Origin of the sequence: Rheinheimera hassiensis (assembly GCF_022436675.1) — a bacterium.
Lineage (GTDB): Bacteria > Pseudomonadota > Gammaproteobacteria > Enterobacterales > Alteromonadaceae > Alishewanella > Alishewanella hassiensis.
In genome coordinates this window covers 1-115,343 of sequence record NZ_JAKUJZ010000009.1, presented here as the reverse complement: position 1 = coordinate 115,343, position 115,343 = coordinate 1, and the positions used below count along the sequence as shown (strand labels likewise).

Below are 115,343 nucleotides of genomic sequence, written 5' to 3'. Positions count from 1 at the left end.
CTTTAATGCGGTAATATAAATCTTCGCGAAACAGCCCTTTTTGTACCAGTTGTGGCAAATTAGCATTGGTGGCAGAAATAAGCCGCAAATCAATTTTCTGTTGCTCACGGCCGCCAACCGGAAAAAAGGTGCCTTCCTGCAATACCCGCAATAGCTTAACCTGCATTGGCAACGGCATCTCGCCAATTTCATCCAGAAATAAGGTGCCACCATCGGCCAGTTTCAGCAGGCCAGGCCGGTCTTTATCGGCACCGGTAAAGGCACCTTTAACATAACCAAACAGCTCGCTTTCCAGCAAGTCGGCCGGAATAGCGCCGCAATGCACAGACACAAAGGCCTGCTCTGCACGCCGGCTCAGCTCATGCAGTGCGCGTGATACTACCTCTTTACCGGTACCGGATGGCCCGGTCACCAGTACCCGCACATCAGTGGGGGCAATACGCTGGATCAGTGTGCGCATAGCCTCCATGGCCGGTGATACGCCAATTAAGCGCTGCACAGCAGTGTTGGCCTGACGTTGCTGTTTTAGCTGGCTAAGCTCTTGCTCCAGCTGATGCTTACCCAGCGCACGCTTTATTACCACGGCCAGTAAATCCGGATCGACAGGTTTGGCAATAAAATCCCAGGCACCCAGCGCTATAGCATCCAGTGCCAGTTGCCGCTCGGCATGGCCGGTTAAAATAATAACCGGCCTTGAAATAAGCTCGGGCAAGGCTTGTAGTGTATGTTGCGGGTTAAATTCGGGCGGTAATGATAAATCCAGCAAAATTAAGTCAGCATCAAATTGCTGTAGGTGCTGGCGGGCAACGGTTAAATCTGCCGCCGTCACCACCTGATAACCGCTGTTTTGCAACCAGCTTTGTGCCAGTTGGCGAAATGCCGGTTCATCGTCAATCAGTAAAATACGGCCTTTATTCATTTTTGCTGTCTTCTGTATTTAAATTAAAGCGTAATTCAAAGCTGACCGGCCAGCCCAGATCGGTGCGGTGGTTAATCTCACCACCGTGAGCCTGCATAATACGCCGCACTATCGCCAGCCCCAGGCCACTGCCACCGGCACGTTTGCTAACAAAAGGTTGAAACAGGCTGCTATGCTGCTCGCTGGCAATAGCCGGGCCATTATTGTGTACATACAGCAGCAACTGCGTGCCCTGTTGCTGCGCCTGCAGTTTAATAATGGCGCCGCTCTGGTTACGGCAAAATGCCAGCGCATTATCCAGCAGGTTTACGATTACCTGCTGCAAACGGTATACGTCAGCGGTGATAAGCAGTTGTTCATCCACCTCCAACTGGCAGCTTACCCCTTGCCAGTTGTGTTGCTGCACTAAGCTTTGCAGCAGAGCATTAAGTGGCACTGTGGTTAATTGCAACTGCAACTGGCCGGAATAACTCAGTAAATCGGCAATCAGCCGGTCGGCGCGCTTTAACTGTTGCTGAATATGCTGACGGGTTTCATCTGCCGTGCTGGCTGCTGCCATGGCAATAATATTCAGTGGGTTTCTCAGCTCATGCGCCATCGCGGCCGACAATGCGCCAAGCTCAACCAGATGCTGCTGATCCAGCCTTTTACGCTCGGCCTCAGCCAGTTTTAATGACTGCTCCAGAATACGGCAGCTGCTTAGCAATAAAGCTGCAAACACCTCGCCCTGCAGCCGGTAACCCGGCGTAACATCATCCCAGCCTTTAAGCTCATAATGCCAGCCTTCGGCCCCGCGCTGGCAGTGAATTTGCAGCTGTGCCGCCTCTGCCTGAGTTTGTGGCAAATGCACGGCAACCCGCATACGTAACTGTTGTGACAACAACTTGCTGCCAAGGGCAGCCAGTTCAGTCCAGCTTTCGGTTTGCTGCAACTGCAAACGCCAGCGCTCAAGTAAAGCTTCATTTAAGGTAACGCCCGGGTATATCAATCGCCTGGCCAGCGCGGCTACCGGCTGGTAACAGGCTGCAGACAGTAACAGCAGTAAAGCTGAATACAACCAAAGCTGTAATGCCGGAACCGCCGACAACGCCTGCATACCAAACTGCCCCAGCATGGCACTAACCAGCGCCATCAGCGCCAACACCACCAACAGCATGCAAAACCACAGCAGCGCTTTATTGGCAAAGGCATTAATCGCCAGTACCTGATACCGCACTACCCCATATACCAGCAATAACAGATAGCTGGGTAACAACAGCATCGGATACGGATACCAGTTCAGGCCAAGAGACGGGAAAATAAAACTGGTAGCCAGCAGCAAGCCCCAGCCACCGGCAATAAACATGGCGCCGATCGAACGCCTGCGGTTGCCGGAATGATGGCGCCAGCCGAATAACAACACGCCATGGGCAGCAATACCCAGCAATACTGTGTACACCAGGTTTAACCAACCCACCCCCTGAAAAGCAAAAAAAGCACTAAAACCGGTAGTAGCAATGATTTTGCCACCATTAAACTGCCAACTCAGCGCTATTAGCACAAAAGTGAAACCATATAGTAACGGTATCTGCCGTTGCAAGGTCTGCAACCGTGACGATAATGGCCGGCCAGCTGCAACAAACTGCAGTGCAAAGTGCAAAAAACACATCGGCATCAGCGGGTTTGCCAGTACCAAAACAATTCCCAACTGCGGCAACTGATGCAAAATTGCGATATGGCCTGCGCACCACAGTGCCATCATAGCGGCAAAACCGGCCAAGGCCGGCATACCCGTTTGGCGCTGGCCCTGCCACAGCAACCAGCCAGCCAGTAGCACCGCGCAGCAACTGGTTAGCAGCATGCTTATTTCAAATACTAAGTACAGTGGCACTGTAAACCTCGTTTACATTAACTCAGAGCGCAAATCGTAAACCTTGTTTACACATCAAACAAGGAAAATATAAAAATTGATATAAATCATAAACTAATAAGTATACTTACAAAGTGGTAAGCATCTTGCAATTCTCGCTATATACAAACTGAACAGATTTCGCATTAAGAGAGTAAGTTATGAATAGTAGTTTATTAATCACTGAAGTTCTGGCCCTAAGCCTGATGGTGGCAGTAGCCTTAGCGCCTGCTTTATACCGCTATTTGCAGCTACGGAGACATTAATATGGAACTGGATGCTGCACTGCTATCCCGTCTGCAGTTTGCTTTTACCGTTAGCTTTCATATTATTTTTCCGTCTATTACCATCGGCCTGGCAACACTGATTGCTATCTGGGAAGGCTTATGGCTGAAAACCGGCAACCCGGTATATTTGCAACTGGCTAAATTCTGGATCAAACCTTTTGCCATTACCTTTGGTATGGGTGTGGTGTCGGGCATAGTGCTGTCGTATGAGTTTGGCACTAACTTTTCTGAGTTTTCCCGCATTACCGGTGCAGTATTGGGGCCACTAATGGCTTACGAGGTACTGACCGCGTTTTTCCTTGAAGCAGGCTTTTTGGGCATTATGCTGTTTGGCTGGCAACGTGTCGGGCCTAAACTGCATTTTATGGCTACCGTAGTGGTAGCGGTAGGTACCTGGATTTCTGCTTTCTGGATCATTGCAGCCAATTCGTGGATGCACACACCGGCAGGCCACATTATTGTTGATGGCGTATTTCAGGTACAAAGCTGGTGGCAGGTGGTCTTTAACCCATCAATGCCTTACCGCTTAGCACATATGTTGCTGGCCGCCTTTATTACCGGCACCTTTGTGGTGCTAGCCACCAGCGCATGGCAACTGCGGCACAGCGAGCATAAAAACATGGCTCGCAAAGGCCTGTCAATGACGCTGTGGCTGGCGCTGATTTTAACGCCGCTACAGGCTTATGTAGGCGACTTGCACGGCCTGAATGTAAAAGAGCATCAGCCGGTAAAACTGGCCGCAATGGAAGGTATTTGGGCCGAACGTGAAGCCGGTGCACCGCTATTGTTATTCGCTATTCCTGACAGAGTGGCTGAAAAAAACCATTTTGAAATTGGTATTCCCAAACTGGCCAGCCTGATTTTAACCCACGATCCCGACGGTGAGCTGATGGGCTTAAAAGCTGTACCGGCAGACGAACGGCCAAACGTTGCGGTGGTGTTTTTCTCGTTCCGCATAATGGTCGGTATTGGCGTGCTGATGATTTTAGTCGCATTTACCGGTGCTTTTTTACGTTGGCGCGGCAGCTTATACCAAAGCCGCTGGTTTTTAACCGCCTGTAGTTATCTGGCCCCCAGTGGCATTCTCGCCGTGCTGGCTGGCTGGTATGTAGTAGAAGTAGGCCGCCAACCCTGGCTGGTATATGGCCTGGTGCGCACCATTGATGTGGTGTCGCCCCTGCCGGCCGAACGGGTGCTGTTTTCACTAACCTTGTTTGTCCTGACATACAGCCTGCTGTTTGGCGTTTACCTGTACTTTATGCGCAAGCTTATCCGCAAAGGGCCGCCGCCACTGGAAAAGCTGTCACAGCAGTTGATTGGTGTAAAAGCGTCAGGCTACGCCGTAGCGCTGGCAAAACAAATAAAACCGGAACAGGAGCAACACTAATGGAACTGCAAATGGGTTTACCGTTGTTTTACTTCCTGCTGCTGGGTTTTGCCATTTTAATGTACGTGCTGCTGGATGGCTTTGATTTGGGTATTGGCATTTTGTATCCGTGGTTTAACACCGATGCCGAACACGATCATTTAATGCGTTCTATTTCGCATGTATGGGATGGCAACGAAACCTGGCTGGTGTTTGGCGGTGTGATCCTGTTTGGCGCCTTTCCGCTGGCTTATGCCAGTATTGCCTCGTTATTGTATCTGCCGATTATGCTGATGTTAATTGGCCTGATTTTTCGCGGCGTGGCGTTTGAATACCGCTTTAAATCTCATACCTCTAAAGTGTGGTGGAACCGCGCTTTTGCCATAGGTTCCAGCCTGGCAGCATTTTGTCAGGGCCTGATGCTGGGTGTATTGGTGCAAGGCGTCGACGCAGACAGCGTCGCGTCATCCAGCCTGCAATGGCTGACACCGTTTAGCCTGTTTACCGGCTTAGCCGTTATGGCCGGCTATGCCTTACTGGGCTGCACCTACCTGACGATGAAGAGCCGCGGTGATATTCAGCAAAAAGCAGCGCGCTATGGCCAGCGTCTGCTGTTATTTGTCATGCTGGCGATGCTACTGGTCAGTTTATTTACGCTGTACCAGCAACCGGAGATCCGCGAGCGTTGGTTTGGCGGCGCCCACAGCCTGATATTAATGTTACTGCCACTGATGGCAATACTGGCGGCCAGGCTGCTATACCGTGATTTAGGCCGGGTACAGCGGCAGTTTGCTGCTGAAGCAGAAATCAGCATCCGCCATGAAAGCCGTCCGTTCTGGCTGGCGGCAAGTTTGTTTTTGCTGGCGTTTGCCGGTTTGGTTGCCGGATTATTCCCTTATTTACTGCCGCACCAAATCAGCTTTTATGCTGCAGCCGCCCCTGACTCCAGCCTGAGCTTTATGTTGCCGGGCATACTGATTTTTTTACCGCTGATCCTGGCATATACCTTATGGGGTTATCATATCTTTCGCGGCAAGGTGGAAGACTACGAGGAGGGATACTAATGGTTAAATTTTCACTGCATGGTGACAAGCCATTGCCCAAAACAGTATGGTTTATATTACTTTATCTGTTGGGGTTAGGCTGCCTCACCGTTATTGCTACATTGCTTAAGCTTTTTATGTCTTACTTGTAGTACCTGAATTCTCCAGATATTGCATGAAATCGTCTGTGGGCAGGGGTTTACTGAAATAATAACCCTGCCCACACTCACAGCCTAACTGCAATAATTTGTCACGGTGTGCTTCTGTTTCTATGCCTTCGGCCACCAACATAATGTTCATCGACTGCCCCAACGAAATAATGGTTTTAACTATCTGCTCATCACTTTTATCTATCAGCATATCTTTGACAAACGACATATCTATTTTCAGAACATCCACTTTAAATTTCTTTAAATACCCCAAACTGGAATAGCCTGTACCAAAGTCATCTATCGCTACTTTTATGCCTAATTTCCTGCACTTTTCCAATATTTCAGCTGTAAGCAGCGGATCACCAATCAATGCTGTTTCTGTTAATTCCAACTCCAGCAGCTCCGGTGGCAGCCGGGACTGAGCCAGAGTTTGTCTGACAAGCGGTAAAAATGCCGGGTCAGAAAACTGAGCAGCAGCAACATTGACCGACACAACTATACGTATGCCCTGAGCGAGCCATTTGGCCGTTTGATAACAGGCCTTTATTAGCACTTGCTCACCCAACGGCACTATTAAACCTGTTTCTTCAGCTAAAGGAATAAAATTGGCCGGGCTAATCAGGCTGCCATCTGCCGCCCTGATCCGCACAAGTGCTTCAGCGCCAATAACCTCGCCGCTTAGCAATAACACTTTCGGCTGAAACAGTACCTCAATACAATGGTTCTTAATAGCATCACCCAGCGCCTGCTCTTGTTGATGGCGCAATAACATACGCTCGCCCAGCTCATCAGAAAAGAAGCAAAACCTGTTGCGCCCTTCCTGTTTCGCTTTATGTAAAGCGACATCGGCATGACGCATTAGATCTTCTTCTGAAACTGCATCAGTAGGAAACAAGCTGATACCAACGCTAATGGATAATGAATAGTTTTTATCTTGTAAGGTAAAAGGTTTTTCCATTAATTGAGTAAGGCGTTTAGCAAAAATGCTTAACAGCTCAAGGTGTACGATGTCAGGGTAAATCACAACAAACTCATCGCCGCCAACTCTGGCCAGCGTTTGCTCCGGGTCTAAAATAGAATCTATCCGTGCAGCCAGCAACCGAATGAGCTCATCGCCAGCTTTGTGACCTAGCGAATCATTAATAAATTTAAACGAATCAATATCTATAATGAGCAGCGCCACTTTGTAGCCGGCTATACCAGCAATATGGCATGCCTGATGAATACGGTCATGCAATAGCACCCGGTTAGGCAACCCGGTAAGTTGGTCATGGTTAGCCAGATAGCTCATTTTCAGCGCCAAAGCCCTTGCTTCACTAACATCATGAAATACAATGATTCCACCAATTACTTTGCTGCTGTGATCAAAAATTGGTGCAGCAGAATCTTCTACCGCTACCGAGGTGCTCCCATCACGAGACACCAATTCACAATTAAGTGCCATCGCAACCCTGCGTTGATCTTTTAAGGCAATAAGCAACGGGTTACTGCTGGGCTTATGATCTCCGGCATCCCTCAATCGCATTACAATGTCGATGTGTTTACCCACTGCTTCTGCTAAACGCCACCCGGTCATCGATTCAGCTATCGGATTCATAAACGTAATACTGCCATTGATATCAGTCGCAATTACGGCATCGCCAATGGATTCTAACGTAACTAAAAGACGCTGTTTTTCTTCATACAAGGCTGCATTACTGATGCTTATTGCATTTTTTTGCTGCTGCAGTAACAGGTGATTTTGCACTCGCAATCGACATATATCCCGGTTGAAAGGCCGGGCTATGTAATCTACCGCTCCAAATGTCAACGAGTGAAACTCAAACTCCGCTTCGGTATGTGCAGAAATAAAAATCACTGGAATATCACAGGTAATTGAGTTGGCTTTTAGCTGCTGGCATACAGCAAAGCCATTCATGGCAGGCATCTCAATATCTAACAGAATAAGATCAGGTAATATTTCTGCAGCCAGCTCAAGTGCCTCGGTGCCGTTTTGAGAGAAATAAATATCAGCAACCCCATGCAAAATCTCAGTTAATAATGAAATATTAACAACCTGATCATCTACTATAAGAACTCTTTGCTTTGACTCAGCAATCATACTCAGCTCACATCCAATGTTTTCCGTCCCACTATTGATATAGTAAATATTCAGCAAAAAGCTGTATAAAATGGGGATATTTATGGAAAAAAACATGAACAATGCTTAAATAGTGTAAATATAGAAGCAAGCTGGTGCTCTGGTGTCTCTAATCAATCAATCTCGTTTAGTCAGCCTGCTGTTGTTATCCAGCAAAAACCGCCCCGCCCTGCTGCAAAGCCTGCAGCAACTTATTGCTAAAACTGACAACAACACTTCACTGTTAATCTCTGCTTTGCAACAGCAAGATTTTGCTGCTGCTAAAACATTGCTGCACCAAATCAGGGGTAGTTTTGCTACTTTAGGTGCAGATGCTATGGCACAACAGGCTAAGGAGCTTGAATCAGCTTGCGTAGCAGAGAATTCTAACGCCGTTAAACCGGAAAAATTTATTAGGTTATATCACCAGACTGTCGCCGAATTAAAAGAGTTTACGTTAAACTACTCCGCCAGTGAGAGCGGTAATAACATGATTGCTGACACCGGGCAGATTCTTCAATTGCAAGGTTATTTATCCACACAAAATATGGATGCGCTGGCTCTGACTCAGCAACTGCAGTTGCCGTTATGTGAATTAATGGGGCCGGATGACGGAGCGAAATTCATTCATCAGGTTGCAATACTGAACTTTGCCGCCGCAGAAACGCTGTTGCAACCATACCTGAGTAAAACAAGGACCTCCCCGGATAATGCCTAACACAGTGAAAAATACTCTGCAACTTAGCAAACATATTGTTTTGTCACTATGGTTGCCGCTATTAATGCTTATTGTCGGTTACTTTTTTGCTGCACATTATGCGGTGTTACAAGAGCATGAAAACAAGCAAAAAATAGTACAGCTGTTAAGCGAAAAGCTAACTCAGATAAATACCGGTGTAACAGAAAAAGTCACCTTGTATCAATACGGTTTACGTGGCACCCGTGGCGCCGTAATGTCAAACAAACCAGAAGATTTTAATTTCCAATTAATGCAAACCTACACCCAAACCCGTGATTACTCGCTGGAGTTCCCGGGAGCAAGAGGTTTTGGCTTTATACGCTACATAACACCAGACCAACGCGATAACTTCGTGCAGCGCGCCCGTGCGGAAAGGCCTGACGCAACATTTGATATTCGCCAGTTAACCCCACACGACGACAGCATGTTTGTTATACAGTATATAGAGCCCGAACAGAGCAATAGAGAAGCCGTGGGGCTGGATATTGGTTCAGAGAGTATGCGCCGTAACGCAGCAGAGGATGCCGCTAAGACTAATGAAGTGCGCTTAACAGGGCCCATCACGTTGGTGCAGGCACAGCAAAAAAGCCAGCAAGGATTTTTAATTTTATTACCGGTTTATCAATCTGCTCTGGCATTAAATGATGCGTCAGAAAGGTCAAAACAGTTGTTTGGCTGGAGCTATGCCGTCATTTTGATTGACGAAGTGCTAACAACTATAACGGGGTTATCTGACGATGTGATCTTCAGTATTACCGATATTACCGAACAGCCAGAATTACACTTTTTTCAACGCGGGCAAAACGCCACTGCGATAGAGCAATACCACCAACAACAGTTGCTTAATTTGTTCGGCCGGACATGGCAGCTTGACCTTTACCCTACGGCTAACTTTATTCAGGCGTTAGCGCTTCCGGCCAAAGAACAAGTTTTACTCGAAATTTGGTTAGTCAGCCTACTGTTGGCCCTGTTTGTTTTCAGTGGGCAGTTAATTTACCGTCGTCGTTCGCAACTGGCAGCGCACAAGCTTGAATTAGCCCAAACAGCCGAACACGCGCTGATAGTTGCCAATGCCGAACTGGAACAGCAGGTTTTGTTGCGCACTGAGCAAATCACTAAAGTGAGCGCTTTGCAGCGCAGCATTCTGTCAGGTGCTGGCTATGCGATTATTGCCACAGACATCGAAGGTTTAATTACCGTATTTAACCCGGCCGCAGAAAAGTTACTCGGTTATAAAGCAGCCGAAGTTGTCAATAAAACCAGCCCGGCGTTATTTCACTTACCTGAGGAGATTACTGAACGAGCCCAGGCTTTAAGTACTGAGTTAGGTATGCCTGTAGCCGTGGGCTTTGACACATTTATTGCCAAAACAAAGGCTATGGGCGGCTCTGACATTAATCGTTGGACCTATGTAAACAAGGCCGGCAACCATGTTCAGGTAAAACTGAATGTAAGTTGTTTACTGAATGACGCAGGTAATATCGTGGGCTTTCTTGGTATAGCCTATGATTTGACAGAGCAACTCAACCGGGAAAACGAATTAGCGGCAGCCAAAGAACTGGCTATTGAAGCCAGTCAGGCAAAATCAGATTTCCTGGCCAACATGAGCCATGAAATACGTACACCAATGAATGCTATTCTTGGCTTGTTGCAGTTAGTAGCCAATACCCCACTGGATAAGCGTCAGCAAGAATACATCAGCAAAACCCGCAGGGCTGCCCAGTCTTTGCTCGCGTTGCTGAATGACATTCTGGATTTTTCTAAAGTTGAAGCAGGCAAGTTAGAATTAGATATTCACCCCTTTGATTTACCGTCATTAATGCATGATGTCGGCATTTTATTGTCCTCCAATGTGCAGCATAAAAATGTAGAAATTTTATACAGAATTGCACCCGAGGTGCCGCAATACATATTGGGTGATAGCCTGCGATTGCAGCAGGTGCTGTTAAACCTGGCTGGCAATGCAATAAAGTTCACTGAACAGGGCGAAGTTGAAATAGCCATAAACGTAAAACAGCAATTACCGAAACAACTGATATTGCAATTTAGTGTGCGGGATACCGGTATTGGCATGACTGATGAACAGCAAAAAAATCTGTTTGGCAGCTTTCATCAGGCTGATACCTCAATTAGCCGCCGTTATGGCGGTACTGGCCTGGGTCTGGCAATATGCAAACATCTGGTAAACCTGATGCAGGGTGATATTAGTGCTACCAGTAATCTTCATGCTGGCAGTACATTCACCTTTACTATTTGTGTTGAGCAAACTGTGCAGCCTGCGCCTGAGGCATTACTACCTGCAAATCTGAAAGTGCTTATTGTTGAAGACAATGAAACCGCACAAATTATCATGCATGACATCGTAAACCGTTTCGGCTGGAAAGCAGACATTGCAGCTTCAGCGGCACAAGCCATGCAGTTGCTGTATACTGCCGGCGACACTGCTTACGATATCGTTTTTGCCGATTGGCGCTTACCAGATCAAGATGGTCTGGTGCTGGCAGAGCGCATCCGCAGTATAACTCAGCTCAGTAAAACCCCCTTAGTCATTATGATTACTGCTTATGGCCGGGAGCTTTTGGACAAAAACAGTGACAAAACCCAGCAATTACTCGATGCCATTCTAATTAAACCGGTTACCCCTGAAGTGCTGTACAAAACCGTATCCGGCTTACTAGCACCTGAAGCTGCAACTGATATACCAACAAACCCGTTATTACAATTTCCTCTTTCAGGCTTGACACTGTTGTTAGTTGAAGACAACCCAACCAATCAGTTAGTTGCCACCGAGCTGTTGCAACAGCAAGGGGCAAAAATGGTCTGTGCTGAAAGTGGTGAGAAAGCACTGTCACTACTAAATTCTGACTTTAAACCTGATGCTATTTTAATGGACATTCAGATGCCCAAAATGGACGGCTACGAGACCACACGCCGTATCCGGCGGTTAAGTGGCTATAGCACACTGCCGATCATTGCCATGACCGCCAACGCAATGGCGGCAGATAAGGCAGCATCTATCGCCGCGGGTATGAATGATCATATCGCCAAACCATTTAACTTAAACGAAGTTGTAGAAAAAGTGTTGCATTACGCCGGTAGTAACTCACTGGTGAGAAAAGCAGCCGGGCAAAAAACCGCCTTACCCACAGCATTGCAAACATTGGCAAAAGAGCATCAACTCGACCTCGCCAGTGCGCTGCAACGCCTTGGCAATATCGGTTTATACGGCAAAGTGATTAAGCAATTCTCAGAGGATTTTACCAGTGCGTTACAACAATTATCGGCAGCGCCCCTTGATAAGGCAGAAGCAAAGCTTTTGTTCCACAGCCTGAAAAGCGCCGCAGCAACATGTGGCATGAATAAACTGGCAGAGCAATTAGCAGAGCAGGAAACAAAGTGCCATCAAGATACTATAACCCTCTACGCGGTTTCTGCTGCACTATTGTCTGAGCTTAAACAAGCGGCAGCACTGATAACCCAGCTGAATACGGCTGTCGGCGAAACGACAACAGCACCGCCGGCTATACAGGCCAACACTGTAACAGCAGAGTTAAAGCCGCAACTGCTAACACTGGCTAAGTACCTGAAAAACTCAAACATGGCAGCGCCAGGCTTATTTAGTTCGCTCCAGCCTCAACTGCACGCTATAGACCCAGGATTGACAGAGCAACTTAAACAACTTATTGAAAAATTGGCTTTTCCGGCGGCCTTAGGCATACTAAAACAGTTACAGCAGCAATTTGACGAGGCGTCTTTTGTCTAACGGTCACTTTCCATTGCATCCCGACAGTTTAAATACCGGCACGGTATTAGTTGTCGACGATCAACCTATTAATATTCAAATAATCTATCAAATACTGGGAGAGAGCTATCGGGTGCTCATGGCTACAGACGCTGAGCAAGCATTAAGCGTATGTAAAAAAAGTATGCCGGATCTGGTGCTGTTAGACGTAATGATGCCAAATATCAGCGGATTAGAGATCTGCCAGCTTATGAAAGCTGATCCAGATATCAGAGATATTCCGGTTATTTTTGTTACCGGTGCCCAAGGTCAGGCAGAGGAAGATGCATGCTGGTCTGCCGGCGGTATAGATTTTATTCAAAAACCTTTTACCCCTAATACGTTACGACACAGGGTTAATGCGCATTTAACCCTGAAACGGCAATCCGACCTTCTGCGCTCTCTGGCTTTTGTAGATGGTTTGACCGGCACGTGGAACCGGCGGTACTTTGATCAATACCTTGATTCACAAATCGCATTAGCGAAACGCAAAGATAGCGCCCTTAGTTTGCTTTTATTGGATATAGACTATTTTAAGCGCTATAACGATCACTATGGCCATTTGGCTGGTGACGATACGTTACGACGTGTAGCGCAGGCGGCTAAAAGTTGCTGCAACAGGCCTGCTGATATTGTTGCGCGTTATGGTGGCGAGGAGTTTGGCGTAATATTACCTGATACTGACAGCAGCGGCGCAAACGTCGTGGCAGAGAAAATATTAACGACCATATCAGCCTTGGATATACCCCATCTCCAATCAGATTTTGGCCATGTTACAGTCAGCATTGGCGCGGCTGTAAACCTGCGGCATGGTGCTACTGCATTGATAGCAGCAGCAGATCAGCAACTATACAACGCCAAATCGTCTGGCCGTAATCAATATCAGCTATAAATGCTCCTATATCGTATAAAAACAGTCGTTAATCGCAATTTCAGGCTATTTTTGCAGTGCCCACTTGCGCCAGATGTAACAAGCGCCCATTATCAAATGACATCGTGTTACTTTAAAACGATGTATTAAGTGAATGAGGGTGTATGCGCTGGCTAAGTAGTTTTGCCTTACTGTTGTATCTAAGTTTATTGTGCACACCGCAAGCCTTTGCTGTGCATGATCAGCGCTTATCGCCGCTGGCAGATACCCAGTTTCATGCGCTTACGCCATCTGTTTCACACCACACGGTAACAACAGAACAAGACAGCACTGACGAACCACAACCTGTATTGCCGGTGTCTGCCGGTGCTGCCACTTTAGATTTTTTCAGCACAGTTTATGCTGTGCGCAGTGTATTTAACAAAGCACCGTTCTTAGTTTCACTGCAGGCCCGCGCCCCGCCCGTTTTTTCCTCACATTAAGTTTCAGCCCGAACAGCGCCGCTGTTCACAATTAAATTATTTTTTAACCGGTATGGCCTCTGCGTGCCGGTATGTGAGGAACACCATGAAAACATTAGCATTATATTCTGTTGAAGCCATTGATCATTTAGTACAACCCACTGATTTCGATGGTATGACGTTAAACTCACCAGCCCTGACGCTGGTAACCGATTTTAAACACAGCCAGCCTAATATTGTGGCGGCATCGACCACCGCACGAGATGCGTTGGACATGATGCAACAAGAGCAAACCAAACTTAAGCTGGTAGTAGATCACGACGCCGAATTAGTAGGTTTATTGCATCTTGACCAGTTGTCAGATCAGTCGATTATGCGCCGCATTGCCTTTGGTGACAGCCGCGATGACATTACTGTTGCTGACTTAATGCGCCCGCGTGAGCGTATTAAAGCACTGGCGTATCAGCAATTGCAGCACTGCAGCATTGCCGATGTGGTTAATACGCTGCAATCAAGTGGTGAACAACACTGTGTAGTAGTTGACCGTGAATCACACCAAATCCGTGGTGTAATAAGCGCGCAGGACATTGCCCGGCGCTTACGCATGCAACTGCATATTCAGCAGGCCCCTACCTTTTTGCATATCTTCGACAGCTTATCTGCCTGAAGCTAAAACGGCTGGCCTTAGCGCCAGCCTTTTTCTTTGCCGTATTGCCACAGCACAATAGCTATGCCGCTTAAAACCCGCGCTTTGCCGCTGTGGGGTTTGTACTTCTGCCTGGATCGGGTTAGGTTTAAACAAAACTAAACTTAAATAAACCTATCCGGGAGCATTATGCGTACATTTACCCGCTCAGCGTTGGTGATTAGCACCAGCTTATTGTTGAGCAGCCCTGCCTTACTGGCTGAAGAGCCTGTTGCCGCCTCTGGCGCCACGACCGCAAACCCCACTGCCAGCAGCCGTTATTTTGAAGCCGAAGATATTTTTGCGCTGGAGTATGCCGCCGATGTGCAAATTTCGCCTGATGGCAGCAAAATTGTCTATGTACGCGCCAGTAACGACATTATGACCGACAGTACCCGCAACAGCCTGTGGTTGCTGGATGTAAAAACCGGCCAGCAATTGCCGCTGTTTGCTGACCAGTTTAATTACAGCCAACCGCGCTGGTCTGCGGATAGCAAACAACTGGCATTTATTTCTGATCTCAGCGGCTCACGGCAAATTCACCTGCACTGGCTGGCAGAAAGTAAGACCGCCCAGTTGTCTACATTACGGCAAAGCCCGTCTAACCTGGTTTGGTCACCCGATGGCAAACAACTGGCCTTTACCATGAATGTAGACGCCAGCGAAGCCGCTGTTAAACAAAGCGTAAAACGGGTAAAAAAACCTAAAGGCGCCAAATGGTCTGAACCTGCGATAGTGTTGGACAGGGTGCGTTATCAGGCCGATGGCCAGGGCTTTTTAAAGCCACAATTCAGGCAGATATTTATATTACCGGCCAGTGGCGGTACTGAGCGCCAGATAACTCAGGGCGACTTTAATTACGGCAGCGATTTAAGCTTTACGCCGGATAACAAAGCACTGGTATTTTCTGCCAACCTCGACCCGGAGTGGGAATATCAGCCACGCGACAGCAATTTATACCAGCTGGATTTAGCCACCGAACAGTTAACTGCCCTGACTACCATGCCCGGTAATGAATCGTCGCCGGTGTTTTCACCTGACGGTAAACAGCTGGCGTTTTTATGGCAGAACAATGCGCTGGTGCCTTACAGCAACAGCAAGCTGAAAATTTTAAACCTCAGCTCAAACAAGATAAGCGACGTTGCTGCCGACTTTGATCGCAGCATTGATCAACCCAACTGGCTGAGTAACAACAGCTTTGTCGTGCAGTACGATGATCGCGGTCAGCGTAAATTGGCAACGTTGAGCAACAAAGGTAAAGTAACCGATCTTACCGCCAGCCTGGGCGGTGTATCACAACCGCAGCCGTATTTAAGCGGCTCATACTCGGTTGCTAATAATGGTGCTATTGCGTACACCCACGGCACCAGCCAGCGCCCCAGTGAGGTTGCTGTAGTGCAAAAAGGCAAAACTACCGTACTTACTGCATTAAACGAAGATTTGCTTGGCCATAAAAAGCTGGCACAGGTACATGAAATTACCTATAAATCGTCTTTTGATGGTGAAGAAATGCAAGGCTGGTATATGACACCGCCAGATTTCGACCCGGCGAAAAAATACCCGCTGTTACTGGAAATACACGGCGGCCCGCACTTAGCCTATGGCGCCCAGTGGAGCGCCGAAATGCAGCGCTACGCCAAAGAAGGCTATGTGGTGTTTTATGACAACCACCGCGGTAGCTCATCTTACGGCGAGCGTTTTGCCATGCTGTTGCACAATAAATACAGCTCACCGGAAGACTATGCCGACCACGACAGCGGGGTAAATGCGATGCTGGCGCTGGGCTTTATTGATGAAAACAACCTGTTTATCGGCGGCGGCTCAGCCGGTGGTATTGCTACCGCTTATGCCATAGGCCTGACTGACCGTTACAAAGCAGCCGCGGTGGTAAAACCGATTATTAACTGGTTAAGTAAAGTGCTGACCGGTGATAGCTACACCTATCAAACCTTTCACCAGTTCCCCGGTGTACCGTGGGAAAATGTCGAGCACTACTGGCAGCGCTCGCCGCTAAGCCTGGTAGGTAATGTAAAAACTCCAACAATTTTGATTACCGGTGAAGCAGACCGTCGCACACCCATCTCAGAATCAGAGCAGTTTTATCAGGCGCTGAAACTGCGCCGGGTTGATACCACTCTGGTGCGGGTACCGGGTTCACCACACGGTATTTCTAACCGCCCCAGCCGGATGATTGAAAAAGTCGAATATATGCTGGCCTGGTTTGAAAAATACCGCACGCCGTCAAATTAACTAACCGCTGAAGTAAATAAGCTCAGCAGAACCGGCTTGCCTTAATGTTAGTGTGGGCAACCGGTTCAGGCTCAAGCCTCAAGTGCTTTTATATTGTGAATTTGCGGCCTGCATGCTAGTTTGCCGCCAGTTGTATTTGCCGGAGTGTCTGTGATGGTGGCCAAGCTTATTATTTTTAGTATCCGCTCGCTTATTTCCCTGCTGCTGGGCGTGGCACATGTGTATTTTGTTATTTTGTGCTTTGGTTTTATCGCCACGATAAACCCGGTACAACTGTGGATTATGGATTCCGAGACCTTACGCGGCTCAGCACTGCTATGGCTTTCCATTATGGATTTAGTACTACACCTATTGCTGGCTATTCCGGTTACCATCGCCCTGCTGTATCTGCAAACCCAGCTACGCCGTTACCATTTGTGTCTGGTTGCGATGCCAATACTTGTTTTTGGTTTTTATAGTATGTGGCAGCTGTTCAGCCAGCGGCACGAGCTTAGCCTGACCTACCTCAGCTATATCAACACCCTGCTACCGGCTTTTGCTTTACTGCTGATTGGCTTTTTGGCATTAAAACACTTTGGCCATATCAAAACTGCAGCTGCATCCGTACGGCTGTAATGTTTACTGTTTTAACATGTTAACGCGGTAACAGATTAACGCGGTAAATAGTAACGGTCTAATATCGCCAGCGTATCGCGGATATACCCCAAGCGCTGGCCAATATCGGCGCTATGTGGCCGGATGCCAATTTTTGCGCCAAGTACCGGCAAGCCTGCGGCATCGCTACATGCCGCCAAACAGCTGTGCATCGCCTGCTCTGTCATCCAGCTACCGGGTTCACCATTTACGACCATATCGCTGTTGCGTGGTGGTTGATGGCTATCGCGCCAGGCGCCGTATTCGCTGTCTTGATCCGATACCCCGGAGAACATCAGCCCGCTTAGCACACCTGCTGCCTGGGCCGCCTGAATATGCTCAACAGCACCTTCAATCCGGCGCGTTTCAAAGACCGAGCGGCCCCAGTTAATCACCATACCCAATTGCTGTTCTTTGCTTAAAGCGGCATTTAACTGCGTGATAACGTCCAGCTCATCACTTAGTGCTAAAAAACCTTTTGACGGTGCCTGGCTGTCAATATAAGCATCGCAATGCTCAATCACAATGCGGGCACCATGCCAGTTCCAGCTAAGCATAGTTTGCAATGATGCCAGCAGCGACGCTTTGGAAGACGTCGCTTTATGCCGTGCCGGTGCGGTTTGAATTTGAATTGCAGTTACCGCCTGACGACCCAAATGCGTGTTTAATTTGCCAATTGCTGCACAGGCTTGTTGTATAAACGCCAGCGCTGCCTGGCGCCCGGCTTCATCATCAGAGGCAATACCAAACATTGGGTTTTGCCCCAGTGCATTCATAATGCCGGGAATGCAGGTAAACACGTAATTCCACTTTGGATCGATATTGGCCAGAAACCAGTTGTCATCGTGCTGATGTAAAACACCCCAAAACGGGTGCTCCAGGCCTTTTATATTCGGCAGCGCTTTTAACTCATTGTAATACGCCGTTTCCAGCATTGGATCCCAGCCACTATGGTTAGGCGAAGCGGCATAAGCGCCAAGGTAATATTTCATTGTGGTATGTATCCTTTTTTAACGCTTAATCGTCCGGGCTGTTAAGCGTAAACACCAGGTGCTTGCGCATATCTTTTAGCACTATGCCTTTTTTCAGTAATAAGCCGCTAAGCCGCCTTTGCCACGCCAGCAACTGCGGTTGTGCCGTATCCAACATAGCTTGCTCAGTAAACTGCAACCGCACCAGTAGCGATACCGGAAAAGCTTCATACTCCAGGCTAAACCAGCACTGCACCGTGCCGGGTAAATCTACCAGCGCCTGTTGTTCCAGCTCTGTCACCGCATCCAGCACCGCGGCCTGTTGTTTTTGTTGTACTACAGAGAGTTTTTTCATTGGTTGTATCAACCACGCTATTTATAACATTCCTAAGCAACAGATTATGCCGTTATTCTCAGCTCCATGCGAATAGCATTTTCGCTTTATCCTTGCTAAGTTACTCATTTAAAAAATAAATCACTAAGTAGTCTTATATCGACATGGCTTCAAAACCTAAGGTAAATAGCTAATGACAATGCCCAAACCCGTGCGGTTGTTCCATATTACGGCAATAGATAATTTACCCGCGATATTTCAGCAAGGAGCGTTGTTTTGCAAACAGCAATCACAGGCAGCCGGTATAAATTATCAGAATATTGCTCATGCCGGGGCTCAGGGTGTCAGATCCAATAAAGCTGTAATCGATCCGCCAGGCGGTAGGATACATGACTATGTGCCGTTTTATTTTGCGCCGCGCTCACCTATGTTAATGGCGATTCATGGCGGAAAAGTAGCCGGCTGCAGCTACCGGCAAGATGATATAGTCCATTTCGAACTGCTGGTTCGTAAAGTAGTGCAGCACACACAGGATTTTGTGTTTTTTGATCGCAATGCCACTAAGGTTTATAGTCAGGCTTACACTGATCCGCATCAATTAAAAGATGTGATCGACTGGGAATTGCTAACTGAACCACCGCTGCTTGATGGGTTTTGTAAGTATTTCAGCGACAAGCCAGAGCCAGTCAGATATAGCGACAGAATGGAAAAACGACAGGCTGAGTTTCTGGTAAAGCAACAGGTACCCATAGCGTGGTTGACGCGTATTGGTGTTATTGATGACACCAAGGCTGAACAAGTACGGGCTTTAATAACCCAATTTGGGTTAAACTTACCGGTAGCAGTAATGCCAGACTGGTACTTTACCGGTCAGTAGTTTTTGGGTGTAGCGGAGAGCAACGATGGCCATAGAGTCAAGCGCAGGTGATTTACTTAAACAGCAAGATGTTGATGCTATTGTCAATACAGTGAACTGTGTGGGCGTTATGGGCAAAGGCATCGCTTTGCAGTTTAAGAAAAAATGGCCGGCTAACTTCAAAGCCTACGCCGCAGCCTGCAAAGCAGGAGAAATACGTCTTGGTAAAATGTTTATTTTTGATCTTGGTGCTTTGGCAACACCGCGCTATATCATTAATTTCCCTACCAAAGATCATTGGCGCAATGCTTCTAACCTGAAAGATATTGAAGCTGGCTTACAAAATTTAGTGCAGCAAATCAAAAATCTAGATATCCGCTCTATTGCGATGCCTCCTTTAGGCTGTGGTAATGGCGGTCTAAATTGGGCCGACGTGCGCCCGGTTATTGAGCACTACTTTGCTGGCTTAAAGGATGTTACTTTACGCCTGTTCGAACCCTCTGACACCGCAGCCGACGTAAGATTGGAAGTTAATACTAGCGCGCCCAAAATGACCGCAGGCCGGGCAGCTATTCTGGCTTTGCTGGAATGTTATGAAGCCCTAAGTTATGGTTTATCCAAACTTGAAGTACAAAAGCTCGCGTACTTTTTGCAAGAAGCCGGCGAAGATTTAAAGCTAAGCTACCAAAAACATAAATTTGGCCCTTATGCCGACCAACTGCGCCATGTGCTGGACAGAATGGATGGCCATTATATTCATGGTGTAGGTGATGGCGTGGTTGAATCTGCTATCACACCTGACGCTCTGGCGCTGAAAACAGCCAAAGCTTTTTTGGCAAAAGCCAACCCGGAATTACAAGCCAGAGTTGGCCGGGTGGCACAACTGATAGAAGGCTTTCAGTCACCTTTTGGTATGGAATTACTTGCCAGTGTGCACTGGGTAGCCAAACAGGAAGGGGCGGCAGATGCACAGCAAGCACTGCAAAAAATTCAATCGTGGAACCCACGTAAAAACCAGCTGATGCAAGCAAATCATGTTAAATCAGCTTGGCAACAGTTGCAGCAACAGCAATGGATTTAAGCTGAAAAACCAATCAACAATACTGCCCTGCCACCCAACCACTGGCCCAGGCCCACTGGAAATTATAGCCACCTAACCAACCGGTTACATCGACCACTTCGCCGATAAAATACAAGCCGGGTTGCTGTTTGGCTTCCATGGTTTTTGACGATAAATAATCGGTATCGACGCCACCAATGGTCACCTCTGCGGTGCGATAGCCTTCTGTACCATTGGGTTTAAATACATAGCCGTGCAGGCTATCAGCGATGTGTTTAATACTTTTCGGGTTTAGTGCTTTTAGCGGCTGATTAGTGAAGACGTTTAGCTCCAGCAGTTTTTCTACCAACCGTTTTGGCAGTAATTTACCCAGCGCGGTTTTTACTTCCTGCTCCGGGTGAGCTTGTTGTTGCGTAGCAAGAAACTCTGCCACATCGGTTTGCGGTGCCATATTTACTGTTACTTCATCACCCGGTTGCCAATAGCTGGAAATTTGCAGTATGGCCGGCCCGCTTAAACCACGGTGGGTAAACAGCATATCTTCCGGGAATACTGTGCCGTTGGCCTCTGCCGTTACCGGTAAGGACACACCGCTTATTTCCTCAAATACCGCTTTATCAGCCGGTTGCCAGGTCAGTGGTACAAGGGCAGCGCGCAGCGGCAGCACTTTTAAACCAAACTGTTCGGCCAGCTGAAAACCAAAGGCGGTTGCGCCTAAATTCGGCAGGCTTAAGCCGCCACTGGCGACGACAACGCTGTGGCACTGCCGGCTTAGCTCGGGTGTTGTAACCGTGTATTGACCATCAACAAAGCTAACGCCGGTAATGCTTTGTTGCAGGGCAATTTGCACATTGGCCGCTTTGGCCTCGCTTAGCAGCATATCGACAATATCTTTGGCGGAATCATCACAAAACAGCTGGCCGAGGGTTTTCTCGTGGTAGGCAATAGCATGCTTCTGCACCAGGGCGATAAAATCCCACTGCGTATAACGGCTTAACGCCGATTTACAAAAGTGTTTGTTTTGCGACAGGAAGTTCTCCGGTCCGGCATAGATATTAGTAAAATTACAGCGGCCGCCACCGGACATCAAAATTTTACGGCCAACACGCTTGCCGTTATCCAGCACCAGTACCTTGCGGCCGCGTTTACCGGCCTCAATGGCGCACATTAAGCCAGCTGCACCAGCCCCTATTATTATTACATCCCACTGCTGCATTAATTTATACTCTTTTCTATCAGGGTTGCCGCGAACTAGCTGGGTTGCTGATAACCCAGCTCAAGCATGGCGAATTGCTCACTCTGCCAATGGAAGGCCGGCAGCTGCTGTTTTTCTTTATTTAAAGAACGTAATAACCGCTGCAGATTCTGTTGTTTCCAGCTTTGATCCGCAAAGTCGGCACTGCTTCGAATAGCACATTTATCAAAATCTATCAGCCAGAACTTGCCCTGGTCATCCAACAAAATATTGTGGCAGTTTAGATCAGAGTGATACACATTGTGCTGATGAAAACGCGCAATTAAAGCCCCCAACTGCTGCCACTCAGCGCTGGTTAAAGCCCGATGTTGCAGCAGATGAGCAAGGTCGGTGGTGCCCGGGATCCGTTCAATCAGAATATCAGCGCTGTAGCTAAAACCGTGTTTATGATACAAAGCAGCGCAAGGCCGTGGCACAGGTAAACCCCATAAACGCATTTGCCAGAGTAAACTAAATTCCGCCATAGCCCGGCTTTGTGCTGCAGGCTGTGGCCAGAACTTATCTTTGTTTAGTTTACCCACTAAACCACCACGATAATAATGCCGCAGTACCGCCTGTTTACCATGCTGCTGCACAAACCATACGGTATTGCGCCCCTTCGACTGGCCGGTTACTAAACCTTGCTGCTGCCAATATTGCGGCTGAAAATACTGCAGTTCAAATTGCGGATAAAACGCCGGGTCAAACCACGCCGTAGCCTTGCCATTGTTAATTATGCTGACATCAGCCAACGGCACTAATGCCCGCACCTGTGCCATGATGCGCGCTACTGCACCTTGCTGCTGCTGATACAGTTTTAAACCTTTTGCACCGGCCTCAATAGCCAGCTCTGGTTGCTGAATAAGTTTAGTGACTGTGCTGACCAGATCAGCCACCGTAGCAACCTGAAAATATGCCTGCTGTTGTTGCAACAACTGAAACACCAGCTGAAAATTAAATACATAAGGGCCTGATAATACGGCTTTAGCAAAAGCCATAGCTTCCAGCGGATTATGGCCACCACGTTCAATCAGGCTGCCGCCGATAAAGACAAAATCGGCCAGCTGATACCAGCTTAATAACTCGCCCATTGAATCGCCCAACCAGACTTCGGTATCAGCGTCCGGCAAACCATTCAGGCTGCGACGGACAAACTTCAACTGCTGTTGTTGTAACAGCTGAGCGACAACATCAAAACGCTCCGGATGTCGTGGCACCAGCACCAGCAGAAGCTGCGGGAACTGAACTTTTAACTGCAGATAAGCCTGAATAAGCTGCTCATCTTCACCGGCATGAGTGCTGCCCGCCACCCAGACCATACGGCCTTGCAGCAGAGGTTTTAGGCTTTGTGCCAGTTGCACACTACTTTCTGGCACGTCCAGTTCAAACTTTATATTGCCTGCGACACTAACCTGCTGCGCGCCCAATGCCTGAAAACGCCGGGCGCTGTTTTTATCCTGCGTCAGAATTTGACCAATGCTTTTCAACATAGGCTGCGTCAAGGCACTAAAACGCTTATAACCTTTGGCAGAACGCGCCGATAAACGGGCATTAACCACCAGGGTTGGAATAGACAGCGCTTTACAATTGGCTAGCAGATTAGGCCAAAGCTCAGTTTCTAAAATCAGTAACAACTGCGGCTGCATCCACTTCAGCCAGCGGCGCATCAGTAGCGGGTAATCAAAAGGCAGGTAACAAAGCTCAAGGGTTCTGCCCAGCTGCTGCTGTTCAGCCTGCAATTTTTCAATAGCGGCAGAGGCTGTAGGTGTGGTGCAGCTAATAGTGAAAGGCAAATGCGGATACTGCTGTAACAGTTGCTTAATCAAAGGTTTGGCAGCGTTAAACTCACCCACTGAGACAGTATGCAGCACTATGCCATTTTTGGCAGACGCAGCAGGCAGCTTCAGCGCAAAACGCTCAGCAAAGCGCTGGCGATAGCCAGGGTCTTTGCGCGAGCGCAGCAATAAATACAGTACAAGCAAGGGCGTCAGCGCCACAACCACGGCGCTGTATAGCACTCTTAACAGCAGAAACCCGGGCTGCATTTAGCTTTTTGCTTTAGCTTTTGCATCAGCCACCATAGTGGCTAAAGCGGCATATTTATGAAAAGCATACTGGCCCAGCACTATCGCCATCAGTAAACCACGCCAGCCGTCAAGGAAACCTAAACGCAGTACATATTGCTGAATAAAATCGGTGAAAAACCGCAAAATGGCATAACTCAAACCAGCCTTTTTACCGCGGGCAAATTTATCTTCAGCGCCTAAACAAGCATATTTCACATGCTTTTCCTGGCAATGCTGATAACTGCGCCAGCTGTGGTGAATAATGGCCGATTTCAACACCCGCACTTTTTCATAAGGTAATAACAAGGTTTCATGTACCTGCCGATCTTTAAAACTGGCACCGGTTTTTAAAAACAATTTGCCCTGTGGTGTGGAATAACGGCCATGTTTTAACAACTTGCCAAAAAAGTAAGTATGCCAGGGCATTTTGATAAAGTTAGCGTCTAAATCGGGCTCTGCCAATACCTGATCAATTTCCACTTTCAGTTCAGGCGTCAGCACTTCGTCGGCGTCTATGCTCAATACCCAGTCATGTTCACACCAGGCTAAAGCACGGTTACGTTGTGGGCCAAAGCCAGGCCAGTCGGTTTGATACACTTTGTCGGCGTACTTTTGGGCTATTTCTACAGTTCTGTCTTTACTCCCCGAGTCGACCACTATAAGTTGATCAACCCAGCCAGACAGCGACTGTAAACAAGCTTCAATGCGGTCTTCTTCATTGCAGGAAATAACAAAACAGGAAATTTTACGGCTACGCATGGTTAAACCTCGTCCTGCTTGGCTGGAGTAAATTGTACCTGCGACAAATCGCCTGACAGATGATTACTGCGGATAGATTTCAGCTGGAAACGGTATTTCAGGTTACGCCAAAACGACGTCCCCCCTTTGCGGGTACCGCCACTCATTTTATCGATTTCGCTTTCAAAACGACTGGCCGACCATAAACGGTAAGGCAACATCGAATACACCGTCAGGTTTAGCTCAGGGTAAAACTGTAAGTCAACATCTACTGGGCGGAAAAATTTCGGCCGGCTGAGAAGTTTTTTCGCGCCCTCCAACGTCAGGGCATAAGCGGTGGTGCAGTTGGGCACTTTGGCAAAGTTAACCAGTTGATAGCCATCACCCAGATCTTTTTTCTGCTCGCCCCGGCCTGCTCTGTCATCGGCCAGCTTAATCATATCCCAATGCTTTAATTGGGTAATTTTTTCCAGCACTGTCTGAAACTCAGGCTCTAAATCTATATCGTCTTCCAGAATAAAGGCCATGGCGATGTTTTCATCCACCATCCGCTGCCATAAAGTACGGTGGCTTAAATAGCAGCCAATTTCGCCGGGCGACAAAGGCCGGCGGAATTTTTTCTGGTTTAATGCAGGATCATAACAAGCTGTTACTTCAGCCGGGCTAAGGTTCTTACCATAAATGGCACTAAAGCGTTCTGCGGCCAAACCCAGCTTATGCAGCTGCTGTTTAGCAGACTCATAACGCTCAGGGTTAGAATCCAGATTAATTAACCAGATTGGGTATCCAGCATACTGTCCCATGTATTTTTTCCGTTTTGTGCCGCGAATATGCAACGATTTTACCTGAACGACTTCTAAAGACAGAGCTTTTTTTCCCTGCGCAGGCTTTGAAGACAAAGAGCATTGCGAAAAAGTTCTTTTGCAATAAACAAGATCCGTTAAAATGCCTTTATTCACATAGCTAAGCCGAGACTTATATGTCAGATTTAGAACAGAGTTTTTTACAGAGTTTAAAACGTCACCGTGATGCCTTTGCCACGGTGGAGGCTTATCATGGCCAGGCTATGCAATTACTGGCCGCCGTGCAGGACTGCCTAAAACAAGGCGGCAAAGTAGTATGGATGGGCAATGGCGGCAGCGCGGCCGACAGCCAGCATTTAGCCGCTGAGTTTATGGTGCGTTACAAAGCCGAGCGTGGCCCGCTGGCGTCTATCGCCTTAACAACCGACACTTCTATTCTGACAGCACACGCTAACGACTACCATTTTGACAGCGTATTTGAGCGTCAGGTGTTAGGTTTAGTGCGACCACAAGATGTGGTGATTGGTTTAACCACGTCAGGCAAAAGCCCGAATATCAATTTAGCCTTAAAAGCCGCCAATGAATTGGGTGCTTTTACCGTAGCCCTGACCGGCCGCGATGGTGGTTTAGTCAAAGACATTGCCAAACTGCCAATTATCGTTAAAAACGACGAAACAGCCCGCATTCAGGAAATACATATGTTTATTGGCCACTGGCTATGTGAAGCACTGGATATGGCCATCGTAGGTAATAACTAATGATTAACCTGAGCCTGCTGCAAAATTTGTCTTCTGCTTCTGTACTGGTAGTAGGCGATGTAATGCTGGACCGCTATTTTAATGGCGACTCGCAGCGGATATCGCCGGAAGCGCCGGTGCCTGTGGTAAAAATCAGCAAAATAGAAGACAAAGCCGGTGGCGCGGCCAACGTGGCACGTAATATCGCCCACTTGGACGGCAAAGTAGGCTTATTAGGTATTATTGGTAACGACAGCGCCGGCGAATCGTTGCAGCAGTTGCTGGCCGGTGAACAAATTCATTCCGAGCTGTTTAGCCAAACTCATAAACCCACTATCGCCAAAATGCGGGTAGTGTCGCGCCAGCAGCAAATAGTGCGGCTGGACCAGGAAGAAATGTTCAGCAACGAAGATGCCGAACTGTTGGCAGAGCGTTTTGCCGCTGTGTATCAAAACTACGATGTGATCCTGTTCAGTGATTACAATAAAGGCTCGTTGCAGCATATTGCCAAAATGATCAAGCTGGCCAAAGCGGCGGGCAAAACGGTATTGGTAGACCCAAAACAAGCGGATTTGTCGGTATATGCCGGTGCTGATGTGATTACGCCGAATTTAGGTGAGTTTAAAAGCGCAGGCGGCAAAACAGCGTCAGTGGAAGAAATGCTAAGTTCAGCCCGCGAGCTGATGCGAAAAGCCGGTTTAGCCTCGATTTTATTAACCCGCAGCGAACAAGGCATGAGCCTTATTACCGCCACTGAACATTTTCACTTCCCGGCCCAGGTGCTGGAAGTCAGTGACGTTACCGGTGCAGGCGATACCGTGATCGCCACTTTAGCGGTGATGTTAAGCGCGGGTATGTCGCTGCATGATGCCACTCAGCTGGCTAACTTAGCGGCTGGCATAGTGGTAGGCAAAGTAGGCGCAGCCACAGTGTCGCCGGAAGAGCTGGCCGCTAAGCTAAATAAAGATTTATTCCGTCAGGGTGACTTTTATCAAACACCTTTTGACAAGGTACTGCAACATATTCAGTTTGCCCGTCAAAACGGCGAACGTATTGTGTTTACCAATGGCTGTTTCGATATTTTACATGCTGGTCATGTGCGTTATTTGTCTCAGGCTAAAGCTTTGGGTGACCGTTTAGTGGTGGGCCTGAATTCAGATGCTTCAGTGCGCCGCTTAAAAGGCGAACAGCGCCCTATCAATATACTGGAAGACCGCGCCACAGTGCTGGCAAGTTTGGCCAGTGTCGACTGGGTGGTACCTTTTGGTGATGATGCAGCTGAAAACGACACGCCGTTAAAATTAATCAGCACTATTTTGCCTGACGTCTTAGTTAAAGGTGGTGACTACAGCATTGCAACCATAGTAGGCGCTGATGTGGTAATAGCCCACGGCGGTGAAGTGCAGGTGCTGACTTTTGTTGATGGCCGCTCCACCAGCAAAGTAATACGCAAAATTCAGGATTTACAGGGAAATAACTGATTTGTCTAAGCCCTTAACCTCAATTTGTATTCTGCGTTTATCCGCTATTGGTGACGTCTGCAACGCCGTCTCTGCGGTGCAATCTATTCAGCGCCAGCACCCGCAGGCCCAGATCACCTGGATCATCGGCAAAGTCGAAGCGCGTTTGCTGGAGGGTTTGCCCGGTGTACGTTTTGTGGTGTTTGATAAAAAGCTTGGTAAAGCAGCTTACAGCCAGTTAAGGCAGAATTTAAAACACGACTATTTTGATGTGCTACTACATATGCAGGTGGCCTTTCGTGCGAATGTCGCATCCCTGTGTATCAAGGCGCGCAAAAAAATTGGTTTCGACTGGCATACCGCCAAAGAGTTACATGCGCTTTTTATGCGTCACCGCATAGAAGCGGCGCCACGTAGTCATGTGCTGGATGGCTTTCGTCAGTTTGCTAAAGCTATTGGGGTATCAGAGCAAGAACTTGGTACAACGCCAACATGGCAGTTACCAATTCCTGAAGCTGACGAGTTATGGGCTAAACAGCAGTTGGCTGCAACTGGCAATACCCGTGTTCTTATCATTAGCCCTGCCGCCTCTAAAGCCGAACGTAACTGGTTACCCGAACGTTATGCAGCCCTGGCAGATTATGCGCATGCCAAAGGTTTTGCAGTGATGTTATGTGGTGGCCCGACAGAGCTGGAACGCAGTTTAAGCCAGGCTATTTTGGCGTCAGCACAGCAGTCAATTACTGATTTAACCGGCAAAACCAATTTAAAACAGCTGCTGGCTTTGTTAAAACACGCAAGTATAGTCTTAGCGCCAGATACAGGCCCTACTCATATGGCGGTGGCTGTTGGCACGCCGGTTATAGGCTTATATGGCCACAGTAACCCGGATCGCACCGGGCCCTATTTATTCCGTCAGTATGTGGTCGAGGTGTATCACCAATCCTTATTGGCGCAGCAAGGCAAAACGGCAGCAGAACTCAAGTGGGGCACCAGGGTAAAAGGCAGCGATATTATGCAAAAAATTGCTGTAGAAGCTGTAACCGCTATGTTTGACAAAGTTGTGGCAGAGCAGAAACTATGAGCCAGCAGTTATGAAGCAGATGCAAAAAGCCGCTTTTTTAGACCGTGATGGTGTAATAAATATCGATCACGGTTATGTCAGTAGCCCAGAGCAGTTCGAGTTTATCGACGGAGTCTTCGACGCCTGCCGCCATTTGCAGCAGCAAGGTTATCTACTGATAGTAGTGACTAACCAGTCCGGCATAGGCCGCGGCTATTACAACGAGCAGCAGTTTCATAGTTTAACTGACTGGATGAAAGCTCAGTTTCAGTCGCATGGCGTGACTATAACCGATGTATTCTTTTGTCCGCATCATCCGGTTAATGCCAAGCCACCTTATCAAACCGATTGTGATTGCCGTAAACCTGCGCCTGGCATGTTGCTGCAAGCAATAAATAAGCACAAGCTAGACCCAGGCCAAAGCCTGATGTTAGGCGATAAAAAAGCCGATATGCAGGCGGCGAAGGCTGCAGGTGTTGGCCGTAAAGTACTGGTGTTATCAGGCCAGAGCCTGACAGAAGAAGATAAGGCCAGCGCAGATGAAATCTGGCCTTCGGTGAAAACTGCCCTGACAGCAGTGTAAATATACTAAGCTGAGCGCTAACTTACAGCGCGGCCAATACCACTTCAGCTTTGCTGACTTCAAAGGTTTTTGGTGCTTCGACATTGAGCAGCGTAACTACGCCGTTTTCAACGATCATTGCATAACGCTGTGAGCGTACACCGCCAAAATCACCGGTTTCCATGGTCAGGCCAATCGCTTTATGAAAAGCAGCACCACCGTCGGCCAAAAATACAATTTCTTCGGCATTCTGACTCTTGGCCCAGGCACTCATCACAAAAGCATCATTTACTGCGGTGCAAACAATAGTATCTACGCCTTTGGCTTTGATCTGGTCGGCCAGCGTAATATAACCCGGTAAGTGCGCAGCTGAACAGGTAGGCGTAAAAGCACCTGGCACAGCAAACAGTACTACTTTCTTATTAGCAAAAATCTGGCTGGTGGTTGGGTTCATTACACCTTCTTTGGTCAGTTGCGAAAAACTCACCTCAGGTAACTTGTCGCCGGTTTTGATCATGGTATTTCCCTTGTTTAATTAATCTGTTGTCAAAAGTATCACTAAATTGCTGCATTAATATACACATCAAAGCGGTTATTCTTGCCGGTTACCGACATTGTGGGTGCTTTTTCTGCTAAAAAGTCGGCATAGCCTGGCCGTTTTACTACCACGCGCTTTTGTGCCAGCTTAAGTGCCGGCGCCAGTAAGGCATCAGCATCAATATCGCTACCCACCACATCATGAAAAGCGCGCATTTCTTTTTTCACCAGCGCCGTTTTATCCCGCGGCGGAAACATCGGATCTAAGTACACCACATCAACAGCGCTGTGCTGCTGCAGGGCATCCAGCGCACTGTTGTGCAGCAGTTGCATACGCTCGCCCAGCCAGTTAAGTTCAGTTGTGGCCGCTGCCCGGCGCAAACCATCAAACAGTAAAGCCGCCACTGCCGGGTTACGCTCTACCAGAGTCACCTTAGCCCCCAGGCTGGCCAGTACAAAAGCATCACGGCCCAGGCCCGCAGTGGCATCTAATACGGTGAGATCGCGCTTTTTGTTTAAGCCACAGGCTTTGGCAATAGCCTCACCTTTACCGCCACCGTGTAAACGCCGGTAACTGGCGGCACCGCTGGCAAAGTCGACCACTATATCGCCTTGTTTGGGTAGCTCACTGTGGCGCAATACCAGCGCATTATCTTGCCAGGCCAGATGCCAGCCAACGGCCTCTGTGGCTAAGCTTAAACCAAACTGCTGACAGAGGCTGGCAGCATAGTCGGCATTAAGCTCAGGGCTGTGTAATAAATTCAGCGACATTATTGCTGCATACCAACACTATTTTCGCCGACACTTAAGGCGATAATCTGGCTGATATGTGTCAGGCTGCGGCCCGATTGCTTATGCCACAGATTAAACTGCTGCTGGATCTGATTTAGACTGCGTTTGCTGTTTATACCGCCGTCAAATATGTTGGTTGCCCGCAGGTAGGCTTCAACATCAGTGCTTAAAATAAAGGTATCTTTGCCAATGGCCCGCAGCGCATAAGGGCCGGTATTACCACCCAGCCGGGCGCCATGCTGCTTCAGATAGGCCCATAAACCGATAATATCGGCTGTTGGCCAGTCGGCAATAAAACGGCCGAAGCTGCCATGTTTACGGGCAATATCATCAATCATCATGGCGTTGTGGCGAATGGTAAACACTTTGCCGGCATTGCGGATAATACGTTCGTCGCGGGCTTTAGCTTCAAGCATTTCATCGCTCATCAACAGCATTTTTTCGATATCAAAATCAAAAAACACTTCACAAAAACCAGGCCATTTTTGCCGCACTACACGCCAGACAAAACCAGACTGAAACACTTTTTTAGTTAACTCGCCCAGCAGCAGGTTGTCTGGTATGGCGGCAATATCATCACTGCTGGCGCTTTGTCCCAGCAATGCTTCAAGTGCTGCAGCGCCGCCTTTACGCTCGCAGGCGCGCTGATAGATACGGTCAAAGGGTTCTGCGGTCGTCAAAATTGTACTCATCTTCAGTGAAAAAATAAGGCAACACGGTAACGGTTGCCTTTATGCTTATCATTGTAACCGTTAGCGCAGGTTAATAGGCTGCGGTTTCACCGCCCTCTTTTAACGTACACACACCATTTTGCAGCACTATGGCCGGTTTAGGCACTACAGCACAATCAGACATCAGGCCAAGCCGCTCGTTTTCTGCTTTGGCAGCAGAATTATACTTGCCTATCAGAGCCATAATTTCAGTTTCATTGCCGCCTTTGGTAGACAGCGCAATGTAGCTGGCCGGGCCGCCGCACGGTTTACTGCCAAACCCGACTACCCGACATTGCTCAACGTTATCTGCTTTTGCATCGCCAACCAGTGCCATAATTTCAGCCCGCATGGCGCTGAGGTTTACTTCATCTGCCATTTGTTGCTTCCTCGCTTTTACCGCACTTACCGGATCTTTGCTTGGGTCTATCGGCTCTATCAATGGTTTGGGTGGCAACCGCTCTGCAGTGGTATCACTGCCTGCCTGGCCCTGCTGACACGCTGCCAGCGTTAAAGCCGTCATGATTACTATCAATACCTTAGTGCGCATATTTATTCCTCCGCGTTCGGCTTCAGCTTGGCAGAGCTGGTCTGAATTCGCAATGAATTGTTAAGTTTAAATTAACCACGCCGGCATTAACCGGCAATACCCATATGGCGCAACAAAGCTTCGTTCGATGGCTCACGGCCACGGAAACCTTTAAATAACTCCATAGGCTCGGCACTGCCGCCGCGCTCTAAAATCCAGCGTAAAAAGTCACGGCCGGTGTCGGCATTAAAAATGCCCTCTTCCTCAAAACGGCCAAAAGCGTCGGCTGATAACACTTCAGCCCACAGGTAGCTGTAATAACCGGCGCCATAACCGCCGGCAAAAATATGGCTAAAACCATGCTGAAACCGGTTAAAGCGTGGCGGCACAATAACCGACACTTCACTGCGCACTTCGTCCAGCATCTGCTGTACACGGCCGCCCTGCGCCGGATCGTACTCGGCGTGTAAACGAAAATCGAATAAGGCAAATTCAAGCTGGCGCACCAGAAACATCGCCGACTGGAAGTTTTTCGCCGCCAGCATTTTATCCAGTAAGTCCTGCGGTAAAGGCTCGCCGCTTTCATAATGGCCGGAAATAATAGCCAGGGCCTCGCTTTGCCAGCACCAGTTTTCCAGAAATTGGCTGGGTAGCTCTACCGCATCCCAGGCCACACCGTTAATACCGGCGACCGCAGCAGCATCCACTTTGGTGAGCATATGGTGAATGCCATGGCCAAATTCGTGGAATAACGTCACCACTTCATCATGGGTAAACAGCGCTGGCTTGCCACCTACCGGTTTATTAAAGTTACAGGTTAAATATGCCACCGGCGTTTGCACGCTGCCATCAGGCAAAATACGCCGGCCCTGACAGTCGTCCATCCAGGCGCCGCCGCGTTTTTTCGCCCGTGCGTATAAATCCAGATAAAAACTACCACGCAATGTGCCTGTGGCATCAATAATGTCGTAAAACTTAACGTCCGGATGCCATACATCCACGCCGTCGCGCTGCTTTACTTCTACACCAAATAGCTTGTTTAGTACGGTAAATAAACCAGCTACCACTTTGTGCTCAGGGAAATACGGCCGCAGTTGTTCATCAGAAATAGCGTATTTGGCTTGTTTTAGCTTTTCGGCATAGTAACTAATGTCCCAGGCTGCCAGTTCTTTCACAGCGTATTCGCTTTGGGCAAAGGCCCTTAACTCCGCTAAATCCTGCTCGGCCTGGGGTTTGGCGCGGCGGGCTAAATCCTGCAGGAAATCGAGTACCTGCGCCGGGCTTTGTGCCATTTTGGTTGCCAGTGATTCTTCTGCAGCGTTGTTAAAATCCAGCAATTGCGCCAGCTCATGCTTTAGTGCCAGCGTTTCTTCAATAATGGCACTGTTATCAAACTGGCCCGCAGTCGGGCCCTGATCCGACGCACGGGTGCAGTAGGCACTGTACAGCTCTTCACGCAGCTCACGTTTGTCAGCGTAGGTCATTACAGCTATGTAACTGGGAAACTCCAGCGTAAACACCCAGCCGGTCAGCTCACGGCTTTGTGCTTCTTCGGCGGCAGCCAGTTTGGCATCGTCGGGCAAGCCCGCTAAATCTGCTGCCTCGGTAATATGTTTAAACCAGGCCTGGGTAGCGTCCAGCGTGTTGTTGGAAAACTGCGAGCTTAAATCTGATAAACGGCTTTGAATTTCGCCGTAGCGTTGTTTTTTCCCGGCCGACAAGCCAATGCCCGACAGCTTAAAATCACGCAGGGCATTTTGAATCACTTTTTGCTGCGCCGCCGTTAAGCCTGCATAGTGCCCGCTTTGCGCCAGTTGCTGGTACTTCTGGTACAGGCCTTCAAGCTGGCCAACCCAGGTGCTGTATTCAGACAGCAACGGCAGACAGCTTTCATAAGCTTCGCGCAGCTCTGGGGTATTCATTACCGAGTTCATATGCGATACCGGCGACCATAATTTACCTAAGCGCTCGCTGTCCTGGTCCAGCTGCTCTATCAGTGTGTGCCAGCTAACGTCTGGCAGTGCCACTGCAGCCTCTACCGCAGCCCGTGCCTGTGCAATAGCCTGTTCAACCGCAGGTTTAACCTGCTCTGGCGTAATGTGGGAAAACGGCGGTAAATCCGGGAAGGACAACAGTACATTTTGGGTAGCAGACATAGCAAACCTTAAACAAAGTAACAAACATTAGCCATAATGTTGGGGCAGGCACTGCGATTGTCAATACTAAAAAAACCTTATTGGCAGTAACGAATGCGGTTGGCTATACTGTGCAAAACTTGTTAATCAAAGGAATGAAACCAACATGAAAATACTGCAAAAGACCGCTGTCAGCTGCCTGTTACTTACCTGCCTGAACCTGTCAGCCAGTGCCAGTGAAATAGACGAAGCCATAACCGCTGCCACCAAACACTATAAAGCCGGAGAGCTGTCACAGGCCATATCGCAGCTGGATTATGCCAGCACGTTAATTCGCCAGGAAAAAGGCGAGCAGGTAAAACTGGCCTTCCCAGCGGCCCCCAGCGGCTGGCAGGCACAGGATGCCAATGCAGAAGTGGCTGGCGCAGCCATGTTTGGCGGTGGCATCAGTGCCTCGCGCAATTACTACAACGACAGTGACAGCATTGATATTGAACTGATGATGGATTCTCCGATGTTACAGGCCTTTGCCATGATGCTGAGTAACCCGTCGATGATTGCCATGTCTGGCGGCAAACTGACCAAAATTCAGGGCCTGCAGGCTGTGCAACGTTTAGAAGACAATAGCCTGGAAATTCAGTTTGTTACCCAAGGCGGCGCCATGATTACCGTGCGCGGCAATAATGCCAACCAAAGCACTATGCTGGCGCTGGCCAACAGCATTGATTTAAAAAAGCTCTAACTACGGCCTTAAGCCCTGTTGCCGAAGCTGTATGGCAACAGGGCTTGTAAAACACCACACTAACCCCTATAACCGCAGTAATGTCTACTTTGCGGAATTGTCTGATGTCTCGTCATTTTAACTATCTGTCTATTGGTGGCGGCAGCGGTGGTATTGCCAGCGCCAACCGTGCGGCTATTCGTGGCGCAACTGCTGCAGTGATTGAAGCAAAAGCCGTCGGTGGCACCTGTGTGAATGTCGGTTGCGTGCCCAAAAAAGTGATGTGGTACGGCGCGCACATTGCCGAAGCACTAAAGTACAGCCCGGCCTATGGCTTTGACATTACACAAAACAGCTTTAACTGGGCCACGCTGGTAAAAAACCGCGAAGCTTATATCCAGCGCATTCATGGCAGTTATCAAAAAGGCTTTGATAATAATGGCGTAAGCTATATTGAAGGTTTTGCCCGCTTTATTGACGAGCGCACCGTTGAAGTTAACGGCGAGCGTATTACTGCCGATCATATTACCATCGCCACGGGCGGTCGCCCGGTACTGCCCGATATTCCCGGCGCAGAGCACGGCATAGATTCAGACGGCTTTTTTGCCTTAACCAGTCAGCCCAAAAAAGCGCTGGTAATAGGAGCCGGATATATTGCGGTAGAAGTTGCCGGCGTGTTGCATGCACTTGGCACCGACACTCATTTGTTAATTCGCGGCGATAAACCACTGCGCAGTTTCGACGCTGACATTACCGATATGCTGCTTGAGCGTATGACACAAGACAAACTCAAACTGCATAAACAAACCAACGTGATTAAAATAGAGAAAATCAGCGACGGCAACTTAACCGTGCATTGCGATAACGGCGTTGAGTTTACCGGCGTAGATTGTGTAATCTGGGCCATTGGCCGTGGACCTGCCAGCGACAAACTTAACCTGGCTGCAGCCGGGGTACAAACCGATAAAGATGGCAATATAACTACCGACAAATATCAAAATACTAATGTAAAAGGCATTTATGCTGTTGGTGACGTTACCGGCGAAGCACAGTTAACCCCGGTAGCCGTTAAAGCCGGCCGCTTGTTAGCAGAGCGCTTATTTAATAAAAATATGCCCGATGCGCATATGGATTACTCACTGATCCCAACAGTAGTGTTCAGCCATCCGCCAATTGGTACCATTGGGCTAACCGAAGCAGAAGCTATTGAAAAGTATGGTGCAGCCAATATAAAAGTGTACCGCTCTGGCTTTGCGGCTATGTATAACGCCATAACAGAGCATCGCGCACTTAGCCGCTTTAAGCTGGTATGCACAGGTAAAGACGAAAAAGTGGTCGGCCTGCACGGTATTGGCGAAGGCATGGACGAAGTACTGCAAGGTTTTGCCGTAGCAATAAAAATGGGCGCCACCAAGGCTGATTTTGACGCCACTGTGGCACTGCACCCCACCAGTGCGGAAGAATTTGTTACGCTACGCTAGGGCATTACCGTTTTCAACAGGCACACCGTTATCTGTATGTAACTGCAACCGGAACATCAACCCCGGTTGCATTTTGTGGGCTGATAATGCCCAGCCATGCGCCAGGGCAATTTCGCGGCAAATGGTCAGGCCAAGCCCGGCTCCGGTATCGCGCTTGTGCGCGCCGCGCCAGAAGCGGTCGAACAACTTTGGTAATTGGGCGTCTTCAATGCCCGGGCCGTGGTCGCGCACGGTAATATTGTCAGAGAACACATCTACCGACACAGCGCTGCCTTCAGGCGCATGTTGTATGGCATTTTCCAGCAGGTTTTTTAGTAAGGTAAATAATCCGCCTTTATCAGCCTGTAACATAATGCCGGGGGCATGCTGCTCCAGATTAAGCTGAACCTGTGCAGCGTCTGCCATCCGTTGCAAATAGGCAACGGCCTCTGCTACCTGTTGCGGCATATTAACCCGGATAAATTTGTAGTTCTGCCGTTCACTGGCCTCTGCCAGCAATAACAACTGCTGCACCTGGCGCGACATATAGCTGACATCGTGCAATAACCAGTTGCGCTGTTCTGTTTCTGGCATCAACTCCAGTTGAGCGCGGATCAATGCGAGTGGGGTTTTTAATTCATGAGCTGCCGTAGACAAGAACTCCTGCTGTACACGGTAGCCATGCTCCAGCCGCTCAAGTACCTGATTAAAGCTGTTTACCAGACATGTAAGCTCGGTAGGCACGCCTTTAACCGGCAGACGAACATCCAGAGAATAAGGCGAAATAGTGGACGCAGACTGAGAGATATCTTTTAGCGGCCTTAGGGTATAGCGCAGAGTAATGTAAGCGAACAAACCGAAAGCAAGCAACGACACCACACTAAACAACGTAACGCCGGCGCCTACCAGCGGCATTGCAATATGCCGATGCATAAGCTCCATAAACCTTGTGCTGGCGGTAAGCTGCAAATACCAGATTTTACCATTGTGCATAATTGGCTCAGTTGCTCCATGCATAGTAAGTCCATTATGCTCAAAATCAAACCGGCCGCGCACCAGGCTGAGCAGTTCTTTGCTCTGTGGCCAGACTGACTCGCCGGTGCCTGATTGCAACACCACGTTACCGGCCTCGTCCAGTATCCGGTACGCCGTTTCACGCGAGATACTGTCAAACAACCATGTTACATCCTCTACTTTCGCAGCAAATCCAATCGGCGTACCTTCGTCATCGTACCTGATATCATCTGCGATCCCGGCAGCGGCATCAGCCAGGTCCATTCTGGCAAGCGTATTATCTTGCAACACCCAAACCGCAGCCAACACCAGCAATGTTACGCTCAGAATCATCCCGCCGAGATACGATAGTAATACCTGCAGTCGTAAACTGTTAAAATGACGCATCGTCACGAAGCGCATAGCCTATACCTCTTATATTTACTATCCGCTGCTGCGAACCAATGGCCTGCAATTTGCGCCGTATCCGATGTAAGGCCACATCCAGCGCGTTGGGCGTAACTGCTTCGCTAAAGCCCCAGCCAGCGGCTTCAAGCGCACTGTGGCGCACCGATTCATTACATCTACGCACCAGCAACAGCATAATTTGCATTTCGGCCTGCGCCAGTATCTCGCTTTTATCACCACAGCAAATAAGGCTATCGGCCGGGCGTAGGGTTAAATCGCCACATTGCGGCGCCAGCGAGCGCACTTCCGCCGGTCGGCGCAACAATGCACGCACCCGCGCTACCATTTCTTCCATGGCAAAAGGCTTGGCCAGATAGTCATCAGCGCCTGCATCGAGCCCTTCAACCCGATCGTTTAGTGCGGTGCGCGCAGTCAGTACCAGGCAGGGAATGGTATTGCCAGCCTCACGTAAACGCCGCAACAGCGTTAGCCCATCACCGTCTGGTACACCGCGGTCAATTACCAGCGCCTGATAAGACACTTGCTGTAACGCAGCCATAGTATGGTCAATGCGACTAAATACATCGGCGACAATACCAGCAGGCGCCAGTCCTTCGCATATCAGCCGGGCTAAGCGCTCATGATCTTCAAGTAACAGGATGCGGCTCATCAGAAGTGGTAAATATAACCGAGAACTATCCGGTTTTCGGTTGAACTGTCTACCAAAGGGCTGTCTTTTATTTCTGACGCCAGGCTGGTAACGCTAACATCAACAAACAACAGATGTTTTTTCTTAAACATATAACCTCCACGCGCGCCCACTTCAATATTTACCGCAGATTCACCTTGATAATAAGCCCTGTCAGCCGTCACTTCATTGGCGCGCACGCCGTAGTAGTAATCAACATAGTTTTTATCCAGTAAGCTCACCACCACCCGCGGAGTAAACATAAATTGTTGTTTAAAATGCCAGGTTCTTTCTAGCGAGAAATTAAATGCACTGCCGTCGCTGTCGCCGGAAACTTCAGTCAAATATTCAGCACTGATATCAGCCAGGCTGTTTTGCCATTCTGCTTTAAAGCCCGCCCAGAAGCCACCATCACGATCTTCCATACCATTAAGGATTGGCGCATCGCTTTGTTCGTAGTCAGTAAAATCGTATTTGCCGATTACGCCGAAGTTAAATTTATTAGACTCATTCAGGCTATAACTGGGCAATTTGAACGCCAGCTCCGGTCCAGCCAGCCTGATATATCGGTTTTCATAGGTCAATATCGGCAGTACTTTGGTATCACGGTCAATGTCAGTGTACGCCTTTTGGCTGCTGCCTACTGCCAATCCCAGCCCCCAAGATGACGCAGATGAGTCATCATCTACCTGTTGTGCGGTGACAGCCAGAGGTAAGCCCAGACCAGCCAACATCAGTGTAGCCGCAGCAGTAGGTGCTCTGGTCGCTGAGAAATAACGTACGGTCAGTCTTAATAAATGCATAGGTAACTTCCTTTCAGATGATGTAGATGGCTTGGTGTTTAAAACAACCTCCATCATCCACCGCCTGACTTACCTAAAACTTACCAAAACATTTTTTTATTCTTTTTCCTCAGTAAGTTTCCTGAAAGCCAATTTGCCAGATAGTGCAGCAGCTTTCAGACACTGACGAGAATTTCAGATGCATCACTTGGTCACTACAATCTCTGCCTTTACAAGGCGGCAAAAAACGGCGGTAAAGCCGGTATATGCCGGGCTTACAGTGATACCAGCAATATTGCTGTCAGGTTGTACTGCCACTGTACCTGGGCAGGCAATTGCCAACAGTAATACCGACATCGCTGCACAATGGCATGTTAATCAGCCTCACAATGGCCAACTTACCGAACTGAAACAATGGTGGGCCCAGTTCAATGACCCTTTATTGCTGCGCCTGCTTGCCAGCGCGCAACATGCCAGCCCGACACTGGCGCAGGCAACGGCCAATATTGCCGATGCCCGTGCCGCGTTGGTTAGCAGTGAAGCCAGGTTGCTGCCAGCGGTAGATGCCAGTGTCAGCGCAGGCAGAAGCCGTGCAGATCTTGTTACACCAATTGCTAACCAAACCGCTGTTGGCCTGCAGGCCAGCTGGGAGTTAGATATTTTTGGTGCCAACCGCGCAGCAGCAGATGCCACGCTGGCGACATTGGAATCCAGCCAGGCTAACTGGCATGAAGCCCGTATTCTGGTGGCAGCAGAAGTAGCTACCACCTACACCGCTTTGCGGGCATGCGAAGCCCAGGCTGAGCAGTATCAGCTTGATGCACAATCGCGGATAACAACATCAGCTATTACCAGCCAGTCAGTCAATGCCGGGTTTCAGCCTTCTGCCGCTGCAGATCTGGCAAGAGCCAGTGCAGCACAAGGCAGAATGGTGCTGATACAGCAGGTTGCACAATGTGATCTGCTGATAAAGGCGCTTACAGCGCTTACGGCACAGGATGAAATGGCATTACGCGATGAGCTGGCAGCGGGCAAAGCCATACTGCCACAGGTTGCCGGGCTGACAGTATCAGCTATACCGGCTGACGTACTGGCGCAACGGCCCGACATTTATGCTGCCTCACGTGCGGTAGTGGCAGCCAGTGCTGAATCACATCAGACACAGGCACAGCGTTGGCCGCGCATTAGTCTTACCGGCAATATCAGTACAACTACTATAAAAAGTGGAGGTATCAGCACCGATGGCACAACCTGGAGCATTGGGCCGGTAGCTATCACCCTGCCACTGTTTGATGCTGGCTCACGCCGGGCAAGTGCCGAAGCCGCCCGTATCCGCTATGACGCCGCCATCACTATTTATGCTGCCCGCCTGCGTGAAGCCATTCAGGAAGTAGAAAGTGCTTTGGTGACATTAAACAGTACAGCAGCAAGTAGTATCGCCGCCAACTCCGCCGCAGAAGGATTTGAATTGTCATTTCTGGCAACAGAATCCCGCTACCAGGCCGGTCTTGCCAGCCTGTTCGACCTTGAAGATGCCAGACGCAGCATGATTAGCGCAAAAAGCACCACCATCGAATTGCAACGTGAGCGCATCGCCAGCTGGATTGCGCTGTACCGCGCTATTGGCGGTGGTTGGAGCCCCGCTGAACTACACCAACCCTTAACGGGCCACCCTGCAGAGCCCTATTAACCGCCCGTGTAATAGCTGTCGCCGCCTGTATAGCTAATGCCAAATATAAGGAACCAGATAATGAGAAGGTCACACCAGGTTGTTTTAATTGCTACGGTGTTTGTGGTGGCAATTACTGCAGCCATAGTCATCACTGCGGATGGCGCGCATACGCCAGCAAACAATCCCAGCATTGCAACCGCTAACCCCACACTGACAGTTAACCTAACTACACCGCAAGTTATGGTGTTGCCGCTGACAATATCAGCCAATGGCAATATCAGCGCCTGGCAGGAAGCCATTATCGGTAATGAAACCGAGGGCTTAAGGCTGGAACAGGTAAACGTGAACGTAGGTGATATCGTACAGCGCGGCCAGGTGCTGGCAACCTTTGCCGCAGATACGGTTAAAGCCGAAATGGCGCAACGCCAGGCTACCGTGGCAGAAGCCGAAGCTGTGTTGGCTGAAGCTGCCGGCGACGTCAAGCGTGCTACTGAATTGCAAGCCAGTGGAGCCCTGTCAGCACAGCAAATTCAGCAATACAGCACTGCAGAGAAAACCGCCCAGGCCCGGCTTAAATCGGCACAAGCTAATCTGGACACCCAACAACTACGCCTGAAACAAACTCAGGTGCTGGCAGCGGATAATGGCATTATTTCAGCCCGAACGGCCACTGTCGGGGCAGTGTTGCCGGTAGGCCAGGAATTGTTCAGGCTGATCCGCGGCAGCCGGCTGGAGTGGCGGGCTGAGGTGTCAGCGCAAGATTTAGCAAAGCTGCAGCCGGGGCAAATAGTACAGGTTACGCCGGTCGGCGGTAAAACCATTACAGGCACAGTGCGCATGGTGGCGCCGGTAGTAGATACCCAAACCCGCAACGCTTTGGTGTATGTAGACCTGCCTGTTGATAACACCACCCGGGCCGGTAGCTTTGCCCGCGGCCAGTTTGAACTGGGGGCGACTAAGGTGCTGACACTGCCACAAAACGCCGTGCAACTGCGCGACGGGTTTAGCTATGTGATGCGTGTGGGCCCGGATGGCCGAGTCAGGCAAACCAAAGTCAGTACCGGCCGGCGTACCGCTGAGCTGGTAGAAATTACCAGCGGTATTACGGCTGCCGATCAGGTGGTCGCAACAGGCGGTGCCTTCCTCGGTGATGGCGATTTGGTGCAGGTTGTTTCCCAGCAGCCCACCGCGCAGCTACCTGCCAATCACAACCCAACACCAGCGGCTGTAACCGCTTCATCAGACGAAGCGATGTAGCCGGAGTATAAAATGAATTTAAATGTCTCTACCTGGGCCATACGCAACCCTACGCCGGCTATCCTGCTGTTTATTCTGCTGACCTTTGCCGGAATTTTTAGTTTTCGTGCCATGAAAGTGCAGGATTTACCTGATCTGGATTTACCTACTGTTACCGTAACGGTGGAACTGCCAGGGGCTTCACCGTCCCAGCTTGAAACCGATGTGGTACGTAAAATCGAAAGCTCTCTGGCTACCGTGCAGGGCGTTAAACATATTTACAGTAACCTGACCGATGGTGAAGCCAGTATTTCGGTGGAGTTCCGCCTGGAACGTTCTATACAAGAGGCCGTTGATGATGTGCGTGATGCGGTATCGCGCATCCGGGCCGATCTGCCGTCAGATTTGCGCGATCCGGTAATAAAAAAGGAAGAATTATCCGGCTCACCTATTCTGACTTACAGCCTGAGCTCAGCACAGATGGATACCGAAGCCTTATCCTGGTTTGTTGATAACGATATCAGCAAGGCCTTGCTGGCGGTCAGAGGTGTGGGTGCTATCGCCAGAGTCGGTGGTGTTGACCGGGAAATACGCATTGATTTGGATTTTGCCAAACTGCTGGCATTCAATACTACGGCTGCCGATATTTCCCGCCAGTTACAGCTGGTGCAGCAAGAAGCTGCCGGCGGCCGTGCCTATTTTGGCGGCATGGAACAGTCGGTGAGAACCATTGCTACCGTGCAGTCGGCTGAAGAATTCGCAGCAATGGAAATTACGTTGACTGATGGCCGCAGGCTGCGGCTGGACCAGATAGCCACAGTGTCTGATACGGTAGCAGAGCAACGCTCCGCTGCTTTTTTGAACGGCGAGCCGGTAGTGGGCTTTGAGATAACCCGCGCCATCGGTTACGGCGAAATTGAAGTTGCAGAAGGGGTGCGTGCCGCGCTGCAACAGCTGCAAACACAGCGGCCGGATATCAGCGTAACAGAAGTGTTTAACCTGATTGACCCGGTAGCGGAGAATTATGCCGGCTCCATGCAGCTATTGTATGAAGGCGCCCTGCTGGCGGTACTGGTGGTATTTCTGTTTTTACGCGACTGGCGGGCCACCTTTATTTCCGCACTGGCACTGCCTCTGTCCATCATTCCCACTTTTTGGCTGATCCATATGATGGGCTTTTCGCTCAATACCGTCACCTTATTATCACTCTCGCTGGTGATCGGCGTGCTGGTTGACGATGCTATCGTTGAAATAGAAAACATTGAGCGCCACTTGCTAATGGGCAAAACGCCGTTTCAGGCTGCTATGGAAGCAGCCGATGAAATTGGCCTGGCCGTGGTTGCCACCACCTTTACCCTGGTAGCGGTATTTTTACCCACCGCCTTTATGAGCGGCGTAATAGGCAAGTTCTTTGTACAGTTTGGCTGGACAGCAGCTATAGCAGTGTTATTTTCCCTGCTGGTGGCCCGGCTACTTACGCCGATGATGGCCGCCTACCTGCTGCGCTCACCTGGGCAGAACAATAAACAGCAGATCAAACCGGAGCCGGGCTGGGTTCGTTACTACCTGCATCTGGTAACCTGGTGCTTGCAGCACAAAGGCGTAACCCTGAGCGCAGCGGCGGTATTTTTTGCCGGCGGCATTATGCTGGCGATGACACTGCCTGGTGCTTTTATGCCAGCAGATGACAATCAGCAAACCCAGGTTACGCTTACGCTGCAGCCCGGCACTAAGCTGCAGGATACCATTGCCCTGGCGGAACAGGCGCGCCAGATATTGCAACAAAATGAGCAGATAAAACAAATTTACACCGCTATTGGCAGTGGTAGTTCAGGTGCATCAGATAACACCGGTAGCACAGCAACCAGTGTGCGCTCCGCAGTGCTGACACTTAGCCTGACCCATCGCAGTGAGCGTGCTGGTTTACACAAGCAACAAATTGAACAGCAATTACGCGAAATGTTGAGTGCCCTGCCCGGCGCCAGGATTAAAGTGGGTATGGGTGGAAGCGAAAATTATATGCTGGTGCTGGCCGGCGAAGATAGCCGCATACTGCAACAACATGCACTGCAGGTAGAACGCGAGCTGCGGGCTATTCCTGGCATTGGCGCCGTTACCTCCAGCGCCAGCCTGGTGCGGCCGGAGCTGGTTGTTACTCCCGATTTTGCCCGCGCAGCCGACCTTGGTGTAACTTCATCGGCCATTGCCGATACGCTGCGGGTTGCCACCGCCGGTGACTATGAGCAGGATTTACCCAAGCTTAACCTGAGTGAACGCCAGGTGCCCGTAGTAGTGCGCCTGAATGATATTGCCCGCGAAGATTTCGATACCTTTAAACGGTTACCGGTACCCGGCGCCCGCGGCCCGGTGGCACTGGAGAACGTCGCCAGCCTGGAAATAGGCAGTGGCCCGGCTGAAATCGCCCGCTTTGACCGGATGCGTAATATCAACTTTGAAGTAGAGCTAAACAACCTGCCACTGGGTGTGGTTGAGCAGGCCGTATTGACGCTGCCAAGCCTGCAAGCTCTGCCACCGGGCGTATCCCAAACTACACTGGGCGATGCAGAAATGATGGGCGAACTCGCCAGCGGTTTCGCCGTGGCCATGTTAACCGGCGTATTCTGTATTTATATGGTACTGGTACTGCTGCTAAAAGATGTTGTTCAACCGGTCACCATTCTTGCTGCACTGGTGCTATCGGTACCGGGGGCCTTTCTGGCGCTGTTTTTAACCAATGCCGCACTGTCGCTACCGGCGATGATTGGCTTAATCATGTTAATGGGCATCGCCACCAAAAACTCTATCCTGCTGATTGACTACATCATCATTGCCAGACGCGATCACCAGCTAAACCGCTGGAACGCCGTTATCGACGCTTGCCGCAAACGAGCGCGGCCAATAGTGATGACCACTATTGCCATGGGCGCCGGCATGATGCCGATCGCCTTAGGTATGGGTGGCGACCCTAGCTTTCGCGCACCGATGGCAATTGTAGTAATTGGTGGCCTTATCACCTCAACCTTTCTCAGCTTGCTGGTAATACCGGTGGTGTACAGCTGTGTAGATGATGTCGTGCAATGGCTAAAACCGCGTTTGCACCGTTTTTCACCGCTTAACCACTAAGTCCCTCCCGTTTAACTTAGGTTTACGGCTGCGCAAAAAACGCAGCCGGTTTTATGGCCAGATCAGGAGCCAATATTATGAGTGTCAGTGTTTTTATCGTCAGCAGCATGGTGCTGTATTCCATTGCCTGTGTAGCTTATGTTTATCGCTGGCGGGGGCAGGCGCGCTATGCTTCATTTAAGCAGTATCTGCGCAAAAGCTGGCCGGTATTTGCGCCACTTAATTGCCTGTTGTATATGGCTACCCAGGCCTGGGCTCGCGAACCAGTGTTAAACGCCGACTACCTGCAAAACATTGCGGTGCTTAGAGATAACTGGCAACTGATCCGTGATGAAGCCCTGGCACTGCAGGCAACCGGGGCTTTTGATGACATTAAAACACCCGGCTCAGCCGGTTATTACGATGTGGGTTTTCGTACTTTCTACAAACGTGGCTGGAGTAAGTTTTACCTGACCTGGTACGGCACTCACCACCGTTCAGCACAAAGGCTGTGCCCCAAAACGGTGGCATTGCTTAGCCAGATACCGCAAGTGCGGGGCGCCATGTTTTCCATCCTGCCAGCCGGTTCTGAACTTAGCCTGCACGCCGACCCCATGGCAAGCTCACTGCGGTATCATCTGGGCCTGAGCACCCCTAATTCAGCCAAATGTTATATCAATGTCGATGGAGAACATTGTATCTGGCTTGATGGCCGGGATTTTGTCTTCGATGAAACTTACCCGCATTATGCACACAACGGCACAGATGCGGCCAGGTTGATCCTGATGTGTGATGTCGAGCGGCCAATGCGCCTCGTGGGGCGTATATTTAATCTGCTGTATCGGTTTATCATCCGAGGCACTGTGGTGCCCAATTCGGCAGAGGATAAACGAGGTATCTTTAGCGCTTTATTTGCCATGATTGCGCCACTGCGGCAAAAAACGCTGCATTTGCGCAGTACTCATCGCCGACTATATAAAACACTGAAGCTCATCCTTAACACCAGCCTCGTTATTTTGTTACTAATAATATTCCTGACTTTTTTCAGTCTGTTTGAACATTTATTGCTGAAATAAGGGGTAAAGCGCCAGAAAGCGCTGCAAACATATGTTGCATTAGGTTAATATTCTGGCTTTGCTGGCTAACATAAAACGTGCTGTTTCAACTGAACTGAAGGCATAAAAACAAGTCTTCTACGTGTTGAAAAAACAATATGTTAACTCAGCGCGATGAATTTAAAGGCTATATGCTTAAATACAGCCATATTGGTGATTGATGAAAACTGCTATGACAATAGGTGCGGTACTGCCGCTTAAAGTAACCGGCAGCTACGGTGTCGACGATTTAAACCGGGCGCATATTTTATTTAGCTCACTGCAACGCTTTGCTGAGCCAGGCTTGTTCAGTGAATTTTATGTGGTGGTACCTGCTGCTGAAGTGGAACAAGTCAGTTCGGCCTTTGCCCGCTGGCAGTCGCTGGGTATTCAGGTGATATCTGAAGACACCCTGGTGCCGGAGCTGGCAAAGTATCCCAAAATGCGCGGCTGGCGTAAGCAGCAAATCGTTAAACTGGCGATAGCGGCAAAAATGCAGGCAAAATTTTATTTAACCTTTGATGCCGATGCTATTTGCCTTAAACCCTTAAGCGCAGAAAAACTGATTATCGATGGCAAAGCCCTGTTGCAATACGAACAACGCGCCCAGCACCCCAAATGGTGGAAGGCGTCTGCCCGTATCTTAAAAATGAATGCCAAGGTTGGCGATCCGCAACTCGGTATGACAGTAACACCGGCTATTTTGGCTACTGATATTGTTAAAAGCCTGATGCAACAACTCACACCAAAAACAACGCAACAAAGCTGGGTAGATTGGTTATGTCAGTTACATTTACCTAAACACCCGAAAAACTGGCTACCGCACCGGTTTTTAATGCTGAAGTGGACTGAATATTCGCTGTACTACCTGTGCGCCCACAAGCTGGGATTACTGGATAAATACCATGTGACCGCAGGTACCGCAGAGCTGCCACAGCGATTGCTGGTGCATGAATCTCACCCCTACGAGCAGTGGGATGTCGCGCGCAGTTTCAGCAATAACTGCCCGGGTTTATTTTGTGTTGTTGGCAGTAAAACCTTTTTACCCCCTGCTGAAGTTTGGCAGAAGGTAAGGCCCTTTATTGCAACACAGCAAAATACCGGGCCTTTATAACGAACCACAACGCCGGACTAATACACCGACAATTGTTCAGCATAACTTAAGCTCAAAACGACAAAATAGCATCATCCCCTGGTGCTATAACGGCGGGCACATCTCAGCGTTAAAACAGCCTTAGTTGTAATTAAGATAACAGCTTAATTACAAAGTCACACAATCTGCCATTAATCGCCGCTTTATATTACCGCCAGTAAATACAATGCGCAGCGGTGTAACTGATGATCCCGAAAATAATTCATTATGTCTGGGTAGGCAATGCGCCCAAACCCGAACTGGTACTCAAATGTATTGCCAGTTGGAAAACATACCTGCCCGACTACCAGATTGTAGAGTGGAATAACGACAGTGTGCATGCGCTGGACAATATCTATATGCAACAGGCTTTTGCGGCCGGTAAATGGGCTTTTGTTTCTGATTATCTGCGACTTTACGCTTTACAGCAGTACGGTGGCTTCTACTTTGATACTGATCTGGAAATTACTGCAGATCTTGATGCATTCCGCCAGCATGATTTTGTTACCGGTTTTGAACAGTTTAAAAAGCGTCTGGCTCCGGTAACGGCATTAATGGGCGCCACTGCCAACAATCCGGTGATCCAGCAACTGCTGCAACCTTATGCCGGCAAGCAATTTATTAAGGCTGACGGCCAGTTTGATTTAACACCCAATACCGGGCTGATCAGTGATATCTTTGCCGCAAAATTTGGCTTAGTTAAGCCCTACGCCGCCAATCATATTAACAAACTGACAGACAACGCCTTTATCTACCCCAGCCATTACTTTTGCACGCCAGAGGCGGGCAAACCCGGTTATGCCATTCATCACTTTAATGGCTCATGGTTTGAAGAATACAGCCGTAAGATACTGTTTAGTATTAAAAAATATAAATTTATCCGCTTAAAACGTAACAAAATACGCTCGGCGTTACTGCCGTTACAAAGCGGTGAAACCAAAATCTGGCAGTTGGGCCTAAATGCCAGATACAGCCTGTTAGTGGTTTATAGCAGCCAAACTCAATAACTTAATCAACACTACGCTGTTACCCGTGGTATCACTGGTGCCACGGGGGGATGTAACGGCCCGCTCACCAACTTGTCACGCTAATAGCTTCACCTGCCGTATCTTTGTTTCGGTTGTTACAACACCTTTGTCCAATGTTGACTAAGCTGATTGCAACTGTAACCGCAAACAGGATTAGAAAATGGCGTTTATCAATGACTTGTTGAACGGCGATTTTATGCCGCATGGCCATTGTTTATTATGGCGCACCGATTTACTGCTGCTGCATGTGGGTGGTGATACGCTGACATTTATCGCTTATATGCTGATCCCGATAGCCTTGATAAGGCTGGTCAGGGCAAGGGTTGATCTGCGCTTTGACTGGATGTTTCTGCTATTTGCCGGTTTTATTTTTTTCTGCGGCGCCACCCATATTCTCGGCATTATCAATGTCTGGCATGGCTATTACTATATTCACGGCATTATAAAGTCGATGACCGGCATTATCTCCATTCTGACGGCCATATCACTCTGGTACTTGCTGCCGCAGGCGATAAGCTTGCCCGGCAAACGAGATATGGAGGCTAAAATTGTAGAGCTGATGCGGGCTGAACATGAGCTGGCCGCATCAAACCAGCGGCTGGAAGCTGAGGTAAAAAAACGTACTGCACAGCTGGAAAAAATGGCCACCACTGATGAACTGACAGAGCTGTTAAACCGCCGCGAAATTATGCGCCTGCTTGAGCTGGAGATTGCCCGCGCGGATCGCCAGGGTACCGCGCTGAGCATTATGATGCTGGATTTGGACCACTTTAAGGCGGTAAATGACAATTATGGCCATCAGGCCGGCGATCGCGCATTAAAAAATGCCGCAGAAAACTTTAAACAACAACTAAGGAAGACCGACTTTATTGGCCGCATTGGCGGCGAAGAGTTTCTGGTTCTTTTACCCGACACTGATATCAGTAGTGCTTACGGGCTTGGCAACCGCATTCGTCAGGCTTTGCAACGGCAAACCACCGATAACTCTGCAATACCAAGCTGCACCACCAGCATAGGGGTAACACAATATAGCGCTGGTGACGATCTGCACAGTTTAGTTCAGCGCGCCGATGAAACCCTGTATCAGGCAAAATCCAATGGCCGCAACTGTGTGTCTCAGTCACCCGCCTAACGCCGCCACAGCCATAGTTGCATACTGCAGAATGAAGCGGAATTATAGTTTGCCCGGCTGCAGCTTAATCCGCAGTAAATAACTGCTGGCGGTGATATACAGCCAGCTGTTATCACGGCTTAACGCCACATTAGCTGCGGCTACGCCGGTTTGTATTGTGCCCAGGTGTTCACCTTGTGGCGATAACAGCCAAACACCACCCGGCCCGGTGGCCAGCAATACGCCTGACGGCAGCACTTTTAAGCCATCGGGTAAACCGCTGGCAGTTTTAGTTGCGACTGTCGCATCAAAAAACAACTCACCTTTAGCCAAACTGCCGTCGGCGTTAACAGCATAACGCCACCACTGCGCTGCCGCTGGGTCAGAATTGGCAACATACAACCATTGCTCGTCCGGTGAAAACGCCAGGCCATTGGGTCTGGTTAAATTGTCAGCTAATAACGTGATCTTGCCATCCGGTGCCAGCCGGTATACGCCATTTACGCTTTGCTGTTTTTGTGCTGAATCATCACCGCCTTTTAAGCCATAAGGCGGGTCAGTAAAGTAGTAAGCACCACTGCTATGCTGCACCAGATCATTAGGGCTGTTGAGCAGTTTGCCCTGATAATGGCTTACCAATGTCTGATAACGCGGTAATTTACCGGAGGCGTCCTGCAACACCGCCAGGCGCCGGTCACCGTGCTGTGCCAGCACCAGCTTATTGTCGGCGTTAAACATCAGGCCATTAGAGCCTTCCTGCAGATTATTCTGCGGGTACAGGCCACTATAGCCAGATGGCTGCAGATATACTGTTAAACCGCTTGCTTCACTCCAGCGGTGCACTTTATTCTCCGGTACGTCTGAGAACAAAATATCGCCGGTATCAGGCTCGGCTACCGGCCCTTCTGCCCAGCGAAAGCCTTCGGCCAGTTGCTCAAGCTTTGCCTCTGCAGCTACCACTTTTTGCATATCAGGCTTAAGCACTAATACCGGCTGTTCAGGCCAGGGAGAGTTGGCAGCTAACGCCGGAATAGCCAGTAAACACAGAATAACAGCTGAAAAACGCATAGAAAGTCCGTCAGATCAGGAAAAGTGCTTACAGGCTAGCATTAGTACCCGTTTGAAGAAATGCTCAATTTTGCTGTTTTGCTTATGTTTATTAACACAACAGGGTTTGTTCTTCCGGTCGCAGCGTTAACACCTCTACCCCGTTTTCGGTTACCGCAATGGTATGCTCCCACTGTGCCGACAACTTTTTATCGCGGGTTACTACTGTCCAGCCATCTTTTTTGGTTTTAACTTTAGCACTGCCCTGGTTCAGCATCGGCTCTATGGTAAACACCATACCGGGCTTTAACAGCATACCAGTGCCGGCGGCACCATAATGCAGTACCTGTGGCTCTTCGTGCATTTCACGGCCAATGCCATGGCCGCAATATTCGCGCACCACGCTATAACCTTTGCTGCGGGCAAATTGTTCAATAGCAAAGCCGATATCGCCTAAACGGGCGCCGGGTTTTACCGCCTTAATGCCAAGCCATAGCGCGCTGTAGCAGTCGTCTATTAACTGACGCGCCAGAAAGCTCAGCTCGCCAATGCCATACATTTTGCTGGAGTCAGCAATAAAGCCATGTTTTTCCAGCGTAATGTCCACATTAACGATATCACCGTCTTTCAGCACCTGCGTAGCTGATGGCACGCCATGACACACCACATCGTTAACCGACGTATTCAGTACATAAGCAAAACCATACTGGCCTTTGCTGGCCGGGCGCGCTTGTAGTTCATCAACAATATAGCGCTCTGCCAAATCATTGATCTGCAAGGTCGACATACCCGCCACAATGCTTTGGTCCAACATAGCAAATACCTGAGTCAGTAAACGGCCGGCTTCACGCTGCAGCGCCAGCTCGGCGGCAGTTTTAAGCTGAACGGCGCTCATCTGCACCTCCTGCCAGTTTAAACTCTGCCTGTTGCAGCAGCATCTGCACCAACTGCTGATAATTATGTGTTGGGTGCAGCTCGGCCAGCATGCCCATTTTCAACCAAAATTCAGCCTGTGCATTGATAGAGCGCGACATAGCGCCGCTGGCTTTACGAATTTCTTCATGCAGTTCATCTGCAATTTTAACGATACCCAAGGTGATACTCCGCTACTAAGCCTGAATATACGAAGTATATATAAAACATATACACCGGTAAAGTTAGGCTTGTGATTTTGGTTGTACCAATTTTCAGTTGCGCTTTTGATTTAAGTTGCACTGCGGCGGTTATTTTCGCAAAGTAAGTGCCTTAGTTTATAAGTGTCGGAGCAAATGCTAATGGCTGCAGAACTGCGTACCCTGCTGGTAGGTTACGGTTATGCCGGTAAAACCTTTCACGCGCCGCTACTGCGCTCAACTACAGGCCTTCAGCTGACGCATGTCGCGTCATCGCAGGCGGCACAGGTTAAGCAACAGCTGGGCGCCGATATTACGGTACTGGCCGATTACACGGCCGCCGTGCAACTGGCAGATATTGATCTGGTGGTTATTGCCAGCCCGAACGATAGCCATGCACCTTTAGCCGAACTGGCACTTCGCGCCGGTAAGCATGTAGTGGTAGATAAGCCCTTTGCGCTTACCCTTAAAGAAGCCAAGGCTTTAACAGCGCTGGCTACAGAGCAAAAACTATTGTTATCGGTATTTCATAACCGCCGCTTTGATGCCGACTTTCTCAGCCTGCAGCACCTGCTAAACAGCGGGCAGTTGGGCCAGGTGGCGCATTTAGAATCACGCTTTGACCGTTTCCGGCCACAGGTACGCCAGCGCTGGCGTGAACAAGCCGGGCCAGGCGCCGGCTTATGGTTTGATTTAGGCCCGCACCTGTTGGACCAAAGCCTGGTGTTATTTGGTCTGCCACACAGCATTACTGCCAGCTTAAAAACCCTACGGCCAGATGCCACAGCCACCGACTGGTTTTCGGTGCTGCTGGATTACGGCCACTTTAGCGTAACCCTTGGCGCCTCTATGCTGGCCGCCGCGCCATCGGCGCGCTTTACGCTGCAGGCTCAACAGGGTAACTGGCAAAAGTTTGGTCTGGATATTCAGGAAGAGCAGCTAAAGCAAGGCTTAACACCCGCAGATACCGGCTGGGGCATCGAAACGCAACCCGGCTTGCTGTATCAGGCAGATCACGTCACCCCCTACAGCACAGCAGTAGGCTGTTATCAGCATTATTACGCAGCCATTGTTGCTGCCATAAACGGCCAGGGCCCAAACCCGGTAACTCCACAACAAGCCTGTAACGTAATGTGGCTGCTTGAGCTGGCTGAGCAATCAGCAACGCTGGAGCAAACACTAGCGGTAACAGCTGATGCAGGCTAATAAGCAAAACGACATCGTTGAAGCTGGTTACTGAATAGCGGATACCGATTCCACTACCCGCTGTGCACCACGTTCGATATCGTCAATTATCGCCGACAGCTGCTTGATTTTATCGCCGTTTTGCTTACTTAAACCATCGATAGAATTAATGGCTTGCTGTACATTTTGCGTAACGTCAAGGTTTCTGCTGACAACACTGGAGATATCACTGGTGGCCTGGCTGGTTCTGGATGCCAGTTGCCTTACTTCGTCGGCTACCACGGCAAAACCGCGGCCTGCTTCGCCGGCTCTGGCGGCTTCAATAGCTGCATTTAATGCCAAAAGGTTAGTTTGCTCTGCCACGCTGCGGATAATGCTTACCATATTGGCAATTTCTTTTGCCTGTTCGTTCAGGCTTTGGATCACGCTGTCGGTTTGCAGCACAGTGGCAGAAATTTCTGTTGCCAGCGCGCTAGACGAGGCAATATGCAATTTACCCTGCTCTGCCACATTAAAAGTTTCTGTCGCGGTTTCATGGGCTATGCGGGCAGCTTCGCGGGTGCGCATGGCCTGCATTACCCGGTTGGTGATCAACGTAGAAAACTTAATAACTTTGTGCACCTTGCCCTGTGCATCCAATACCGGGTTGTAGGTTGCCTCCAGCCATACTTCATTACCGCGGGCGTCAACCCGCTTAAACTTACCGGAGCTGACTTTACCCTGCGCCAGCTTACTCCAGAAGTCGGGGTTTTCACGGTAGAAACTGTCGTCACAAAACATACGGTGATGTTTATGCTGAATTTGTTCCAGCGTATAACCCATAGTCTGCAGAAAATTTTTATTAGCATTAACAATGTGACCATCTGGCATAAATTCAATCACCGCCATGGCCTGATCTATCGAGGCATAGATCGCTTTTTGCTCGTCAGCTTCCTGTGTTTGCCGGGTAACATCGTAAGCTATTTTCATTACCGAGCGCACTTTGCCATTGTCGTCACGCACCGGGAAATAGGTGGCCTCCAGCCATATTTTTTTACCACCGTTGGTTTTACGCAAAAAGGTACCGTGTTTAGCCTCGCCACGGCCTAAAGACTGCCAAAATGCTCTGTACTCGCCACTGTTGGCATAAGCGCTTTCACAGAACATCGAATGATGCTGTCCTTTGATCTGCTCAAGCGAATACCCAACGACACTAAGAAACAGCGGGTTGGCATCCTGAATAACGCCGTCGGCGCTAAATTCGACCAGAGCAACACTATTGCGTACTGCAGCGATTACTGCGGTTTTATATGCCAAATCCGTTTGTGCAGACAACAACTGAGCTTTTAACTGTTTATTAAACATGATGTTCCCGATTTAAGCAGCGTGCTCTAATACAAACCACCGAATGTTGGTCGAAATACAAACAACATGATTTCAGCGCGCCGTGAGCTACCAATACGACTCTATGTTTGCTTTTGATCAGGGGGCAGGTAAAAATAAAAAAGCTCATACCAGCCAGAATGGCTGAACAGGTTTAAAAACTAAGCTTAATTACTGATTAAGTTCAGTAATTAAGCCGTTGGTTAAATCCAGCATAAAGCGCATATCGTTTTCACCATGGCTAAAAGCTTGTAACAGCTGAAACACGCCGCCAAACTGCCGGGCAAAGCTATCGTGGCCGGTTTCGGCTTTCGCCGCCAGTAAACGTGTAAGCAGTTGGTACTGTGCCAGTCGCTGCGGGCTGATATCCTGCAACGCCAGACTGCCGGCATTGCGCAGGCGGTAAAAATCCAGCGCTAAATCAAAGCCACTCCAGTTGGCAAAATCCTCAGTATCAAAGCCGCTCTCAGCTATCAGAGCGTCAGCTGCTGTTGCCGCTTGCTGCCAGTTTGGGCTTTGCTGCAAGGTTGGTAGCTCTGCCAATAATTGTGCTAAAGGCTGTGGGCTTTGCAGTTGTGATAACACCAGCATTTGCCGGCCATTTAATGCCAGCAAACTATCGCGCAGCGGCGCTGGCCAGTCTTGTGGTAAAAAGCGTTGCCGGGTTAATTCACTAAGGTGCCAGTTGGTAAATTCGCGGTAGTTGTTTGCCGTTAAAATCGCCTTGTTCCACAACGGCGCGCCCTGCTCTGTCAGCGTGCTGTGCTCTTGCTGGTAATGCTCAAATAGCTCGTTATAACGCGGTATATCATTCAACACCACCGTTTGTACTTCAACTTTTTGCTGTGGTTTTATGCTCACCAGCTTATACGCCGGTACATAAGCGGCCAGCGACGGTGCCTGCACATTTACCAGCACCTTACCATCTGCACTTCGGCTAACACCCGTGTCATTGATATGCATATGGCCGCCGATATGCAGTTTTAAGCCGGTAGCAGCCAGTAACTGGCTAACCTTGTCAGCGGGGCGGCGCGCCAGCTGAAAACTGTCGGCGCCAAACTGTGCGGCTATCGCATCCGACTGGCCATTGTAAAACTCGGTCATCGGGTAATGACTAAAAGCGATTAAGGTTTTACCGGTTTGCTCAGCGCGCTCCACTACTTGTGTTATCCAGTCGGTTACCTGGGTTTTATGGCTGAACATACGGTTGTAACCGGCATTACCGGCCCCGGCATAACCGTTGCCACCGGCCTGCGGCAAATAAACGTTGGCATCTATCGCCAGCAACCATAAACCGGCCACCGGCTCTACCAGATAACTGCTGTCAGGCACCATACTGCACTGGCTATAACCGGGTTGTTTATAACGCCCGCCGGTGCCTTGCAGGCATATTTCATATTGCCGCTGCGTGTAGCTAGCTTGTTCTTTGGCGAGGTTAGCGCTGTAGTTATGTGCAGTATAATCGCTGTACGGCGTTTCCCAATAGATATACCCCGGCTGCGGGTAAAAACCAAACGGGGCCAGCTGCGCCATAATCTCTTGATAGCCCAGCTCTTTTACTTCTTCGCTGCAAATGGTGCTGAGTTTGCTGTGGCTTTGTACCGCTGGTAATTTACCGCTGCATGCATCACTGCCGGGGCTGTAGATGGGTTGCTCGTAACCATTAACGCCTAAATAATCGCTTTTACCGGCCGGGCGGGTAAAGGGCCGTACCGGATCATGGTTACCGGGCGCGGCAAAAAACTGCATGCCGTAAGTGTCGCTGTAATGCTGCAAAATAGCCGCCAGGCCACGGATATGTAGCGGCTGGCCGTCATCGCTAAAATCGCCCGGCAACGCTATCAGCTTAACACCGCGCGCGGCGGCATCGTCCAGTGCGGCCAGCAAGGCAAAGTAGTTTTCGTTAAATAACCGGGTAGATTTAAGCTGTGCCGCCATGCTGCGGATAGTGGCATTTTTACCGCTTTGGCTGTTAGGTAAACCGGCAAAGGCGCCATCGCTGAAACTGGCGTAAATATCGTGAAAATGAATATCCGGCATAAAAGCGATTTGCAGCTCTTGGCCGGTGGCTAACTCAATAGATGTGACTGATGTTGATACTGATGTTAAAGCGGGTATTGAGGCTGGCGGCGACGAACAGGCGCTGATAGCCAGTACAATGCTTGCGGCCAGAGAAAAACCGGAGAAATGCTTAAACTGCATACTTTTGCCAACTGCTACTAAAACATAAAAACAGTGTACCGCCAACGCTGTAACATGCAAAGTTACAGCGCTGCGGTGCTTTTAGGCGGTTAGAAATCCGCGCGGATGCCTAAACTGATTCGGCGGCCGGAGAACTCATTCATCACCGGGAACAATGGGCTTAATGTATAGCCGGTCGCTTCTTCGTCGGTAATGTTAATTCCTTTTAAGCTCAGCTTGATATTGTCGGTAAGGTTATAACCAATAGCGATATCGACCTGGCCATAAGCATCACGGTATACCGGGTACATATTCAGGTGGATATATTCTACGTACTTGTCTTTGTAGTTATAAGAAATGCGGGTATCGAAGCGGTCATTCTCATAATACAGCGTAAAGTTGTAGGTTGTATCGGCCAGACCTTCCGGCGGGGTGGGAATATCCAAATCAGACGCGCCGGTTAAAGAGTTATCCAGCATGGTGTAGTTGCTGTTAATACCAAAACCTTCCAGTGCCGGATGCAGCGCGCTTAGCGGCAGTTGGGCAATCAGCTCCAGCCCGGTTACTTTATACGAGCCTTGTGCATTTACCGGCTGGAATACTTCAAAATCATAGTAACCATCTAAAGTACCGTTAGCATTCAGTTTTTCTACATCTTCTACCACACCGGTCAGGGCTTCACGTACTACACCGTCAATTTCTTTCCAGAAGTAAGACGCCGCCAGAATACCACCGTTTTCCAGATACCATTCCACACCGGCTTCCCACTGCTTGGCTGTAGTCGGTTTAAGATCCGGGTTGCCGTCTTTAAAGCGGAATTCACTCCAGCTAACCGAGCGCTTATAAGCAATATCACCCAGTGCCGGGCGCATCAGCGTTTCTGACGCTGCAGCACGTAATAAAACGCCGTCGGCCAGCTCCATGGTCATATTCAGGCTGGGTAGCACGTCGTTGTAGCTGCCATCTTTCGAAATAGGCGTATCGGTATAACCGTTAGAGCCATCGTCGTTTTGCACCTGGTGGTAACCAAAAGACAATACCGAGGTATCTACTGCCCGCACACCGGCGTTCAGTGTTACCGGCATACCAGCCAGATCAAAGTCCAGGTTTGCCATGGCATACAGGCTAAGCACTTCTTCATCTACGCGGTAGTAATCGCCTTCGTTAAACGGCGTGCTAAAACCGGCATAGCGAAAGGTGTTGCGGGCGTAATCGTTCGCTACCTGCATCCAGTTCAGATCTTTAGCTTTGTAAGCACCGCCTGGCACTATATCCGTTACCCATTGCAGCTCGCTGTCGGCCAGAGTGCGGGTATTTACCCAGGACGAGTCCCCGTTAGCCGGGCCCTGAATTTTAGCGCCGCCAAACTGGCGCTCTTTTGATTTATCGGTGTAACGCACACCAAACTGCACACTGCTCAGCGCTGGCATAAACGACAGCTCAAGCGACTTTTTAAAATCTAGCTGGGCGGCATATTTATCGTCAGTAACACTTTCCAGCTCGGTTTCGTATGCCTCAAACAGGTAGCTTTGCGGCGAGTTATACATATCAATACTGGCCGGGTTATCGCTAACTATCGTTTCACCGCCCGCCGCTGTCCAGCGCGTACGTGAAGGCGCATAGGCCACGTGTTTCAGGTTGGCGTAATCACGTGCTTTTTCTGCACCGGAAAAACCTAACAGGCCGTTGATATCCCAGCCGTTGGTTTGCCAGTCCAGCGCCAGGCTGTACTGCGAGTAATCGGTTTCGTTAATACGCTGTTTGCTTAAAAACTCATGCTGCGTAGCCGTGTAAGACACATCGGTCAGCACCACTATGCCGTATTGGGCCAGCGTGGTGTCGTCGTAATCGTGAATTGTTTCCAGCGTGCTGCGGCTGGATGCCGAATAAGCCGCGGCGTCATACTCATCTTCTGTTACATCGTAGCCGCCTTTCATCGCATCAAAGGTCAGGCTGAAATCATTGCCTGGCTTATACTGCAGCGATGCGGTAGCGCCCCATTTATCCTGATCATTCAGGTACAACCGGTCGCCTACTTTATCCTGAAAAATAATCCGGCTGGTTTCGTTTTTATCTTTGCGGTCGCTCACCACTATACCGGCATCACGCTCCAGCACGGCAGCAGCTTGATCAGAGCGCGTGCCTGTCGCTTCTAAAAAGCGCCCCATAGGCCGAAAGTTAATGCCCGAGTTAGCGTCGGTTCTGTTAGTACGGCTAGCTTTAGAAAACGATACCAAAGCGCCCCAGTCACCAAAGGTATCACTGGCTAAAAAGGAAAACTTAGGATCAATTTCCTCTGAAATAGAGTTATGCGCGCCTTCTGCTGACACGATCAGTTTGCGCTCAGTGTAATCAAACGGCCGCGCGGTAGAGATCATTACCGAACCGGCAATACCGCCCTCTTCATCAGCGGCTGTCGGTGATTTTTGCACGGTAACGCTTTGAATAATTTCCGAGGCGAAAATATCAAATTCCACATCGCGGCCACCACTGCCTGATGCTGTCGCCAGGTTGTTTATCGACACATGGGTAAATTCACTTGGCAGGCTGCGCACGTTAATTTTACTGCCCAGGCCTTTATTGCGCTCTATGGTAACGCCAGGCATACGCTGCAGGGCTTCAGCCAGGTTTTGTTCAGGAAAATCCGCTACATCGGTAGCAACGATAGAATCAGAAAAACCAATATTGGTTTTTTTCAGATCGACCGCTTTTTCCAGGCTGCGGCTATAACTGCCGGTAACCGAAATAACCTCAACAGCTTGCTCTGCGCTGTTATCTGCAGTTTGCGCCAGCACTGGCGTTGCAGTGGCAATTAGCGCAGCACCGATTAAAATCTGCTGTACTGCACGGCTTAATGGTTTTTGTTGTAATTTGCTGATGTCGTTGTGTTTAAAAGAGGACTGCATGTGTGTACCCACTGCTAATAGCTATCGCTGACCCGGTCGCTATAACAGCAACCCGGCCTGGCGCGCACGGTTATTATCGGATTTGCTAATAAGTGCTCCTGAGCCACAGCAACTCAGGTAAAAACCGTGGCACTGCATCCTGCCATCAGGAACGCCGCTACACTACAGCAGCTATATGATGGTTTTCTTACAGTAAAATTAATGATTTACGACAGCGAAGTGCTCCGGCAATCAGCAAGCAGCTGGTTATTCGGCCCAACGTTGGCGGATAGCCAGAATGTCAGGCAGGTGTTGCTCCAGCAAATCTACCAGCCGGGGCTCAAAATGCAGGCCTTTTTGCGCCCGCATATACTGCAGTGTTTCTTCAATACCCCAGGCTTGTTTATACGGCCGCGCACTGGTTAGCGCATCAAATACATCTGACACTGCCACAATACGGGCTTCAAGCGGAATAGCCTCACCCGCCAGGCCATGTGGATAACCGCTGCCATCCCATTTTTCGTGATGATACAGCGCTACCACTTTTGCCATGCGCAGCAGATCAGAATCACATTCGCCGATAATTTCTGCGCCTATCAGCGGGTGTTGCTGCATCTGCTGATACTCTTCTGCAGTAAGCTTACCGGGCTTAAGTAAAATACTGTCCGCAATGCCTATTTTGCCAATATCATGCATTGGCGCGGCGTGCAGTAAGTCTTCTGCCTGATGCGCAGATAAACCATATGCCAGTGCCAGAAACTGGGCGTAATGGCTCATACGCATTACATGTAAACCGGTTTCGTTATCTTTATATTCTGCCGCCCGGCCCAGGCGCTGAATAACCTGCAGCCGGGTTTGTTTCAGCTCGTCGGCGCGTACCAGCGACAAATGGGTTTTAACCCTGGCCCTCACTACAGCAGGTGATACCGGCTTGGTAATGTAATCAACCGCCCCAACCGCAAAGCCTTTGGTTTCGTCTATCTCATCTTTTAACGCAGTAACAAAAATAACCGGCAGCCGCTGGGTCGCCGGGCTGGCTTTTAAGCGGGCACACACATCGTAGCCGGTCATCCCCGGCATCATAACATCCAGCAAAATCAGATCCGGCTGCTGCTGTTGCACTAACTGCAGCGCCTCTTCACCACTTTTGGCAAACAGCAGGCGATAGTCGTCCTGCAATATAGTGCGCAGCACCCGCAAGTTGGTTGGCTCATCATCTACCAGTAGCAACATTTGCTTGTCGGCCATCAGTGTTGTCCTGTGTTGATATGCTGTTGCAGTTGCTCCAGTACCGCTAAAGCATGGGCAAAGTCAAAATCATTTACTGCATCCAGCAGCGATAAGATCAGCGCCTCGTGCGTTCCGCTGTATATTTCCAGCTGTTTTAGTACATTGTCGTCCAGCTCGTGGCGCTGCAGAGCAAGGTGCAGGGGAGTAAGCAACGCTGCCAGTGCGTTGTCATCAAACTGCTGCAGAGTTTTCGCCACACCGTTACCGGCCTGCTGTTGCAACTGCTGACATGCCGCCTGGTATTGCGGCCAGTTTTGCATAACCTGTTGTAAAGTTTTGCCTGCCCGCTCATGCTGTTGCTGCCGGGCGGCCTGTTCTAACTCACCACACAACTTACTCAATTGTTCTAATGCCAGGTTGCCACTTACGCCTTTAATGGCGTGTGCCGCTTTTTGCAACTCATCAAGTTGCCCGGCCTGCAGATACCCGGCCGCTTTTACCAGTACCGGCTGTTGCTGGTGCAAAAATTGCTCAAGCTGCGGCTGATAATGAGCTACCGAGCCCCACAATTGTAGCGCTTTTGTCATATTCAGCACTTGCAGTGGCGCAGGCTCTGCCGCTGCGATAGCAGCCGTTGTGCCGGCACTCAGCTGCAGCACCCGCGCTATTTCATTACTTAGCGCGGCAAAATCAACCGGCTTGCTGGCAAAGCCCTGCATACCGGCCTCTTTGGCGGCGACCTTGTCTTCATCCAGTACACTGGCGGTTAAGGCAATAACCGGCAGCGGCTTAAGCTGCTGTGCCTCTTCCCATTGGCGGATCTGGCGGCAAGCTTCCAGGCCATCCATTACCGGCATCTGAATATCCATCAGTACCACATCAAAATGCTGCTGTTGCACTGCGCCTACGGCTTGTTCACCGTCAGCCACCGCAACCACCGTATGCCCGGCACGCTCCAGCATCAGCTGCAATAGTTCCAGATTTTGCGCTATGTCATCGGTTATCAGCACAGATAACGGCGGTAGCGCCAGCGCCTGGTCAGTATTGTGTGGCACCAGGGCCGCACCCGGTTGCAGCGGCACAGTAAAGCTAAAACAGCTACCTACGCCTTCGGTGCTTTGTACGCTAATCTGGCCGCCCATTAGCTCGACTAACTGTTTACTGATCGTGGTGCCAAGCCCGGTACCACCGAAGCGGCGACTCATTGACGCATCGGCCTGGGTAAAAGCATCAAAAATGTACGGCAAACGCTGCGGTGAAATACCAATACCGGTATCAACAATGCTGAATGTCAGTTCTGCTGTTGCAGTTAGCTGTACTTTTACCCTGACACTGCCTTGCTCAGTAAATTTAATCGCATTACCCAGCAGATTAGTCAGCACCTGTCGCAACCGGTCTGGCGCACCGTAGTAAAACTCGCCTGCCGCAGGGTCCAGCTCCAGCGTAAGTTGCAGCTGTTTTTTGCGGGCCTGCAGCCATAAGGTAGACACCACGGTATCCAGCAAGGCCGGTAAGGAGAAATCTTTATACTCAAGTTCCAGCTTGCCTTTTTCCAGTTTGGCGCTGTCAAGAATATCGTTTAGCAGGTGTAGCAAAGAGCGCGCAGCACTGTGAATAGTTTGCAGGTGCTTATGTTGCTGTGGGGGTAAATCTGCCGACAACATTAAATCGCTAAAACCAATGATGGCGTTCATTGGCGTGCGGATTTCATGGCTCATATTAGCCAAAAATGCCGTACGGGACTCAGCCGCCTGCTCTGCTGTGTCTTTGGCCAATACCAGCTCTTGCTCCATCTGTTTACGCGCGCTGATATCCATTAAAAAGCCGTCTAACCAGATAATATCACCATTGTCTGATTTTATTGCTTCACCGTGTTCTAAAATCCAGCGCCAGCTGCCATCCTGATGGCGGATGCGGTATTCCAGCGTAAAGCCCCCCTGATACAAGTCCAACTGGGTGGTGGTAGCTTTATCGGCCGGGTGTACTAAATCAGACCAGCTGCGCCGTGGCAACGGCAACATAAAATCGCTGGCCGGATAACCTGACAGCAACTCAACGGCATCGCTGACAAACAACATGTCCCAGTTTTCATTATGCAAACAACGGTAAGCCGCACCGGGAATATTGTTAATTAATGAGCGGAATTTGGCTTCATTTTCTTTGGCCAGAGATTCTTTGGCATTTACCTGCTGGTTTAGCTCGCGGTATTTAAACAGCAAATTCACTGTCACCACCAGGCCGGTGATTATCAGCGTTATAAAAGCGACCGCCAGCGCCAGCTGCCAGGAAATATCGTTGTTATCGCTCATAGCCGTAAAGCCTGGCGGCGGTACAAAACGGGCCGCAGCCATACCGGTATAATGCATACCGCTGATCGCCGCGCCCATCACCATGCTGCTTAACAACGTAAGCCAGTGCGGCGCCAGATTAAAGCGCCGTAAGCCAAAGCGAACCCACAGCGCAATAATGGCCAGCACTACCGCCACCAGAATAGACAACAAAAACATCGGCAAGTCGTAGCGCAGCGCAACCGACATTTGCATGGCTGCCATGCCCATATAATGCATGGTACCAATACCGGCCCCCACCAGTACGCCGCCACTCAGCAGTTGTAAGCTACGCAGCTGTTTTTTACTGATCAGATCAAGCGCTACCCACGACGCCGCAATACTGGGGATCATAGACAATAAGGTTAAACCGGGCTGATAACTGACACCGGTACACAAGGCAAACGCCAGCATACCGATAAAATGCATCGACCAAACACCGCCACCCAGCGCAATACTGCCGCTGCCCAGCATCAGCAGGCGCAGGCTTTTTTTCTTAACACTGATAGCCTGGGCGGTAATATGAATGGCAATGGCAGAAGAAAATACCGCAATCAGAAAAGACAGCAGCACCAGGCTGGGGTCATAACTGCCGGCAAGCAGCAAAGGGTCGGCCGGATGCTCAAACCACTGACGTAACCATTCCAACATCGTTGTCCTTTACTGCCTATGCTTTGAACAAATGTTAACAGATTACTGCTCGCCAAAGCTATATTCGTGCGCTGATATGGCAGCATCCTCTGTTAAACAACGGCCAAAATCGTTTATAACACGGTTGGTACAGCGCTAAGCTTAGCAACTGGCACAGTTTCTGCTTTATTTCGGTACAGGTAAAAACTCTACCGATTGCGGAGCACAGCAAATGACAGTGTCAGGCCTTAGTATTAATAACTACCAGTTGCAGTATCAGCTGCTAAAACCAGAAACAGAAAATGCCGACAACAATGCACAACGGCAAGAAATTGCCGGTATTGCCACAACCGCAGCAACAAAACCGGCAACACCACAAGCACAGCAGCAGGATGAAACCAGCAAGCAGCAAGAGGCTTTTTTAACTCAGCTAATGGATCAAATGCTAGCTAACCGCATCGGCCTGGATAAACAAAAGTACGATGAATTAAAAGCGAAAATAGAAGAAGCTCAGGCCGAAAAAGAAGCCCTGCAACAGCAACCGCAAAGCCCGGAGCGCGACGGTAAAATAGCCGTACTGGACGCCAAACTGGAAGCATTCGGCAAAGCGCTTGAAGGCTTACTTCAGCAAGCCAACCGCAATCGCGAAGCTAAAGAACGTGAAAAGCACACAGTAGATGCCGTACAGCAATATCAGCTAACGGCAGCAACCGACAAAAAGCCAACGCTGTTTTTGTAACAGCCGTTAGTTACCTGGCCAGCAATTCATTGCGCACAATTTGCGCCCCTGCTGCTAAGGCATTTAGCTTGCCGGTAGCAACGTCACGGGATAACGGCGCCATACCACAGTTAGTGCAAGGGTAAAGCTTGTCGGCATCGACATATTGCAGCGCTTTTCTCAACGTTGCCGCTACTTGCTCTGGTGTTTCTATGCTATCGGTTGCCACATCAATGGCGCCTACCATCACTTTTTTACCGCGGATAAGCTCAAGTAGCTCAAGCGGCACATGCGAGTTATGACACTCCAGCGATATAATATCGATATTGGATTGTTGCAATTTGGGGAATACCGCTTCGTATTGGCGCCACTCAGAGCCCAAGGTTTTTTTCCAATCGGTATTGGCTTTAATGCCATAGCCATAGCAAATATGTACTGCGGTTTCGCATTTAAGCCCTTCGATGGCGCGCTCTAAACACTTAATGCCCCACTCATTGACCTCGTCAAAAAACACGTTAAAAGCCGGCTCATCAAACTGGATAATATCAACACCTGCGGCTTCTAAGTCTTTTGCTTCCTGGTTCAGTATTTTGGCAAATTCCCAGGCCAGTTTCTCGCGGCTTTTATAATGGTCATCATAAAGCGTGTCGATCATCGTCATCGGGCCCGGCAAGGCCCACTTTATCGGCTGCGTGGTTTGCGCGCGTAAAAACTTAGCGTCTTCAACAAATACCGGCTTTGGCCGCGACACCGGGCCTACCACTGTTGGCACACTGGCATCATAGCGGTTACGAATTCTGACCGTTTTACGCTGGTTAAAATCCACGCCGCTTAAGTGCTCTATAAAGGTGGTGACAAAGTGCTGCCGCGTTTGCTCGCCATCGCTGACAATATCAATGCCGGCCAGATGCTGCTGTTGCAATGACAGCCGCAGTGCATCCTGTTTGCCATCAGCCAGTTCGTCACCCTGTAATTTCCACGGTGACCAAAGTGTTTCCGGCTCTGCCAGCCAGGATGGTTTAGGTAAACTGCCGGCAGTTGATGTCGGTAATAGTACTTTTTGTAATAAATGCTTGTTCATAATAAATTCTGTTATCCGGATGATTAATTAAGCGTAGTTAGCCGACCATTGTTCCAGCGTTGCCCGGTGCGGTTTAATAAAGTGCTCTTCAGCAAACCTGCCCTGCGCTATAGCTAACTTGCTGCGCTCTTCGCGGTCATACACAATTTGCGTAATGGAATGATCCTGATTTTTTAAATCCGGTTTATAGCTTTTGCCTGCTACCGCATTGGCGTTATAAATCTCCGGCCGGTAAATCTTTTGAAAGGTTTCCATAGTGCTGATGGTGCTAATCAGCTCAAGGTTGGTGTAATCGTTAAGTAAGTCACCAACAAAATGAAAAGCCAAGGGCGCCACACTGTTTGCCGGCATAAAATAACGCACCTGCAAGCCCATCTTTTTAAAATACTGCTCGGTTAACGACGATTCGTTTGCCAGGTATTCCACCCCCAATACCGGGTGCTGGTTTTCCGTGCGCTGATAGGTTTTACTATCCGATACACTCAGACAGATAACCGGCGGCTTGTTAAAATGCTGCTTGTAAGCATTTGAGTTAACAAAATATTTGAACAGCTTGCCATGCAGCTCGCCAAAATTCTGTGGGATGCTAAATTGCGCTTGCTGCTTATTATGCTCCAGCAGCAATACGCTAAAATCATAGTCGCGCACATAAGAGGAAAAGTTATTGCCCACTATGCCTTCAATGCGCTCGTTGGTTTTATGGTCAACAATATTAGTTTTTAGTACTTCAATCGACGGGAAGCCGGCGCCATTGCCGTCAATATCCACATCAACCGAAATAATATCCAGCTCGACAGAGTAACGATCGCTTTTGGGGTTGTCCCATTGCGCCAGCGCATTAAAACGGTTGTTAATCATCGTTAAAGCGTTACGCAAATTCTGCTGGCGGCACCCACCTCTTGCCAGGTTAGCGAAGTTGGTGGTGATACGGGTACTGTCCGCCGGCTGATAATGTTCATCGAACCGGATACGTTTAATGGTAAAACTGAAATCTTTGTTCATGCTCTGCTATCCCCTGTGCTAACCGCCGATAAAAGCATCTAGACGTCTAGACTTAAAGCCATGTGCAATTTATACACCCAGGGCTGCATGAATAAAAATGATATTATTTCATTAACCCATGAATAAAAGTCATAGTTAAGGCGTATCGAACGCTTATTAATTGCCAATTAAAGTGTTTTGCTGTTCGCCGCACGTTGATAAGCGCATGTTATGCGCATAATATGCCTGTAATGCGCAGTTAGCTTTAGGAGTGGACTATGAACATTACTTTGGGTCATGAATTTGAAAAACGCATCAATGAAAAGATCTCATCTGGTTTATACACCTCTGCAAGTGAAGTGATTCGGGATGGCTTGCGGTTACTGTTTGAAAAGGATTTAGCAAAGCAACAACAGCTGGAGATATTGCGACAGGAGGTTGCACGGGGCTTTGAACAATTGTCAGCAGGGACTCATTCTGCCAAAAACGCTCTGGATATTTTCGATGATGTGAGTCGGGGAATAGATGGCTGATTATAAGCTATCTCTGCTTGCTGAAGCCGATATTAAGGAAATATCGGTAACAGCGGTTAATCGCAGCGAGTTCAAGGTTGTAGCCATAGCCGCTACTAACTTATGTCATCGAATGCAAGCCGATTAAATTGCCCTCACAGTCGCGCACCACGGCGCAAAAACCATGTGCGCCAATAGACATTTTCGGCTGCTGTATACTGCCGCCATTGGCTTTCGCACGTTCAGCCTGCACTGCACAATCCTCGCAGCCAAAATACACCAAGGTGCCACCGCCGCCAGGAGTAAAACCATCCATCTTCACCAGGCTACCGCCGGCGCCGTAATAACTCATACCGTTTTCCTTATCCATCGGGAAGAACCACATTTCCATCTCAACCTCCGGCGTGGGCGATGGCATAGGTTCCAGCTTAATATCAAACAGCGCCTGATAAAACGCTTTGGCGCGGTCCATGTTTTCTACGTAAATTTCAAAATGCACTACCGGGTTAAATTTCATCGTGTTGCTCCTAAAATTGACAATACCCCGCCACAGCCAGTTGATGCTGCAGTAAAGGTAGCAGTGATTAACTCACGTTAGTTAGTCGGATGGGGAAAGCAAAGATCGACAAGCTGCCTACAGAAATTTTAAAACGCCGATTAGGTCATTGTTTTATAATAATTAAAATGCTCTGTTCTGGTTATCTCAGCGTCAACAGCAAGAGGATGCGCCACAAGGGCAAGGCTGAACGAAAAGTAGCAAAGCAGGTTAATTTTGTTCTGTCCCCGATAACCCTACTTTGGAAATAAACCTTTGCTTTGTATTACGTGAAAAGTAAACATTAATAATGCTCTTCAATATACGCGTATGCCTTGGTGAACAACTCTTTGTCTTTGCCCAAGCCGAACTGTGCCAGCGTTAGTAGCAGGGCTTTCTGTATCTCACGCGGGCCGCTGTTGGAGTTTTGCCAGCCGTCAAATCGGGTTGCTTTAACTATCTTGTCGATTTGCTCTACCACGTCCCCAATTAGCTTTGGCGTGGTTTCTGGCCGGGTTTCCAGGAAGAGTTTGGTTAACGCTTGCTTGTTATCTTCCTGGGTGACAACTTTATCGCCACTTTCGCGCTCAGCCTGCACGGTGTCTTTGGCTGCGTCTAACAGGCCTTTTAGCCAGTCTATGGCTTTAATAACACCGGCTTCGTAGTCTTGGCGTAGCTTTTCTAATCGCTCGCCCAGTGCCACAAATTTAGGGTCGTTGCTGCCACGTAGGCGGCCCATTAGGTCTATTTCTAATTTGCGCGCCCGTTGTTCTTGTTCTTTATCTGTCAGGGTAAAGATGGCGTGCTCATCCATTACCAGCTCGTCGATATCATCCCGAATACGGTTGATGTCGGTATGCTGGTGAATAAGCTGAATGGTTTCTGGACCTAATGCCGCCCAAACCAATGCACCTGTTTGACCAACAGGGCGCACGGATTCATAAATCTGCGCCAGCCATTTGTAATCTTTGCGGTAGGCATTTAAGAATGGATCAGGGTTAATTGCCGACCACAGCTTGGCTACCACACCAAAGGCTGCGGCAAACTCGTCGCGTTTCTCATTAGTAGGCAGGCACTCTTGCGCTGCCATAATGCCCTCAAAGCCTTCCAGGCTGCGGTCGACATTTGGAAAGAAGGCCAGGCACTTTTTCAGCTGCATTGGCAATATGGCTTTAAAGGCTTCAATACCTTCTACAACACCCTCAATCTCTTCCGGGTTGTACGCCAGTGCAGTACGCAGGTTTTCAAAAACGCCAAGGTAGTCGATGATTAGGCCCATTTGTTTGCGGGTTTCATCGTTTTGATAAAGCCGGTTAGTGCGGCACATGGCCTGCAAAAGCGTATGGTCACGTAATGGCTTGTCTAGGTACATGCAGTAGCAGATAGGCGCATCAAAGCCGGTTAGTAGCTTGGCTGTTACGATCAGTAATTGCAGCGGCTGTTTGGGGTCTTTGTAGGTTTCTATTAAGTCTTTTTGCTTTTGCTCGTCGCCATCGATGCTCTGCCAGCGCTCAAAGTCAGTCTTTTTTACAGGCAGCTGTAAATCGTCATGCCACTTGCGCCAGTCTTTATTAACTTTGCCCTTTTTATCGCCGTCTGGCGCTTTAATTGGGGCTTGGTCAATATTCATAACCACTTCAACAGCATCAAAGCCGAGCTTTTCACCCAGCAAGTAATACATCTGCACACATGCATCACGGTCGTACACCACTACCATAGCCTTCATCTTTTTCGGCTTAACGTGGCTGGTAAAGTGCTCGGCAATATCAGCACTTACCGCTGCCATACGTTTAGGCGCTTTTAGCATAATGGCCAATTTGCCAGCACGTTTAGACAGCTCAGTTTTTTCTTCTTCGTCCAGGTTGTTTGCTGCCGCCAAGGCTTCGAACTCTTTGTCGATAGCTTCACGGTCTACACGAAGCTCTGCCAGGCGCGGTTCAAACTTAACCGGATTGGTGGCACCGTCACGGATAGACTGCTTATAGCTATAGCGGTTCATGTAACGGCCCGGGTCGTCTTCAGCACCAAATAGCTTAAAGGTATTGCGGTCTATGCCTGAAATAGGCGTACCGGTTAAACCGTAGAAATGGGCATTAGGCAGCGCCCAGCGCATTTTGTCACCTAAGCCACCTTCTTGGGTGCGGTGAGCTTCATCGACCAGCACAATAATGTTGTCGCGATCGTTCAGGCCTTTTTTATTGGCTTCATCGATTTCAACATCTTTAAATTTGAAGATGGTGGTAATTAAAATGCCCCGGCTATCTTGCTCGATATATTCACCGAGCTTTTTGCAGCTTTGCACTTTAATCAGGTTTTTAACGTCGGCACCGCCAAAGGTTTCACTAATTTGGCTATCTAAATCACGTCGGTCTACCACGACCAATACAGTCGGGTTTTTAAGCTCATTATCTGCCCGCAGCATCTTAGCGGCATACAGCATTAATAATGACTTACCTGAGCCCTGGAAGTGCCAGATAAGGCCTTTTTTCGGGTAGCCACGGCGCACCCGTTCCACAATTTGCTTGGCGGCTTCAAACTGCGGGTAACGCGGTAATATTTTTATGCGTTTGGGCGGTGTGTTTTTGCCGGTTTTAACCGTCGAAAATAACGCGAACGATTGGAGTAACTGCAATAGGGTAACAGGGTTGAGCAGCCCCTCGGCACTATTAAGTACAGTTTGCAGGCCAGGTAAAATGTCATCGCGTAAATCGGTGTTATGCCACGGCCCCCAATCTTTAGGGCCTGCATTAATAGCACCATAGGCAAAGGTTTTACCTTCACTGGCAAAGCACAGCAGGTTAGGCACAAAAAATGGCGCTACGTTTTGCCAGTAGTGCTTTTTACCACCCATAAAATCAGCGGCACCGTCTTGCCAGCTAACGCTTGGCCGGGTGGCGGTTTTTACTTCACCTACTACCAAGGGGATGCCGTTTACGTACAGCACAATATCAAAATACACTTCGGTAGCAGCGATATAATGCACCTGCTGCGACACCACAAAATGGTTGTTTTTGATATCGTCAAAATCTATCAGGTTAATGGTGATATGGTCACCATTTTCACCAAAGGGCAAACTTTTCTCTGCCAGCAGCCATTCCTGAAAATTCTCGTTGGCTTTTACCAGGCCGGTAAACTTGGCTTCCAGAATAACGCCGCGAAGTTTATAAATAATCTCGTCCGCCAGGTCCGGCTGTTTGGCAATATCAGGGTTTAACGAACAAAGCGCGTCTTTTAGCCACTCATCAACAAAGATATCCTGCGCTTGTTTAGGCAGGCTATCACCGTGGCAGTAAGTCCAATTTACCCCGCTTAAGCCTTTTAAGCGGTCGATAATCCCATTTTCCGTGACGGTTTGCTCATTAAACATCTTTATCTCTCAACTAAAGCTCCGGTTATAGAGCAAATTGATGACTCTTTGCCACTTATTAACTTATAGATGCTGTAAAGCTTCAACAACTCCTGACCGATCAAAACCTGCTTTTCATAAGAAGGTGTTGCAACTTTTAACGGTCGTAAAGTAGCCAAATTAATATTTTTTTGGGCACTTTCTGGTGCAATAGAATCAAGATATGGTTTCAGCTGTTTGAGGTAAAATAGCAGCCAAACCCCATCCACCCCGTCTTTAGGATTGATCCCAACGACACTGTCAGTACAGGCAACATCATAAGTAGACATAGCAACGTCCCCGATATTGGCTGCGATTGTTAGAAATATAGTTCCTTTGGGGAAAAGCTTACTTACCGATAGTCCTTTTTCATTAAGGGTTTGCTCGTGACTTTCAATAAACAAAGATGCTCTTCCTACATCACCTGTCTGAAGAAATGGGGTGCTTCCACCATAATAAATAGGATTATTTCGAGGTCTGGGGGTAAACTTACCTCTGCTAACTTCAGCAAGTTCACATAATTCTTTTATCTGCCATCCTTTGGGGACTTGTTGCGGCTTATCTTGAGCAACCACTCTTAAAAGATCAGATACGACAATGCTGAATAAACTATCAAACGCCTCTAAGAGCTGATTGTTTTTGGAACGTATCTCCTCACATTTTACGAGCAGTCCCAACTTACGCTGAATTGACTGCTCATCACCTAGTGTTAAAGAAAACTCCTGTAGTGATTTGAATTTTGTTCTAGGAGATAAAGAACCTGAAGAAGTTGAAATTGCGTGCTTCCAGAAACTATCAGACTGAATCAGAAAAGGAAGAAAATCCGGAAATTTGTTATCAGGTGTACTCTCCATAACAATTATGTCGCCTGAGCAAACACCATCAAACTCCGCAATCGCCGCTTTTTTCAAATAAGGACGTCTTTTGCCGAACAAGATATGTCCTTTTTTAAAAACACGGGTAAAGCTTGGGTTATCTTCCGCAATCATGCCCCAGCGTTTGATCTTTAGTGAGCCAGAATCTAAATGCTCTAAGCCAATATAACGCTCATAGCCATCAGCAATTGAGTCTTTAGTGGTGAGCTTTACTTCTCGGCAAATATCGCCAAATTTAACTGTTTGCTTATCAGTCATTGTTTTCTACCTCGTAACCCAACTGCGCGAGGCTTTGGAATAATTTATTGGTCTGTTTTTTTAGTTGTACCCGACTAATTTTCCAGGCTTCTATCGCATGCTCAATATCATGCACTTCGTCATCGCCTTTAGCTTGTACATAAAGCGGTATCGACAGGTTGTAGAGGTTTTCTTTTATCGCATCGATATCAACCAGTGCGGTAATATCGCTTTGCTTCTCTGGCGTAAAATATGCTTCGCACAGCATTGCTAGGTCATCATCCGATAAGCGGCTATGCGCCCGCTCGCGGGTAACATGCTCAACGCCGTTGATAAACAGCACCCTGTTTTTACGCTCGGCTGGCTTGTTGCAGTTAAGCACTACTACACAAGATTCCATTGGTGAGTTGTAGAACAGGTTTGGCCCAAGACCAATTACCGCCTCGATAATATCTGACTCAATAACCTGCTTGCGAATAGCTTGCTCGGAATCACGGAACAATACGCCATGTGGCCACAGCATGGCAGCGCGGCCAGTGTCCGGTTTTAAGCTTTTAATGATATGGGTGTAAAACGCATAGTCGGCACAGCCTTGCGGCGGTACACCAAATAAATTGCGGCCATAAGGGTCGGCAGCAAATTTGTCGCGGTTCCACTTTTTAATGGAATACGGCGGGTTGGCAAAGATAACGTCAAACTGCTTTAGCTGGTCGTTCTCGATAAACTTAGGCTCTGCCAGCGTATCGCCGCGCAGTACTTCAAACTCTTCGATATCATGCAAAAACATGTTCATACGGGCGATAGCTGAAGTTAGTAAGTTTACTTCCTGGCCGAACAACTTAACGCTACGCCATTCTTTCAAGTCTGAGCGTAAATCCATCACTGCATTTAGTAGCATGCCTCCTGTACCACAGGTTGGGTCGTAGGCAGTTTCACCGGGTTTAAGCTGCATTATGCGCGTCATTAAATGTACAACGGTGCGATTCGTATAAAACTCGGCAGCGGTATGGCCAGAATCGTCAGCGAATTTTTTGATCAGGTATTCGTAGGCTTCGCCCAGGTCGTCTTGTTTAACCGATTTAATACCCAATGGAATTTTGCTGAAGTGCTCAATTAAATCGGCCAATAGATGATCAGGCAGGCGTTCTTTATTAGTCCACTGCGCATCACCAAACACGCCATGTAAACGCGGGTTATTGGATTCAATTAACCGAAGTGCGGTTTGAATGGCCTCACCAATGTTTTTACTGGTATGGCGCACCTTTTCCCAGCGGGCTTCCTCCGGAATATCAAAGCGGTGATACATCGGCATAGCTGCGTATTCCGCATCGCCGTCATGCGCTTCTAAGGCTTCGACATATTCTTCTAGGTAAACGTCTGACAAGCGCTTGTAAAACAGCAACGGGAAGATGTACTGCTTGTAATCTGAGGCGTCAATTTGGCCGCGTAGAAACTCGGCTGCGCCCCAGAGGAGATCTTCTAAATTTTTTCTGTTCATAAACGGTAATCCAAATATTCAGGACCATCACACCAGATGTTTATATAGCCATTTCTTAACTGGGGGCCTGCCTGCGAAAGGATGAAGACCGTTTTGGGTTTCTTGTCGGCCAGTCGCTCCAGTTCATTAACCTTAAAGCGTTTGAAGCCAGACTCTACAAGCTTATCGAGCGGCATGTAAATTGATGGTCTCTTAGTAATTCCTGCAGAAGTTAGTGTTTTATCAAAAACTATGGAATATCCATTTTCTTTTTTATTAAACCAAGCTTTACCGTAATAAATTCGAAATTCATCTTCTAACTCAGATAAATCTTGGCCATTGATTTCGACAAAGAAATCTCTAATGTTAATAACTCCGATTTCTGGAAGCTGAATTGTGTGTGATTCATGTGCTAAAAAAGCATCTATTAGTGATGATAGTGTCTTTGAGCGTTGAATTTTGCGCTTTCCAGACTCTTCGGCATTGCCTCTTCTTGCTTTTACACCACTGTCTGAATCGCCTTGCTTATCTCCTGCTGGCTCGGGTCTTTTGGTGCTGGGGGGCTGTAAATTAAGACGAATAGCATTATCAATGTATTCATCGCTATCACTATAAATGTCCGTTTTCGAATTTGTTCGTTTTTTTTGTTTCTCAATATCCTTTGCTATGTCGCAATTAGGACTATGTTCGCCAACGACTTTATAATACGGATCGCGCTTTCTCTTATCTTTGGGGCGTTCTAAATTAGCACATGTGACTGGCGCGCTACAGTGTTCATCCGGACACTGAAAACTAAATTTGGATTTAACAACGCCAGCTGAAAACTGTCGATCAGCTTCTTCTGCAGTGATATTTAACTTGATATCTTCTGCATATGCCTTCTCTAACTTCATATTTCGAACCCCTCTTCTATAAGAAGGGCTTCAAGCTCTTCTTCAGCTCTTTCCAGCGCAGCGAGCTTTTTCTGAAAATCTTTCAATGCCTCTTCTACGGTAATGCTTTCTTCTTCCAATGGTTTTTGCACGTAGCGCGCAATATTCAGGTTAAAGTCGTTTTCGGCAATTTCATTAAGGCTTACCCAGCGGGCAACGCCTTCAATTTCATCTGCCTTGGTGCCGGTCAAATATTGCTGATGATAGATGCGGTAAATTTCATCAGACTGGTCATTGCTAAGAGTATTTTGCGCACGGCCTTTGGTGTAGATTTCTTCGGCGTTAATAATAAGCACATGATTGTTATGTTCTGCAGGCCGGTTTTGCCGCAGTACCAGAATACAGGCCGGAATGCCTGTGCCGTAGAACAAGTTGCTGGCCAGGCCAATAATGGCCTCTATTTTATTTTGCTTAAGTAGTGCTGTTCTGATAACACCTTCGGCAGCACCGCGAAATAGCACACCGTGCGGTAATACTACTGCCATGCGACCTTTGCTGTTAAGTGACGCCAGCATATGCTGCACCCAGGCAAAATCGCCATTAGTTTGTGGGGCCAGGCCATATTGCTTTCTACCATATTGGTCATTTTGCCATTTGTCATAACCCCACTCTTTTAAGCTAAAAGGCGGATTGGCAATAACACAATCAAAGGCTTCCAGCTGATCATTAACGACAAATTTAGGGTCACGCAGTGTATCGCCCCGCAAAATCTGAAAATCCTCCTGGCCGTGTAAGAACAGGTTCATCCGAGCAATAGCCTCGGTTGTCAGGTTTTTTTCCTGGCCTTTGATTTTTAGCAGGCGTGGATCACCGCCGTTTTCTTGAACATGGTGAATGGTCTCCAGCAACATACCGCCCGTACCACAGGCCGGGTCGTACACACTTTCACCGGCAACCGGGTCCAGCACGTTTACCATTAAGCGAATAATAGTACGAGGCGTGTAGAACTCACCGGCCTTTTTATTGGCTTTGTCGGCAAAGCGTTTAATCAGGTACTCATAGGCGCGGCCCATGTCATCATCACGCACGCTAGCCACGCCTAAATTCACCTTATTAAAGTGATTCAGTAAGGTTGATAGCAGCTCGTCTGACAAGCGTTCTTTGTTAGTCCAACTGGCATCACCGAAAATGCCATATAAGTGTGGGTTAGCTACTTCGATAGTACGAAAGGCATCTTTAAGTGCCTGACCAATATCTTTGGTTTTAGCAAATACCTGGCTCCAGTGTGCTTCGGCTGGAATTTTAATGCGGTGGAACATGTCGCCACGGGCTAACTCTTCATCAGCCACCTGCTTCATGGCATCATCAAATTCTTCGTCATACACATCGCAAATGCGCTTAAAGAACAGTACCGGAAATATATAAGTCTTGTAGTCTGATGCATCGATGGGGCCAGTAATAATGTGCGCGGCATGCCATAGATGTGCTTCCAGATCCTTCAAGTTAATCAATGTCATCTACAACTCAATTCTTGTTATAAAATAGCAATGGGGTTAAACAGAATACTGTACAGCTCTTCAACGCTGTAATACACAGTGATTTTACTCTTCAGTATTTTTTTATTTCAGGGCGTTCAGCTTTCACATCGTCGTTATTGCCCTTGATATGCTTAGCCACTTTAAAGTCGGTTACATCTAATAAAGGTTCATCGGCTGATGTACCAAAAAACAGAAAGGATCCACAAGTTGCATGGTGTTTTCATCAAAGTATCCAGATAACGCAGCCAGATAGTATTCGTACTACGGCTTTTTGCTTAACAACACAAACCCGGCAAAGTACACAGCCAGTGCTATCAGCGGCAGGGTGAAGATCCAGTAGCCGCTGGTGTCGGCTGCGTTTTGGTAGTTAATAATGCCTAAAATTATGCCCACTATGCCCGAACCGGGTAACCATACCCAGGCGCTTAGCATATAGGCGTGCAGTAAACGGTTACGTTGCTGTATACCCATCGACGTATAAAAGCCAATGGCGAACACGATATAAGCGGCAAAAAAAGTAGCGATGCAGGCGAAGATGGTCCAGCCTAATGTCATATCCTGTCCTTGGTAAGTTAGAGCCTTTAATAGCACTATTAAAGGCCTTAAGTGGGTACAGCTGGCGTTATTTTGCGATACTTAGCCGCAGATGTAAAATAAAGCGTTTCATCATTCAGCACAAAGTCACCGGCTTCTGGTGACACTGCAATATTTAACAAGGATGCCCGGCTTGAAAGCGTTACTATTACTTAGTGCCACGGTAGTAACCGTGGTTTGCTCAGGGCCTATACAAGCCGCAGTACCCAGCCATTGTAATGCAGAGGAAGTGACGTTGTTCTCCTGCCAGATTGAGCAATCTGCCAAGGTGGTGTCATTATGTGCATCACAGCCTTTATCAAAGGCGTCGGCGCTGGCTTACCGCTTTGGCAAACCTGATAGCATTGAGCTTGAGTTTCCGAAAACCGCCGTTAATTCAATCGAAAAGTTTCGTTTTGCGCATTACTTCCGCTATCAAGTCGACCGTAAAACCCTGGCGTTTAATATTGGCCACTACCACTATATGCTGTTCGATTATTACGAAGGTGAGGAAGCCCCGCCTTATGGGCGTGGTATTTTGGTAACTGACACCAGGCACAGCGATAAAACAGTTTCCTTGCTATGCCGTGATGAAGTGGTTGCTGAGCTGCCACTGCTTAACGATATTGTGCCCTGTGATGCCGGCAATGCCCTGGCGAACTGCTGAAACGGTACGAAAAATACTTAATTAGGTTAAACGTAGAAAATCTGTATGACGACTTTTTCAACTTATAGCCAGCGTTTTATGGATGAACTGCTGTGGCGCGGGCAACACTTTAATCTGCTGGCTGATAAAGAGCTGGAATCTGCCTTATATGCCTGTGAGCCAATACCAACGCAACATGACACGGATGAGTTTTGTCTGGTGCCAGCAGATAAGTTGTACCGGCTGCCACAGCCGCTTACTGTCGCAGGTTACACCAGCACAGTGGTGTCGGTAATGCTGGGCAATGTGTTTTTAGTGTTTCGCGGCCGACTGGCGCAGCCCCTTGCTAAGGAGTTATCACTTAGCTTTGATCAACAACGGCAAGTACCACGACCGAATGATATGGCCGGTTTACTAAACGTGTATGTCGAAACAACAGATGACCACTATGAAGCAGTAGCAGAGGACGATATAGCGCCCATGCTCGCCGCTGGCAAACTGTATGACAATATCTATTACCGCAGCGAAGAAGTAACCGACGGCATAGTGATCAAGCAGCGCCGGCTGATTGCCTATGAATCCAGCCGTTTTCCGGGCTTTACCTTGTTAGGTACTGAACATGCCGCCTGGTTGAACGATGCAAGTCAGGAAAAACTAAACCAGATCAATGCCCAGCATGAAGCACAGCGTCAGGCTGAACGCGCAGCCGTAGCTGCTGAAGTTAATACCGTGGCGGATACGGATAAGCTAGCGCTATTACAACGCAGCAAAACCACGATGACACCGGATGATGCCTTTATTGCCGCGCGCCGGCAAAAGTTCCTCAGTGCTCAGCTATACCGGGCCATGCTGTCACATTGCAATACGGTGGAAGACTATTGGCGTGATAATCTCATGCAGGCCGACCCAACAGCGGAGGATCAGGCCCGTAAAGCCCGCGATATTCAAAGCGCCCATCTGGATCAGTTACTGCTGAGGTATACCGCCGGTGAAGCCATTGCATCCTTGCCGCCTTACCTTGAAAAATTAATTGCCAGTTATGAGCAGTACCAGCTAGCACTGGCACATTATGAGCAAATGCCCAACGTTTCACCTCTGGCCATAGATGATGAGCTGGAGCACTACGAAGAAGCCGTGCAGGTGATCAGCCTGTGTATTTTGTTGCAGCGCACCGATTTACTGCAGCGCTTTGTCAGCTTACTGGACAACGCTGGCTATGCCGCTGAAGATACCTTGTATGAAGATTTACTCAAAAAACTGCTGCCACAACGCCACGACGTAGATGAGTGGTATCACGAGGTTTATACCCCGCTGATCCAGTCTATTTATGCGCCGGACAAGCAACAGGCCTCTGAGCTGCTGCAACAGTACTGCAATGAGTGGTATCCGGCATTTGAAGAGGCCGCTTGGTATGATGCCCATTCCTGGGGCGATGAAGGCAGTTATGTCGGGTATTGGGCCTTTGAAGCTGCCGCTATCGCCTTTCTCTACGGTATAGACGATAGCAGCATTGAGCATATGGTTTACCCGAAAGAGCTGGCGGCTTACGCCCGTGCTGTCACTCCCGGCAACGGCGTAAGTCCAAAGTGGTAGCAAAGCCTGTGGCTAACATGCTTAATGTGTATTTTTGAAACAGAAAGGCCGCTTTGCAGCGGCCTGATTAGCAGCAGCTTAACCGCCGCCGAGTTTATCCAGCAGTTTGTCTTTTAACTTATCTTTGGCCTGATCTTTTACATCCGCCATTTTAGCGCTAAGCATATTTTCAATACTGCCGCTGATGTCGGCTACTTCACCATCCTGCTGGGTTAACAGTGCTGCCCAGTCTTGCTGGCCGGCCAGGCCGGTTTGCAGCTGGCTGTTTAGCTTTGCCTGTAACTGCGCCTGATAAGCCGCCACTTTTTGCTTGGCCTCGCCCAGCAGCGCATCGCCGAGTATTTTGTCTAACGACGAGCGGATACTTACCTCTGGCGCACTGATAAGGCCGGTGGTGGCGATATTAAGCGGAATTTGCTGTTGTTGGTTAAGCAAGTTAGCCAGTTGCTGCAGGTACTTATTGCCGGTACTGTTAAAGTTAGCGGCGTTTAATACCACGCTGGCTTGCTGGGTTATTTGGTTATCGGTCAGGTTTAACTTACCGCTGGAGCTGATTAAACCGGCGGCCAGATCCAGTGAGGTATCGCCTTTACCTAAGGTGAGCGGTTGCAGGTTTAAGCCGTCCAGTTGCCAGTTAAGGTTAGTCACCATTTGCTGCAGCACAGCAAAATCGCCGCTTAGCTTAAACGCTGCCAGTTGTGGCAGTTGTTTTACATCCAGTGAAAACTTGGTGGCGCTGTTAATCAGCGCATGCTGGGCGGTAATATCTTGCAGCGCTATGGTGGCCTCGCCGCCGCCAATCAGCCAGTTAACCCTGGCAGTTTTTACCCAGAAATCCGGATAAGGCTGGCCCGGTAATGGCAGAATACGGTTCGGTAACACCACTTCAGGTTCAGCTGTTTCACTACCCTGCCCTGCTGATATGCCACCTTCCGGTATATAAGGCTTGGCCAGTTCATACACAGTTTGTAGCTGCGCTACGCGCTCGCCCCAGACATCGCCGAGCAAAATCTGGCTGATACCGGCCAGGCCGCCATCGCTCAGGTTAGCCAGTTGCTGCACTTTGGCGTAATCGGCCAAGCTCGCGGCTTTTAGCTCTTCTACCGCACGCTGCAGGCTGTCTTTACTGTGCGTTAATTGCTGCTTTACCTGCTCTACTTTGGCTTTTTCGCTGTTAAGTTTGTCTTTTAATTGCTGTAGCTGCTGGGCTTTTGCGGCTAAATCGGCAGCGTTGCTGATTTTACTGTCGGTTAAGGCTTTAATATCGGCCTGGTACTGCGCCAGCGAATCTTTAGTTGGCAGCTGGGTTTTCAGCGCTTTTAGTTGCTGCTGCTCTGTAGCCGCCAGCTGCTTTAGTGCTTCGGCTTTGGCCGGTGTTTGCAGGTTGGCGCGGGCGATCAATTCATCAGCGTCTGGCAGATCTACCTGCAGCAGCTGGGCTATATCAACTTTTTCACCCTCAACGCCTGGCACACGGTAAACCTCGCCTTCGCTGCTACGCTCGGCGCCATATTGCAGGCCATCGACTGTTAGCTCATCAATAACGTAATACCCCAACAGCGCTGGCCATACTTCCAGTGCAGCACGGGCATTGCCAAAACTTAAACTGTTGTGCGTGGGCTTAGCGGCGTCGGTTATTTGCAGGTCATTAATGCGCAGCGCCAGCGGTGCCAGCTCGAGTGATACGTTGCTGATATTGACCTCAGCACCAACAGCTTTTTCCAGGCTGTATACCATACCCAGGCGAATCGCCGGGCCTGCGACCAGATAAACCAACGCCAGCAGAGCGGCAAAGAAAACAATAAACACTAACCAACCGGATTTACGGATCATGCTCAGCTCCTTAATTCAATTTTTCATACAGCGCAAACAGCTTGCTGGCTTTGAGCATCTGCATAATTTTCCACTTTTGCACGCTGTTCATCACCCGTACGCGGTATTGCATTACCAGGGTTTTGCTTAGCCAAGCAATGGGTAGCAGCAGTACCGCGCCCAGCACAAAGGCGCCTAATGTCAGGGTGTGGTGTAAATGCAGCAGTTGCAGGGTTTCGGTGTTGGCTAACAGTTGCAACAGGCTGTCGTTTTGCGCGTACTGCCAGGTCAGGTTTTCCAGCGGAGTAGCAAACAGCAGCATTAAGCCTTCGGTTAGGCCCCATACCACAATAAAAGTAGACAGGTTAATGGTTAACAGACACACAATAAGCACGATAAGCAGTGTCAGTAAACCCAGCGGCAATATGCCGGCAAACAGGCCCAGCGCAATGGCCCAGCCAATTTGCCAGGGCGAGACTTGTGAGTTCAGTACTTTTAGAATTTTAGCCAGCATGGTAAGCATAAACACTCCGGTAAACAGGCTGTGTAAAGTTGTTATATGAGATTGTTATATAAGGTAACAGTGTCAGGGCATTTTGTCAGGCGTAAAAAAGGCGCTGGGCCATTATAGCCAGCGCCCCTTATTAACCGGGCAGCTTAAACAGGCGGTTACGCCAGGGCAATAAAACCAAAAAACGCCAGTACCGCTGCAGCAAACGCATACGGAAACTGAGTTAACGCATGGCTCATCAGGTTACAGCCTGACCCCTGTGCTGCCAGTACGGTAGAGTCACTGTAAAAGCAGGCCTGGCTGCCAAATGAGCTGGCTGATAGCAGCGCACCTATTACCAGCGGGATATTGGCTTCAACGGCAAACGCCAGTGGCATAACAATAGGAATAGACACGGCGAAAATACCCCAGGATGAGCCGGTAGCAAACGCCAGCACTGCCATAGATAAAAACACCAGTGCCGGTAGCAACTGAGCACTCATATAAGGCGCCAGATTATCAATAATAAACTGTGGCAGGCCTAACTGATCGCAGACATCTTTAAACACAAAAGCAGCGATAACGGTACAAATGGCAGGCAACATGGTTTTAAAACCATTAATCATCACGTCCATCATTTCCGAGATATTCATCAGGCGCTGCACTAAATACAGCGGCAATGTCAGCAGGAAAGTCATTAACAGGCCTTTCCATACGTCAATTTCAAACCAGATGGTAAAGCCAACCAGCATAATCATTGGCAACAAAAAGTTATGTAACTTGCCGGTTTTGCGGTTGCTTTGCTCAAACTCTTCATCAAACGACTGCACGGCAAAATCATCAGCCGAGTGGGTATCCTGTGCGGTAGTGGCCGAATGGGGCGCATCTTCTGCTGCGATCAGTGATTGCTGCGCTGCCAGCTCAGCTTTTTTCATCGGGCCAAATACCGGCACTACGCCAAGAATAACCAGAATAACCATAATCATCGCCAGCCAGGCGTACAGCATGTAAGGAATGGCAGAAATATAGGTTTGAATACCGCTGGCGTCACCTGCCGGTGTTACATCATTAGCTACCAGCAAACCGCCGAAGAACACCGCCCAGGTTGAAATGGGAATAAGCACACAAATGGGTGCGGCGGTAGAGTCGACAATATAGGCCAGCATCTCGCGTGATACTTTGTACTTGTCGGTAATGCGCTTCATGGTTTCACCCACTGTCAGCGCATTTAAGTAGTCATCAACAAAAATAACAATACCCAAAAAGCAGGTCATCAGCATGGAAGACTTACGCCCTGTAGCCACACGCTGCGCGGCGCGGCCAAAAGCAAAAGCCCCGCCAGTGTGTACCAGCAAAGCGATAAGTGAGCCAAAACCACCACACACCAGAATTAACCAGCCGATGGTTTCGTCCTGCATTACCCGCAGTGAGGTGTCGGCCATATTGCCTAAAGCACCTGCGGGCGATAGCAGCAACATACCGGCAATGGCCCCCATGATCAGCGCTAATATCGGCCGTTTCAGCCAGATAGCAATAGCCAGCACTACAACAGGGGGTATTAAACTTATGAAAGAAGGTTCGATAGTGATAACGTCGGCGGCCGCTTCGGCCGCCGCAGCAACAGGTTCGGCGAGGCTCTCGACCAGGGTATCTGCTGACATCATTTATTATTCTCAAAGTTAACTCCGGCAAGCCGGATAAAAGTTAAGTGAACCGTTGCAGCAGATAACCAAACTCAACGGAGAGTTTGCTTGCTATATCAGCCATGCTGCGCTGAAAAAGTGAGCGCTAAACATCAGACTTTACTGCATAAATACGCAGTGCAAGCGTATAGTCAGCCAGTTGCCGAAATACCGCGCAATCATAGCAAAAAAATTTCGTCTGGCAATCGGATCTTTGTGCAGCTTTGCCCGCTGTGGTTACTGTTTTTTCAAGCTATATTCAAAGCCCTGCTCTGCTTCTGAATCGGTAAAGGTCTGAATTTTTTGTTTGCGGTTGAACTGCTGGTTAACCAGCGAGTTTGGAAAGGTTTCAATACCGTTATTAAAATCCTCCACGTTTTGGTTAAAAATACGGATAGCCGCGCCGATATTTTCTTGCTGATTGCTGATTTCCCGCATTAGATTATTAAAGGTTTCAGATGCTTTCAGCTCAGGATAGTTTTCTACCGCTACCTGTAAGCCTTTAATAAGATTCGTGGTTTTCTGTTCAGCTTGTGCCAGGCCGGCAGTGTCTACGTTATCTGCCGACAGGCTGTGTAAGGCGCTGCGCAGCTCAGTGATCTGTGTCATTACCCCCGCTTCGTATAACTGATATTTCTCGGTCAGTTGTTCCAGTGCCGGGATGATTTTGTTTTTCTGCCGTTCCTGCGTAATAACATTGGCCCAGGCCCGCTCTACCGCGTTAAGGCGGGTAATAATGCCGTTATAAATGGCAATAATAATAACCGCCAGTAAAGCAGCAATAACAGCAACAGTAATAAAAGTGGTCATAGTCTGGCATCCTGTAAAGAGATAGCGGCATGATTGGCAAGATGATGAATAAAATGCAACGCCTGATGCAATTTGTCCAGCGGTGTGTGGGCTGCAATTTCCTGGCGGAATAGCTCGGGCTGCTGCAACGAGTATTGCCGCTTGGCCAGCAGCAGGTTGTTGTCATTAAATGACAGACATAAACCGGCATCGGGCTGCAGTTCAACATTAGGCCGTTGTAATATCGGATACAGATCTTCAAAAGCAACCACTACTGCAGGTTTCATCAGCCGGGCTGCCTGCATTTCATCTGTACTTTGCACCCGGTAGTGATTATTAAAACGGTTAGATGCCGGACGATAAGTTGCCGGTAGTTTGTGATCCGGCGCATGGCTGTAAACCAATACAGCCGGGGTTTTAAACTGCGGAACACAGATACCATAGCGGTGATAGTGGTCGTATACCGTTCTGGTGCGGATACGGGTTCCGCCTTTACCGTCACTTTCGGTATAGGTTTCTCTGCGTTTATCCACATAATGAAAATGATAAAAATAGTAGCTGAAACTGCTGCTATCGCTTGCTGAATGCCCCTGATAAAGCTGCTCTATTTTCCGGCTGTAATTGCCCCGTTTAAATTCTAAAAAGGCCGTCAGTAGCTGATTGGCCACATCTTTTGCTACCAGTGGTTTAATCTGGTTATCGAACAAGACGTTTTTAGTAAAAATATCATTGGATAACCTGCTTACACTGCGGTTACGCGACAGGGCAAACAGTAACAACCCGGCCGCGGCTGCCATTAACAAGGCAAAACCTGTCCAGCCCGATGGCCGGATATACAGATAATACTGATGCTGAAAAAGCAGCAACAAAACGCCGGCCAGCGCCAATACTGCCGCCAGAGCGTATTGCAGCCGGTTACGGTACACCAGTGGCGCATTAAAACGCGCGGCCAGTTCAGTTATCTGCAGCAAGTCCTGCACAGTGGTAGCAGCACGGCTGCGCTTTGTCAGCTCAGCCATTAACTGTTTTAATCTGCTGTTATGTGTTGCCGCAACGGCCATAAGCATTCCGTCTATCTGTTTTACGCTACCGGCACTATAACAGAAATAAAAACCGGAACAATATCAAGGTATTGATTCAGCTTTAACGGCATATTGCTTTTAAAAACTGCTGTTTATTCTGCACGCGTTGAGAACCTACAGCTGAACTAACTTTGTCGCAATCTGCTTCATGGCAGCAGCTGCTTTGTCGTCCACGCCCCTGTTCATCAGGATAATAAAACCATCTTTGCTACTGCGGTCAAAATAAAGCGCGGTAAAGACACCTAAGTCTGAACCCATATGGCCTGTTAAGCCCATTTCGTTGTCTCGCCAGAAAAAACGTTGATTAGCAGAAACTGACTCTGGCAGCTGTAAGCTGAACATTTCGTTATACATAGCGTCCGACAATAAAGGACGACCAGCACTATCCTGATTATTCAGTAGCGCAACCAGAAACTGACTCAGTTCGCTGATGCTACTGCGAACACCTCCGTCCGGGTATTGTGGATTACCGAAATGCGGGTAAGGTTTAAAGCTTTTGTATTTTGCAGGCGGATCAATATAACGGCCAATCAGGTAGTTTAGGCTTGGCGACTCCGTATCAGCGCAAAGAAACAAATAAGGTACGCATTGCTCTACTTCATAAGGTACTGCCACAGTTTCCAGAGCCACATCATGCAGCAACCAGCTGGTATGAGGCATTGCCAAAGCCGGAAACAAATTAGCTTTGCTGTACTGTGCCAGCGACATGCTTGTTGTTGCTTCGACCAGATAGCCGGCAAGCCCTGCGGCTAAATTACTGTACTGGCGTTTTTCACCGGGTAACTGCAGCAAAAAGTGTTCACCTTGCCGGTAATTATCGCCATCAGCTAACAGCAGGCTGGTGAGATGTTGCCCTAAGGAGATATCTGGATCCCGATTTTCTGCATAACTGTTGATGTCATAAAAATCGGCAATGCCAGATGAGTGGCTGGCCAGATGGCGCAAGGTTATTTTTTCGTCAGCAGTATGGGGGTTATCGACCCTGAATGGCAGATAGTTATTAATATCTTGCGCTAAATCGAGCTTACCCTGATCCACCAGTTGCAACAGCACAAGACCCATGATGGGTTTACTGATCGATGCCAGATTAAATAAGGTGTCTTTGGTTACCGGCGCGCCGGTTTCAATATTGGCTTTGCCATAAGTTTGCAGCAATATTGTCTGACCATTTTTAATCCGCGCAATAGCAAGCCCGGGGATAGCGGCCTCTTCCATCAGGGCCGGCAAGTACAGCTCCAGCCCGGCTATATTCTGGCTGACGTTTTGCTGCTTTGGCAGTACAAACCATAGTACGGCTATGGCAAAGAACAACACTAAGACAAATCCACAGAACTTTTTCATTCACATCAATCCTTTAGTTATTAAAATTAGGGATTTGCAAATGATGCGCCATAGCGGAAATTCATATAACGCTTTGAAATTAATCTGATTTATATTTTTATATTGGTGAGATAAGTAGCGGCTTTCACTATCAGTTAGTGAAAAAGCATACAATGCAGGCTTATTTCACCTGCAGGCAATACAGCGCGGATAAAAAAGGCGGCCATCAGGCCGCCTTAGCACTACAAAACTCACTTGGTTTAAAGCGCAGCGATCTCAGCTTGTTGGGCTTGCAGCTTAACCACTGCTTGCTCCAGCTCGGCTTGCTTGGCGCGCTCTTTTTCCAGTACTGCTTCCGGTGCTTTGGCAACAAAACCTTCGTTGCTAAGCTTGCCTGCCACACGGGCCAGCTCTTGCTGGGTTTTCTCCAACTGCTTGGCAATGCGGCTTAACTCAGCGTCTTTATCAATTAAACCGGCCATTGGAATGAGTAAATCCATGCTGCCGATTAACTGTGTAGCGCAGGTTGGTGCCTGATCATCTGCACCCAATACGGTAATGCTATCAAGCTTGGCCAGGTTCATCAGAAAGCTTTCGTTCTCGCTCAGGCGGCGCTGCTCTTCGCTGTTCAGGTTGCGCAGCAGTATACTAAGCGGCTTACTTGGGGCGATATTCATCTCGCCGCGCACGTTACGAATGGCATTGATTACGGCTTTTAACCATTCCAAATCGGCTGTTGCTGTGGCATCGACCAGGCTTTCATCCGCTTGCGGGTAGGCTTGCAACATAATGCTGTCGGCGTTGATGTTGGCTAATGGTTTTACCGATTGCCAAATGGTTTCGGTAATAAACGGCATTATCGGGTGCATTAAGCGCAGCAGGCTTTCCAGCACGGTAACCAGGGTATGGCGGGTAGCGCGTTGCTGGGCTTCATTGCCTTTAAACAGTACCGGTTTGGTCAGCTCTAAATACCAGTCACAGAACTGGTTCCAGGTAAATTCGTACAGCGCAGTTGCGGCTAAATCAAAGCGGTAGGTATCAAAGTACTGCCGCACTTGCTTAACTGTTTGCTGGTACTGCGCCAATATCCACTTATCGGCCAGCGATAACTGCATATCGCCGCCGTTAAAGCCGCAATCCTGGTCTTCGGTGTTCATCAGTACATAGCGGCTGGCATTCCACAGTTTATTGCAGAAATTGCGGTAGCCTTCTAAGCGCTTCATATCCCAGTTAATATCACGCCCGGTTGATGCCAGCGCAGCTAAGGTAAAGCGCAGCGCGTCGGTACCGCTGGCGCTGATGCCTTCAGGGAATTGCTTGCGGGTGCGTTCGGCAATTTTCTCGGCATCTTTGGGCTGCATCATATTACTGGTACGTTTGGCCAGTAACTCGTCCAGCGTAATGCCGTCAATCATATCCAGCGGGTCAACCACGTTGCCCTTGGACTTTGACATCTTATCGCCGTTTTCATCGCGGATAAGCCCGGTAACATACACCGTTTTAAACGGTACCTGCGGCTTACCGTCTTTATCTTTAATAAAGTGCATGGTCATCATGATCATTCTGGCAACCCAGAAGAAAATAATGTCAAAGCCGGTTACCAGCACGTTGGTAGGGTGGAAGGTGCGCAGCGCGTCGGTATCTTCCGGCCAGCCCAGGGTGGAGAAGGTCCACAGCGCCGAGCTAAACCAGGTATCCAGTACATCGTTATCTTGCTTTAACACGACGCTGTCGGCTAACTGATGTTTAGCCCGCACTTCAGCTTCATTGCGGCCAACATACACTTTGCCGTTTTCGTCGTACCAGGCTGGAATACGGTGGCCCCACCATAGCTGGCGCGAGATACACCAGTCCTGAATATCGCGCATCCAGCTGTAGTACATGTTTTCGTATTGCTTGGGCACAAATTCAATCTGGCCGCTTTCTACCGCTTCGGTGGCGGTTTTTGCCAGTGGCGCAACCCGCACATACCATTGATCGGTTAACAGCGGTTCAATTACCACGCCGCTACGGTCACCGTACGGCAGGGTGTTGGTATGATCTTCTACTTTTTCCAGCAAGCCGGCAGCGTCAAATGCCGCCACTATGGCTTTACGCGCTGCGTAGCGGTCCAGCCCCTGATACTCAGCAGGAATAACACCAACCAGCGCCGGATTTAACTCGCCATTGCAATGGAAGCCTTCACCTTCGCTACGGATAGTGGCATCCGGCGTCATCACGTTAATCATTGGCAACTGATGCCGCTTACCCACTTCATAGTCGTTAAAATCGTGTGCCGGGGTAATTTTGACGCAGCCGGTGCCTTTTTCCATATCGGCGTGCTCATCGGCAACGATAGGAATACGGCGGTTTACCAGCGGCAGCATAATAGCTTTGCCAATCAGCGCCTGATAACGCTCATCTTCCGGGTTTACCGCTACGCCGGTATCACCGAGCATAGTTTCCGGTCTGGTGGTGGCTACTACCAGGTAATTCTTACCATCGGCCGTTACAGCGCCGTCGGCCAGTGGGTAGCGCAAGTGCCACATATGGCCTTTTTGCTCTTTGTTTTCCACTTCCAGATCAGAGATGGCGGTATGCAGTTTCGGATCCCAGTTTACCAGGCGTTTGCCACGGTAAATCAGCTCGTCGTCATACAAACGGACAAACACTTCCTGCACCGCATTGGACAAGCCTTCATCCATAGTGAAGCGCTCGCGCTGCCAGTCTACCGAGTTACCCAAGCGGCGCATTTGCGAGGTAATAGTACCGCCGGACTCTTCTTTCCACTGCCAGACTTTTTCAATAAAAGCATCACGGCCCAGTTGGTGGCGACCAGGTAAGCCTTCAGCTGCCAGTTTACGCTCTACCACCATTTGGGTAGCGATACCGGCATGGTCGGTACCTACCTGCCACAGGGTGTTTTTACCCTGCATGCGCTGGTAACGGGTAAGGGCGTCCATAATGGTTTGCTGAAAGGCATGGCCCATATGCAGGCTGCCGGTAACATTTGGCGGCGGGATCATAATGCAGTAGTTACCGTTACTCTCATCGCCGTGTGGCGCAAAGTAGCCTTTAGCCTGCCAGGCATTATACATCGCCTGTTCTATTTCACTGGGGTTAAACGTTTTTTCCATGATAGTACCTGTGCTCAGCCGGCGTTAACGGTTTGCGGGTTAACGCCCAGCTGACGATATTGCTTAAAACGCTCCCGCGCCTGCACTTTTAGTTGCTCGGCGGCGGGAACAAATTCGATGATTTGGCTAAAGCGGTTGGCAAAAGCCGGGATCTCAGTGGCTAAATTAATCAGCACCTGGCGGTTTTGCCGTGGCGCCTGCCAGCTTATTTCTACCGGTGCGCCGTATTTAGGGCCTTCGCCGCTTAAGTTATGCGGCACAAAACGTTCGGCATCAAACTGCCACAGCAGTTCGTCAAACGCTTCGGCCTGTTGCTGGTCGGCAGTATAAACGAAAACCCGCTGCTTGGCGCGGTACAAGTCGGCACAAAGCTGGCAAGCTAAAGTAAAATGAGCTGGCGTATTGCTCAGCTCATTTTGTATCGCTTGATCTTCTGCCGGCGTGTCGTTTAGCAGATAAAAGCTAACTTGCATTAATGATCCTGCTGCTGGCCAACCCGGTTAATTAAAAACTGGGTTAACAGCGGTACCGGCCGGCCGGTGCTGCCTTTATCTTTACCACCACTGCGCCAGGCAGTACCGGCAATATCCAGGTGTGCCCAGTTATACTTGCGGGTAAAGCGCGATAAAAAGCAGGCGGCAGTAATAGTACCGGCGGCGCGGCCACCTAAGTTACTAAAATCGGCAAAGGGGCTTTCCAGCTGATCCTGATAATCATCCCACAGCGGCAGGCGCCAGGCGCGGTCACCACTTTGCTCTGAGGCATTTAAAATCTCATGCGCCAGTGGGTTGTGGTTGCTCAGCAAGCCGGTAGCATGTTTACCCAACGCGATAACGCAAGCGCCGGTTAACGTAGCCACATCGATAACCAGTTCCGGGTCAAAACGCTCAACATAAGTTAACGCATCGCACAGCACTAAGCGGCCCTCGGCGTCGGTGTTTAATACTTCCACCGTTTGGCCCGACATAGTGGTTAAAATATCACCCGGCCGGTAGGCGTTAGCATCCGGCATGTTCTCGGCGCCAGCTAATACCGCAACAATATTAATTGGCAGGTTTAAATTGACTACCGCATGCATGGTACCCAGCACAGAGGCGGCACCGCACATATCGTATTTCATCTCGTCCATGCCATCGCCGGGTTTTAAGCTGATACCGCCGGAGTCGAAGGTTAAGCCTTTACCTACCAGTACTACCGGCGCGCTGTCGTTACCGGCACCGTTGTATTTAATCACTGCCATGCGCGGGCCGTTAACCGAGCCACGGCCTACTGCCAGGTAAGAGTTCATACCATGTGCAGCCAGCTCTTCCGGGCCTAACACATCAACACTGATTTTGGCTGAGCTTTCGGCCAGCAGCAGCGCCTGATCGGCCAGATATTGCGGAGTACAGATATTCGGCGGCATATTGCCAACGTCTTTACACTGCTTAATACCGGCAGCGATGGCTAAGCCATGCTCTACTGCTTTTTCGCCAATGGTAAGATCGCGCCGGGTGGGTACATTAAACACAATTTTGCGCAGCGGGCGGCGGGTTTCATCTTTTTTGCTTTTTAAGCGGTCAAATACGTACAGGCAGTCTTGCGTGGTTTCCACCGCATGGCGCACTTTCCAGTATGTATCGCGGCCTTTTACGTGCAATTCAGATAAAAAGCATACTGCTTCCATCGAACCGGTTTCGTTTAAGGTGCTGATGGTTTTGGCAATAATCTGCCGGTACTGGCGCTCGTCCAGCTCACGCTCTTTGCCGCAGCCTACCAATAATACACGCTCGCTCAGTACGTTAGGCACATGGTGCAGTAACAACATCTGGCCTGGTTTGCCTTCCAAATCACCACGGCGCAGCAAGTTGCTGATATATCCTTCACTGATTTTATCCAGTTGTTCTGCTACGGCGGAAAGACGGCGCGGCTCGTACACGCCAACCACAATGCATGCACTGCGTTGTTTTTCCGGACTTCCGCTTTTTACGCTGAACTCCATACTAACTCCTGATTCTAATAGACTGTGCTAACATAACCTGCACATATATGGCCAAATTCTACCGTGAATTTATAAAAAAGCTCGGTTTTCTAAGCCGTTTGGTCGATAATAATTGCTATAAATATCAAGTTTACTGAAAAATCGCCAGGGTTCCAGCAAAAAGGCAGGTTTTTAGGGGGCGTTTTGATCATTTTTCGTTACCTGTTAGCTGAGGTATTTAAGTCACAGCTGGCGGTATTTGTCATTCTGATGACCATTATCATTAGCCAGCGCTTTGTCAAAATTCTGGCCGATGCCTCAGAAGGTGAACTTCCCGGGCAACTGGTTATGAGCATAGTTGCGCTGAAATTACCGCAACTGGCCGTGATTATTCTGCCGCTTAGTGCCTTTGTTGGTATTTTGGTGGCTTATGGCCGCGTATATGCCGACAGTGAAATGACGGTGCTACATTCCACCGGCGTTAGCGAATGGTATGTTACCCGCCTTACGTTGTTACTTTCGCTGATGTTGGCGATAGTGGCAGGCAGTATTACTTTATACCTCAGCCCTTGGGCAACCGAGCAGGAATACCGCCTGTTGGAAAAAGCTGATGCCAATGCCGGGTTAATCTCTTTGGTTCCCGGGCGGTTTCAGCATACCTCAAACGAAAATGCGGTGATTTTTGTCCAGAGTATCAGCCGTGATAATGGCGATTTACAAAAAGTGTTTGTGGCACAAAATAATGCCCGCGAAGACCAGGGTGGCCACTCTATCGTGTATGCCATGTCGGGTAATGTTAAGGAAGATATTAGTGGCGCCCAGATGATGCAGCTTGAACAAGGCCGCCGCTACGCCGGTGATGTTAAGTCACCCGCCTTTGAAATTACCGAGTTTGGCCGTTACCAGATCCAGATCCGTGAACAGGAAGTAGAGCAACGCCGGCGTAAGCTAGGCAGCCTGACCACTGCCGAACTTTATGACATGGACAGCAACGAAGCCATTGCCGAGTGGCACTGGCGTATCGCCATACCGTTATCTATTCCGTTACTGGCGTTGATCGCCGTGCCGTTAAGCCGGGTTAATCCGCGCCAGGGTAAGTTTGGCCGCTTACTGCCAGCCCTGTTACTGTATTTGGGCTATTACTCTTTACTCATTATTGCCCGCTCCGCGCTGGAAGACGGCAAAATTCCGCCAGCGTTAGGTATGTGGTGGTTGCACCTGAGTGCCTTACTGGTGGGAGTGGTATTAATTCTGCGCCACCGTGCCAGCGCACAACGTTTCCAGGCCTGGTTAGCAGGTAGAACTTAACATGCTGAAAATTCTTGATATCTATATCGGCCGCACCATTTTAACTACCTCAATGCTGACCTTAAGTGTATTGCTGGTTATTTCGGCCATGTTTAAGTTTATCGATCAGATGCGCTCGATAGGCCGTGGTTACTACGATATGGTGCACGCCGCCCTGTTTACGCTGTTCAGCGTGCCCGGAGATTTAGTCACCTTTTTCCCAATGGCGGCGCTAATAGGTGGTTTAATTGGTCTTGGTATGCTGGCCAGCAATAGCGAGCTGGTGGTTATGCAGGCTTCCGGTTTATCGCGCTTTAATATTATCAGCTCGGTAATGAAAACCTCTGTCATCATGATGCTTATTGTTATGGCGGTTGCCGAATGGGGAGCCCCGGTAAGCGATCGTGCAGCACGCGAGCTGCGCACCAAAGCGATTTCAGACGGTAATCTATTCGCGGCGCAGCAGGGAATATGGGCAAAAGACGGCGATCAGTTCGTTAATATCGGCAAAGTTGATGATTTAGGCAACCTGACCGATGTGATTATTTATCAGTTTGATACCGATCTGAAACTGGTGTCTATTGTCAGTGCCGATAGCGCAATATACCGCAATGATGCCTGGCAGCTACAACAAGTAGTACGGCAGGATTTTACTGACGACAGAATATTAAAACAGTTATCCGCACAGCAAAGCTGGCGCTCGTCATTAACACCCGACAAACTGGGCGTGGTGACCATAAAACCGGAAATGTTGTCACTAACCGGTCTGAAAGATTACGTCGACTACCTGCAACAAAATTCGCAGGAATCCACCCGCTATGAACTGGCATTCTGGCGTAAAGCACTGCAACCGCTGACAATTGTCGCCATGTTGTTAATGGCACTGTCGTTTATCTTCGGCCCGCTAAGAAGCGTAACTATGGCTGCAAGAGTATTGATGGGTATTCTTACCGGTTTTGCCTTTTATATGAGCAACGAAGTATTCGGACCGGTAGCCCTGGTGTATCAGCTACCGCCACTGGCAGGTGCCATGGTGCCCAGCCTGCTGTTTATCGGGCTATCGGTGTATTTTATGCGGAAGAAGGTATAGTTCACTTTTACCAACCCGATTGCACACACCAACACGCCGTGAATATGTCCCTATAGGCTCGATTATGAACTTCATCCTTGAAGTTCATCCTGCGGACCAGCGAAGCTGTTCAAATTTGCTCCCTGCAAATTTGTCACGCATCCATGCGTTCTACGGTTGGCTTAGCGCAATCGGGTTGCTATCACTTATCACCGTGCTGCTTTATGCAGGTTTAGCTGTTTACTTTGCTCTTTTGTCAGCACTACTACCTGGGTATTACTAAGCTGATCCTGCAACGCCAGGCCTTTACCCCAGCGCAGCCAAAGCCAGAAATTACCCAGCCCCAATAATGCCGTAACAGCACGTACTAACGCCTGTTTAAAACTGATAGCATCACCACCCTGCTGCACCAGAAATAAACGCCAGGCCCGCATGCCCAGAGTTTGGCCGCCTTTGTACCAGAAATACAGATAAAACCAGAGAAACCAGAATACAGAGTACAACTGAAACCAGATTTTATGTTGGGTAATAAAATCAGCATGGTCGGTATAATTAGCCAGTGAAATAACACCAACACTGTTTAACAGTGCCACCAGCAGCAAAGCCAGTGCCATGGCCGCCATCCACAGCGCAGCCAGAATTAACCAGTCATATATAATAGCCGCCAGACGGCGAATTAAACCCGCACGGGGTGCATTAGCAAACATAACGTCGTCCGATAATAAAAACCGTGCAAGTGTAGCATGCAGCAATGCTTTTTCGAAGCTGCTGCAATTTTGTGCAACTAACCGTCTGGCGGATAAATTCGCTTGCGCATCGCCATTCGCATCGTATAATGCAGGCGTTTACCTCAAGATATCCCTCAGTGCCTGGGTGGCGAAATCGGTAGACGCAGCGGATTCAAAATGCAATGCGTTTAACGAAGTGGTAGACATAACACGTTGAATAGTCTACGATTCAACTGTTATTAAAAGTGCAAAAGCTGTGCAAAGTTTTGCAAAGGTCTTTATCTAGTTTAGATACAGCCGAAGAAAGTCCCCTCAATGCCTGAGTGGCGAAATCGGTAGACGCAGTGGATTCAAAATCCACCGTTAGAAATAACGTGCCGGTTCGAGTCCGGCCTCAGGCACCATAATTGATATCTTTCCAAAGATATTTCTGTATAAGTATCCCAACATTTTTAGCGCAGCCATTTGCTAAGAAAAGTCAAAACACCAGACATCATGGCAATATAGAGCTTGGAAAAGAGAGTCTGTACCGCAGAATAAAACTTAAATAAAAATGAGTTTTATAAAAAATAGCTCAATATGGATTTTGATAACGTCACAAAAAACTCAAAGAGAGCCGCATGCACCGGTTTAACGTTAATAGTGAGGAGGTGTAGGTACTGCTGTCCTTCCTTAAGGGCAAACAGAGCTAGCATCACTAGAGTTGGCAACCAGCATAAGTATTTATAAACGATAATTTTTTTTCGTCCGGCAGATATTCTAGATGACACTTTACCTATAACTTCATTAAGTTCAGTAAAGATTTCTACTGGTTCCGAGCGCTCAACTCCCTTTCGTCTTAATTTTTCGAAAATAAAAGTGCTACTTGCTGCTATTTGCTCTAACCTTTCGCTCTGCTCTTTAACCATCCAAAAATTAATTACAGCTGTGACCAAAACGCCAATCACAATGAAATAATAGCTAAATACATCTGGTAGTGCTGATAACGTACCGAGACTAACCAGTACAATGGGAACAGCATAAAGTTTTGTCTTAATGTCACTAAGTACGCCACTGATCTTTTCTGAGTAGTCGAACCACTTCTCTTGAACTTGTTGCTGAAACTCTCCGATGGCGAAGTTGTGGATGAACACTTCATAATGTTCGTAATATGCACTTTTTACCTTGTCCAAGTTTTTAAAAAGAATATCTGAGTCCCTTTTGTTAACATCTTCTCCACCGTGGGCTCTGAGAACATCGACTAAAGCCAGCTTGAAAAATGCTTGTTTATCCTTACTGTGTAAATTACCTTGTTCTGCTTCCGAAATTAGCATTGCAATATCATCAACCGATGAGATATTTTCAAGTGAACACAGACACTCGATGTTCGAAATGTTGATTTCCAACGGTTTACTAAACTTGTCATTTCCACTTTTAATTAGGAAATAAAGGCAGATACCAGACTCCGTGACTTTATGAATATCAGATATTTCTTTTAAAAATGATATCCATCTAGTTATTACCTGCAAATTTAAAATGGCTGGTAATGCTAGGTTGCTATCACTTCGATATTTTTTTTCGGTTAAGTAGTACAGCGAAGGTAGTGACCTGCCTTGCAATAAATAGGGTGAGAGGCGTTTTAGCATCTCTAATTCATTTCGATAAAAAGAAAAACAGCAATATTCGAACGGGCTGAGTTCAATTTTAAATTCTGAGCAGAGTTTTCCTTCAGAAATCACGGTAGGATCTTCGACCAAATCATGGTCAACGATTAAACGTATAGTTCTAAATTTCTCTTTATTCTCTAATATATTCCTAAGCAAACCTGCTTGTCGATTTGTTAAATTGATACTTTCAGTAAGACTTATGAAGCCGCCTCCAAGATTTATGCACTCTTTTAAAGAGTCATAAAGTTCAATAGCAACTGAAAAAAGATCTTCGTTATTCATCTTTGTTATCAAGATTTGTTATCTATATTTGCAATATCAACGTGCTCCATTAATGCTGATTTTATATGCTGAGGCAATTCACCACCCTTTATTATAATATCATCATTGGCTGGATTAAATATTATTCTTTTATCTACGTCACTGATATTTCCGATAAGGCCGACATCCTCTATTTCGAAGTTGAAACTAAAAGAATCAGTTGAATAGTTGATCTTTGCAAGCTTGTCTACGGGTTTTTTAGCGGCAAGAAAACTGGATGGCATCTGATATTTGTCTTGCTTGCAAAATGCAATAAAGCTTTCTTTTTCTTCATCCGTACACGTGTCTGGCAAATGAGCTTTCGCGATATCTTCAACTTTTGAAAGAAATACTTCTTTTCCAATATTTTCAGTAAAGTACTTCACTAGCTGCTCTTTTGCTGATTTCTGTGTTCGCTTATCTACGGAAAAGCTTGCTAAGAAATCTTTCAACACCTCGACAGCTTTGCTTGGCATTTTACTGGGTGTTACTCTATTGGAACAGTCAAATGCATTTGTGAAATATTCAGTATGTTTACCTCTACCAATAAAGCTCAAATAGTTCTTATCATTCAAACCATTTGTTGACGATATATAGCCAGTTATGTTTATGTCAACTGCTTGATGAAGCTTGCTAATGTCAACATGAATGTCTGTTGTTGGAGTGAGATCAGTTAATTTAACACCAGAGGTGTTTGTTATCATCACTACTAACATGCGTGTTTGCTTAAAAGCGGTGTACTCAATGAAGCAAATATAGCCACCATTACTATTTGTGTGCTTTATTTCTTCATAAAGACAACCCATAGCTGAATGGCTCAGTTTAATGAAAATATCATTAAGTTTTTTGTCCTCAGATGCATTGTTAAGTGTTTTTAAATGGTTTGGGAATTTACCGTTTTCTCTGAATTGCCCCCATAACACTGCTGTTCTTTTATCTTTTACTTTTACTAAATCGTGACCAAGATTTGAGATAATATCATTACTGATATCTAATAAGGCATCAGCGACATTGGGTTCTCTGTCCCTAAAAAGCTCGTGAATAATAAATTTATTTAGTATTGCCATTAGATTGCCTTTCGTTTTTTAAAAAAAATAGTAAAAATTACATACGAGTCGTAATCAGCGGCATGCTCCGGTATTTACAGACTTTTCTTAGAACCTAAGGCTGTTTAAGTTGGGCAGGTGACTTCTGAACACGTAATGCTAAAGATGAGTAAAACATTTTGGAGGGTTGTTACTCATCCTTGAGCTACTTTAGGTAAATCTAGCGCTTTCCTAAAGAAAGATCCATACCTTATTTACAAGCTTTTTATCTTATAGAAGATGCTGTAATTACCATTACAAATATGTCGCTTGTACGAACGGCGCGAAATCATTAGAAAACTTGCGGTTCTTAAGTGTATATTTTTGATTAAGACTGGGGGGAGCTACTTAGCGGGCGATGCGTGTTGTAAATTGACGGGGCGACAGAAAGGCAGTTAAGCAGCTTCGGGATCATAATATTTCAAAATTTAGAATCTACTTCAAAACCTTGCCAGTGACTGATAAAGTTTTCCTCCTACACCGGATAGATTTCCAATCCCTCCTCTATTTGGTAATACTCGTACAAGGTCTGCCCCCCCTCCTGAGAATCAAAATCTGAGTCTTTCGCCTATTCAACATCTTGTCCTTGCCCGAGATACTTAAAGCTTTTCTGCGCTGTAGTCTGGAACATTGAAGAATGGTTAGTGAGTTGCCTTAAACTTGATTAATAGTAGGTGCAAGTTCGTTCGCCCCTATTATTCAACAGAGACGGCTTTGAACACTCTACTTGCTCATAGATCATGCTCAGGTTTTGGTTTTAGACGGGGGTGTTGCCACTTAAGATTTTTATTGGGAGAGCCTGAGGGATATCTAAGTGAAAATGCTATTTCGGCTTCTCGGCGAGTAGCATAACCCTTGTAGTCTGAGTATTGATATCCTTCAACATTAGCTTTGACATCCCCCCACGATTCATATACTCCAGGCAATATACCTGCGAACACGACGTAAAAGTTGTAGCGCTTAGTTTTTTTCTTTTTCATGTTTTTCCTAAATAAATGGATTTTAAAGTAGGCTTGGGCTGCCACTAGTACTTCGTGGATATGTAACCAGCGAATGGGAGCCACATGTGGTATTTGGTGTTAGAGATATGGAAAGTTAAATCTCCGGTGACATTCGAAGATCGTTCTGCTAGCTGAAAGATTTCAGGTTAAGTGTGCTTGGAGTTCTTGCTCTGCGCTGAGCTGCCAAAGTCTTGGCATTTGATATTCTGGCAGTAAGGCTTGAAGTTTACGAAACTCCATTTTTAGCGCTGTGTTAACGTCTTTCGCATCTATGGGCTGAATTTTATACTTGTCCATTAGCCTTCGAACCTTTCGGCGTTCCTTGGGCTCCAACAATTGCAATGTTGGCTTAATTCCGTGCAGTACCATGTGCGCCCTAACCAACTTGGTGAATGTGGGATCTGCTGAAAGCTCACGGTCAAATATTTCGATACGGTCGATATACTTTTTTACATTGAGTTCCTGTCTAAAATCGCTAAGCATGCAATTTGGCCGATTACGCAATTCCACTCGAGTAGCAAAGCCATCGTCGTCCACTTGCCTAAATTTCTTTCTTCTTGCTGTCAGAGAGTAAACACAAAGCTTAAACGCAACTCCGCCAACAGAGAAATATAGTGTTTCAGGTATCCCATATTTGTTGTAAAAGACTAGGCTCCTCATTGCACGTTTAAAACTCACGTGCAATTCGTCTATATGTCTGGAGAGGTCATGCGCAATATCTACTCGGGTGATTTTAATGTTGTCACCTCGAATCACGTCCTTTGAATTAGTACCCAAAATGATTTCAAGCCATCGTCTTGCAATATAGTAATCGCCTTTATAAAGTGGGTACCCACTTAGCTCAAATCTTATAAACGGCCTTGCTTCGCTTCTATTCTTCACCTGTAGGAAGAGTTTGGGCTTGCCTAGATTTGCTCTCTTGTCTGTGTGACTCAGTTCCTCGCTCAGGGGGAGTGTTAAATTGTATTGGTAGCCATGTTTTGGAGAGCTGATCTGGTTACCCCGCAATCCGTGTTTACTTGCAAGAGTAGTAATAATTTCCCGCAGGTTGCGTTCTACTTGTTCATGTAAATCTGAGGCGATATGTATGACCGCAGTTAGTTTGTCGAAACCAACACGTAGCTTATGTGTGGGCCTTCTTGGAACTGATTCTTTTTGTTCCATTTATAATCCTCCGTAGTTGATGTCGCGGATTGGTAGTTTGAGTTGTTGTACTGATAAGCCCCTGAGGTATTAAGCAACTAGGGAGCTCTTTAATTGGCTGATGTAAAGAACTCTGTCTGAGCTATTAGGTTATTTACAGATTTGAAAAAGTAGATGTGTTAGGTATCCATTGCTTTTATGCATTGTGTTCTAGAACATGCTAATTAGAGCGGATGAACGTACTAGTTATTTGATAGAGCTTTTAGCCATTTGGGATTACCGTACCTGACACTGCTTGCCCTACATCTAACGATTAAGAAACAGTTCACAGGAAGCTTCTATCGATTTTTTTAGCTTCCTGCTGGGTTACAGACCTTCTACCGTTTCTTTATGCCCGTCTGAAGTGTTTCAATCAGTTGAGTCACATGTGTACGCGTCATGTACTTTAGTAGATTATCAGCGATATTAGGGATGAATGATGTAGGACTAAATTTGTATCCCATTGCAAAATCCTTGAAAGGATCTTGAGGTTTTTCCATTTTGCTAGAGGGACGTGGTTTAAGTTTAAGTTTATACATAGCCTCAAGTACAAGCTTTTTGGTCACTTTCGCTGTGTCGTATTCGCCAACGAAATTATTTTTGACTTTTTCCATGACTTTAATGCAATCTTCAACGCTTAACTTATTCAAAGGCTGTAAAGCGTTATCGCTGAACTGACCGATCAATTTTATGCCACCAAGTTTTACTGCAATTCGCGCGGCTACAAGATTGCGATTTAACGCGTCATAGTTATTGGGGAACTCTTTCTCTATAAATTCTTTCATGCTGTTACAATCAAAGTTTTCCCAGCCTTTATTTACATCGATTGCCAGCAGATATATGCATTGCGTAATTCCTGATGTATTGATCTCCGCCGAAAAATTGCTAACGTCCGATTTGCTCAATTCCACAGCGCCTTCTGTAATACTCTTTTTTGCCTTTTTAAGAAGTTCCTTTTTCGATATCGGATTTTTAGGAATACTAGTGGTCGTTTTTTTCTTACTCATTACAATGTCCTCTGTGTGTCGAAATACTAAATTGTTAAATCAGATTTCTACTGGTTCGATGTTATATTTACAGTTTTTGTATTTGCTAAAAGAGGCACTGTCTATTCGTGCATCCTTAGCAGATTAGCGATACGTGATCGCTGGCCACTTCTTGATTTACAGTTTTAATAACTGCATTGCTGAATCAAATTTCTATTGGCTAGATGGTGTATTTACAGTTTTTTTTGCTAAAAGAGACACTATCTATCCGGGTATCCTTAGCAGATTAGCGATACGTTATCGCTGGCCACTTCTTGATTTACAGTTTCAATAACTGCATTGCTGAATCAAATTCCTATTGGTTCGATGTTGTATTTACAGTTTTGGATTCACTAAACAGAATGGATTGCATAGTAGGTTCGTGAGATAAATCTATGGGTTTTTATCAGGGATTACTTCATGATTTACAGTTTCTAAAAACTACAGGAAGGCAAATTAACTACTGAAATTTTGTCGCAGCTAACAGCATTGAAAGCACCAACTGAGAGCTCTCAGTTGAGAAAACTCTTGTAGAGATGAATGGATATTCTGTAGTGGTTTTACTGAAGGTATAGGTATGAGATGAATCACGGTCCGATGCTTTTCGTAAATGGAATTGCAAAACTAACGGGACGAATATTTTCGTAGAGTGCGGTGCATTACCAACGGGACGAATATTTTCGTAGAGTGCGGCGCATAACCTCGGAGCGATGAATACCCCAGCATTAAAATTTATGTCGAAAAAATTTTTCTGTTTGTATTTCGATTAGAGAATAGATTAGTTGAAGCAGACAACGGGACGATGTTACCTTTGATATGCATTTTAATTTGGAACTGAGAGCTCTCAGTTAGAACCGGGCATGAAGCAAAAACTTTTGGTAAAGGAATGGAATATTTGGTTGAAAGACTTTGTGCATGTGGTGGAGAGTGCCAAAAGCAGAAGTTATCAACGACGCTTGGAAAAGCTATTGCCCGGATACCCTGCCAAAAAGCCGAAAATTAACAAAGGGTCTGTAGATCAGCTGAATGATTTTCTGAATTCGCTTGATGCAGAAATCAGAGATCGATTTTTGCGCAAAATGCGGGATGTTTTATATGAGCATACTAGAGTCCGAATATCGATTAACGCGGAGACGAAGAAGAAGTTGGATCGGCAGCAAAAAAATAAAAATTTTAAAAACCACAATGAACTGATCTTACATTTATTGGAAAATCAAAAAAAATAGTGAGTTAGAAATTGCCGGTAAGCCAGTCATCATCTGGACGACTGGCTTACCTTACCTGTATCAAAGACTACAACTACAGCATTCTCACAGTTCTAACACTCTCAACCACATCAATCCCCAACCACGCACAGAGTTCTATGAATTCCAAAATGTCTAACCCGCGCTGGGCCTGTTCTATTTTACCAAAGTAGCTATGCGGTTTGCCGCTAAGGCTTTGCATTTCTCGCATTGTCAGACCTTTGGCTTCACGTTGCTGGCGCAGCCATTTGCCAAGAGCTATACGTTTTGGGCTGTTTTTTAAGTCGGCCGTGCCGCGATTTGGAGTGTATCGTTTAGTCATGATAGTTCTACCTCATAAACTGACATCTGTTGCCAGTAGGTCAAAAAGTTTTCTTCCCAGATTGGATAAATCATCAGGGCGGTTTCTATCGGGTAATAGCCTGTTGTGTCCTGAAACGTGCCGGCCTGGAAATCGAAATCAAGATCTTTGACCAGCTCTGAATCTAAGCCAGCACCAACAAACCGAAAGTCAGTGATGTAGCACAACTTCCACTGCGAACCCCATTTCTCCAGTCTGATTTCAACAGGGTGATAACCTCCCTTATCAGCTGAATAGCTGGGGTCTCGGAAATTCAGTATTGCCGTGTTCTCGTTCGATTGCTGGTAGCTGGCCAGTAACGTACTGATGGCCTCAGCCAAATGGCTACTTACAGGCAAAGCTAGGCCCTCGTATTGGATACGCATTGTTTTTACTCCAGGGATTAAGTGTGGTGGTTAGTCGAATATGTAGGGGAGGCTTTTCTTCATGCTGCTGAACTGATTTAAGCCAATAACCACATGGTCCAGAACCTCGATATTTAGTAGCCTGGCGGCTTCAATCACTGTTTGAGTGAATTTTATATCTGCACTACTGGGCTCTGAATGGCCTGACGGGTGGTTATGGACCAGCATCACTACCTTTAGGTTGAGTATGATGGCCGTTCTAAGCACTTCGGCTGGCCGTACACTGACGGCATCTGTACTGCCTGTTGCGACGACCTCAAAACAGTTAATGTCATGCTGCTTTGTCAGGTTAACAACGATAAATACCTCTTTGGTTTCAAGCTTCAGGTAATCAAAGAGCTTTGCGATAATTTCAGGCTGTGTGACGCATTTACCGGTAATATCGCAGTCCACTTCTTTAAAGCGGTACTTCACATCAATTTCGCGCAGGGTTGTCATAATCAACCTCCAAAACCCTTAAAATAGACTGGCCGATGGTTAGTCGGCCAAGGCTCGTTACTCTTTGGATGCTGTAGCAGCTACTTTAGGTTTTCGTGATTTTGGGGGAGTTGGCGGTGACAGCAGCAAAATTTGCTGATCTAATTCCCCTTTCTCTACCGCTTCAATCAGCGTTTTAATGATGGCTGGCAGGTCCTCTTTTTTGCCGACATCAATAGCCGCTTTGCCTTTGTCTAGTTCCAGCGTTTTAAGCCCAACTTTTATTTCAAAGTAGTAATGCTCTTTGTCATCAAAGTACCAGGGCCGCACGGCTTTGCGTTTACGTACTGTCGTGCGCTCACCGGTATCCGGGTCTTTGATACGCTTGTCTTTAAAAACTTCAAACGGTTCATTTTTTAGGTTGCACTGCACCATCATCAGCTGCTCTTCCAGCTTTTCAATTAGCTTCATGCGCTTGCCGAGAATAGGTGGTTTGGGCTCAATTTTTGGACGAGCGATAACCTTGAGTGAACTCAATAAAGTAGTCATGTTATTTCCTTTTTGTGTGATTGGTTAAAGCGGAGCTGTTGCTCTATTGCACAAAGCCAATCGTGGGGTTGGTGTGTTTTCTTTGGTTTTCTTCTGCCAATATGGAAATGGCAGAAAGTCGGTGTTGCTGCTTCGGCTGAAACAGCATCCGGCGCGCGAGAATTGCAAAATCGCCCGGAGTCAGTCTGCTCAGTCGTTGCAGCTGCTGACTCTCATCAGCAGTTAGCTTAGAAACGCCCAGGGTGCGCTTGTACAGCATGAACACTTGCTCAGCTGTCAGATAGTCGCATTCAAGCTTAAAATCGAACCTACGAAGCACGGCTTTGTCCAGCAGTGTTTCGAAATTAGTCGCAGCAAACAGCGGCTGAGTAAAACACTCAATCTGAGCAAGCAGCTCGTTCACAACTTGACGCTCATGCTGCATGCTCAGTTGGTCTCTACTTGTCAGTAGGCTATCCACTTCGTCAAGCAGCAGGAACTGATTTTGCTGTTCAGCCTGATGAAATAACTCAGCAATACGCTGCTCTGAGCCGCCAACATATTTATCCAGCACATCTGAGCTCAACACGCGCTTTAGCTCCCTCTGATGCTGCTGTGCTAAGTGATGGGCGAAGGCCGTTTTGCCAGAGCCAGGCGGCCCACTAATGAGCACCCGCACTGGCAAATCATTTGCCACTGCCTGGCTAATTTCTTTTAGCACCGTTGCAGGTTGTTTGATGTTCAGTAAATCGATGTCAAATGCCAGCTGAGGTTGATAACGTGAAGTGTCATCCCATAGCCCACACGCGCTGAGCGTGTGTTCTATCACCTCCCCAATTACCCTTTCTGCTGCCTTACGTGTAAAACCGAGCGTTTTAGCGATATAGCCTGCGTTAGCGATAATTGCCGGTGTCAGATTTTTGGTTTGGCCTAACTGCTGGTGAAATCCCTGGGCCACTGATAACCCTTTTAATGTGGCTTTGCTGATAGCCGCAAGCGCTGCTTTCTCCGGTGATTTGACTTCTATCGCTAGCTTAAAACGTCTGATGTAGCTGTCTTCCAATTGATCAATATGGTTGGTTATCCAGATACACGGCACCTGATTTGTTTCCAGCAGCCTGTGTACTGTCTCTTTTGAATAGTGTCTGTCTGCATTACTAAAGAGGCTTTCGCATTCATCCACTAGCAACAGCGTGGCACTTGTGTCTTTCAGCAACTTCTGGATAGCAGCGACATACTGTAGCCGCTGGGTATCAGCACTTTTGGCACCAAACTCATTGCTGACTCTGCCATCTTCAATCAGCAGATTCCTACCTTCGTATAAGGTAAGCTGAAGCTCTCTTGCCAGCACCCTTGCGAGCTCAGTTTTGCCGCTACCCGCCTCACCATACAGCAGGATATTAACCCCCGTGTGTGCGCTATCTACAGCTTCACCCAGATAACCCAGTAGCAATTCGGTATCAACATAATCAAATTGCGAGCACGACAACGTACTTGCAGGACTTTTGGATAATACGTTCTGCAGCAACGATACTTTTGAATCAATACGCTGCGTGGTCACCACCGATAAGACCGCTAAAGGTATTTCAATATCTTGCGGCTCTGTCACCCATACCCGGCTCTGGAAAAAGCCTTGTGCATAAAGCTTATTCAGCAAGTACGCAACTTCTTCAATCTGCATGCCGGATAAGGAGGCTAACAGCCACTCTAAAGGCTTATCTTCAAGCGGATCATCGAGATTGATAATCAACCGTTTCAGGCCATAGTTAATATTGATTACGGTAATAAATTCCAGCACAGGAGCAAACTCAACCGGCACGCCAAACAGATTGCAGAGTACTTTTATATTGGCTCTGAACATTGCAGTCTGTTCAGGCCGGGCATCCTTTCTGTTTATATGCTGCATGACTTGTCGGCACGTCATGCGTGTTATGCCAGCAGCAGAGCGCCCTGAAATGTTACGCAATATGTTCTTGTTAATCGGCAACTCATTAATAGTATCGCCGAGATATTCAATCAATTTTCGGGTGTAAAACATCGACAGGAAATGGTGAGGGTTAGGTGTCTGATCGGTTCTTTCTGGCATCATGAGGTTGTGTCCTGGCATCGTAGCTAAGGGCCACTGCCGCGCGTTGCATGAATTGATGATCACGTTTATCGTAAGTTGTGGTGGTGCTGATATCCGCATGACCGGACATCTTTCTTACGGTGTTGATATCCACGTTTTGCTCAAGCAATCTGGTAATAAACGTACGGCGCATATCGTGTGGTGAAGCGTTGGGAATGCCTATCGCAGCCAGTTTGGTTTTGATAAGCCGATAGATGGCTGAGACGGAAACGCCCACATCCGTTACCACCCTGCCATTTTCATAGGTCTTACAAATCAAAAAACCATCCTGCAGTTTTCGGACAGCAAGCCATTGAGCCAGGTATTCCTGACACCATTTAGGTAAAAACAGGAGCCGACTCTTGTTGCCCTTCCCGTGTCGGACTAACAACGTATGCTTGCGCCGGTCATAGTCATCCAGGATCAGTGCAACTAACTCACTTCGGCGCAAACCTGTACCGAGCAGCAATGCAAAAACCGCCAGATTACGTTTTGCACTAACTGATCTTCCGTACTCCAGCAACCTGAATAACTGACTAACCTGCCCAGCTGTCAGTGGTGAGCCTTGATATTCAGGAGACTTTAGCTGGCTGATAGTAGAGAGATATGCAACATCACGCTGCTCCGCATTGCCGGTCATCACTGCTACTTTCATAATGCCTTTGATTGCAATCATCGCCCTATTAATAGAACGGGGTTGCCAACCTGCCTGAATAAGTACAGCCCTGATGAGCAATGCTTGCTGATAATCGATTTTGGCAAAATTAGAGCCGTATTCGTCTGGCCAGCTCATCAGCCTTGCGATGCTTGTAAGCTGAGAACTAATAGAATTGCGACTGTTAGGCGATAAGCGGCCTAGATACAGCGCGCAGGGGCAAGCTGTACTCATTGAGCACCTCGTATAATAGATATGAAAAAGTAGGGGGAGATTTCTTTGAAATCAGTTACATGGTATATCAGGCGGATTTTAGGTAACAGGCTGAATTTTATCGCTTTTTGTTTAGAAGCGCTGGGTAGTATGGCCGCGATAAAGTGGTTTCAAAATAGGTGCCTTTAGTCCATTGGGTAAAGAGAGGAACTGATGCGGTCAACGATAGATAACTTACAAGGTAAGGCAAAGGCTTTTGGTTGCTAAGCGGAAATTCAAAAGTGAAATATAAAGATACGGTTATACAAACTTAATCTGTATTAGGTTCTTGGGGAAGATTTGTGTCTGGAATGAGCGCTTTTAATTCACAGTCAAGCGCATCAGAAATTTTAAGCAATGCCTCAACACTCATATTCACTTGACCTCGTTCTATACGGCTGATGTAACTCAGGTCAATTCCAGTTGCATGGCAAAGCGACAACTGGGTTAGCTGCTTCTGCTTACGTCTATATTGGATATTCTTTCCAAGCGCTATAAGAAAATGCTTGTTCATCAAGAGCCTCATAAATTTACGCGACTATGATGATTTGATCTTGCTCGGTCTATAGATTATAGTCCTAGGATTATAATCCCACTAAATAAACTGAGGTCGTACATGATAAATAGTTATTACATTCGAGTAGGAATGCTTTCATTTTCCGCGCTGATATTGAGCGCTTGTGGCGGTTCTGATACAGAAGATGGCGGCGTAAACTTTACGGTTACTGCAGCCGCTGAGGGCGGTGGGAGTATAAGTCCGGCCTCTCAGCAAGTTGTTCTGGGGCAAACGGCTAACTTTACGCTCACAGCTACAAGCGGGAATCGAATCAATTCCGTGACAGGTTGTAACGGAGCACTGAATGGCAATAGCTATACAACGGGTGAAGTAACTGCAGATTGCACAATTTCGGCCAGCTTTGGGCCGCAGGGTTACATAGTAGAAGTGCAGGCATCGGCAGGCGGCTCTGTGCAGCCAGAAGGATTAACTGTTCAGCAAGGTGACAAAGCCGAATTCATTTTAACGCCTGAACTGGCTTATCAAGTCAGTGAAGCTCATGGCTGTGGCGGGGTGTTGGCGGGTAACACGTATACGACAGAACCCATCGGTTCTGATTGTGATATCAACATCACCTTTGCACCTATCGGCGGCGGTGCGGTATTAGGCCGTTACATTGACAACGGCGACGGCACTATAACGGATCCTGAACGCAAGTTGATGTGGATGCGTTGCAGTTTTGGACAAACTTGGCAAAACGATACATGCGCTGGCGATGCCGCCTGGGCTTCAGGTGGCGGCGCCCTCAATCTGGCTTCACTATATAATGATGGTAACTTCAGTGATTGGCGGTTTCCTACATTGGACGAACTCAGAAGCTTGGTTTTCTGTTCTTCAGGTACTCCTTCATACTGGTTTGGTTCTAATACCTCTTCGTTAGCGTGTAGTGGTGATTACTCAGTACCTACTGTAGTTCAGGGGGCATTTCCAAATACCCGTTCTGGTGCGAATACCTATATCACTTCGACAGTGGATGAAACCACTTCTGTTCGTCGCTACTACCATATCAACTTTGCAAATGGCGCAGTTCAGGGGCCGGATGAGGCGTATGGCATTCACTGGCGCTTTGTTCGAAATATTGATTAATGTCAAAAGCGGGCATTGCGTTAAAGACTGATAAGGTTAATTACCATGAAAACAATGATAAACAATTTTGTGAGTATGAACACGAGCGTACTCGGATACAGAATGCTATTGCTGCCGGCATTTGTTATTAGCGGATGTGACACTTTTTCAGAGCAATACAGCATCGAAAAAGTACGGCACGCTTACTATGAGGAAATGCAACAACTCTCTATAGGCTCAGCTTTTGATAGCTGGTCTTTGTGCGCAGAGCGAAAGTGGACTCAAGAGACAACGCCAAGGGGCGAAAAGCATGTTGTGTTTAACTGCACTATTGCGCCATCTACGTTGCTTAAAGTCATCGAATTCTATACGCCAGTTAGTAAGCCCTTAAAAGGTGATGAACCCTACCTTCAAATACAAGTTGCTAAATTTCATGTTAACTGGTTACTCAATAACGACGGTACATTTAGTGATGGACAAGGTGTGCTTACGGTAAGATGGCAGGATGGAAAGGAAGACTATACTGCGGTTCCGTTGTATCCGCTTGTTCTTCAAGATGTGTACTCAGATAACTATAATTTCTCGACTGCGGCTTTTGGTCAGAATGTCCGAATGTACTATAAAAATGCAAAAACGGTGCCTAACTAATTTGCAAGATATGGAAACGTCACGATGTCAACTATTCCCTTAGGCTATCAATATCGCGAACCAGCTTTCTTGAATGAAGGTTAGACATTGTTATTTAGGGTAATAAGCGCAACCGCAATCTGGATTGGTTACGCTTATTACTCAAGCTCTTGCAGTTAGTCGCTATCCTCATCAGAGCCACGATACTCTTCGTGGTTCGGATTAAGTTGATTAGCGTGGTTGTCCAGGCTATCCCCCAGTAAGCGTCGTTATTGGGATTAATGCTGTCACTACGGTCATCATTTGCTGTTCTGCTCATCCTCTGAGAAATCTAAAAGAAGTGATGGAGGCGATGGCTATTATTTTTGAAGGTTCGGCAGAAGCCATTTCAGAGTATCGGGGCAACAAAAACGATATGCAGAGCGACTGCTGGTAGGGCTTCTAACAATCAACTGCAGCGGCTCAATTTTCGCTGCGCAAAAAATTGCCCGCTGAGTTGGTGGTATTGGTGATTTACACACAAATACTTAGCAATTCACCAGTCGACATCTTAGCGAATAGTAAAGATGCGTTGGATGCTTTTGAGCTTACATAGATTGCTTGAAAGTCCAAATTCAACTAGCTCAATCTCTGACAGATAACGTCCAACCTCCTTCTCATGCTGCAAGGCAGCTTTATATCTACCTAGCTCTGTTGGTCGGTAGCCAGTGATAATCTTCTCTTCCGAATTCTCTATGCTTCTGATTTGAAAGTCGATGAGCCCCAAATTGTGCAGCTTATCTAATTCATCTGACGATGGCATAGGCACCGTTCTTATTAATAGCTGTTTTATTAACTTGGTATTGACTTGGATGCTATTGGGCATTGAAGCCGACAGGGCCCATTTCATTTGCTTGATGTCATAAGTGGGCAAAAGACTTTGGAGTTCAGTCGCTATATTTTCGAAGTTGCGTTGGTCTACAATCGCACAATCAACCTTGTCATTTGGATGGCCATTTACTTGCCGAATAAACTGCTGCCAATCCTCATATTCAAAGCACTTGACCCAGTAGTTCAGCATCTTAGTGGATGTTGGTACGGCTTTTTCGGAGAACTCTTTGAGACTGTAACGCACGAGCTGCACTTGCTTTTTCACTGCAATTACGTTGGGGTGTGTAAAATTAGACATGACAATAATTTCCTTATGTATTTTGGCGTTGGCTTGCCACTAAACCATTCTGCCAAGAGGAAAACTATTGATTAAGAGTTCACTCAGTGACGCGTTTGTTTTACCTTCGTGTGGCTGGGTTGGGTGTTCTCTCACCGCTAAATCAGCTTATGAGGATTATGCGCAAAAGTCAACCGACTAAAATCTAACAGGCATTAAGTCGATCGCAGGCTAGCTGGGATACCAAATCTAAGCGGCAATTTAGTTCTGCGGGTGTAACGTCAGCTTCACACTCATATCTGCCTGTAGCACACGCCCAAGCTGCAAAGGAAAGGTCAGGTATCATTAGAGCTTAGTGTGTTTCTAAGACAACAATTGTGCTCCATAACTACATGCTAGGGTACTCAGCTGATTATGTTTCTACATATATATATAACCTAGACTCAAATTTTTATTGGAAAGAATTAGCGTTTCGGCTTTATAAATATTGTTTACAGTAAAAAATTCATGTTTAATTTCGCAAAGGTACAAAAACTCTGCTAGATTTTTACTTAATGTTTGGCCATTGCTTTTGCTAATCGCGGTCTTTTGATAGTTAAGTTGAACAGTTCATTTTACTCTGCTTTATGTAGCCCTAATAGTCCATACCATTTACTGAAATGTAGCTGGTTGCCTAGTTGTAATATCGAAAAAGATATTTTTTTGTTCCGCTAGTGTAGCAATACCTAGCAAGTACATTTGAGGTTGCTAACAAGCTGAAACAGCAGCTATGTTTTAAGCCTCTGTGCGTTGCGCTAAACTGCAGATATTGAGGTGGTCAAGCTGATTGAATTTAATTCGGGCGACTCTGTTATGTGAAATGAGCTTCGAGTATGGTTAGGAGAGTTCTACTATCATGTGCCTTTAAGGAGAAGGGAGATGAAGAAAATATTAAAAAGTCGGATTGTAGCTATTAGCCCAGAGTCCGGACACTCAGTTTCGGTAATGCGCGATAAACTAGTTCAGGCATTGAATAATGCTGGAGTGCCTTACCTGCATGTCGGCGCAGGTGCTAAAGCGGCATATGCGGTCTTACCTGATGACTGCAATCTAGTTAAACTTGAAGAGGTCGCTGTCTCTTGTGATGCTATTGTAAGTGGATCAGGATACTTAAAAATTGAAAACATAGAACTTTTTGAACCGGAAAATGAATGGATAGAACATACTTTTTCAACCCACCCTATTGATTACGATATTAGTTTTGCTGGTAACTTTAATCGAACGTTCGGGCTGTGTGACAAATGTGGAGGAATTGATCGCCATCGCAGCCCACCATGCCCTAAGAAATAAGGTGAATATAATGTAAATTAATATGTATAATCTCGGAGAGTGATTATGAAACCTGCGCAATATCCAACAACAGCGGATGCCGCATCGGCAAATACCCTAGGTACTACGGCGTCACCGTTGCTTGCTGGATTCTCCATGACGTTAATTGCCTTAATTTCGGGGAGCACTTCACCAGAAACTATAATGAAGTTTCCTGAAGCTACTCTCGCCGCTCTCCTTTGTGCCACTATACTTTTCATATTGTCAGTGCAATTCACAGTAGTCGCCAGAAAGTACAATCTAACCCAAGAGGAGTTCAAAAAGAGAACTTTAAGTATGAATGATACCGATAGAGCTCAGGCTTACGGTATCGCTATGGAAGATTTTTGCTTTTGGATCGACCGAGCGCGCTTGGTATTTAGTTTCGGACTTGGGCTTCTTTTTTTGGGCTTAGCAGGAGTGATGTTGCCTCCGAGTCCAACTTGTCCGCGCATTTTGATAGTTAGCGTGCCTGTTCTCTTTATCATTTGTGAAATGGTCTGGATTGTATATGACATTTTTCAATCGCATCAGTTTCGAAAGACATTGGGTAGCGAATAAAATATCGAGGCCTACTATTGTCATCGGCTTATACAACTAACTGGCATCAGTTACCTATTGTCTAATAGATAACAGACAGCTCTGAGCGCAGGCTATATTTGAAACATTCGTATAGACAATTTCAACTATTTAAATCAGCCTAGAATAATTCACTTTTCATGCTCCAGTCCTGCTAAGTGCCTTGGCTTTGATATGAGCGCTTAGCGTTCTGTAAATTCATCAGCTGCATTAGGTTGCGTTATCGGCAAAACCCCACATTCATAATTATTCTCCAATTAGCTTTGATTTTTCATTGTAACTGCCATGCCTTCTAGTAAAAAGAAAACTTCTTCCCAATGAAAATTCCCAAGGTGGTTTCGTGTTCTTCATTTGTCCAGCCGAGATTGATGCCACCGACGAAATCGTTACCTGCATCCTTGAAAAGGAAAATGGGAACATCAATGCCCAAAGTGTCCGACCGATTATCAAAATTTACACTAGGGCTGATTGAGAATTTGTCGAACTTTTGTCGATAATGAAACGAAATAATGTCTTTTATATTTCTAGTAGGTTTTCCTAGAGGGCCTGAGACACATGATATTGGCAAATTTAATTCTTGTGGAGGACATATTATTCCATTATCGCCATCTTTATATGACTCTTCTCTCTTGGCTTCTATCGCCCACATTGATTTATATTTTGATTTGAAAAATCCTCCATAATAAATGCTTGCAGCCCAGCCATACTTTGTCTCACTTTGCTTTGTAGTCGAATCCGTAGCTATGTATGACATCTTATTGCTACCGTAAGAGAGTGATGTACCCCAAAATTTTGGAGGTGCGTCATTCCAAGCTTCTTTTATTAAATCGCTAATCTTTTGCGCGTTTTTACCTTTGGATTGAGCTTTTAATCCTTCTAAATCACATCCAGAGGTGATGGCAATGCCAACTTCGTTACAAATTTCTAGCATTTTGGTTATATCTAACGATGTAAGTGCTGATTTATAGTTGACGGTCACTTTGTTGAATTTAGCAAGGCCGTCAAGATTCGCGAGTACAGTATTGTCACTGCTGCCTGTAGGAACTGAGAACTCCACGGCCAAATTGCTATCTATGTTATCCATTGTCCACTTGAGGCTTGCACGTTTGTCTTTTTGTCCCGCAGTCAGTTCGAAAGTAGTACCAGCACCTCCGGTAATGTTGCTATTCTTAGTATCTCCGGTTGAGCTAAGTTTCTGGCTCAATGCTCCTACAATTTCTTCTGCTTGAACATTCGGTGATAAATGAAGCATTGAAAGCACAGCTAATGTCAAAATCGTTTTTAGCATAAAATTTTCCCTGTAGCCTAAACCAAAAACTTATCCAAGAAGGTAGAGGTTTTCTCTCCGGGCAGTATCTTGAGCTTTACTGGAGAGAAGGCTTTTGTCGCACCTGTTATATTCAGTTCATAGCTGTTCCCCTCTTTGCCACGAGCCCTTACCATATAAACATACTCTTGGCCCTCGTTAAGCGTGAATGTCTCAGGGTTTTTCGTAACTCTCTTGGAGTACTTTTTGTCACCAGCTTTCTGTAGCAGAATATTTAGCTTTTTAAAATCTTTGGAGCTCCACTGAAATGTTACGTTTTTCGTTTTCATAGATTTCTCCTAATTGGGTTTGGGCTATCGCTATTACCTAATGAATATATCGACCCTTAACGATTTTCGAATTAACGCTACAGTTATCCTGATCTAGAGCCGCTTTTGGACATTTCACTCTTTTCCCTAAATCTCCAGAGGGCGTTTTCTCAAAGCATGCCCTGACAGAGGTCAGCTCGCTATTCTTGCAACGTAAGACTACCGAGCCATCATCTACTTGAGAAATTGAAAAAGCTGCACGAATCTCTTTTGAACTACGTGTGTCACCTACTGCGTTACTTAAAAATGAGGGATTTCGAAGTTGGTCACTAGCTACAACGGTCGCGACATAATAATCATTAGGAGTTAAGTCACTGCATGTACCGTGCTTTTTCCACTCATAATCTGTGAGAAACACATGCCCTGGCATGCGGTCGATCAATGCTTGGTGAGTATCTATGTTTAAGTCTTCAAGCTTTAGAGAACATGCAGTTGCACCACCGCAGTATGGGTTGGTAGTACAATTCACTAAATGTTTACCATCATTTCTATTCGGCCAGAGTCCATGAATAGCGAGGTCAGATGTTGACCATTTGGAGGCCTGCGGTCGGCATTCTGTTGGCGTATAATTTTTGCCACCACAAAAAGCAGGCATCCAGGACATATCAATCAGCCAATAGTCCCAATTCCCCTCAACTAGGGTCTTTTCAAATGGCATTAATTTAGAAAGCTTTGATAGATTTTCGTGAGACCAGCTCCACCAACGCTCAGGCATTATTGCAACTTGAACATCGCAATTATTATCGTCGTAGACATAATCAACAAATAGTTGCCCATCTTTGGTAAGTTTTATACTAATGTCATCATCACCTACAGAATCTGGACTTTCGGCCATCCAGCCGTCCCATTCAAGTGGACCGGCAACGCCACACCGATCAGTTCGTAACATGGCACTCGGAGTAATCCCTGCGTTAATAAATCGTTTTACAGTAACTGCTCGAGGGTGATCGTAGGAGTTTCCTGCAGAAAAAATAACTGACCGGGGAAGAACAGCTTTAATAAAAGCTGAAGAATTTGAATTGTCAGCTCCATGGTGTGCTGCAATCAAGACGTCAGCTCTGATACTGCGGTGTCCAGAATGGTGGTCAAGTAGATACTTTTCATCTGCGATTGGTGAGTCATGTTCATTGGTTCTGCTTGATGCTTTTTTGCCAACAGCATCACCAGTGAAAAGCACGCTGTTACCTGAATAATCCATTCGGACAACTAACGACCCTGCATTTCTGTGCTCACTGGAATTAGAATGTATATGCCAACTTTCAGGCGGTGTAGAAAATCCACTTAATAGAGTGAATGTCACATTCCCTAATTTCCATTGATGTCCGTGTTGTAAACTTGGTTTTTCTGCGAGACTTGAGACGGTTGCTTCCGTGTGGCTAAGTGCCAGTTGCATATTATCCCATGCTTGGGTGGGATGGTATGAACGATCATAACCTGTGTGAACAACTTCTCGTATGTCAAAGTTCTCAAGCAGCCATGGCACAGCACCAATGTGGTCTCCATCGGTATGGCTAATAAATAAAATGGCTATCTGAGCATTTGGTGGTAAGGCTCGTTGGAAACTATTTATGGTGGGTGTAGTTTGATTTAGAAAGGTTCCGCTACGTCCTGCGTCAAAAATGACGTACTGATTGTCTGGAAGCGTGATAACTGTTGCCAATCCCGCACCGATATCCAGTACTTTTACTTCTGCATCTGCCACCGTCCTAAAGGATAGAAATGACAAACAGAAATATACAGTAAATATATATGATGCTCGTCGTTTCATAGCAAGACCTCCATTGTCTACACTGCTTATGATCGAATGATTAAATAAGTATCGAAGAAATGTAGGTGGTATTTTTAGAAAGTCAATGTATGAAAGTGACATTCCCGAAAATATTTTCGGAATGTATTTGCAAATTTATAATATGGTGTCTACTTTAACTACTCGTAAGGTTGAAGAAATAATATATAGAAAAAATCACAGCAGACGTTTCCTTTTTGTTCAGTAGTTCGGCGGTATGGATTAAACGTCAAATTCTACTATTAGACGACGAGGTAAGCTATGACTACTCATCAATCCATGTCTAAATAACTGATCCTAACTCTGCTACACCCGCTGCAGGCCATGGCCGCCGCCCGGAAACGGCGCTGCGTTATCCATAAAGTGCTCAACCTGCTCCAGTAAATCATCGATTGTTTTGCAACAGTGGTTGCGTGTGATGGTCTCATGCAAGGCATGCCACAGCTTCTCTATTTTGTTAACCCACGGGCTGTAAACCGGTTGGAATAACAACACGAACTTCGGGTTATTCCTCAGCCACGCTAATGTCTTGCGGCTCTTGTGGATAATGTAGTTATCTACCACCAGCGTAATCGTCTTAGCCCGCCGGTACTGCCGTTTCAGCTTGTTCATCAGGCTGATAAACAGCTCTGAGCTTTTACTCATTGAGCCAACATAAGTTATCTGGCCTGTTTTGCTGTGTAGCGCGCCAGCCAGATAATGTTTTTTGTTCTTGCCGGGTGTTACCACCAGCCGCTGCTTGCCTTTATAGCCCCAGTCGGCGCCGATTTTCGGGTTCAGGTGGATATCCACCTCATCTTCATAAAACACCGGATGCTCAGCGCTGCAATTATTCAATGCCTCATATATCGCTGCCAGTTTCTCCGCTT

At 47.7% G+C, this 115,343-nt stretch carries 97 protein-coding genes and 1 tRNA gene (1 of these 98 running past the window's edge); 37 read left to right on the top strand and 61 right to left on the bottom strand.

What is annotated here, in order from left to right; all coding sequences use genetic code 11:
• On the bottom strand, positions 1–919 hold the 5' portion of the coding sequence (locus MJX74_RS18555) for a sigma-54-dependent transcriptional regulator (protein WP_240224502.1). The gene continues 452 nt to the left of window position 1, outside the view; the window shows 919 of its 1,371 coding nt (coding positions 1–919); the start codon lies at positions 917–919; the stop codon falls past the left edge of the window.
• Positions 912–2,789, bottom strand: coding sequence for an ATP-binding protein (locus MJX74_RS18550; RefSeq protein ID WP_240224501.1), 1,878 nt, complete (start codon positions 2,787–2,789; stop codon positions 912–914). The genes MJX74_RS18555 and MJX74_RS18550 overlap by 8 nt, the downstream gene beginning before the upstream one ends.
• A 285-nt stretch (positions 2,790–3,074) precedes the next feature.
• Here MJX74_RS18550 and MJX74_RS18545 point away from each other — a divergent pair, with 285 nt between their 5' ends.
• Positions 3,075–4,481, top strand: coding sequence for a cytochrome ubiquinol oxidase subunit I (locus tag MJX74_RS18545; RefSeq protein WP_240224500.1), 1,407 nt, complete (start codon positions 3,075–3,077; stop codon positions 4,479–4,481).
• Positions 4,481–5,524: a cytochrome d ubiquinol oxidase subunit II gene (cydB, locus tag MJX74_RS18540; RefSeq protein WP_240224499.1), complete on the top strand. Its 1,044-nt coding sequence runs from the start codon at positions 4,481–4,483 to the stop codon at positions 5,522–5,524. Before MJX74_RS18545 ends, cydB begins: the two co-directional genes overlap by 1 nt.
• Before the next feature lie 114 nt (positions 5,525–5,638).
• Here cydB and MJX74_RS18535 read toward each other — a convergent pair whose 3' ends face one another.
• Positions 5,639–7,756 (bottom strand): putative bifunctional diguanylate cyclase/phosphodiesterase, encoded by a 2,118-nt coding sequence (locus MJX74_RS18535; protein WP_240224498.1) that lies wholly within the window; start codon positions 7,754–7,756, stop codon positions 5,639–5,641.
• A gap of 142 nt (positions 7,757–7,898) precedes the next feature.
• On the opposite strand from MJX74_RS18535, the gene MJX74_RS18530 reads away from it, so the two are divergent.
• From MJX74_RS18530 to MJX74_RS18500, 7 genes are all read left to right on the top strand, one after another.
• A complete protein-coding gene (locus MJX74_RS18530) occupies positions 7,899–8,492 on the top strand; it encodes an Hpt domain-containing protein (RefSeq protein ID WP_240224497.1) in 594 nt (197 codons plus the stop codon).
• Positions 8,485–12,276, top strand: a complete 3,792-nt coding sequence (locus MJX74_RS18525) for a CHASE domain-containing protein (protein ID WP_240224496.1) — start codon at positions 8,485–8,487, stop codon at positions 12,274–12,276. The genes MJX74_RS18530 and MJX74_RS18525 overlap by 8 nt, the downstream gene beginning before the upstream one ends.
• Positions 12,269–13,186 carry a GGDEF domain-containing response regulator gene (locus MJX74_RS18520; protein WP_240224495.1) on the top strand — a complete coding sequence of 306 codons (918 nt, stop codon included), beginning with the start codon at positions 12,269–12,271 and terminating at the stop codon, positions 13,184–13,186. Before MJX74_RS18525 ends, MJX74_RS18520 begins: the two co-directional genes overlap by 8 nt.
• A gap of 143 nt (positions 13,187–13,329) precedes the next feature.
• Entirely contained in the window at positions 13,330–13,647 is a 318-nt protein-coding gene (locus tag MJX74_RS18515) for a hypothetical protein (RefSeq protein ID WP_240224494.1), read from the top strand.
• A gap of 85 nt (positions 13,648–13,732) precedes the next feature.
• A complete protein-coding gene (locus tag MJX74_RS18510; RefSeq protein ID WP_240224493.1) occupies positions 13,733–14,293 on the top strand; it encodes a CBS domain-containing protein in 561 nt (186 codons plus the stop codon).
• A gap of 168 nt (positions 14,294–14,461) precedes the next feature.
• Positions 14,462–16,561, top strand: a complete 2,100-nt coding sequence (locus MJX74_RS18505) for a S9 family peptidase (RefSeq protein WP_240224492.1) — start codon at positions 14,462–14,464, stop codon at positions 16,559–16,561.
• Between the two features lie 150 nt (positions 16,562–16,711).
• Complete coding sequence (locus MJX74_RS18500) at positions 16,712–17,176, top strand: hypothetical protein (RefSeq protein ID WP_240224491.1); 465 nt, start codon at positions 16,712–16,714, stop codon at positions 17,174–17,176.
• A gap of 35 nt (positions 17,177–17,211) precedes the next feature.
• On the opposite strand, the gene MJX74_RS18495 is transcribed toward MJX74_RS18500, so the two are convergent.
• Positions 17,212–18,186 (bottom strand): DUF4862 family protein, encoded by a 975-nt coding sequence (locus MJX74_RS18495; RefSeq protein ID WP_240224490.1) that lies wholly within the window; start codon positions 18,184–18,186, stop codon positions 17,212–17,214.
• A gap of 25 nt (positions 18,187–18,211) precedes the next feature.
• Positions 18,212–18,520, bottom strand: a complete 309-nt coding sequence (locus MJX74_RS18490; RefSeq protein ID WP_240224489.1) for a hypothetical protein — start codon at positions 18,518–18,520, stop codon at positions 18,212–18,214.
• A gap of 172 nt (positions 18,521–18,692) precedes the next feature.
• On the opposite strand from MJX74_RS18490, the gene darT reads away from it, so the two are divergent.
• Entirely contained in the window at positions 18,693–19,376 is a 684-nt protein-coding gene (gene darT / locus MJX74_RS18485; protein ID WP_240224488.1) for a type II toxin-antitoxin system toxin DNA ADP-ribosyl transferase DarT, read from the top strand.
• A 25-nt stretch (positions 19,377–19,401) separates the two neighbouring features.
• On the top strand, positions 19,402–20,436 hold the full coding sequence (gene darG, locus MJX74_RS18480; RefSeq protein ID WP_240224487.1) for a type II toxin-antitoxin system antitoxin DNA ADP-ribosyl glycohydrolase DarG: 1,035 nt from the start codon (positions 19,402–19,404) through the stop codon (positions 20,434–20,436).
• A gap of 13 nt (positions 20,437–20,449) precedes the next feature.
• Here the strand turns inward: darG and MJX74_RS18475 are convergent, their stop codons facing one another.
• The 4 genes from MJX74_RS18475 to MJX74_RS18460 are packed head-to-tail and all read right to left on the bottom strand — an operon-like array spanning position 20,450 to position 25,256.
• Positions 20,450–21,631, bottom strand: a complete 1,182-nt coding sequence (locus MJX74_RS18475; protein ID WP_240224486.1) for a BaiN/RdsA family NAD(P)/FAD-dependent oxidoreductase — start codon at positions 21,629–21,631, stop codon at positions 20,450–20,452.
• A gap of 35 nt (positions 21,632–21,666) precedes the next feature.
• Positions 21,667–23,694 carry a lipid IV(A) 3-deoxy-D-manno-octulosonic acid transferase gene (gene waaA, locus MJX74_RS18470; protein ID WP_240224485.1) on the bottom strand — a complete coding sequence of 676 codons (2,028 nt, stop codon included), beginning with the start codon at positions 23,692–23,694 and terminating at the stop codon, positions 21,667–21,669.
• Positions 23,695–24,474 carry a glycosyltransferase family 2 protein gene (locus tag MJX74_RS18465; protein ID WP_240224484.1) on the bottom strand — a complete coding sequence of 260 codons (780 nt, stop codon included), beginning with the start codon at positions 24,472–24,474 and terminating at the stop codon, positions 23,695–23,697.
• Between the two features lie 2 nt (positions 24,475–24,476).
• A complete protein-coding gene (locus MJX74_RS18460; protein WP_240224483.1) occupies positions 24,477–25,256 on the bottom strand; it encodes a glycosyltransferase family 25 protein in 780 nt (259 codons plus the stop codon).
• A 176-nt stretch (positions 25,257–25,432) separates the two neighbouring features.
• On the opposite strand from MJX74_RS18460, the gene MJX74_RS18455 reads away from it, so the two are divergent.
• The 4 genes from MJX74_RS18455 to gmhB are packed head-to-tail and all read left to right on the top strand — an operon-like array spanning position 25,433 to position 29,099.
• Positions 25,433–26,014, top strand: a complete 582-nt coding sequence (locus MJX74_RS18455; RefSeq protein ID WP_240224482.1) for a D-sedoheptulose-7-phosphate isomerase — start codon at positions 25,433–25,435, stop codon at positions 26,012–26,014.
• Complete coding sequence (gene hldE, locus MJX74_RS18450) at positions 26,014–27,474, top strand: bifunctional D-glycero-beta-D-manno-heptose-7-phosphate kinase/D-glycero-beta-D-manno-heptose 1-phosphate adenylyltransferase HldE (protein ID WP_240224481.1); 1,461 nt, start codon at positions 26,014–26,016, stop codon at positions 27,472–27,474. The genes MJX74_RS18455 and hldE overlap by 1 nt, the downstream gene beginning before the upstream one ends.
• 1 nt (position 27,475) lies before the next feature.
• Positions 27,476–28,537 carry a glycosyltransferase family 9 protein gene (locus tag MJX74_RS18445; protein ID WP_240224480.1) on the top strand — a complete coding sequence of 354 codons (1,062 nt, stop codon included), beginning with the start codon at positions 27,476–27,478 and terminating at the stop codon, positions 28,535–28,537.
• Between the two features lie 10 nt (positions 28,538–28,547).
• On the top strand, positions 28,548–29,099 hold the full coding sequence (gene gmhB / locus MJX74_RS18440) for a D-glycero-beta-D-manno-heptose 1,7-bisphosphate 7-phosphatase (RefSeq protein WP_240224479.1): 552 nt from the start codon (positions 28,548–28,550) through the stop codon (positions 29,097–29,099).
• Positions 29,100–29,121: 22 nt separating this feature from the next.
• Here the strand turns inward: gmhB and MJX74_RS18435 are convergent, their stop codons facing one another.
• The 5 genes from MJX74_RS18435 to prlC form a co-directional block, all read right to left on the bottom strand.
• On the bottom strand, positions 29,122–29,595 hold the full coding sequence (locus tag MJX74_RS18435; protein ID WP_068233478.1) for a peroxiredoxin: 474 nt from the start codon (positions 29,593–29,595) through the stop codon (positions 29,122–29,124).
• A 41-nt stretch (positions 29,596–29,636) separates the two neighbouring features.
• A complete protein-coding gene (locus tag MJX74_RS18430) occupies positions 29,637–30,386 on the bottom strand; it encodes a class I SAM-dependent methyltransferase (RefSeq protein ID WP_240224478.1) in 750 nt (249 codons plus the stop codon).
• Positions 30,386–31,087, bottom strand: a complete 702-nt coding sequence (locus MJX74_RS18425) for a DNA-3-methyladenine glycosylase I (RefSeq protein WP_240224477.1) — start codon at positions 31,085–31,087, stop codon at positions 30,386–30,388. The genes MJX74_RS18430 and MJX74_RS18425 overlap by 1 nt, the downstream gene beginning before the upstream one ends.
• A gap of 82 nt (positions 31,088–31,169) precedes the next feature.
• Complete coding sequence (locus MJX74_RS18420) at positions 31,170–31,667, bottom strand: hypothetical protein (RefSeq protein WP_240224476.1); 498 nt, start codon at positions 31,665–31,667, stop codon at positions 31,170–31,172.
• A gap of 86 nt (positions 31,668–31,753) precedes the next feature.
• Positions 31,754–33,802, bottom strand: coding sequence for an oligopeptidase A (gene prlC, locus MJX74_RS18415; protein WP_240224475.1), 2,049 nt, complete (start codon positions 33,800–33,802; stop codon positions 31,754–31,756).
• A 145-nt stretch (positions 33,803–33,947) separates the two neighbouring features.
• Between prlC and MJX74_RS18410 the strand changes: the two genes are divergently transcribed.
• Both MJX74_RS18410 and gorA read left to right on the top strand, forming a co-directional pair.
• On the top strand, positions 33,948–34,523 hold the full coding sequence (locus MJX74_RS18410) for a hypothetical protein (protein ID WP_240224474.1): 576 nt from the start codon (positions 33,948–33,950) through the stop codon (positions 34,521–34,523).
• Between the two features lie 104 nt (positions 34,524–34,627).
• Positions 34,628–35,983: a glutathione-disulfide reductase gene (gene gorA, locus MJX74_RS18405; RefSeq protein WP_240224473.1), complete on the top strand. Its 1,356-nt coding sequence runs from the start codon at positions 34,628–34,630 to the stop codon at positions 35,981–35,983.
• Here the strand turns inward: gorA and MJX74_RS18400 are convergent.
• Genes MJX74_RS18400 through MJX74_RS18390 form a run of 3 tightly spaced genes read right to left on the bottom strand, consistent with a single transcriptional unit; the run spans position 35,975 to position 38,854 of the window.
• Positions 35,975–37,378: a sensor histidine kinase gene (locus MJX74_RS18400; RefSeq protein WP_240224472.1), complete on the bottom strand. Its 1,404-nt coding sequence runs from the start codon at positions 37,376–37,378 to the stop codon at positions 35,975–35,977. The genes gorA and MJX74_RS18400 overlap by 9 nt on opposite strands.
• On the bottom strand, positions 37,350–38,033 hold the full coding sequence (locus MJX74_RS18395) for a response regulator transcription factor (RefSeq protein ID WP_240224471.1): 684 nt from the start codon (positions 38,031–38,033) through the stop codon (positions 37,350–37,352). Before MJX74_RS18395 ends, MJX74_RS18400 begins: the two co-directional genes overlap by 29 nt.
• Positions 38,033–38,854 carry a MipA/OmpV family protein gene (locus MJX74_RS18390; protein ID WP_240224470.1) on the bottom strand — a complete coding sequence of 274 codons (822 nt, stop codon included), beginning with the start codon at positions 38,852–38,854 and terminating at the stop codon, positions 38,033–38,035. The genes MJX74_RS18395 and MJX74_RS18390 overlap by 1 nt, the downstream gene beginning before the upstream one ends.
• 178 nt (positions 38,855–39,032) lie before the next feature.
• Between MJX74_RS18390 and MJX74_RS18385 the strand changes: the two genes are divergently transcribed.
• The 7 genes from MJX74_RS18385 (at position 39,033) to MJX74_RS18355 (ending at position 49,229) form a co-directional block, all read left to right on the top strand.
• Complete coding sequence (locus MJX74_RS18385) at positions 39,033–40,523, top strand: efflux transporter outer membrane subunit (RefSeq protein ID WP_240224469.1); 1,491 nt, start codon at positions 39,033–39,035, stop codon at positions 40,521–40,523.
• 60 nt (positions 40,524–40,583) lie between these two features.
• Positions 40,584–41,762, top strand: a complete 1,179-nt coding sequence (locus MJX74_RS18380; protein WP_240224468.1) for an efflux RND transporter periplasmic adaptor subunit — start codon at positions 40,584–40,586, stop codon at positions 41,760–41,762.
• A gap of 12 nt (positions 41,763–41,774) precedes the next feature.
• Positions 41,775–44,864: an efflux RND transporter permease subunit gene (locus MJX74_RS18375; protein ID WP_240224467.1), complete on the top strand. Its 3,090-nt coding sequence runs from the start codon at positions 41,775–41,777 to the stop codon at positions 44,862–44,864.
• 77 nt (positions 44,865–44,941) lie between these two features.
• Complete coding sequence (locus MJX74_RS18370) at positions 44,942–45,919, top strand: aspartyl/asparaginyl beta-hydroxylase domain-containing protein (RefSeq protein ID WP_240224466.1); 978 nt, start codon at positions 44,942–44,944, stop codon at positions 45,917–45,919.
• A gap of 211 nt (positions 45,920–46,130) precedes the next feature.
• Positions 46,131–47,051, top strand: a complete 921-nt coding sequence (locus MJX74_RS18365) for a DUF6492 family protein (RefSeq protein ID WP_240224465.1) — start codon at positions 46,131–46,133, stop codon at positions 47,049–47,051.
• Positions 47,052–47,275: 224 nt separating this feature from the next.
• Entirely contained in the window at positions 47,276–48,076 is an 801-nt protein-coding gene (locus tag MJX74_RS18360) for a glycosyltransferase family 32 protein (RefSeq protein WP_240224464.1), read from the top strand.
• Between the two features lie 181 nt (positions 48,077–48,257).
• Positions 48,258–49,229, top strand: a complete 972-nt coding sequence (locus MJX74_RS18355) for a GGDEF domain-containing protein (RefSeq protein ID WP_240224463.1) — start codon at positions 48,258–48,260, stop codon at positions 49,227–49,229.
• A gap of 42 nt (positions 49,230–49,271) precedes the next feature.
• Here MJX74_RS18355 and MJX74_RS18350 read toward each other — a convergent pair whose 3' ends face one another.
• From MJX74_RS18350 to MJX74_RS18340, 3 genes are all read right to left on the bottom strand, one after another.
• Entirely contained in the window at positions 49,272–50,276 is a 1,005-nt protein-coding gene (locus MJX74_RS18350) for an SMP-30/gluconolactonase/LRE family protein (protein WP_240224462.1), read from the bottom strand.
• 91 nt (positions 50,277–50,367) lie between these two features.
• Positions 50,368–51,150 carry a type I methionyl aminopeptidase gene (map, locus tag MJX74_RS18345; RefSeq protein WP_240224461.1) on the bottom strand — a complete coding sequence of 261 codons (783 nt, stop codon included), beginning with the start codon at positions 51,148–51,150 and terminating at the stop codon, positions 50,368–50,370.
• Positions 51,131–51,349 (bottom strand): ParD-like family protein, encoded by a 219-nt coding sequence (locus MJX74_RS18340; RefSeq protein ID WP_240224460.1) that lies wholly within the window; start codon positions 51,347–51,349, stop codon positions 51,131–51,133. Before MJX74_RS18340 ends, map begins: the two co-directional genes overlap by 20 nt.
• Positions 51,350–51,529: 180 nt before the next feature.
• Between MJX74_RS18340 and MJX74_RS18335 the strand changes: the two genes are divergently transcribed.
• A complete protein-coding gene (locus MJX74_RS18335) occupies positions 51,530–52,573 on the top strand; it encodes an oxidoreductase (protein WP_240224459.1) in 1,044 nt (347 codons plus the stop codon).
• Positions 52,574–52,600: 27 nt separating this feature from the next.
• Here the strand turns inward: MJX74_RS18335 and MJX74_RS22020 are convergent, their stop codons facing one another.
• The 5 genes from MJX74_RS22020 to MJX74_RS18305 form a co-directional block, all read right to left on the bottom strand.
• Positions 52,601–53,896 carry a methyl-accepting chemotaxis protein gene (locus MJX74_RS22020; protein WP_275692852.1) on the bottom strand — a complete coding sequence of 432 codons (1,296 nt, stop codon included), beginning with the start codon at positions 53,894–53,896 and terminating at the stop codon, positions 52,601–52,603.
• 189 nt (positions 53,897–54,085) lie between these two features.
• A complete protein-coding gene (locus MJX74_RS18320; protein WP_240224458.1) occupies positions 54,086–56,116 on the bottom strand; it encodes a metallophosphoesterase in 2,031 nt (676 codons plus the stop codon).
• A gap of 89 nt (positions 56,117–56,205) precedes the next feature.
• On the bottom strand, positions 56,206–59,001 hold the full coding sequence (locus MJX74_RS18315; protein WP_240224457.1) for a TonB-dependent receptor: 2,796 nt from the start codon (positions 58,999–59,001) through the stop codon (positions 56,206–56,208).
• A 246-nt stretch (positions 59,002–59,247) separates the two neighbouring features.
• The gene (locus MJX74_RS18310; RefSeq protein WP_240224456.1) at positions 59,248–60,228 is read right to left on the bottom strand and encodes a response regulator; all 981 of its coding nucleotides are present in this window, start codon (positions 60,226–60,228) and stop codon (positions 59,248–59,250) included.
• The gene (locus MJX74_RS18305; RefSeq protein WP_240224455.1) at positions 60,228–63,188 is read right to left on the bottom strand and encodes an MHYT domain-containing protein; all 2,961 of its coding nucleotides are present in this window, start codon (positions 63,186–63,188) and stop codon (positions 60,228–60,230) included. The genes MJX74_RS18310 and MJX74_RS18305 overlap by 1 nt, the downstream gene beginning before the upstream one ends.
• Positions 63,189–63,399: 211 nt before the next feature.
• Here MJX74_RS18305 and MJX74_RS18300 point away from each other — a divergent pair, with 211 nt between their 5' ends.
• Entirely contained in the window at positions 63,400–63,906 is a 507-nt protein-coding gene (locus tag MJX74_RS18300) for a hypothetical protein (RefSeq protein ID WP_240224454.1), read from the top strand.
• Between the two features lie 10 nt (positions 63,907–63,916).
• Here the strand turns inward: MJX74_RS18300 and MJX74_RS18295 are convergent, their stop codons facing one another.
• Complete coding sequence (locus MJX74_RS18295; protein ID WP_240224453.1) at positions 63,917–64,966, bottom strand: methionine synthase; 1,050 nt, start codon at positions 64,964–64,966, stop codon at positions 63,917–63,919.
• 27 nt (positions 64,967–64,993) lie between these two features.
• Positions 64,994–65,968 carry a DUF1852 domain-containing protein gene (locus MJX74_RS18290; RefSeq protein WP_240224452.1) on the bottom strand — a complete coding sequence of 325 codons (975 nt, stop codon included), beginning with the start codon at positions 65,966–65,968 and terminating at the stop codon, positions 64,994–64,996.
• Positions 65,969–66,225: 257 nt separating this feature from the next.
• Between MJX74_RS18290 and MJX74_RS18285 the strand changes: the two genes are divergently transcribed.
• Positions 66,226–66,480 (top strand): type II toxin-antitoxin system ParD family antitoxin, encoded by a 255-nt coding sequence (locus MJX74_RS18285; protein WP_205311476.1) that lies wholly within the window; start codon positions 66,226–66,228, stop codon positions 66,478–66,480.
• A gap of 100 nt (positions 66,481–66,580) precedes the next feature.
• Here MJX74_RS18285 and MJX74_RS18280 read toward each other — a convergent pair whose 3' ends face one another.
• From MJX74_RS18280 to MJX74_RS18250, 7 genes are all read right to left on the bottom strand, one after another.
• A complete protein-coding gene (locus MJX74_RS18280; protein ID WP_240224451.1) occupies positions 66,581–66,976 on the bottom strand; it encodes a VOC family protein in 396 nt (131 codons plus the stop codon).
• Positions 66,977–67,298: 322 nt separating this feature from the next.
• Positions 67,299–70,361: a type I restriction endonuclease subunit R gene (locus MJX74_RS18275; RefSeq protein WP_240224450.1), complete on the bottom strand. Its 3,063-nt coding sequence runs from the start codon at positions 70,359–70,361 to the stop codon at positions 67,299–67,301.
• Between the two features lie 2 nt (positions 70,362–70,363).
• Entirely contained in the window at positions 70,364–71,512 is a 1,149-nt protein-coding gene (locus MJX74_RS18270) for a restriction endonuclease subunit S (protein ID WP_240224449.1), read from the bottom strand.
• Positions 71,505–72,989, bottom strand: coding sequence for a type I restriction-modification system subunit M (locus MJX74_RS18265; protein ID WP_240224448.1), 1,485 nt, complete (start codon positions 72,987–72,989; stop codon positions 71,505–71,507). Before MJX74_RS18265 ends, MJX74_RS18270 begins: the two co-directional genes overlap by 8 nt.
• Entirely contained in the window at positions 72,986–73,861 is an 876-nt protein-coding gene (locus MJX74_RS18260) for a hypothetical protein (protein WP_240224447.1), read from the bottom strand. Before MJX74_RS18260 ends, MJX74_RS18265 begins: the two co-directional genes overlap by 4 nt.
• A complete protein-coding gene (locus MJX74_RS18255) occupies positions 73,858–75,357 on the bottom strand; it encodes a type I restriction-modification system subunit M (RefSeq protein WP_068233542.1) in 1,500 nt (499 codons plus the stop codon). Before MJX74_RS18255 ends, MJX74_RS18260 begins: the two co-directional genes overlap by 4 nt.
• Positions 75,358–75,639: 282 nt before the next feature.
• Positions 75,640–75,933: a hypothetical protein gene (locus tag MJX74_RS18250; RefSeq protein ID WP_068233546.1), complete on the bottom strand. Its 294-nt coding sequence runs from the start codon at positions 75,931–75,933 to the stop codon at positions 75,640–75,642.
• Between the two features lie 172 nt (positions 75,934–76,105).
• Here MJX74_RS18250 and MJX74_RS18245 point away from each other — a divergent pair, with 172 nt between their 5' ends.
• Positions 76,106–76,618, top strand: a complete 513-nt coding sequence (locus MJX74_RS18245; protein ID WP_240224446.1) for a hypothetical protein — start codon at positions 76,106–76,108, stop codon at positions 76,616–76,618.
• A 45-nt stretch (positions 76,619–76,663) separates the two neighbouring features.
• Positions 76,664–78,190 (top strand): PoNe immunity protein domain-containing protein, encoded by a 1,527-nt coding sequence (locus MJX74_RS21805; RefSeq protein ID WP_275692851.1) that lies wholly within the window; start codon positions 76,664–76,666, stop codon positions 78,188–78,190.
• 78 nt (positions 78,191–78,268) lie between these two features.
• On the opposite strand, the gene MJX74_RS18230 is transcribed toward MJX74_RS21805, so the two are convergent.
• The 9 genes from MJX74_RS18230 to pepA all read right to left on the bottom strand — a co-directional run bounded on the left by MJX74_RS18230 (position 78,269) and on the right by pepA (position 90,462).
• Positions 78,269–80,023 (bottom strand): TIGR03545 family protein, encoded by a 1,755-nt coding sequence (locus MJX74_RS18230; protein WP_240224445.1) that lies wholly within the window; start codon positions 80,021–80,023, stop codon positions 78,269–78,271.
• Between the two features lie 10 nt (positions 80,024–80,033).
• A complete protein-coding gene (locus MJX74_RS18225; protein ID WP_240224444.1) occupies positions 80,034–80,525 on the bottom strand; it encodes a TIGR03546 family protein in 492 nt (163 codons plus the stop codon).
• A gap of 146 nt (positions 80,526–80,671) precedes the next feature.
• A complete protein-coding gene (locus tag MJX74_RS18220) occupies positions 80,672–82,156 on the bottom strand; it encodes a Na+/H+ antiporter NhaC family protein (RefSeq protein ID WP_240224443.1) in 1,485 nt (494 codons plus the stop codon).
• A gap of 255 nt (positions 82,157–82,411) precedes the next feature.
• A complete protein-coding gene (locus tag MJX74_RS18215; RefSeq protein ID WP_240224442.1) occupies positions 82,412–82,984 on the bottom strand; it encodes a LemA family protein in 573 nt (190 codons plus the stop codon).
• Positions 82,981–84,024, bottom strand: a complete 1,044-nt coding sequence (locus tag MJX74_RS18210) for a hypothetical protein (protein WP_240224441.1) — start codon at positions 84,022–84,024, stop codon at positions 82,981–82,983. Before MJX74_RS18210 ends, MJX74_RS18215 begins: the two co-directional genes overlap by 4 nt.
• Positions 84,025–84,159: 135 nt before the next feature.
• Positions 84,160–85,386, bottom strand: coding sequence for a serine hydrolase domain-containing protein (locus MJX74_RS18205; RefSeq protein ID WP_240224440.1), 1,227 nt, complete (start codon positions 85,384–85,386; stop codon positions 84,160–84,162).
• Between the two features lie 239 nt (positions 85,387–85,625).
• Positions 85,626–88,481, bottom strand: coding sequence for a valine--tRNA ligase (locus MJX74_RS18200; RefSeq protein ID WP_240224439.1), 2,856 nt, complete (start codon positions 88,479–88,481; stop codon positions 85,626–85,628).
• 14 nt (positions 88,482–88,495) lie between these two features.
• The gene (locus MJX74_RS18195; protein ID WP_240224438.1) at positions 88,496–88,954 is read right to left on the bottom strand and encodes a DNA polymerase III subunit chi; all 459 of its coding nucleotides are present in this window, start codon (positions 88,952–88,954) and stop codon (positions 88,496–88,498) included.
• Entirely contained in the window at positions 88,954–90,462 is a 1,509-nt protein-coding gene (gene pepA / locus MJX74_RS18190; protein ID WP_068233569.1) for a leucyl aminopeptidase, read from the bottom strand. Before pepA ends, MJX74_RS18195 begins: the two co-directional genes overlap by 1 nt.
• A gap of 183 nt (positions 90,463–90,645) precedes the next feature.
• On the opposite strand from pepA, the gene lptF reads away from it, so the two are divergent.
• Together lptF and lptG are read left to right on the top strand one after the other, a co-directional pair.
• Positions 90,646–91,749: an LPS export ABC transporter permease LptF gene (gene lptF / locus MJX74_RS18185; protein WP_240224437.1), complete on the top strand. Its 1,104-nt coding sequence runs from the start codon at positions 90,646–90,648 to the stop codon at positions 91,747–91,749.
• A 1-nt stretch (position 91,750) separates the two neighbouring features.
• Positions 91,751–92,818, top strand: a complete 1,068-nt coding sequence (gene lptG / locus MJX74_RS18180; protein ID WP_240224436.1) for an LPS export ABC transporter permease LptG — start codon at positions 91,751–91,753, stop codon at positions 92,816–92,818.
• Positions 92,819–93,006: 188 nt separating this feature from the next.
• Here lptG and MJX74_RS18175 read toward each other — a convergent pair whose 3' ends face one another.
• Positions 93,007–93,504, bottom strand: coding sequence for an RDD family protein (locus MJX74_RS18175; RefSeq protein ID WP_240224435.1), 498 nt, complete (start codon positions 93,502–93,504; stop codon positions 93,007–93,009).
• 338 nt (positions 93,505–93,842) lie between these two features.
• Between MJX74_RS18175 and MJX74_RS18170 the strand changes: the two genes are divergently transcribed.
• Positions 93,843–93,929, top strand: a tRNA-Leu gene (locus tag MJX74_RS18170).
• Positions 93,930–94,085: 156 nt separating this feature from the next.
• On the opposite strand, the gene MJX74_RS18165 is transcribed toward MJX74_RS18170, so the two are convergent.
• The 5 genes from MJX74_RS18165 to MJX74_RS18145 form a co-directional block, all read right to left on the bottom strand.
• Complete coding sequence (locus tag MJX74_RS18165) at positions 94,086–95,453, bottom strand: hypothetical protein (protein WP_240224434.1); 1,368 nt, start codon at positions 95,451–95,453, stop codon at positions 94,086–94,088.
• A gap of 8 nt (positions 95,454–95,461) precedes the next feature.
• Positions 95,462–96,538, bottom strand: coding sequence for a nucleoid-associated protein (locus MJX74_RS18160; protein WP_240224433.1), 1,077 nt, complete (start codon positions 96,536–96,538; stop codon positions 95,462–95,464).
• A gap of 749 nt (positions 96,539–97,287) precedes the next feature.
• Entirely contained in the window at positions 97,288–97,536 is a 249-nt protein-coding gene (locus MJX74_RS18155; protein ID WP_240224432.1) for an RNase H1/viroplasmin domain-containing protein, read from the bottom strand.
• A gap of 162 nt (positions 97,537–97,698) precedes the next feature.
• Entirely contained in the window at positions 97,699–98,721 is a 1,023-nt protein-coding gene (locus MJX74_RS18150; RefSeq protein ID WP_240224431.1) for a hypothetical protein, read from the bottom strand.
• A gap of 356 nt (positions 98,722–99,077) precedes the next feature.
• On the bottom strand, positions 99,078–99,746 hold the full coding sequence (locus tag MJX74_RS18145; protein ID WP_240224430.1) for a hypothetical protein: 669 nt from the start codon (positions 99,744–99,746) through the stop codon (positions 99,078–99,080).
• A gap of 878 nt (positions 99,747–100,624) precedes the next feature.
• Here MJX74_RS18145 and MJX74_RS18140 point away from each other — a divergent pair.
• A complete protein-coding gene (locus MJX74_RS18140) occupies positions 100,625–100,990 on the top strand; it encodes a hypothetical protein (protein ID WP_240224429.1) in 366 nt (121 codons plus the stop codon).
• A 73-nt stretch (positions 100,991–101,063) separates the two neighbouring features.
• Here the strand turns inward: MJX74_RS18140 and MJX74_RS18135 are convergent, their stop codons facing one another.
• From MJX74_RS18135 to MJX74_RS18105, 7 genes are all read right to left on the bottom strand, one after another.
• On the bottom strand, positions 101,064–101,330 hold the full coding sequence (locus tag MJX74_RS18135; RefSeq protein WP_240224428.1) for a helix-turn-helix domain-containing protein: 267 nt from the start codon (positions 101,328–101,330) through the stop codon (positions 101,064–101,066).
• On the bottom strand, positions 101,327–101,734 hold the full coding sequence (locus tag MJX74_RS18130) for a DUF2787 family protein (RefSeq protein WP_240224427.1): 408 nt from the start codon (positions 101,732–101,734) through the stop codon (positions 101,327–101,329). The genes MJX74_RS18135 and MJX74_RS18130 overlap by 4 nt, the downstream gene beginning before the upstream one ends.
• A 30-nt stretch (positions 101,735–101,764) precedes the next feature.
• Positions 101,765–102,211 carry a JAB domain-containing protein gene (locus MJX74_RS18125; RefSeq protein WP_240224426.1) on the bottom strand — a complete coding sequence of 149 codons (447 nt, stop codon included), beginning with the start codon at positions 102,209–102,211 and terminating at the stop codon, positions 101,765–101,767.
• A gap of 57 nt (positions 102,212–102,268) precedes the next feature.
• Positions 102,269–102,739 carry a DUF6641 family protein gene (locus tag MJX74_RS18120; RefSeq protein ID WP_240224425.1) on the bottom strand — a complete coding sequence of 157 codons (471 nt, stop codon included), beginning with the start codon at positions 102,737–102,739 and terminating at the stop codon, positions 102,269–102,271.
• A 43-nt stretch (positions 102,740–102,782) separates the two neighbouring features.
• Positions 102,783–104,825 carry an ATP-binding protein gene (locus MJX74_RS18115; RefSeq protein WP_240224424.1) on the bottom strand — a complete coding sequence of 681 codons (2,043 nt, stop codon included), beginning with the start codon at positions 104,823–104,825 and terminating at the stop codon, positions 102,783–102,785.
• A complete protein-coding gene (locus MJX74_RS18110; protein WP_240224423.1) occupies positions 104,776–105,618 on the bottom strand; it encodes a tyrosine-type recombinase/integrase in 843 nt (280 codons plus the stop codon). The genes MJX74_RS18115 and MJX74_RS18110 overlap by 50 nt, the downstream gene beginning before the upstream one ends.
• A 385-nt stretch (positions 105,619–106,003) precedes the next feature.
• Positions 106,004–106,246: a helix-turn-helix domain-containing protein gene (locus MJX74_RS18105; RefSeq protein ID WP_240224422.1), complete on the bottom strand. Its 243-nt coding sequence runs from the start codon at positions 106,244–106,246 to the stop codon at positions 106,004–106,006.
• A 102-nt stretch (positions 106,247–106,348) separates the two neighbouring features.
• Between MJX74_RS18105 and MJX74_RS18100 the strand changes: the two genes are divergently transcribed.
• A complete protein-coding gene (locus MJX74_RS18100; protein ID WP_240224421.1) occupies positions 106,349–107,374 on the top strand; it encodes a DUF1566 domain-containing protein in 1,026 nt (341 codons plus the stop codon).
• 45 nt (positions 107,375–107,419) lie between these two features.
• Positions 107,420–108,001: a hypothetical protein gene (locus MJX74_RS18095; RefSeq protein ID WP_240224420.1), complete on the top strand. Its 582-nt coding sequence runs from the start codon at positions 107,420–107,422 to the stop codon at positions 107,999–108,001.
• Between the two features lie 529 nt (positions 108,002–108,530).
• Here MJX74_RS18095 and MJX74_RS18090 read toward each other — a convergent pair.
• On the bottom strand, positions 108,531–109,148 hold the full coding sequence (locus MJX74_RS18090) for a hypothetical protein (protein ID WP_240224419.1): 618 nt from the start codon (positions 109,146–109,148) through the stop codon (positions 108,531–108,533).
• 897 nt (positions 109,149–110,045) lie between these two features.
• Between MJX74_RS18090 and MJX74_RS18085 the strand changes: the two genes are divergently transcribed.
• Positions 110,046–110,456, top strand: coding sequence for a hypothetical protein (locus MJX74_RS18085; RefSeq protein WP_240224418.1), 411 nt, complete (start codon positions 110,046–110,048; stop codon positions 110,454–110,456).
• Positions 110,457–110,501: 45 nt separating this feature from the next.
• Positions 110,502–111,035: a hypothetical protein gene (locus MJX74_RS18080; RefSeq protein WP_240224417.1), complete on the top strand. Its 534-nt coding sequence runs from the start codon at positions 110,502–110,504 to the stop codon at positions 111,033–111,035.
• A 310-nt stretch (positions 111,036–111,345) separates the two neighbouring features.
• Here MJX74_RS18080 and MJX74_RS18075 read toward each other — a convergent pair whose 3' ends face one another.
• The 4 genes from MJX74_RS18075 to MJX74_RS18060 all read right to left on the bottom strand — a co-directional run.
• Positions 111,346–112,341: a hypothetical protein gene (locus tag MJX74_RS18075; protein ID WP_240224416.1), complete on the bottom strand. Its 996-nt coding sequence runs from the start codon at positions 112,339–112,341 to the stop codon at positions 111,346–111,348.
• A gap of 17 nt (positions 112,342–112,358) precedes the next feature.
• On the bottom strand, positions 112,359–112,649 hold the full coding sequence (locus MJX74_RS18070; RefSeq protein WP_240224415.1) for a hypothetical protein: 291 nt from the start codon (positions 112,647–112,649) through the stop codon (positions 112,359–112,361).
• A gap of 37 nt (positions 112,650–112,686) precedes the next feature.
• Entirely contained in the window at positions 112,687–114,456 is a 1,770-nt protein-coding gene (locus tag MJX74_RS18065) for a ribonuclease T2 family protein (protein WP_240224414.1), read from the bottom strand.
• A 324-nt stretch (positions 114,457–114,780) separates the two neighbouring features.
• Positions 114,781–115,343 (bottom strand): IS630 family transposase (locus MJX74_RS18060; protein ID WP_240224413.1); only part of this gene is annotated, 563 nt, incomplete at its 5' end.

Coding starts and splice junctions, on each gene's coding strand:
- MJX74_RS21805 (WP_275692851.1), top strand. CDS start 76,664: ATGACGACTTTTTCAACTTATAGCCAGCGTTTTATGGATGAACTGCTG.
- MJX74_RS18145 (WP_240224430.1), bottom strand. CDS start 99,746: ATGAGTAAGAAAAAAACGACCACTAGTATTCCTAAAAATCCGATATCG.
- MJX74_RS18155 (WP_240224432.1), bottom strand. CDS start 97,536: ATGAAAAAGAAAAAAACTAAGCGCTACAACTTTTACGTCGTGTTCGCA.
- MJX74_RS18165 (WP_240224434.1), bottom strand. CDS start 95,453: ATGAATAACGAAGATCTTTTTTCAGTTGCTATTGAACTTTATGACTCT.
- darG (WP_240224487.1), top strand. CDS start 19,402: ATGGCCATAGAGTCAAGCGCAGGTGATTTACTTAAACAGCAAGATGTT.
- waaA (WP_240224485.1), bottom strand. CDS start 23,694: ATGCAGCCCGGGTTTCTGCTGTTAAGAGTGCTATACAGCGCCGTGGTT.
- MJX74_RS18535 (WP_240224498.1), bottom strand. CDS start 7,756: ATGATTGCTGAGTCAAAGCAAAGAGTTCTTATAGTAGATGATCAGGTT.
- darT (WP_240224488.1), top strand. CDS start 18,693: ATGACAATGCCCAAACCCGTGCGGTTGTTCCATATTACGGCAATAGAT.
- gmhB (WP_240224479.1), top strand. CDS start 28,548: ATGAAGCAGATGCAAAAAGCCGCTTTTTTAGACCGTGATGGTGTAATA.
- MJX74_RS18150 (WP_240224431.1), bottom strand. CDS start 98,721: ATGGAACAAAAAGAATCAGTTCCAAGAAGGCCCACACATAAGCTACGT.
- MJX74_RS18305 (WP_240224455.1), bottom strand. CDS start 63,188: ATGTTGGAATGGTTACGTCAGTGGTTTGAGCATCCGGCCGACCCTTTG.
- map (WP_240224461.1), bottom strand. CDS start 51,150: ATGAGCGCCGTTCAGCTTAAAACTGCCGCCGAGCTGGCGCTGCAGCGT.
- MJX74_RS18125 (WP_240224426.1), bottom strand. CDS start 102,211: ATGACAACCCTGCGCGAAATTGATGTGAAGTACCGCTTTAAAGAAGTG.
- MJX74_RS18515 (WP_240224494.1), top strand. CDS start 13,330: ATGCGCTGGCTAAGTAGTTTTGCCTTACTGTTGTATCTAAGTTTATTG.
- MJX74_RS18130 (WP_240224427.1), bottom strand. CDS start 101,734: ATGCGTATCCAATACGAGGGCCTAGCTTTGCCTGTAAGTAGCCATTTG.
- MJX74_RS18115 (WP_240224424.1), bottom strand. CDS start 104,825: ATGCCAGGACACAACCTCATGATGCCAGAAAGAACCGATCAGACACCT.
- MJX74_RS18280 (WP_240224451.1), bottom strand. CDS start 66,976: ATGAAATTTAACCCGGTAGTGCATTTTGAAATTTACGTAGAAAACATG.
- MJX74_RS18420 (WP_240224476.1), bottom strand. CDS start 31,667: ATGCGCACTAAGGTATTGATAGTAATCATGACGGCTTTAACGCTGGCA.
- MJX74_RS18510 (WP_240224493.1), top strand. CDS start 13,733: ATGAAAACATTAGCATTATATTCTGTTGAAGCCATTGATCATTTAGTA.
- MJX74_RS18455 (WP_240224482.1), top strand. CDS start 25,433: ATGTCAGATTTAGAACAGAGTTTTTTACAGAGTTTAAAACGTCACCGT.
- MJX74_RS18360 (WP_240224464.1), top strand. CDS start 47,276: ATGATCCCGAAAATAATTCATTATGTCTGGGTAGGCAATGCGCCCAAA.
- MJX74_RS18160 (WP_240224433.1), bottom strand. CDS start 96,538: ATGGCAATACTAAATAAATTTATTATTCACGAGCTTTTTAGGGACAGA.
- MJX74_RS18435 (WP_068233478.1), bottom strand. CDS start 29,595: ATGATCAAAACCGGCGACAAGTTACCTGAGGTGAGTTTTTCGCAACTG.
- MJX74_RS18110 (WP_240224423.1), bottom strand. CDS start 105,618: ATGAGCTGGCCAGACGAATACGGCTCTAATTTTGCCAAAATCGATTAT.
- MJX74_RS18215 (WP_240224442.1), bottom strand. CDS start 82,984: ATGACCACTTTTATTACTGTTGCTGTTATTGCTGCTTTACTGGCGGTT.
- MJX74_RS18140 (WP_240224429.1), top strand. CDS start 100,625: ATGAAGCAAAAACTTTTGGTAAAGGAATGGAATATTTGGTTGAAAGAC.
- prlC (WP_240224475.1), bottom strand. CDS start 33,802: ATGTCTGCTACCCAAAATGTACTGTTGTCCTTCCCGGATTTACCGCCG.
- MJX74_RS18075 (WP_240224416.1), bottom strand. CDS start 112,341: ATGCTAAAAACGATTTTGACATTAGCTGTGCTTTCAATGCTTCATTTA.
- MJX74_RS18200 (WP_240224439.1), bottom strand. CDS start 88,481: ATGGAAAAAACGTTTAACCCCAGTGAAATAGAACAGGCGATGTATAAT.
- MJX74_RS18175 (WP_240224435.1), bottom strand. CDS start 93,504: ATGTTTGCTAATGCACCCCGTGCGGGTTTAATTCGCCGTCTGGCGGCT.
- MJX74_RS18320 (WP_240224458.1), bottom strand. CDS start 56,116: ATGCAGTTTAAGCATTTCTCCGGTTTTTCTCTGGCCGCAAGCATTGTA.
- MJX74_RS18355 (WP_240224463.1), top strand. CDS start 48,258: ATGGCGTTTATCAATGACTTGTTGAACGGCGATTTTATGCCGCATGGC.
- MJX74_RS18295 (WP_240224453.1), bottom strand. CDS start 64,966: ATGAACAAGCATTTATTACAAAAAGTACTATTACCGACATCAACTGCC.
- lptG (WP_240224436.1), top strand. CDS start 91,751: ATGCTGAAAATTCTTGATATCTATATCGGCCGCACCATTTTAACTACC.
- MJX74_RS18225 (WP_240224444.1), bottom strand. CDS start 80,525: ATGCTTACCATGCTGGCTAAAATTCTAAAAGTACTGAACTCACAAGTC.
- MJX74_RS18135 (WP_240224428.1), bottom strand. CDS start 101,330: ATGACTAAACGATACACTCCAAATCGCGGCACGGCCGACTTAAAAAAC.
- hldE (WP_240224481.1), top strand. CDS start 26,014: ATGATTAACCTGAGCCTGCTGCAAAATTTGTCTTCTGCTTCTGTACTG.
- MJX74_RS18410 (WP_240224474.1), top strand. CDS start 33,948: ATGAAAATACTGCAAAAGACCGCTGTCAGCTGCCTGTTACTTACCTGC.
- MJX74_RS18315 (WP_240224457.1), bottom strand. CDS start 59,001: ATGCAGTCCTCTTTTAAACACAACGACATCAGCAAATTACAACAAAAA.
- MJX74_RS18120 (WP_240224425.1), bottom strand. CDS start 102,739: ATGACTACTTTATTGAGTTCACTCAAGGTTATCGCTCGTCCAAAAATT.
- MJX74_RS18065 (WP_240224414.1), bottom strand. CDS start 114,456: ATGAAACGACGAGCATCATATATATTTACTGTATATTTCTGTTTGTCA.
- MJX74_RS18265 (WP_240224448.1), bottom strand. CDS start 72,989: ATGAACAGAAAAAATTTAGAAGATCTCCTCTGGGGCGCAGCCGAGTTT.
- MJX74_RS18260 (WP_240224447.1), bottom strand. CDS start 73,861: ATGAAGTTAGAGAAGGCATATGCAGAAGATATCAAGTTAAATATCACT.
- MJX74_RS18380 (WP_240224468.1), top strand. CDS start 40,584: ATGAGAAGGTCACACCAGGTTGTTTTAATTGCTACGGTGTTTGTGGTG.
- MJX74_RS18460 (WP_240224483.1), bottom strand. CDS start 25,256: ATGGGACAGTATGCTGGATACCCAATCTGGTTAATTAATCTGGATTCT.
- MJX74_RS18430 (WP_240224478.1), bottom strand. CDS start 30,386: ATGTCGCTGAATTTATTACACAGCCCTGAGCTTAATGCCGACTATGCT.
- MJX74_RS18195 (WP_240224438.1), bottom strand. CDS start 88,954: ATGCAAGTTAGCTTTTATCTGCTAAACGACACGCCGGCAGAAGATCAA.
- MJX74_RS18475 (WP_240224486.1), bottom strand. CDS start 21,631: ATGCAGCAGTGGGATGTAATAATAATAGGGGCTGGTGCAGCTGGCTTA.
- MJX74_RS18080 (WP_240224417.1), top strand. CDS start 110,502: ATGAAACCTGCGCAATATCCAACAACAGCGGATGCCGCATCGGCAAAT.
- MJX74_RS18350 (WP_240224462.1), bottom strand. CDS start 50,276: ATGCGTTTTTCAGCTGTTATTCTGTGTTTACTGGCTATTCCGGCGTTA.
- MJX74_RS18205 (WP_240224440.1), bottom strand. CDS start 85,386: ATGAAAAAGTTCTGTGGATTTGTCTTAGTGTTGTTCTTTGCCATAGCC.
- MJX74_RS18095 (WP_240224420.1), top strand. CDS start 107,420: ATGAAAACAATGATAAACAATTTTGTGAGTATGAACACGAGCGTACTC.
- gorA (WP_240224473.1), top strand. CDS start 34,628: ATGTCTCGTCATTTTAACTATCTGTCTATTGGTGGCGGCAGCGGTGGT.
- MJX74_RS18310 (WP_240224456.1), bottom strand. CDS start 60,228: ATGGCCGACAAGCAAATGTTGCTACTGGTAGATGATGAGCCAACCAAC.
- MJX74_RS18395 (WP_240224471.1), bottom strand. CDS start 38,033: ATGAGCCGCATCCTGTTACTTGAAGATCATGAGCGCTTAGCCCGGCTG.
- MJX74_RS18210 (WP_240224441.1), bottom strand. CDS start 84,024: ATGGCCGTTGCGGCAACACATAACAGCAGATTAAAACAGTTAATGGCT.
- MJX74_RS18285 (WP_205311476.1), top strand. CDS start 66,226: ATGAACATTACTTTGGGTCATGAATTTGAAAAACGCATCAATGAAAAG.
- MJX74_RS18090 (WP_240224419.1), bottom strand. CDS start 109,148: ATGTCTAATTTTACACACCCCAACGTAATTGCAGTGAAAAAGCAAGTG.
- MJX74_RS18365 (WP_240224465.1), top strand. CDS start 46,131: ATGACAATAGGTGCGGTACTGCCGCTTAAAGTAACCGGCAGCTACGGT.
- MJX74_RS18390 (WP_240224470.1), bottom strand. CDS start 38,854: ATGCATTTATTAAGACTGACCGTACGTTATTTCTCAGCGACCAGAGCA.
- MJX74_RS18300 (WP_240224454.1), top strand. CDS start 63,400: ATGACAGTGTCAGGCCTTAGTATTAATAACTACCAGTTGCAGTATCAG.
- MJX74_RS18465 (WP_240224484.1), bottom strand. CDS start 24,474: ATGCGTAGCCGTAAAATTTCCTGTTTTGTTATTTCCTGCAATGAAGAA.
- MJX74_RS18220 (WP_240224443.1), bottom strand. CDS start 82,156: ATGATGTCAGCAGATACCCTGGTCGAGAGCCTCGCCGAACCTGTTGCT.
- pepA (WP_068233569.1), bottom strand. CDS start 90,462: ATGGAGTTCAGCGTAAAAAGCGGAAGTCCGGAAAAACAACGCAGTGCA.
- MJX74_RS18250 (WP_068233546.1), bottom strand. CDS start 75,933: ATGACATTAGGCTGGACCATCTTCGCCTGCATCGCTACTTTTTTTGCC.
- MJX74_RS18290 (WP_240224452.1), bottom strand. CDS start 65,968: ATGAACAAAGATTTCAGTTTTACCATTAAACGTATCCGGTTCGATGAA.
- MJX74_RS18525 (WP_240224496.1), top strand. CDS start 8,485: ATGCCTAACACAGTGAAAAATACTCTGCAACTTAGCAAACATATTGTT.
- MJX74_RS18230 (WP_240224445.1), bottom strand. CDS start 80,023: ATGATCCGTAAATCCGGTTGGTTAGTGTTTATTGTTTTCTTTGCCGCT.
- MJX74_RS22020 (WP_275692852.1), bottom strand. CDS start 53,896: ATGTTTAATAAACAGTTAAAAGCTCAGTTGTTGTCTGCACAAACGGAT.
- MJX74_RS18070 (WP_240224415.1), bottom strand. CDS start 112,649: ATGAAAACGAAAAACGTAACATTTCAGTGGAGCTCCAAAGATTTTAAA.
- MJX74_RS18495 (WP_240224490.1), bottom strand. CDS start 18,186: ATGAAATATTACCTTGGCGCTTATGCCGCTTCGCCTAACCATAGTGGC.
- MJX74_RS18270 (WP_240224449.1), bottom strand. CDS start 71,512: ATGACTGATAAGCAAACAGTTAAATTTGGCGATATTTGCCGAGAAGTA.
- MJX74_RS18375 (WP_240224467.1), top strand. CDS start 41,775: ATGAATTTAAATGTCTCTACCTGGGCCATACGCAACCCTACGCCGGCT.
- MJX74_RS18505 (WP_240224492.1), top strand. CDS start 14,462: ATGCGTACATTTACCCGCTCAGCGTTGGTGATTAGCACCAGCTTATTG.
- MJX74_RS18085 (WP_240224418.1), top strand. CDS start 110,046: ATGAAGAAAATATTAAAAAGTCGGATTGTAGCTATTAGCCCAGAGTCC.
- MJX74_RS18545 (WP_240224500.1), top strand. CDS start 3,075: ATGGAACTGGATGCTGCACTGCTATCCCGTCTGCAGTTTGCTTTTACC.
- MJX74_RS18255 (WP_068233542.1), bottom strand. CDS start 75,357: ATGACATTGATTAACTTGAAGGATCTGGAAGCACATCTATGGCATGCC.
- MJX74_RS18275 (WP_240224450.1), bottom strand. CDS start 70,361: ATGTTTAATGAGCAAACCGTCACGGAAAATGGGATTATCGACCGCTTA.
- MJX74_RS18385 (WP_240224469.1), top strand. CDS start 39,033: ATGCATCACTTGGTCACTACAATCTCTGCCTTTACAAGGCGGCAAAAA.
- MJX74_RS18335 (WP_240224459.1), top strand. CDS start 51,530: ATGGCTGCAGAACTGCGTACCCTGCTGGTAGGTTACGGTTATGCCGGT.
- MJX74_RS18105 (WP_240224422.1), bottom strand. CDS start 106,246: ATGAACAAGCATTTTCTTATAGCGCTTGGAAAGAATATCCAATATAGA.
- cydB (WP_240224499.1), top strand. CDS start 4,481: ATGGAACTGCAAATGGGTTTACCGTTGTTTTACTTCCTGCTGCTGGGT.
- MJX74_RS18490 (WP_240224489.1), bottom strand. CDS start 18,520: ATGAAAAAACTCTCTGTAGTACAACAAAAACAACAGGCCGCGGTGCTG.
- MJX74_RS18100 (WP_240224421.1), top strand. CDS start 106,349: ATGATAAATAGTTATTACATTCGAGTAGGAATGCTTTCATTTTCCGCG.
- MJX74_RS18400 (WP_240224472.1), bottom strand. CDS start 37,378: ATGCGCTTCGTGACGATGCGTCATTTTAACAGTTTACGACTGCAGGTA.
- MJX74_RS18370 (WP_240224466.1), top strand. CDS start 44,942: ATGAGTGTCAGTGTTTTTATCGTCAGCAGCATGGTGCTGTATTCCATT.